Below are 86,392 nucleotides of genomic sequence, written 5' to 3'. Positions count from 1 at the left end.
GCCGGCTTGAGCATGTTGCCCGCGTCCATCGCGCCCTCGGCCTTGCCGGCGCCGACCATGGTGTGCAGCTCGTCGATGAAGACGATGGTCTGGCCTTCGTCCTTCGCGAGTTCGTTGAGCACGGTCTTCAGGCGCTCCTCGAACTCGCCGCGGAACTTGGCGCCCGCGAGCAGCGCGGCCATGTCCAGCGACAGCACGCGCTTGCCCAGCAGCGACTCGGGCACTTCGCCCGAGACGATGCGCTGCGCGAGGCCTTCGACGATGGCGGTCTTGCCCACGCCGGGTTCGCCGATGAGCACCGGGTTGTTCTTGGTGCGGCGTTGCAGCACCTGGATGGCGCGGCGAATTTCCTCGTCGCGGCCGATGACCGGGTCGAGCTTGCCCAGGCGGGCGCGCTCGGTGAGGTCCATGCAGTATTTCTTGAGGGCTTCGCGCTGGCCTTCGGCGTCGGCGCTGTTCACGCCCTGGCCACCGCGCACGGCGTCGATGGCGGACTCGAGCGACTTGCGGCTCAGGCCGTTTTCCTTGGCGAGCTTGCCGATGTCGGCCTTGCTGTCGGCCAGCGCGAGCAGGAAGAGTTCGCCGGCAATGAACTGGTCATTGCGCTTGATCGACTCTTTCTCGGTGGCCTGCAGCAGCTTGTTGAGCTCGGGGCCGACCTGCACGATGTCGTGGCCCTGCACCTGGGGCAGTTTCTTGATGGCGCCTTCGGCGGCCTGCAGCAACCCCGGCACGTTGACGCCGGCACGCTCCAGCAGGGCGCGCGGGCCATCGTCCTGGCGCAGCATCGCGACCAGCAGGTGGGCCGGTTCGATGTAGGCGTTGTCGTTGCCCAGCGCGAGCGACTGGGCGTCGCCCAGTGCTTCCTGAAATTTGGTGGTGAGTTTGTCTTGTCGCATGTAAGTTCCACGTGTTGCCGCAGTCGTGCAACGAGCGAGTCTGCGCGCATGGCTCACCGGCGAATTGCGCTGGCACAAGCTTTCGACAGTCTGTTTTGGCCTGACAAAGACAACGAAGCCATCATTGAGGACCGCAAGACAAGGAATTCGCCGTCTCACTGAACGAATGCTCGGGCAGACGAACGTCAGGGGACGCGCGGCCCGACGAACGTGCAAGCAGTCAACGCCTTGAGTCCATAACCTCCAGCGACGCAGCCTCTCCCGTGCCCAGGGAGCGGGTGCATCTGACTTTCGCGGCGGCGTTGTACGAATCGCGCGACGCTGTGAACAACGGTTCAGCTTCGACAGTCCGGGATTCGGGCGGCGCGCCAGCGGGCCGCGAGTGCCGCGATGTCAAAAGGTCTGTCGGTCATGACTTCAATGACCTGTTCGATCTCATCTCCGCGCAGTGGTTCGTGTCGCTGCAGTTGCGCTGCCAGCACCTCGAGTCCGGCCTCCGACGCGTCTGCCGCCTTCGCGGCACGCTGCGCCACGCGGCAGCGCAACGTGGCGTCGCTGGCGCGGCAATGCAAAACCGTGAATGGTAGTTGGAGCTCGCGCGCCAGTTCCTCGAAGCGACGCCGCTCGGCACTGCGCAAAAATGCCGCATCCACGATCACCGGGTAGCCTGCCAGCAGGACCTGGCGCGCACAGGCACAGAGACGATCAAAGGTCTTCTGGGTCGCGTCCACACCGTAGATGTCGAATCCCTGTGCCGCCGAGCTGGCCAGCGGCCGAAGGCCAAACAGACGCTTACGCTCGACGTCCGAGCGCAGGCGAATCGCACCGGTCGCGCTCAACAGCTGCAAGGCGATGGTGGATTTTCCCGAGCCGGAGAAACCGTGAGTGATGAGCAGCCGGGGGCCTCCGCTGGACGGCCGCATCAGCCTGGCCGCACACTCGAGGTAGGCCGGCCCCGGGGATTTCCTCGGCCCCATCCCAACGACCATGTACCTCACGAGCGCCCGGTAGACTTCATAGAATCGCAGCACCGGCAACCCTTCGTAGTCACCGCTGTGCTGAAGCCACGCGTCCAAAAAGCGGAAGGCCAGGTCACTGTGGCCGTGAGCCTTCAGATCCATGACAAGGAAGGCAACGTCGCTCATCACGTCGATCCATCGCAGCGCAGGATCGAACTCGATGCAGTCAAACGGCGTGAGCAGATCATCGACCAGGGCCACATTGGCCATGTGCAGGTCGCCATGGCATTCGCGTACCGCGCCACGCTGCAACCGATGGCCCCACGCGTCGCGGTGAATACCGGCCTGTTGTTGCAGCCAACTGCGAACGCCTGCGAGATGAGGCTCATCGTCTGGCGCGATACAGGCAGCGACCGAGGCAATCACGTCAGTGATGGCCTGTCCGACCAGATCGGCACTGCCATAGGCAGGCGGCGGCCTCCACCGCGGCGCCACTGCATGCCATTGCGCGAGCCGCTGCCCCAATGCGTCAACCTGCCGGGCCTCGATCTGGCCAGACACCAATAGTTCTCGCATCAGTGAGGACGCCGCAAAACGGCGCATATGCACCAGATAGTCGACAGGCGCACCTGCGAGGCCAAGTTGTGGCGATTCTCGCGAGCCGCATACGGGCACGACGTCAAGATAGATCGACGGTGCAAAGCGCAGGTTCAGCCGCAACTCCTCTTCACAAAAATGCTTGCGCGCCTCCAGGCTGGAGAAATCCAGGAAGGACAAGCGCACCGGCTTCTTGAGCTTGTAGGCATGCGACGCCGTCAAGAGCACCCAGGAGATGTGCGTCTCCACCAACTCGACAGGCGCGCCGGTGTCGCGGTGCAGCAAGTCTCGCAGTGCGTTGACCAGTGTGGTGTCCATTCTGAGTGCCCTCGTGTGTTCAGCGCTTTCGCGCAAGAGCGAGCCATCGCCAACCCGCCCAGCCCGCGGGCACGGCCAGCCCCCACGCCCAAGGCGACAGATCGGCAGGTGGGCCGAACACGGACCCCGCACCTGGCACGGCAATCAAGACGGAAAACACCGCGCAGACGCCCAAAAGCAACATCCAGAACACAGCGTTGCCATGCGCATGACCACGGGCACCGAGGCTACGAAACCACAGCAGCAGCACCAGGTTGCCAAACACAATGGACCCGAGACTGGCCATGCGAAGCATCTCCGGCGATGCCCCCTGCCAATGGCAAACCCATTGCACCAGCGCCACGCCGGCAAACACCAATGTGCCAAGGGCCAGCGCGCGCCCGGCAGACGCGAGAGAAAAAAGCGCATCGCCCTTCGCACGGGGCGGCACGCTCATGATGTCATCGGGAGCGGGCTCAGCTTCGAACACCAGTGAGCATGCCGGGTCGATCAGCAACTCGAGCAGCACCACGTGCAGCGGCAACAACAGCACAGGGCCTCCAAGCACAACGGGAATCAACGCCACGCCCACGATGGGCACGTGCACCGCGAAAAGGTAGCCCAACGCCTTGCGCAGGTTGGTGAAGATCCGCCGACCGGCGCGCACCGCCTCAACCAGCGAGGCAAAGTTGTCGTCCAGCAGCACGAGCGAAGCGGCTTCTCTCGCCACGTCGGTGCCACGCCGGCCCATTGCAACGCCGATGTCGGCAGCCTTCAACGCCGGTGCGTCGTTCACTCCGTCGCCGGTCATTGCCACGACCTCACCCTGCTGCTGGAGCGCACGCACGATGCGCAGCTTCTGGGCCGGATCGACACGGGCGAACACCTGCACCTCGCGCACGCAGGCGCGCAGCGCCTCCTCGTCCATGGCGGCCAGCTCGGCGCCTCTGACCACGTGAGCCGCCCCCCTGCCGATCAGCCCGGCCTGCCGTGCGATCGACTCGGCGGTGAGCGCAGCGTCGCCAGTGATCATCACCACCCGCACACCGGCTCTGCTGCATTCCGCAATGGCCCCGGGCACCTCTGCGCGCAAGGGGTCCATGAACCCCAGCAAGCCCAACGGGACGAGCTGCGTGCCCGAAGGCAGCATGGCGTCTTCGCCTGGACGCAACGCATCGCCTTCGGCGACGGCCAGAACGCGCAGGCCGGTCGCACTCCACAGGTCCGCGGCTTCGCGCAAGCGCTGGAGGACGTTCGGATCGCCGCCGCACAGTTGGAGGACGGCCTCGGCTGCGCCCTTGACCACAGCCATTTGTGTGTTTGCCCCTCGGATCTCGGGGTTGCGCCACCAGTGGACGACATAGGGCGCGCCTTCGCGTACACCGCGGTGGGCGGCGGCGGTCCAGCCCTCGCCGACGCTCAGCGCGGCAGCCTCTGCCCTGGTCCGCACTGCATGATCCATGGGCTCCGCCCCCCCCGGGCTGCTCGCGCGCAAGGCGCCTTGTAGCAGGCGCTGGAAGCTGGGCACCAGCACAGTTTGCGGGCTCGGCCGGTCGTGGGTCTGGCCATCGTGCAGCGCCACGAGCGCCATGCGGTTCTGCGTCAGCGTCCCGGTCTTGTCCACGCAAAGCACAGTCGCTGTACCAAGCGCCTCGATGGCCTGTGGCTGGCGCGTCAGCACGTTGGAACGCGCCAGGCGCCAGCTGCCCAGGGCCAGCATCACGCTCCAGACGACCGCGAACTCTTCGGGGATCAACGACATCGCGAGAGTCAGACCGACCAGCAGGCCCTGGGTCCAGGATCCCTCGCGCAAGCCGAACATTGCGGCTGCGGCGATGCAAGTGAACGCGGCGAGCCAAGCCACACGCCGCACCAACAACTGCAACTCGTCCTGCAAACGGCTGGTGCGCGGCGCAAGTTCCGCGAGCGAGCCATGGATGGCACCCAGCGCGGTGTCCGCGCCGATGCCGGTCACCTCGGCCACGCCGTCGCCGCGCACGACCAGGCTCCCGGCGTACAGCCGGCCACAGTCACCTGCACGCTCGGCGCCGCGGCATTTGCGCAACGGCATGGACTCGCCGGTCCGCAGCGATTCGTCGACCTGAAGGCCCATCGACTCAAGCACACGGGCATCCGCTGACATCCGGTCACCTTCGTTCACCAGCAGGCGATCGCCGCATACCAGCTCCCTGCTCGCGATGCGCAGGGCGCGGCCTTGACGCACGACCGTGCTGCGCGGACTCGACAGGTCCCTGAGCGATTGCAGCACGCGTTCGGTGCGCTGCTCCTGATAGATCGAAAGCCCACCCACCGCTGCCACTGACAACAGCAGCATTCCGGCGTCGCCGAGGCTTCCAAGCACCGCGTAGAGCGCCGCGGTGGTCAACAGCAGCATGAACATCGGCTGGGTGAATGCCGCCCACGCGATGCGGGTCAAGCCCCTGTGATGCGCGGACGGCAGGACGTTGGGACCATCGCGGAGGAGGCGATGCGCGGCTTCGGCGTCGGTCAGGCCCGCACTGTCGGTATCGCTCACGGATGATGCTCCTCGATGGCTGGCCCACAGCTTGCCAGCGCGCACCGGAGCCGCCTTGATTTACATCAAAACAGCACCCATGCGCTCCACACCACGCCGACTGCCAGCACAAGCGTGGCAATGCCGCAGGCGAAGCCCAGGAGCACCGCCGCGCCGTCACCGCGCAAGCCGCCGAACGCCATCAGGCTCAGCGTCACGCCACTGGGGATGTTCACCAGCGGAAAGGGAAGCACCAACAGCACCGCGACCGCGAAGCCGACCACACCCGCCAAGCGCATGGCCAACGGGCCGGCAAAGTCGTGCAGTCGCACCCGCGTGCAGCCGCTGCTCCAGACAGCCAGCCTTCCCAGGTGCGACGTCAGCACGCGCAACTGCGCACGCGCGAGCGTCTTTCGCGCGAGCCATCTTGGCAGCCATGCGCACTGTCCCAACGCCTGCTGTGCCGTGAACAGCAGCAGCGGCAGCCCGAAGACCGTCGACATGCCGGGCAGCGAGGGCAGCGTGTTCGGCAAAGCCAGCAAGAGGATCACGGCTGCGAGGCCACCCTCCCCGGCTGCGGCAAGCACCTCGGCGATCGACACCCGTTCGCTCTCGTTGCTGCGCGCCAGTTCGTCCAGCCTGTCCACCCAGACGTCGGCGCCCGCCGTCACTGTCACTACCTCAATGAGCGATCAGGACCGGCAGCGTCATCTGCGAGAGGATCTGTCGCGTCACACCGCCCAGCATGCGCTCGCGCAGCCGTGAATGGCTGTAGCCCCCCATCACGAGCAGGTCGGCGCCCAGATCTGCCGCGCGCGACAGCAACGCGTCGGCGACGCTGATCTCGGTCACTTCGCTCTGTGCCACGGCCTGCACGCCATGACGCAGCAGGAACTGGATCATCTCCGGAACCGCCAGCGGCAACGTGGCACCGCTTTGGCCCGGATGAAGCAGCGACAAAAGCGTGACCCGCGCCGTGCGCCGCAAGGCCGGCAGCGCGGCGTGCAGCGCCACGGCGGCTTCCCGCGAGCCGTCCCATGCCACCAGGGCATGCATAGTCTTCTCATCGAACGTCCCGGCTGACGGCACGACCAACACCGGACACCCCACATCCATCAACACCTGCCCGGCCAGCCCGCGAACCACGGTGTCGCTGGCGTCCTCGCCCTGCCCCAGCACCACGAGATCGCTCGCTCGCCCGTGGCGCACCACCGCATCGACCGTCGCGCCGTCGACCATTCGAACGTCGTACGACAGCCCTCCCGTACGCTCGATGCCCTCGCGGAACTCACGTGAGATCCCTTCAGCGCGCCGCCGCAGGTAGTCGGCCGATTCTGCGATGTAGTCCGACATGCCGGTAGGAATGGCATCTGCCGGGATCACGCCATCTAGAAGTCCTGTGGGCAGCAGCGCGATGAGGTGGCCTTCGTGCGCGCGTGCCCAACGGGTCGCCAGCGCCGCGCGCACCGGGCTGCGCAGCGACTGGTCCAAGTGCACGAGGATGGTTCTGTAGTTCATGGGAGGTCCTCGAAGAATGGCGCGCCGGGCACGACGCAGGAAGCCGAAACGGCCGACTTGTGAATCATGGGCCGGCGCCGACCCGGGAGCATTGCGCGCCATCAAATCAGCGCCCGCGCACGCACTTGTCATACACGTGCGAAGCACGCCCCTCGGGGTCATAACGGCGCTTGAGCACCGCGTAAACCTCCGCCCCGTAGCTACGGTCGAATTCCTCCCTGGTGAAGAAGCTCTGGGAGTACAACGACTTGATGCCCCCCAGGCGCAGCACCTCCAGTTCGACGAGGCGATTGAAATGCCCCGCTTCGTGCGAGTCGCGGCCCGACACAACATCCCAGAAGCCGAAGTTCACGTACAACGTGCCCGGCGCCAGCGGATACAACGCGAAGCGCGCGCTCGGATCGGGTACATGCACCGGGCAGATCCACACCGGCAGGATGCCTATTTCGCGCTGAAGGAAGTCGAGAAACGCAGGCGCCGCGCTCAGCGCAACGTCGACGTCCTGAATCACCGATTCGGTGTGCAGCCCGCGCCAGTGCGCCCAATGCCGGCTCAGGCCCCACCGCGCGTCGATGCGCATGAGCTGCGTGTAGGTGCGCGAGTTGAGATGGGCTCGTCCGAACATGCGGCGCACCAGCGGGTTCTGCGCGCCGAAGTTGCGCGAACACCAGAACCAGTCGGTGTCCCAGCGCCACAAATAGTCGTGCACGCTGAGGTGGTCGAGGGGCATTCGCAGCAATGAGCGATAGTAGATGTCGCGGAACTCGTAGTTGCTGACCCATGGCGCGGTGTCTTCGAATCGCGCCACGTTCAGCACCTGGGAATACGGACCGAACACGACCCCGTCGACGAAGTCGGCGTCGCCCTCGCAAGCCTCCGACAGCGCGGCGAAGAAGTCAGCGGGCCGGGCGTACGCGATATGTTCCACGCGCACGAACGGTCGCACCGGCACCGTGCGCAACACCAGCCGCACGGCGTAGCCGAGCGAGCCATAGGAATTGGGAAACCCGAAGAACAGGTCGCGGTGCTCATTGTCGGGTGTGCAGTGAACGATGCCGCCACCGGGCAGCAGCACGTCCAGTTCAAGCATCGTATGGTGCACGAGCCCCTGGCGCATCGACGTCGCCTCGATGCCCACGCCGGCCACCGCCCCGCCCACCGTGATGGTCTTCAGCTGCGGTACCACTGCCGGCATCATCCCATGTTGCAGCGTCTGGGCAACCAGCGCGTCGTAGGTGGTCATGCCCTCGACCTCCACCGTGCCGCACCCGTTGTCGACGCCCACCACGTGGTCGAACTCGCTCATGTCAAGTCGATGTCGCGGTCCTGGGCCGCGGTCGCGAAACAAGTTGGACGTGCGCTTGGCCAGCCCGAGTGGCGCCGACCCGCGCGATCCAGCCGCGCCGACTTGCTGCAAGCCGTCCAACTGGGCCTGGAGCCGGTCCCGGCGCGCTTCATGCGCACGCCTTTCCTCAATGAGGCTCATAGGGATGAGCTCGGCTCATCGGATAGTTCTGCGCCGTCACGTTGCCCTTGCTGAAAACGATCTGGAACAGGTGGGTATAGCCCGCCGGAGAACGGAACATCTCGGCGCAGCCTATCAGGTATGTGCGCCACACGCGGCGGAAACGCTCGTTGAAGCGGTTTTCGTCGAGCCGCTGGATCGCAGGCCAGTGCTGCTCGAAGCGCGCAGCCCACGCATCGAGCGTGGGGGCATAGTGCCGGCGCAGGTTTTCCACGTCCAACACCTCGAGGCCGCAGCGCTCCATCTCCACGAGCACGTCCGCCAGGCTGGGAATCCAGCCCCCAGGAAACACATGCTTGCGGATGAACAATTCCGTCTCGAAATGCCCCACATGACCAATGAAATGCAGGATGCCGAGACCGCCAGGCTTCAAAAATCGCGCATGGGCGCCGATCACCTCCGCCAACTGGTCGCGCCCAGCGTGCTCCAGCGTGCCGATGGACACGACTTTGTCGTACTGCGTGTCAACGTCGCGAAAGTCACACTCCCGCACGGTCAACGAGGCCTCCAGACCACGACGCTCGATCTCGTCGCGAAGCCATTCGACCTGCTCGCTCGTGGTGTTGAGCCCCACTCCAGTGGCACCGATCTTCTCCTGCGCCTGGAACATGAACCCGCCAAAGCCACAGCCGATGTCGACGAACCGGTCCTTGGACTGAAGCCGAATCTTGCGGCACACATGGTCGATCTTCTGGCGCTGTGCCTGCTCCAGACTCGTCGTGCCTTCGGGCCAATAGCCGCAGGTGTACATCATGAGCGGATCGTCGAGCCAGGGTCGGTAGAAACCGGTGCCCAGGCCGTAGTGGGCACGCGCATTGGCCTTGGCATGAGCCGGGTCGCGGTTGGAGTGTCGCAACTCGTGAAGGCCGTTCTCGAGGCCGTTAAGCGCACCGCCTTGCTGGTCCAGGCCGGCGGCCAAGCCAGCCGCAAGGGCGGCCCCGAAATTCCCTTCGACATCGACATGCTGGTCGAAGTACGCCTCCATGAGACCGATGTGACCGCGAGCGCTGACGGCCAACAAGGCGGCGTCGGTATGGAAGACGACGGTGAACGTCGGCACGCCTTCGCCCACCGGAATGTGCTCGCCATCCGGAAGGACGACCGCGAAGCAGACCGATGCGCGGCGCCCGAGCCCCTCGAGCACGTGACGCAGGGCTTGAGACAGCATCATGGAAGCGATCAGGACGCGGCCGGGGCGGCACGCATGGCGATGGGCTAGCCGTCCAGCGGCACGCCGCCGCCAAAGCGGCAGATCCAGCGGTCTGCCACGTCGCGCTGCAGTGCGCCGACCGAGCGCTGCCATGCCGCCAGCATCTCCCACTGTTCTCGCTGTGCTGCCAGCAAGCTGTTGCCGACGATCAACTGCCAGTTCAGCATGGTCTGAAAGTAGCCGGCACCGAAAGCGGGACCAGCGGTCGTCGTGGAAGCTTTATTGAGCATCGCTGTCTCCAATTGCAAAATCCCATGCTAGGAGCTCACCGGCCGTGCTGCTTGACACAGATCAAGCCCGAGGCCAGGGCCATCCCAGCGCGGCGCTTAAAGCGCGGAGTTGCGCATCGCCTCGCGCAGACGCGCCGAGGCCTGGCCCACTTGTGCCTCCACCGCCTGCCACTGCGCGGCACCAGCAGCATCCAACTCGGCCACCCTGTCCTGCACGGCCCGCTGGCTGCTGCGCAGTTGCGCGATCCGTTGCTCTGCGCGCACCTTGTCCTCGCCGCTGGCTTGCTCCGCTTGGCGTTCAAGCGTGGCCAGTGCCAACCGCGACCTGTCCACCTCGCGCTGCGCTCGCTCGACAACCAGACTCTGCGTGCGCGTGATGGGTGCATAGAGGAACACCGGCTGCGCGGCCAACGACCGCCGCGTCGAATCCGCCAGCACCAAGCGACTGCCCTGCACGCGCAACTGCCCGGCAGGTACTGCAACGGTGTCCTGGGCAGTCCCCAACCGGAGGCCGAGCGCGATCACCACGAACGACACACGCATGTCGGTGCCGACGATCAGATCGAGCGCCTTCCCCAACCGCTCGCCCTCGGCGTTGTAGACCTCTCGCCCCAGGAGGCTTTGCCTGGCGCTCCACCCCGTGACTACCTGATTGGGCTCGGTGCGTTCAGCCGCGGTGGGGATGGAACCGGCCACCTGGGCATGGGCGCCGTCGATCACGGCGAAGACCATTGCGACGGCGAAGACCGCGGTGCATTGAGAGAACAACGTGAACCGGTGCATGCTCATCCAGCCTTCATGGGCATTGCCATACCGTCATGCAGCGTGAAATAGCGCCGGGCGAAGGCCACAAGTTCGTTGGCGCTCATGCGCTCTGTGATCTCCCAGCCCGCCAGGCGCGGCGCCACTTCAGCGCGGTGCTTCTCGACGTAGTGCCGGAAATCGGCCTGCGCACTATGTGACCCGGCGACCAGCACTTGCGCATTGTCGCGCAGCGCATCGCACACTTCGCCGAAGAATTCATGCTCACTGCGAACGGCGCTGCCGTGCTGACGGGTGTAGTGCACATGAGACTTGACCTGCCGCTCAAGCACCTGGGTGGCGTCGAACTGCAGCAGTTGCGCAGAGTGGTGGTCGATCCAGAGGACGGCGTGGTGAAAAGGCATGGCGTTGCTTTCTGAAGCAGAGTGGGTTCGAGTACTAACAAAGGGGACCACGAAGCCGAACAAGGTGTGAGCGGCTGCGTTCGCTGCGTCAGGCTTCGATGATCACCTTGAGTGCGTGCGTCTCCGCTGCGTGCGCGAAGGTGTCGTAGGCTTGGAGCACATCGTCCAGCTTGAAACGGTGGGTGATCAGTCGCGCAGGATCCACCTGCCGGGACTGGACCGTTTTCAACAACATTGAAGTGGAGACGGTGTCGACCAGCCGCGTCGTGATCGCGATGTTCTGCGACCACAGCCGCTCCAGGTGCAACTCTGCTGAATGCCCATGCACGCCGATGTTGGCGATGATTCCGCCAGGCGCCACGATGTCCTGGCACAACACGAAGGTAGCTGGTATGCCCACCGCCTCGATCGACACGTCCACGCCGCGGCCCCCGGTCAGCGCGAGCACGGCCTCGGCCGCGCGGCCATCGCCGCTGTTCACCGTGTGGGTCGCGCCGAACCGGCTTGCCACCTCGAGGCGGGAATCGTCCAAGTCAACCAGGATGATCTGCGCGGGTGAGTAGAACTGTGCCGTGAGCAACGTGGCCAGGCCGATCGGCCCGGCACCCACGATGGCAACCGTGCTGCCTGGGGCGACCTTGCCGTTGAGCACGCCGCACTCGAAGCCGGTGGGCAAGATGTCGCTGAGCATGACAAGTGCCTCTTCGTCCGCCCCTCGCGGCACGGGGTACAGGCTGGTGTCGGCATGAGGAATGCGCACGTAGTCCGCCTGTGTGCCGTCGATCGTGTTGCCCAGTATCCAGCCGCCAGTGGTGCAGTGCGAATACATGCCGCGGCGGCAGTACTCGCACTTGCCGCAAGAGGAGATGCACGAAATCAGCACATGGTCACCCGTCTGGAATGCCGTGACGCCGGCGCCCACGCTCTCGACCACGCCTACGCCCTCGTGCCCGAGGATGCGCCCGGGCGTGCAACTCGGCACGTCTCCCTTGAGGATGTGCAGGTCGGTGCCGCAGATCGTGGTCTTGAGGATCCGGATGATCGCGTCGCCGGGCGCCTGCAGCACGGGCTTGGGACGATCTTCCAGGGACTTGAGGCCGGGGCCGTTGTAGACGAGTGCTTTCATGCCCTCACGGTAGGCCCGCTCGCCAAGCCCGGTGTTGCGCCAGCGCAAGGAATGCGAACAAGGCGTAGACCTCGATCCATGCGCGATTTGCGCCAGCGCAACCCAAGCGCCCGCGTTCGGGCAGAGCATGCCCGGGATGAACACGCTTCGATCCATTCTCGTCCATCTGGATGGCACGACCCGCGCCGAGGCGCGGCTACAACTCGCGCACGGACTCGCGGCCGCACACGGCGCTTCACTAACGGCGCTTTTCGCCGTCTCACCGCGCGTGCTGACAGTGCTGCCGATGATGGGCGGGCCACCTCCAATGCCTCTTGGCGGCGAGATCGATCCGGACCACCGCGAACGAGCGCTGGCCCTGTTCGAGCGCTTGCTGCTGCACCACCCCACCCGCTGCGACTGGCGGGAGATGCGCGGGGAGCCGGTGATCGAACGCTTCGTGCAGCGAGCGCTGACGTGCGACCTGATGGTGTTGGGCCAGCGCGACACGCGGGACGCAAGCGGTTTCGACGTGCCCGTGGACTTCATCGAGGCTGTAGTGCTCGCCAGCGGCAAGCCGGCATTGGTCGTTCCGCTGTCCGGCAGCGCCTCGCCGAAGCCCGAGAAGGTGTTGGTGGCGTGGCGCGCAACCCGCGAATCAGCGCATGCGCTGAGCGCCGCGCTTCCCTTGCTGCAGTCTGCAGAGGAAGTACACCTTGTCGCCGCCGCGGGCCCCGACGACCCGGTGCCTCCGATGCTCGCGCTGCGCATTTTTCTGCGCATGCATGGCATCGAGCGAATGCACGAGCACCGCACACTGCAGGAGAGGAATGCCGGAGAGGCGCTGCTGAGGCTGGCGACGCGGGTCGGCGCAGGCCTTCTCGTGATGGGGGCCTACGGCCACAGCCGCGCGCGCGAACTTGTCCTGGGCGGTGCGACCCGAACCGTGCTGGCAGACGCCACCGTGCCGGTTTGGATGGCGCACTGAGTGCAGACAGCGGGAGTAATGCGCAGCCTCCTTCCGGTCGCGCCACTCAGCCCGGGAACCGCCAGTTGCCGTCGTCCTGCCGACAAGCGCTGGCGAAGATCTTGTCGACGCGACCGCCCACCGAAGCTTCCAGGATGAACTCGCGGCAGGTACGCCCGCACTGCTCCGCGGCGAGGGTCGGCGTCAACGCGAAGCTGTCGCCAGTGGCCCGGTTGCGCCAACTCGCACTCTGGCCATCGCGTGTCGACTCCAATGCACGTGCCGCCTCGCGGCGGTCGGCCTCGTCCATGGCGCGGGCAGCGACGCTACCAAGGCCTGCCCCCGGGAAAGCACCGATGAGCGTGACCGAACGCTCTCGGCTGGCGCAGCCGACTTGCAGGACGGCAAGGCAGGTGAGCAAAAGGGTCAGTCCTCGCTTCATTCACGTCTCCCATGCGCCGAGATCATGTCTTGCGCCTGCGCGCAGCCGCTTTGCCTGCCGCTTTCGCAGTGCCATGGCGGCTTGCCGCTCTTCTGGCGCCCAACGCATCGTGAAGCGTGTGGAGCGCATCCTGAACCTCGCTGCGTCGCGACATCGGCGTGGCGCGAGCCCCGGGCGAGGGAACCGGGGACGCCGCCGGTGCAGACGGCGTCGGCTGCAATGCCGCATATACCGGCTGCGGGCGCGGCGCACGCAAAAGCGCATGCACCGGCGTCAGCGCGAGTGAGTGCCAGTCCTCGGCACGCATCACCTCATCGACCCCGGCGCGGGCCTGCGCGGCTTGGCCCTCCAGCACGTGGGCCCCCAAGCTTTCGAGCATCTCGAGCGTGTGCAGCCAGATGCTCCACTGCGCCTTGCAAAGTGCCAGGGGAAAGCTGAGGTCATTAGCCACGGTGAATCCTGGAAGAGGGTTGCAGATCGCCTGATGCTGGAACAGCACTGCCACGGGCTTGCGCGGCATCAAACTTGCGCGTGGCATCAGTGCGACATCAGCACCGGCAAGGTCATCCACTGGAGGATCGACAGGGTGGCCCCGCCCATTACCCATTCGCGCGCACGACTGTGGCCGTAGCAACCCATCACCATCAGGTCGGCACCCAGGTCGGCCCCCAGGGACAGGAGCTTGTTGCCCGCGTCTTCGTCGTTGTCGCCACCAGGATGCAGCGTGGCGTTCACAACGCCATGCGCGCGCAAGTAGTCCTGCAGCGCGTTCAGTGCGGCCTCGGCGTTGCGGCCATAGCTCACCGCATGCACGCGCGAGGCGGTGCGCAGCCAGGGCAACGCCGCACTCACGGCGCGCGCGGCTTCACGGCTCTCTTTCCAGGCCACCAGCACGTTGCGACCGATGGGCACAATCGTGCCCGCGTAAGGCAGCACGAGCGCTGGGCGTCCGCTCTGCACAAGAACGCTGGGCACGAAGTCACCGGGCAGCTCGCCGTCCATCGGGTCGTTGCGGTCGCGTTGTCCAAGCACCATCAGGTCGGCATACAGCGCGTGCCTCGCAAAGGACCAGGGGCCGTCGTTCTCAGGTTCGCACCAGTGCAGGCACGGCGCGCCCGCGGCTTGCGTCACGAAGGTGTCGTGCATCCTGTCACGTGCGGACTTGTCCACCTCCTGCATGATCGCCACCGCCTCGGCCGCCGCCTCGATGGCGAAGGGGTAGCGCGCGAGAGCAGACAAGGTGCAGGGCTGCGCCCTGACTTGCGCATCGAAGGCCTGAGCGACCTGTCGCGCCACGCGGATGCGTTCCACCGTGCGCGCCGAGCTGTCGAGGTGAAGCAGGATGGATCTCGGCATATCTGAATGCGTTAAGTTTTGCGTTTGCATGAGAGCTCCTTGACCGGGCGCACGCAAAGGCGCGGCGCAACTGCCTTGCACCTTAAGCTTTCCACCGCGCAGGGCCTTGCGCTGCGTCAACCTGTCGCGAACTCCGTCGGTCCTCGACGGCGGCGAGGCTTGATCGGGCGCAAGCCCGGTGCATAGCTGGAGGCCTAGCCTCGGGGTTCGACCCTCCTGCCCATGGTCATATTTCGTCCCGCCTTTTCGATGCCGCGAACCGCTTGCGCTTTGTTTCTCGCCTTTGCGCTGATCTTGGCAGGCTGCGCAGGGTCCACCCTGCGCGAAAGCACCGGGGAGTACGTGGACGACGCTGTTATCACCGCGCGCATCAAGGCCGATCTGCTCGCCTACAGGGAGGTGAGCACCATGCAAGTTCATGTGGAGACCTTCAAGGGCCGGGTGCAGCTCAGCGGCTTCGTCAAGTCTGGTCTGCAGCGCTTTGTCGCCGAATCCATCGCGCGTTCGACGAAAGGTGTGAATGGCGTCATCAACGACATCGAGTTGCGGTGACCCCCCGATTCGATGGCCCACCCCCGCCGGCTGCGGCATGGTGGCTGGGCGCACGTGCGGCTGACCCGAAAGGCGAATCATCCAAGGGCCTGACCCACGCGCAAGCAGCGGAGGCGCTTGCGCGCTGGGGACCCAACAGCTTGGAGCCGAGGGCGCGCCGCTCGCTGGCGCTGCAGTTTCTCGCACGCCTGCGCAATCCGCTGGTCTTGGTGCTGTTGGCAGCCAGTGCTATCTCGGCCGCCACCGGCGACGCGGCCAATGCCATCATCATCGCGCTGATGGTGCTGCTCAGCGTGATACTCGACTTCGTGCAGGAGCACCGCGCCGGCAGCGCCGCCAAGAAGCTGCGTGCCTCGGTGGCGCTGCAGGCCCGGGTTCTGCGCGACGGAGCGCAGCTTGAGCTTTCGGTAGCCGCCCTGGTCCCTGGCGACATCGTGCTCCTTTCGGCGGGCGACCGGGTGCCGGCCGATGCGCGATTGCTTCAGGCGCGCGACTTCTTCGTCAACCAGAGTCTGCTCACTGGCGAGTCCAGCCCCGTCGAGAAACAGGCCAGCGCACCGGCAGGGACCTCCACCGAACTGCAGGATGCGCTGAACGCGGTCTTCATGGGCAGCACAGTGGTCAGCGGCAGCGCCCAAGTGCTCGTGATGGCCACCGGCGCGCACACCGCCCTTGGCGAAGTGGCCCACAGCATCCAGACCGAGCCCGCGCCCACCGCGTTCGAGATGGGCATGCATCGCTTCGGGCTGATGATCGTTCGCCTCACGGCAGCGCTGGTGATGTTCGTGCTGCTGGTCAACTTGCTGTTGCAGCGCCCGCTGCTCGAATCCTTCTTATTCGCGGTGGCTCTTGCCGTCGGACTCACCCCGGAATTACTTCCCATGGTGGTGTCAGTCACCCTGTCGCGCGGCGCGATGCGTCTGGCCAAGCACCGCGTGATCGTCAAGCGGCTTGCTTCCATTCAGAATCTTGGTGCGATGGATGTCCTGTGCACGGACAAGACCGGCACCCTGACCGAGGCGCACATCAGCCTGGCGAAGTGCGCCGGCGCCGACGGCCGCGACAGCTCGCGCGTGCTGATGCTGGCCTGCCTCAACAGCACGTTCGAGAGCGGCTTGAAGAGTCCCCTGGACGAAGCCCTGCTCGCGCAGACGGTGGACACTGAAGGCTGGACAAAGATCGACGAAGTGCCCTTTGACTTCGAGCGCCGCCGTGTGTCGGTGCTGCTCACACGTGGCGACCAGCGCTGGCTGGTGTTGAAGGGCGCACCCGACGATGTGCTGTCGCTGTGCGATCGTTTCGAGCGCGACGAAGGTCGCACGTTCGCGCCGCTCGACGCAGACGCTTTGGCAGAGCAGCGCGAGCGCTGCCATGCGCTGGAACGCCAAGGCCTGCGCGTGCTGGGCGTGGCATGGCGCAATGTGCCCACCGAGCACGAGCATGCCGACGTGAGCGACGAGCGCGCGTTGGTGTTCGCAGGATTCGTCGCCTTCATCGATCCGCCAAAAGCCGGTGCCGGCGAGGCGATGGCGGCGCTGGCAGCCAGCGGTGTCAGCGTGAAGATCGTCAGCGGCGACAGCGAACTCGTGACACAGCACCTGTGCACGCTGCTGCGCATTCCCGTGAAGGGCATGCTCACCGGCCAGCAGATCGCTGGCATGGACGAGACCGCGCTGCGTGCGCGGGTGGCGCGCACAACCCTTTTTTGCCGCGTCAATCCGGCGCAGAAGAACCGCATCATCCTGGCGCTCCGCGCGCGCGGCCACGTGGTGGGCTACCTGGGCGACGGTATCAACGACGCGCCGGCACTTCGCTCGGCAGACGTGGGCCTGACGGTGGACAGCGCAGTCGACGTGGCACGCGAGGTGGCCGATATCGTCATGCTCGACCACGACCTCGCCGTGCTGCACGAAGGCGTGCTGGAAGGCCGACGCACCTTCGGCAACGTCATGAAGTACATCATGATGGGCACGAGTTCGAACTTCGGAAACATGCTGAGCATGGCCGGCGCATCGCTGTTCCTGCCCTTTTTGCCGATGCTGCCGGTGCAGATCCTGCTCAACAACGTGTTGTATGACCTGTCGCAGTCCGTCATCCCGCTGGACCGCGTCGATGCTGGCGACCTGCGCCGTCCACGCGCACTCGATATGAAATTCATCCGGCGCTACATGTGGCTTTTCGGCGCTCTAAGCTCGGCCTTCGATGGGCTGACCTTCTGGCTGCTTCTTCACGTGCTGCATACGACAGCGCCGCTGTTTCGCACCGCGTGGTTCGTCGAGTCGCTTGCTACGCAGGTCCTGGTGATCTTCGTAATCCGCACGCGCGGGCGCCCCTGGGCCAGCCGGCCAGGCCTCGCGCTCACCGTCGCCTCTTTGGCGGTGCTGGCAGTCGCCTTGCTTCTGCCGTTCACGCCGCTTGCGCGCTTCTTCGCCTTCGAGCCGCCGCCCGCCATCTTCTTTGCGTGGCTGACGGCCATGCTCGTAGGCTACCTGGCGCTTGCCGAGGTGGCCAAGCACCACTTCTACGCGCATGTGACAAAGTATGCGACGCGCAAGCCGGCTCCACATCCTGCCGCGCCAGTGCGCAGCCGCAAATCGATATCGTGACCCGCGCACGAAGACAGGAAAAGCGTTGCGCTGCATCAAGCGTTGCCGCGTCGTGCAGCCTATTCTGTATACGAAGCACTTTACGTCCTGCCTTGTCTGCGCCTTCGGCAGGCAACACGAAGGAGAGCCCCATGAACAACCTAGTTTCGCGCCTGCCACACGGTCACCAGGACGGGGCGCCGCACCATCGTCGCGGCCACCGCTGCAGAATCGAGCCCAACCCGCATGAGAGCGCTTGTCGTGTCCACGCCCTCATTGGCAAATGAAGTCGCGAAGGCGGCGACATCGAACAACGACGTGGCAGCCGTGTTTGACGAGATCGCGGACCTGCTCGAATTGCTCGGCGCCAGCATCTTCCGTGTCCGCGCCTATCGCAACGCCGCGCGCGGACTCGCCGGTCCAGGGCGCAGCGTGAGCGACATGGTGGCACGAGGCGAGGACCTTCAAGTCCTCCCGGGTATCGGCAACGACCTTGCGCATAGGATCGAAGAGATCGTACATTCAGGCGGTTGCGCATTGCTGGAACAGCTTCGAGCCCAGGTGCCGCCCGGGATCGTCGCGCTCCTGCGTATGCCCGGCATCGGTCCGCAGCGCGCGCGCATGTTGCAAAAGGGTCTCGGCATACGCACGCTGGCCGACCTGCGGTGCGCGGCGTCTGGCGGTCGCTTGGTCTCCATTCGCGGTATCGGGCTGAAGACGCAACAGCGCATTCAGGATGCTTTGGCTGCGCAACCGCAGGCCGAGCGGCGCTTCGCGCTGCCCATGGCTCTGCAGATGGCCGCGGCACGGCTCGCCACCCTCTTGAAGGAACCCGGCGTCTCAAAGGCTCTCAGCGCTGGAAGCTTGAGGCGCCGGCGCGACACCGTGGGTGACCTCGACCTGGTGGTGGCGGCTACGCCCGCCAACACCGTCACGCACCGCTTCGCGCAAGCCGAGGACGTGGCGAGCGTTATTGCCAAAGGGCCCACCCGCGCGAGCATCATGCTCACGAACGGCTTACAGATCGACCTGCGTGTCGTGGCTCCCGCGAGCTTCGGCGCCGCTCTGTTGTATTTCACCGGCTCCAAGGCCCACAACATCGCATTGCGTCGCCGCGCACAGGACGCAGGCCTCAAGCTCAACGAATATGGCTTGTTCCGCGCACGTCGCAGCATCGCGGGAAAAACCGAGGCTTCCGTTTACAAAGCCCTCGGACTGCCGTTCATTGAACCGGAACTTCGCGAGGACAGAGGGGAGATCGAGGCGGGTTTAGCCCATCAGTTGCCCTCGCTTGTGACCCTGGACGACCTGCGTGGCGATCTCCATGCCCGAACGAAAGGCAGCGACGGGCGAGACATGCTGGATGCAATGACTGCGGCGGCACGGGCGCGAGGCTGGCAATACATGGCCGCAACCGAACCTTCGCCTTGGATCGCGCCAGGTCACGGGGTGGACGCGGGCGCGCTGGCGCGACAGATCGATCGAATTGACGAGTTCAACGCCAGCGTCGATGGCTTCACGGTGCTCAAGGGCGTGGACGTCGAGATCCTCGAGGATGGTCGTCTTCAGCTGCCGCTCGAGCTGCTGCGGCGCCTCGACTTCGTCGTGGGCTCCATCCGCCAGGGCTTTGATCTCTCGCTTCCGCGGCAGACCGATCGCCTCCTGCGCGCGATGGATCATCCTTGCTTCAGTATCCTGGCACATCCGACTGGAAGAGTGATCGGGGTACGCGCGGCCTGCGCCATCGACATGCAGCGGGTCATCCGCCAAGCGAGGCAGAGGGGCTGCTTCATGGAACTCGACGCTGATCCGATGCGGTTGGACCTGGACGATGTCGCCTGCCGGATGGCTCGCGCGGAGGGCGTGCGCGTGAGCATCGCCTCGAACGCGCTCAGCGCACTTGATTTCGACAATCTGTCATTCGGCATTGGGCAGGCGCGCCGCGGCTGGCTGGAGCCCCGCGACGTGTTGAACGCCTGCAGTCTGGAGGCGCTGCGGCCCTTGTTGGCGACGACGATGGGCAAGCCCGAGCCACCCAAGTTGCCGGCGAGATCACCTGTCGGGGCCGCCATGCCCTTCGCATGAAGTCGCGCGCCCCCATTCAAGTGCCCCGGTGTGCCACACCCTCCAGCTCGAGCAGCCGCGTCCGCCGCTCGACCCACCAGGCCGGTACGTCTTGTCGCAGCACTTCAGTGTGTGAAGAAGTCGGGTGAAAACCGTGTGCGAATCGCACAACGAGCCGTCCTCCCGTGAGCGCCATCTCGGCGGATGCACCCAGCCAGTCTGCAGGCAAAGGCCGTACAGCAAAGGGGTTGTGAATCAGGACCGTGCCCTCGTTCCATGTCTCCCCGCAGGTTTCCCGGCAGCCCACCTCGTAGACATAGCTGGACGGCCCTGACGCATCACCGTCGTCTGCGATGCAGCTCCCATGCCGCAGCATTCGTCCCGCATCACCCGCGTGCCTTTCCAGCCCCTGCCGGTTGAACTTCGCGATCGTCGCGTCGTTGCAAAAAAAGATCCCGCTGACGTGTTCGGCTTCCGGCTGGCCGAAGAAACCATCGGGGAAGAGCTCGTCGACATCCTGAGAATGGCCCGAAGCGCCGAAGAGAAAGCGCAGCAGCGCCTCAGGCGGCGCGCCGGCTTCCAACTGAAGGTGGTCGAAGTCCTGAATGGCGATGACGAAGGGACGCCCGGCCGCTTGCGGAAGGCACCAAGGCTGGCGTTGCAATCGGCGAAACAGGCTGCCGCCCACGCCCGAAGCATGAGACTCAGTCTGCGCTGTCCGTAATCCGTCGCCTTGCGGTTCCAGGCAACTGGAAGGCACCCCAACCGTAAACGCATCAACGGATGCGGCTGTGCCGGCCTTGCTCAGAACGAAGGCGGGGTCACAATGACCCACGTCGACACGGTGGCCTGCGGCTCCAAAAAGCGCGAACAGAAATAGCCTGAAGAGTGCACCGTCGAAGTCACCCGACTGAAAACTCGCGGCGAATTCAGGCTGCACTCCTCGAAAGGCACTCGAATGCAACTCACACATGAGGCAACGCGCCGGTGCAAGGTCGGCGCATTGCCTCAACAGGCGAAACCGCGGATGCAGATGTTGTTCGGTCGACAGGCCCACGTCGAACAGGTCGCTCGATGCGGGCCGCGCAAGATCGCCGATTGCGGCGCACAAGGAGGGGGGGAGGGCCATCGAAGCTCCTTTCATGCTGCACGCGTCAGATCTCATGCGGCGTGCTCAGGAACAATTTAGCGGCATGCGACAACGACATGTTGCGATGGATCAAGATGCGCAGCGACCGCGTGCAAGTGCGGCGGATCTCCGCGTTGAGTCTGCGAGGCAGGGCACGCCCCTGCAACCACACTTACGCGGATCCTGAAACGGCCAGGAGCATCGACGCCATGCGCTTCGCCGAGATCAGAAAGATCGAGGTCGTGCGCGACTGGATCGCATCGAGCAAGTGCTCAGATGACGTGCAGGCCGTCTCTGCTGCATTTGCTGGGACCACGGCTGCGAGCTTTTTCCTGGAGCAGCGGTCGCGCAGACGATGGCCGAACACCGCCCGGATTGCTTGATCGCAGCGACACGGGACCGCAAGCCTGGATTGATATCCATCAAGGTTCGCAGCTGATCGCACCGCAGACTGCTGTGCACGATGCCTTTCATCGCGCGCGCAATCCTTGCACTTGTTCTTGCCCTCGTTCACGCAATGATTCTTGCGGGCCCGCCGCCCGTCACCGCGCTTCGCCTCGCCGCCTCGTTTGACGATCAGGTGGACCACCAACTGGTGCTTCCGATCGAAGAGGCAACATGCTACGGGGAGCGTGCACTGGAGGCACTGTCGAAGGAAGGCATCGTGCCTTGGCCCCAATACGTAGCGCTTGTAGACGGCAATCCCAACGTCCAAGCCATCGCCATCTTCTGGCTCGACAACGGTGCGCCCCCCTTCATCGTGGGCGCGGCTGCGGTTTCGACTGGTCGCGGTGGTGCCTTCGATCACTTCGAGACGCCGCTGGGCGTGTTCGCACTGCGCACCGACAACCCTGACTTCCGCGCCGAAGGCACACGCAACAAAACTAGGCGTCCGAGGTTATGGCGAGAAGGGAATGCGTGTGTACGACCTCGGTTGGCAGCAGGGTGCCCGTCTTTGGGGACCGGGCGGCTCCAGCGTGATGCGACTGCAGATGCATGCGACAGATCCGGCCCTGCTCGAGCGGCATTGGGCGGCGTGCAGTCCAAGGGCTGCGTCCGGATCCCGGCCACCCTGAATCGGCTGCTCGACCATTTTGGCGTGCTCGACGCCGACTATCTTGCCGCGGCGGCACAAGGCGTACCCATGTGGGCTCCACCAGCCGACCAGGAACCCGTTGAAGGTGCCGGACGCTACGTGATCATCGTCGACTCAGCGCGCGCCGTTCGTCCGAACTGGTCCCCCATTCCAGGACCGCACACCGCCGCTGTGCCACCTGCAATTGCGCCCCCACACTAAAGCTGACTTTGGCGAGCCGCCGACCGCATAAAGCATTGCATCCCGTCGAACTTCTACGCCCGGTTGCGATCCTGCCCAGGCAATGTGCGCCAGCACGTCCACACGTCGGTGGCATGAAGAGATACGCTTGAATCCGCGCCGACTCCCGTTCGCCTAACGCGTGTCATCGTCGGACATTGGAGGTCTGCGTCGACCGCGCGCCCCGCTGAAGGGCCGGCGCTACGCCAATGCCGGATGCAGCCTGCCAGGCGTACGCATCGCGGGAAACGACGCCGTTGTGCCATCGCCACTTGGTGCGCAGCGTGCAACGCCGCTCTGGCCTCATCGGGCGGCTGGCCGCAGACCTGATTGAGATCGGTATGCATCGAAGACGTGGTCTCGACTGTTGAAGCTGGCGAGCATCGCGTACTGCGGCCGCACCACGACGATCGCCGCGCCGCCAAGAATGGCCTGGCCCGCGCAGACGTGGTTCGCCGTCGGGCGCTGCGAGCATAGCCCGCTGCTGACGCCCGCTCGCCGTAGGGCAAGGCGGGGCGCATGCGCCGGGTCTAGGCCCACGCTAGGCTTCCTTGTCTTTCTTGCCCGCCCGACCCTTGGCTGACTTGCCCGGCTTCTTCTTCCTGCCCTCCTTCGCAGCCCCGCGCGCCTCGACCTGCTGCCGGTTCGCGCCATGAAGCAGAGACTTCCTGATGCGTCCGGTGTCGGCCTCGTCGCGTGCGAAGCTGATCACCCGGTACACCGCGTGCGCGCCTGCGCCGATGCCGACGTTGCTGATGACCGTATCGTTCTCTCCCTCGAAATCGGGCGCCTCGTCCTCAAGCCAGTCGTGATTCTCTAGGGATGTCTCGATACGACATTCACGCGACACGACAATGCCAAGCTTGCGCAGGAATTCGCGCGGGCGCCCGAGGTAGGCGCGGAACTCCGCGGGCGTGCAGGCCCAGAAGTGAATCTGGAAAGGTTCGTCCCGAATGACTTCGGAGCGGGCGGACAGGTCAACGATGCTGCGGGGCATGCGGAACTCCGGTAAGTGTGAATGGACTCCTGGCACCGAGCCTAGGCGGGGGGCCCCGCATGCGTCTTGCGCGGCATCAAGCGAATCGGACATCGGCGCGGAACTGGCGCGCCCCTTGACGCCGCTCAAGGTCCGCAGCGAGCCTACAGGCAGACTCCGACGCACACGCCGCACACACAAACGCACGCACGCACGCACGCACGCACGCACGGCGACCACCATCGAGGAGCCCCTGTGAGCGACAAGGAACACAACGAGATCGACCAAGCACTGCACGCCGCCTGGGGTCGGCTCACCGGCGGCATGTCGCCGGCGGCCCTGATCCTGGCGTGGTCCGACTGGGCCGTTCATTTCGCCAGCCAGCCGGGTCGCGGCGCGATGTTCCCGCGACGTCTTGCCCTGCCCGGCGCGCAGCCTGCCGCGCACCCCCCACGGCTGGGCGCGCCAGACTGGGCCGGCTGGCCGTTCAGTGCCTACCGGCAGTCCTTCGAAGCCGCCAGCTGTTCAACTGCCGAGCTGGTGCACGGCGTCCCGGGCGTGGCCCGGCACCACGAGCAACTGATGGGGTTCATGGCACGGCAATGGCTGGAGATGGTGTCGCCTGCCAACAGCCCTGTAATGAATCCGAAGGTGCTGCAAGCGACCGCTGCCACGGGCGGTTTCAACATGGTCGCTGGTGCGGCCCATTGGATGGAGGACCTGCGCCGCCGTGCTCTCGACCTCCCACCGGTCGGTGCAGAGGCATTCCGGCCAGGGCACGAAGTGGCGCTTACGCTGGGCAAGGTCATCCTGCGCAACGCGCTTATCGAACTCATCCAGTACGCGCCCGCCACAACTACCGTGCGCGCTGAACCGGTGCTGGTGGTGAGCGCATGGATCATGAAGTACTACGTGCTCGACCTGTCGCCGCACAATTCGCTGATCCGCTACCTCGTGGAACGCGGCCACACGGTGTTTGCGATCTCATGGAAGAACCCTGGCGCCGAAGATGCTCAGTTGGGCATGGACGACTACCTGGGGCTGGGCATTCGCGCGAGCCTCGACGCCATCGACGCCGTACTTCCGCAACGCCGCGTGCATGCCGTGGGCTACTGCCTGGGCGGCACGCTGATGGCGATCGCCGCGGCGGCCATGGCGCGCGACCATGACGACCGGCTCGGCTCGCTCTCTCTGTTGGCAGCACAGACCGACTTCACGGAGCCCGGCGAGATCGGCCTGTTCATCGACGAGAGCCAGCTCGCCTTCCTCGAGGACGTGATGTCTCGCCAAGGCTTCCTGGACGCGACGCAGATGGCGGCGGCTTTTCAAGCGCTGCGCCCCGGCGAGCTCTTGTGGGAACCCATGGTGAGCAGCTACCTGCTCGGCGAGCGTGCGTCCATGACCGACCTGATGGCATGGAATGCCGACGGCACGCGTATGCCCTACCGAATGCATGCCGACTACCTGCGCAGCCTGTTCATGGACAATGCACTGGCCGAGGGGCATTTCCTGGTCGATGGTCGGCCCGTGTCGCTGAACGATATCGAGCTGCCGGTGTTCCTGCTGGGGACCCGTACCGATCACGTGGCGCCCTGGCGCTCGGTCTACAAGTTCAACCTGCTGTGCGACGCCGACGTGAGCTTCGTGCTCACCGAAGGCGGCCACAACGCGGGCATCCTCAGCGAGCCGGGACACGCGCACCGCAGCCACCGTGTATTCCACCACCGCAGGAACGGTGCCTATGTCGCGCCAGACGAATTTCTTCGGCTATCGCGCGAAGTCGAAGGTTCATGGTGGCCGGGCTTCGAGCAATGGCTGGCCACACATTCGGGGCCTCGGCGCCGTCCGCCTGGGATGGGAGCGCCGCAGCGTGGCCTGCCGCCGCTGTGCGATGCGCCGGGCACCTATGTGATGACACGCTGAGGCCGGCAACCTCAGCGGGCCGAAGCGATCACGCGCTTGATCTTGCCGCTGCGTCCGCAGCGCACACTCTCACCGTAGCGTGGAAGCACCCGCACACCTTTGGCGCCCTGTCCCGCCAGAAATGCTTCGAGCAACGTACATGCGCGCGTTAGCACGCGCGCGGCCTCAGGGCCGTGCATTCCCGACTTCAGCAGCAGTACGCGCGGTCCCTGCTGCTGCAACTGGAAGTCGAACAGCCCGGCTTCCTCCTCCAACACCGTGCTCACCGCCAACGGTACCACTGACACCTTTGGCATGCCGGGGGCGCCCGACAGTTCAAGCATGTCGTCGTCGCGGCCGTTCACCTCGATGACCGGCAGATGGGAGCCACAAACACAGCTCGTGGCGAGCAGCCGGACTCGGTCGCCCAGGTCGTAGCGGATCAGCGGCTGCACATGGTTTGCGAGGTTGGTGAGCAGCGTCGTGGCGCCAGCATGGCCGGGCGCCACCGCACGGCCGTGCCGATCGACCGGCTCGAGGATTGCCCAGTCGCTGCTGAGGTGCATCTTGCCGAAATGACATTCGAACGCGAGTGAAAGAAATTCCGAGGCACCATAGCTGTTCGCCACCGGGCAGGCAAACACCTCGCGTACCAGCGTGCGAGCGGCCGGCGACAAGGCCTCGCCCCCGGTCCAGACCTCGCGCGGTGCCGCGCGAAGACGACCGTCGCGATGCTCCTGGGCCAGCAGGACCGCCGCGCTTGGGTACGTGGCAATCACCGTAGGCGCAAAAGCGTCGAGTTCCGCGCACAGGTCGCCCAGCGGTTGAAGGAACGACATGCCGCGGAGCCGCCCGGCCAGCCCCGGTTGCAACCGCCGCAGCCGCTCGATCGACACGGTACTGGCAAAGTGTCCTTCTGTCGCACCGACGAATGCGATCCGCTCGCCCAGGCTCCATGGATCGACAAGTCGCTCGAGGGGTCGCAGGTTCGGGCGCCGCAGCGCCTCCAGTGCGTCGTACACCGCCATGGCGTGCGCGTCCTGCACGAAGACGGCGGGCTCGCCCGTGCTGCCAGAACTTTCCCATACGACGTATCGCCCGAGATAGTCCTGCCCAATATTCACCGGGTCGGCGATGAAATGGCGCAACGCCGCAAGCGAGAGCGCCGGGTCGACCACCCAGGCGTCGAAGTCCCTCATCAAATCGGCCTTGCGGGAGACCGGCAGGTCGTGCAGCCCTACGGTTGCCGGATCGCGTCCGTCGAGCAGCCGCAGCCAGCGCGGCGAATGCCGAGACACGACCTCCAGCAAAGCCGCCAACCGCTGCGCGCGCAAGGCGGCAAGGGATTCGGGCGAAGCTTGCGTGGCCAATGAGACCTCGGCTGCGACCACATAGGCCTGCCATGGATCGAATGTGGGGGGCATGTCGAGATGAGTGGAAGCATCAAGGAAAGGCGCGGGTGCGCCCCAGCCCCGAGCTTGCGCCCGCATCCCGGCCACAGGTTGACCTGCATCAATGCCGGAGCTGCCGCCCTCTCCCACGATAAGACGACATTTGCGGAGCTACTCTTGACCATTCGTCATCTTGATCGCATGCTGTCCCCTGCGTCCGTCGCCGTATTCGGCGCCTCCACCCGCCCCGGCAGCGTCGGGGCCACCGTGTGGCGCAATCTTCTAGCGGGCGGCTTCAAGGGCCCCCTATACGGTGTGAACCCGAAGCACCGCGCACTGGACGGCATCGCGATGCACCGCGATGCCGCGCACCTGCCCGCGGCGCCCGAACTCGCGCTGATCTGTACGCCGCCGACCACCGTGGCAGGCTTGGTGGCCGAACTCGGCGCACTCGGCACACGCGCCGTCGTGATCGTCACGGCGGGGCTGAATCCCACGCAGAAGCAGGCAACACTGGACGCGGCGCGCCCTTTCACGCTGCGGCTGCTGGGGCCCGACTGCCTAGGGCTGCTCAGCCCTCATATCGGATTGAACGCGAGCTTTGCGCACACCGACGCGCTGCCGGGCGACATCGCCTTCGTCTCGCAATCGGGCGCGCTGGTGACGGCCATGCTCGACTGGACACGCAGTCGCGGACTCGGTATGTCACACCTTGTTTCGCTGGGCGAGCATTGCGATGTCGACTTGGGCGACCTGCTCGACTACTTGGCCAGCGATGCGCGCACGCGTTCGATCCTGCTGTACGTCGAGTCGATCGAGTCGCCGCGCAAGTTCATGTCGGCCGCACGGGCGGCGGCGCGCAACAAGCCAGTGATCGTGGTGAAGGCCGGACGCGCCGGCCACGGCGTGAAGGCTGCTGCATCGCACACCGGCTCCGACACCGTGTACGACGCAGCGATCCGCCGCGCCGGCATGCTGCGTGTGGACACGTTGCAAGAGCTGTTCCTCGCCGCGCAGACCTTGTCACGTTTTCGCGGCAACGGACACAGCACGCTCACCGTGATGACCAACGGCGGCGGCGCTGGCGTTATGGCGGCCGATGCGGCCGCGCGCGAAGGCGTGACGCTGGCCGACCCGGGCCCGCGACTTCTCGAACGCCTCGATGGGCTGCTGCCGCCCACCTGGTCGCACGCCAACCCCGTGGACATCATCGGCGATGCGCCGGTCGCACGCTATGCCGAGACCCTTGCTACATTGCTGGCCGATCCGTCGGCAGGCGCCGTGCTCTTCATGCATGCGCCGACCGCCATCGTGCACAGCGAGGCCATCGCGCGTGCCTGCTTGTCGCTCGCGCACAGCCACGCCGGTCGCGTGATGAGCGCCTGGCTGGGCGAGGCATCTGTGGCGCAGGCACGCAAACTGTTCGCGGACGCGGGTGTGGCGGACTACGCCACGCCCGAAGAGGCGGTGCACGCCTTCGCGATGCTGCAGACCTACCGACGCAACCAGGACGCGTTGATGCAGACGCCGCAGGCCAGCCGCAACGCGGTGCCCGACACCGCCAGCACGCGCACAGCGCTGGACGCCGCCTTGGCCGAAGGCCGCGAGTGGCTGGGCGAGCAAGAGGCCAAGGCGCTGCTGCAGGCCTACGGCATCGAGGTAGTGCCCACGCAAGCCACGGCGCCCACGCCCGAGGCGGCGGTCGAGGCCGCGCGCGGCATGCCCTTCCCGGTGACCCTGAAGATCCTGTCGCGCGACATCACTCACAAGTCGGACGTGGGTGGCGTACGACTGGGGCTGAACGACCACGCCGCGCTGGCCGCCGCTGCGCTCGATATGCTGGACGCGGTTCGCACCGCTGCGCCGCTTGCGCACATCGACGGCTTCACGGTGCAGCCGACCGTGCGCAGGCCGCATGCGCAGGAACTCATCGTGGGCGCAAGCATTGACTGCGTCTTCGGCCCGGTGATCCTTTTCGGCCAGGGCGGCACCGCAGTCGAGGTCACCGGCGACACGGTCGTGGCGCTGCCGCCGCTGAACCGTGCACTGGCACACGAGCTGGTGTCACGCACGCGCGTCGCCCGCCTGCTGGCGGGCTTTCGCGACCACCCACCGGCGCGGCTGGACGCTCTCTACGACGTACTGGTGGCGGTGTCGCAGATGCTGGCCGATCTGCCGCAACTTGCAGAGCTTGACATCAACCCGCTGTGGGTCGACGAAGACGGTGCGATCGCGCTCGACGCGCGCGTGCGGGTCTCGCGCACGCCGGTGGCCGGGGCCGAACGCTTCGCCATCCTGCCCTACCCGGGGCAATGGGTGCGCGCCGAGGTGTGGAAAGGCCGCTCGATTGTCGTCAGGCCGATCCGCCCCGAAGACGAACCCCAGCACCGGCGCTTTCTTGAATCGCTGGATGCGCAGGACCTGCGCTTGCGGTTCTTCTCCGTGCGCAAGGAGCTCCCGCGCAGCGAACTCGCACGGTTGACCCAGATCGACTACGACCGCGAGATGGCCTTCATCGCCGAGGCCAGCGATGCACAAGGCCAGCGCGAGACGCTGGGCGTAGCGCGCACGGTGAGCGACCCTGACAATCTCGAGGCCGAGTTTGCGATCGTCGTGCGCTCCGACCTCAAAGGCGCGGGTCTTGGCCGGCTGTTGTTCGAGCGGCTGATTGACCATGCGAGCCACCGCGGCATCACGCGGCTCGTGGGCTACGTGCTGCGCGAGAACGACCGCATGCTGAAACTGTGCAAGACGATGGGCTTCAGTGCCGACCCAGCAGAGCCGCCCACGTCCGGCCTGCGGCGGATGGTGCTGGAACTGAAGACGCCGGCAACCACGGCGCCTTCGTCGGCATGACGCCGATGTTGATGCGACCATCGCTGGCGCCCATTCAGAGGACTCTCTCGCACTCGCAGCCAGGCGCCTGCCGAAGGCACTACACGCCACGAGCGTCGAAGACGGTGCGATCGCCTTTTCGAACTGTTCGCCCAAAGCCCGCAGCTCGGATTTGAGCGTTGCGCTCGCTAGCGCGAGGCCCGCACCCCTCGCGTTCCCGGCCTCGCCGCGCGAGCGTCTCGAGTCTTTGCGCCAACCGCGCACGGCTTTCCTGAGCTCACCCAGGAGCTTAGTGGCGCCAGCGTAGTTGGCCGCCTGTTCGGTACCACCAGCGCACGCCGCCAGCTCGTCGATATGTTTCAAATGAGCGTCCGATGCCAGGATGCGCTGCTCAGCCAAGCTGTCGATGGTCTGCATGAAGTGCTCCTGTGATTGCAGCCGCAATGGCCACAGATTGCGTGCCAATCATCACAGGGTGGACCGAGCCGCAGGCGGGCGCGTGATGCAGATCAACGGATGCAAGGCGAGGCAAATGACCTTGCGCAGAGGTAGTGCACCTGTTGCACGTACCTCAATGGCCGAACAGTGACGGACTGCGCAGGCACAAGGCGGCAAGCCGCAGCAAAGTCAACGCGGCCCCGCCGGTTCCATTCGCATCGTGCCATCCGCCGATAGCGCCGGAACCGAGGACCTGAGCGCGCCGGTCGTGTTCTTCGGTGTGAAGCCGTAGAAGCGGCCATTGAGGTAGCGCGCAACCTCGACGATGTCTTCGTCGCGCCAGCCGAGCGAGGCGGCTTGCTGCCAGCGGCGCACCTGCACCTCGAGACTGTCCCAGTCGTTCACGAGCTTTCTGCCGCGCCAATGCATCTTCTCAGTGTGGCACGCGACGCAATTGGTGTTGTAGAGCAACTCGCCGCGGGACTGGGACCGCGACTGAGCTTGCGCCGGCCCACTGCACAGCAGCGCGACGCTGGCCAGTGCCGCAGCCAGGGCGGGCGCGCACCGCACAAGCCGGTCCGCCAAGGGGAAGGAGATAGGGCCCATCGGAAACTCCTGTGATTGACCGTGACGGTCGAGGCACGATCGTGCGCGCTGGCATCGACCGCGCTTTGATCCAGCGCAACCGGCGCCCTCACGCGCAGCCTACAGTGGCATGCCAATCCACTCCTGGAGCCTGTCCATGAACAACGCACTGTCCCGCCTAGACCGTATTGAAAACCTCTTTCCCGAAGTGCTTCGCCGCTGGTCGCGGCCGATGCAGATGCTCGACGACTCGGAGCTGCCGGGCGACATCCGCGTCGACATCACCGAAAGCGACAAGGAATACCTGATCACGGCCGAGATCCCCGGCGCGAAGAAGGAAGACGTGCGCGTGACGATCGATGGCAGCTATGTTTCGATCTCCGCCGAAGTGAAGAAGGAGCAGGAGAAAAAACATGGCCGATCCCTCGTGCGGGAGACCTACCGCGGCAGCGTGTCGCGTGGCTTCTCGCTTGCCAGCGAGGTAGATGACAAGAACGCGGTCGCCAAGCTGGAGGACGGTGTCCTGCGCCTGACGCTTCCCAAGCGCGAAGGCGGGGCACACCACGTACTGAAAATTCAATAGCGTCGGCCGAGCGCGACGCGCCGATGACGCGGCTCCTTGGGGATCGCTTCGGCATCGTTCGAAAAGGACTCCCCAAATGCTGTCAGCGTATATTTCCCATCCGGAATGCGCCCGGCACGACATGGGCGCGGGCCACCCCGAGTGCCCCGAACGCATCGCCGCCGTTCATGACCGATTGCTGGTCACCGGACTGCTCGACTGCATGTCGATCCACGAGGCACCAGCGGCCACGCAGACACAGCTTGCCCGGGCGCACACGCTGGCCTACGTGCGCGAACTGAGCGCCGCGGCGCCCACCGAGGGTCACCGCTTCGTGGATCCCGACACCCTGATGAACGCCCACACCCTGCAAGCCGCGCTGCGCGCTGCGGGTGCGGCGGTGATGGCCACCGACCTTGTGCTGGCCGGCAAAGCGGCGGCAGCCTTCTGCAATGTGCGCCCTCCCGGACACCATGCCACACGCAATGCGGCAATGGGATTCTGCTTCTTCAACAACGTCGCCGTCGGCATCCGGCATGCGCTGGACGTCCATGGCCTGACACGGGTGGCACTGATCGACTTCGACGTGCATCACGGCAATGGCAGCGCCGACATCCTTCGCGACGACGCGCGCGTTTTGATGTGCTCGATCTTCGAGAAGGGCCTGTACCCCTTCGCGCCTTTCAGGGGTGAGGACGACCGTGGTCCGCGCATGGTCAATGTCGGCCTGGCCACGCGCTCGGGCAGGCAGGCGTTTCGCGAGGCCGTGGTCCACCAGTGGCTGCCTGCGCTCGACGCCTTCGCGCCGCAGCTCGTGTACGTATCCGCAGGCTTCGACGGCCATCGGGAAGACGACATGGGCAACCTCGGACTGACGGAAAGCGACTACGCCTGGGTCACGCGCCAGGTCATGGACGTGACGCAGCGGCACTGCGACGGCCGCGTCGTGTCCTGCCTGGAGGGCGGCTATGCGTTGAGCGCCTTGGCGCGCAGTGCCGCGGCGCATGTCAAGGTGCTGATAGGCGTGGACTGAACTGCCCGGGGGTCAGTCTCGGCCGGCCGAACCGGGCTCATGCGGGGCGTGAGAGAGGGCTGCACGAAAGCCCCCGGGAATGTCTCAGTGGCCACTCGCACCGTGTGCACCGATGCCCGTCTCCGAGCGAACCTGCTGCGCCAGGAAGCCATCGCGATCGACCTTGGAGCGCGGGCTTCTGTCCAGCACCGAGAACAGCCAGATGCCCGCAAACGCGATTCCCATCGAGAACAGACAGGGCGACGTGTACGGAAAGGGCGACGAGCCCGCCGCATGGGCCAGCGTGGTTTCCCAGACCGAGGGCGAAAGCACCGTCAGCCCCACCGACGAAATGAGCCCAAGGAAGCCGCCGATCACCGCGCCGCGCGTGGTGCACCCTTTCCAGAGCACCGACATGAACAGCACCGGGAAGTTGGCCGACGCAGCGATCGCGAAAGCCAGCGAGACCATGAACGCGATGTTCTGCTTCTCGAACACGATGCCCAGCACCACCGCCAGCGCACCCAGCGCCAGCGTGGTCATCTTCGATACGCGCAGCTCCGCCGCGCTGCCCGCATCGCCCTTCTTGATGACGGTCGCGTACAGGTCGTGCGAGACGGCCGAGGCGCCCGACAGGGTGAGCCCTGCGACCACAGCCAGGATGGTGGCGAACGCCACGGCCGAGATGAAACCCAGGAACATGTTGCCGCCCACCGCACTGGCCAAGTGCACCGCCGCCATGTTGCCGCCGCCGCGCAGCACGCCATTGGCATCGAGGAAGTCAGGGTTCGTCAGCACAAAGGTGATGGCGCCGAACCCGATGATGAAGGTCAGCAAGTAGAAGTAGCCGATCCAGCCCGTGGCCCACATGACCGATTTGCGCGCCTCCTTGGCGCTGGGCACCGTGAAGAAGCGCATCAGGATGTGCGGCAACCCTGCAGTGCCGAACATCAGTGCCATGCCGAAGGAAATCGCCGAGATCGGGTCCTTCACGAAGTTACCCGGCCCCATGATCGACTGGCCGATGCTGGCCGCCACCTGGACGGTCTTGCCGTCCTTGAGCGCCAAGTCGGTCTTGACCTTGACCGCGCCGGCGAACATCGCCTCGGGGCTGAAGCCGAAGTGCCACAGCACGGACAGCGCCATGAAGCTCGCGCCGCCCAACAGCAACCCGGCCTTGATGATCTGCACCCAGGTGGTGGCGGTCATGCCGCCGAACAGCACGTAGACCATCATGAGAGAGCCCACGATGACCACCGCGACCCAGTACTCCAGGCCGAACAGCAGCTTGATCAGCTGGCCCGCACCCACCATCTGCGCGATGAGGTAGAAGGCCACCACCACCAGCGTGCCCGAGGCTGCGAAGATGCGCACCGGTGCCTGCTTGAAGCGAAAGGCCGCCACGTCCGCAAAGGTGAACTTCCCCAGGTTGCGCAGCCGCTCGGCCATCAGGAAGGTGATGACTGGCCAGCCCACCAGGAAACCGATGGAATAGATGAGGCCGTCGTAGCCGGTAGCCATCACCGCGGCCGAGATGCCGAGAAACGAGGCCGCCGACATGTAGTCGCCCGCGATGGCCAGGCCGTTCTGAAAGCCAGTGATGCCGCCGCCGGCCGTGTAGAAGTCGGAGGCCGAGCGCGTGCGCGCTGCGGCCCACTTCGTGATGAAGAGCGTACCGAGCACAAACAGCGCGAACATGCCAATCGCCGTCCAGTTGGTGGGCTGGCGCTGCAGCTGACCGAGATCGGCGCCGGCGGCGAATGCGCTCGCCGACGTGGCACACAACGCGAGCATCGATGCCGCACGCAGGGGAAGGCAACGACGGTTTTTCACTTCTTCGCTCCCGATTGAACGGCCCTGGCCACAGCGTCGGACAGAGTGTCGAACTCGGCATTGGCGCGGCGCACGTAGTAGCCGGTGATGGCCACGGTGAAAAGGATTACGCCGAAGCCTATCGGCATGCCCAAGGTCATGACGCTGTCGCCAAAGCGCCGTGCGAGGAACTCCTTGTCGAAGGCCACGAGCAGCACGAAGCCGTAGTACACAAAGAGCATCAGCAATGCAAGCGACCAGCCGAAACGGTCGCGGCGCCGCTTGAGCTGCCTGTATTGAGGATGCGCGGCGATGCGCGCGACCAGATCGTCTTCCATGATGTCTCCATTGGTGCGGGTTAGTGCGGGTCAGCGCATTAAGTGCCGCCGCAGCGCGCCGAGGCTTGCGCTGGCGCAATCTTTGTGCCGCGGTACTGCGTCACGATGCGCTCACGCCTGCCCCATCCCTTCACATGCCTGCGTGCAAGCGCGGCTTCACGGCGGGTTCCCGCAACGCATGAAAGACCCGAGACATGAACGCTCCCGACCTGATGTCCAAGCTACCCAGCTATGCGCCGCCCGAAGCACTCGGCCGCAACGCGCATATTGCCGGGCGCGCCGCATACGACGCGCTGGTGGCCGAGGCCGAAGACGACTACCAGGGCTACTGGGCCCGGCTTGCCCGAGAGTTCGTCGGCTGGAGGACGCCCTTCACGAGCGTGCTCGACGAGAGCCGTGCACCCTTCTATCGATGGTTCGAGGACGGGACACTCAACGTCTCATGGAACTGCCTTGATCGCCAGGTAGCAGGCGGGCGCGGCGAGAAGACAGCCATCGTTTTTGAGACCGACGACGGCAAGGTCACCCACACCACCTATGCGCAGCTGCTGGCACAGACTTGCCGCTTGGCGAACGCGCTCAAGGCACGCGGCGTGAGCAAGGGCGATCGGGTCATCATCTACATGCCCATGTCGGTCGAAGGCGTCGTGGCGATGCAGGCTTGCGCCCGCTTGGGCGCGGTGCACTCGGTGGTGTTCGGCGGCTTCTCCGCGCACGCGCTGCGTGACCGCATCGCGGACACCGGCGCAGCCGTCGTCGTCACGGCCGACCAGCAGGTTCGCGCAGGCAAGCACCTCCCGCTGAAGGCGATGGTCGACGAGGCGATCGCGCTGGGTGGATGCGACGCCGTGCAGACAGTAATCGTCTACCGCCGCACCGGCGAGACTGTCGCATGGACCGCGCGCGACGTGTGGATGCACGAAGCCACGGCCACTCAGTCTGACAGCTGTGAACCCGCATGGGTGGGCGCGGAGCACCCGCTGTTCCTGCTCTACACCTCAGGCTCCACCGGCAAGCCCAAGGGCGTTCAGCACTGCAGTGGCGGCTACCTTCTGCATGCCGCGGTCACGACCCGATGGACCTTCGATCTGCATGACGACGACGTGTTCTGGTGCACAGCCGACATCGGATGGGTCACCGGCCACACCTACATCGCCTACGGGCCGCTGGCCATCGGTGCCACAGAGGTGATGTTCGAAGGCGTGCCGACCTACCCCGACGCCGGGCGCTTCTGGCAGATGATCGAACGACACAAGGTCACCGCGTTCTACACCGCGCCTACGGCGATCCGATCGCTCATCAAGGCGGCCGAAGGCAACGCTGCCGTGCACCCCGACCGCTACGACCTGCGCAGCCTGCGCGTGCTCGGTTCGGTAGGCGAACCGATCAATCCGGCGACGTGGGAGTGGTACCGCCTGCACGTGGGTGGCGGGCGCTGCCCCGTGCTAGACACCTGGTGGCAGACCGAGACAGGCGGCCACATGATCACGCCGCTGCCGGGCGCCACCGACCTGGTGCCAGGGTCGTGCACCCTGCCCTTTCCGGGGATCGCCGCAGCCATCGTCGACGAGACCGGCAACGACCTGCCCCACGGCGAGAGCGGTCTGCTGGTCATCAAGAAGCCGTGGCCTAGCATGATCCGCGCGGTGTGGCGTGACGACGCACGCTACCGCGCGAGCTACTACCCGTCGGAGCTGCGCGGCTACTACCTGGCCGGGGACGGCGCCACGCGTGATGCGCTCACGGGCTACTTCACCATCGGCGGGCGCATCGACGACGTGCTCAACGTGAGCGGCCACCGGATGGGCACCATGGAAATCGAGTCGGCGCTCGTGGCCTGCACCACACTAGTGGCGGAGGCGGCGGTGGTTGGACGGCCCGACGACACCACGGGAGAGGCGATCTGCGCGTTCGTGGTGCTCAAGCAGCCGCGACCCACGGGCGCTGAGGCAGACCGCTTGGCTGCAGAACTGCGCGTCTGGGTCGGGAAGGAAATCGGGCCCATTGCAAAGCCTCGCGACATCCGCTTTGCCGACAATCTGCCCAAGACGCGCAGTGGCAAGATCATGCGCCGGCTGCTGCGCTCGGTGGCCAAGGGCGAGGCGATCACGCAGGACATCTCCACGCTCGAGAACCCGGCCATTCTCGAGCAGCTCAGCGAAGCCCATTGAGGGCGCCGACCGCCCGGGCAGCATGACAGTCAAGCCTGCAACCGCCCATCCACCACCCTGATCGTGCGGTCGCAGCGTCCGGCCAGCGCCGGGTTGTGCGTGACGAAGAGAATCGCCATGCCGCGCGCCAGGTTGACCTTGCGCAGCAGTTCGAAGACGGCGTCGGCCGCCTGCGTGTCGAGGTTGCCCGTGGGTTCGTCCGCCAACAGCAGCGGCGGATCCATCGCGAGCGAACGCGCCACCGCCACCCGCTGCTGCTGGCCGCCGCTGAGCTCGGTGACCCGGCTGTCACGCCACCGCGCGAGGCCCACGCTATCGAGCAGCATGTCCGCGCGCTGCACCATGGGTTCCTTGAAGAAGCCGGCGTCTCCGAGCATCGGCATCATCACATTCTCCAATGCGCTGAAGCCGGCGAGCAGGTTGTGATACTGAAACACAAAGCCGATGTTGTGCCCACGCAGCCGCGTGAGCGCATGCTCGTCCAGTGTGCTGGTTTCCGCGCCCGCGATGCACAACGATCCGCTGCTGGGGCGGTCCAGCAGGCCGACGATGTTCAGCAGCGTGCTTTTGCCCGAGCCCGAAGGGCCCATCACTGCACAGAACTCGCCGCGCAGCAGTGTGAGGTCGATGCCATGCAGAACCTCGGTTTCGTTGGGCCGACCGAGGTTGAAGGCCTTGTGCACATTGCGCAGGCTGACCACCGGCTCAGCCACGGATTGCCACCACAGGGTCGAGACGCGCGGCACGCAATGCCGGTGCGAACGCCGCCGCAAGACCGGTGAGCGTGGCCAGCAGCAGCGACGCCAGGAACAGCCGCGGCTCGATTGGCAGCGGAAACAGCGGCGTGCCGTCGGGATTGAGCGCGTAGCGCTGCCACAGCAGCAACGCCACGAGACCGATGCACGAGCCGCAGGCGGCCCCCAGCAGCCCGAGCAGCCCGCCCTGCAGCAGGAACACGCGCAGAACCTGTCCGCGCGAAATACCCATGGCGCGCAGGATACCGATCTCGCGCGACTTCTGCACCACTGACACCACCAGTACGCTGGCTATTCCGAATGCCACCGACAGACCGACGAAGAAGCGGATGGTGGTGTTGGATGTCTTCTGCGCTTGCACAGCCGTGAAGAACTGTGCATTGGTCGCGATCCAGCTGTCGGCCTCAACGCCTGTGGCCGAACGAATGCGCAGGGCAACGGTTTCGGCCGCATAGATGTCCTTCACCGTGACCTCGATGCTCGACACACCGCCGACCAGTCCAAGAAGGCTTTGGGCGGTGCGCAACGCAACGTAGGTGGTGCGCTGGTTGGCCGCCTTGCTTCCCAGGTCCAACAGTCCTGTCACCATGAGCGTCTGGTCGCCGGCGCTGGCGGAGGACACCCGCAGCTTGTCGCCGATACCCACGCCCAGGTCGGAGGCCAGGTCGGTGCCGATCAGGATGTCGGCCGGCGTCAACCGCGTAGTGCCTCGCACCATCTTCTCAGGCAGCGCGACGATGCGGAAGTACGAGGCCGGATCGATGCCGATCACCGACACCGCGCGGCTGGCTGCGCCGCGGATCACCAACGCCGAGCCGCTGGCCGTGGCCGAGACCACCGCCACCTCAGGCATAGCGCGCACCTGGGTGACGAGCGACTGCCACTGGTCGATCGACTTCAGCCGCTGCAGCGGCGCCTGCACAACCGCCGCTTCCAGCAAGGCCGGGCCGCCAACGCCCAACGCGCGCGCCACCTCCTTTGGCGGCAGCAGCTGGATATGCGGTTGCGCCGTGAGCACGCGGCGGATGAAGTTAGACTGCAGCCCGGTCAGCAGGGCCGACATGAAAACAATCACCGCCACGCCGATCGAAATACCAGCGGCGATGAACAGCGTCTGCATGCGACCTTCGCGCAGGAAGCGCAGCGCCACGATCGCCTCGAACGGAAGCCAGCGGTTCACGGCACATCCGCTGGAGTGTCGGAGGGACTGACGACCGCGCGAATGCGCTCCCCGTCGTGCACGCTGGCCGTGCGTGAACCCACCACCAGTTGGCCGGCGGTCAGCCCTTCGAGCACCTCGCTGAAACCGGCGCCTCGCAGCCCAAGCCGCACAGGCTGGCGTCGTGCATGGCGCCCGTCGACCCTGAACACAAAGGGCCAGGCGCGATCCGCGTCATGCACCGCGTCGGATGCCACCAAGACGGCCTGTGGCCTGCGAGCGACCTGAATGTCGACCGACACAGTCATGTCTTGGCGCAGGTAGGGGGGTGGGTCGGGTACATCGAGCTTCATCTCGACCGAGCCGCGCTGCACGTCCACGCCAGGGTTGATGTATGCCAGCATCGCTATGAAGCGCCGGTCGGCGTAGGCGTCTGCAGAGGCTTGGGCCGGCTGCCCGAGCGCGAGCTGCCGCAGGTTCTTCTCGTCGATCAGAATCACCAGCTGGGTCTTTCCCACCGGCGAAAGCACCATCAACGCCTTGCCGGGCTGCACCACGTCGCCAGGCTCGACGGCCCGGTCGATCAGCGTGCCGTCGACCGGTGCGGCGATGGTGGCATACACCAGCCGCGAACGCGCGAGCGCCACACCTGCCACAGCCTGATCGAGCGCGGTGGCCGCTATCACGTAGTCGCTACCGCCGGCAAGCGCGCTGTCCCGCTGACTCCGGCTGGCGCGCAACTGGGATTCGGCCAGCGCCGCCGTCTTGCGCACGTCGTCAAGTGCGGCTTGTCCGACGAAGCCCTGGGCGTGCAGCTCGGCATTTCGGCGCAACTGGGCGCGCGCGTTTTCCAGGTTCACCTGTGCCTGGCGCACAGTCTGTTCCGCCACTGGCGCCTGCACCTCCCGCAACTGCCGCAGCCGCGCCCGGGCCTGCGCAACGGCCGCCTCGGCCTGTGCGAGCGCGGCGGCCCACTCCGCGCTCTCCAATTCAACAAGGACTTGGCCGGCACGCACGCCCTGTCCTTCAGCGACCGGCACACGCCTGACGGTGCCGATGAGTTGGGTGCCGATGCTCACGCGGTGTGGGGCCTCGACATGGCCACTGGCCACCACCGACTGCACGAAGTCTCTTCGCACCACCGTGCTCGCCGCCACGTGCGGACCCAGCAGCCACCGTGGCCCGAACCACAATGCACCGCTCAGCACAGCCACCAGCGCGAAAACAACGCGAAGGCGCGGCTTGACCACAGCCCACATACGATCCATGCGTGCGTCAGGCTTGGGCGGCAGTGCGCCGAGCTCAAGCGACGGCATCAGCAGCCACCAAGGATGCATTGGTGCGAGATTTCCGCACCAGCAGCACAGGCACGGGCGCGCGGCGCAGGACTTGTTCGGCATCGCCGCCGAGCAGCGTGCGCTGCTCACCGCCGCGCCCGTGCGTGCCGAGCACGATCAATTCGGCGGGCCAGGCGCGCGCCTGCTCCGTGACGATGTCCGCGACACGCGCCGCCATCATGGAAAAAAGCATTGTCTCCGCCCGTACGGCCGCTGCATTGGCGCGGTCCCTGCCCTGCCGCAGGATCTGCGCGCCGGCTTCCTCCATCTCCGTGACGAGGTCTGAGCCTTGGGCGTTGGGGCCGCAGATCCCATGCGCATATTTCAATTCGTTGACGACATGCAGAAGCCGCAAAGTGCTTTGGGTGAGCGCGCACAGCCTGATGGCTTCGTCCAGCCCGTGCAGCGAGGTGATGCTGCCGTCCAGCGGCACAAGGATGCGTACATACATGGTGGGCTTTGCATCAGGCGCTTGGCCTGGGAGTTGATGCGCGCCAGTCTGCTCGACTCGCACAGTCCTTACTTGACACGCATCAAGGTGCGAGTGAGTCCCTGCGATCTTGACCTGGCGCAAGGCGAAGACACACGACGAGCAGAAGAATGCCGTGGGAGCCCGTCGCGCCGATGTTGGTGCCAGGCAGTTCTGTATCCAAGTTCTCTAGGAGAGCGCCATGTCCCTGTACTCGCACATCCTTGTTCCGATCGACGGCAGCGCTACAGCCGAGCGTGGCCTGCGCGAAGCGATTGCGCTGGCGGAGCAATTAGGCAGCAAGCTGCGGCTGATCCACGTGATCGACGACTTCCCGATGCTGATGGAGATGTCCACCATCTCCAGCTTCGAGGGCAATCTGCACAAGATGCGCCAATACGGCGAATCGGTGCTCGCCAAGGGCTTGGCCCGGGCCTCGATGGCCGGCGTGGAGGCCGACACCGTTCTCAGCGAATCAACGCAGGGACGCGTGGCGGACGTGATCGTCGACGAGGCGGGTAAGCACAACTGCGACCTCGTCGTGATGGGTACCCATGGACGCCGAGGCTTCAGTCGCCTGGCACTCGGCAGCGATGCAGAGCGCGTGGTGCGAAGCAGCACCGTGCCCGTGTTGCTCGTGCGAAGCGAGGTCCAGTGAGGCACGCGCCGAGTCGCGTTGCACCGCGCTCCATCCCGCCTGCGGCGCTTTTGTGGCGGCCATCCGTCATTGATCCAATTTTCCTGATTACCTTTTCTCCTCAATCACCGAGAAAACCATGACCTCCGCGACAACAACAAGCCCCTCGACTCGCCGCGTTCACCGGCCCTTGCGAGGTGTTCGCACGATGCTTGCGCCGCTGGCATTCGCCCTCGGCGCAACCGCCTTCGCGTCGGCCGCTCTGGCGGCCGACTACACGGCCCCCGCTCAGCTGAGCCCGGCGCCGGGCGTTGCCCAGAAGACACGCGAGGCGGCAGCCCGTGCCGCCCGCGATGCGGAAAAGACCGCCCGCAAAGCGGTCGATGCTGCCCAGGCCGCTGCACAGAAAAGCAAGCTCGCGGCCGGGAAAATCTCCAAGGCATTGGCTGAAGGCATCCGCCACGCCGCGCAGAAAGCGGCCGAAGCCGCTACGCGGCTCGAGGAGAAGACCGCAGCGTCTTCAGCGCGGGCACTCGACGAGACCAAAGAAGCCGCGCATGCCGCCCAAGAGGAAAGCGCCAAGGCAGCGACCGCCGCAAGGGAGGCGTTGGCAAGGGCAGAGGATTCGGCGCGACATGCAGCGCAGTCGGGCAAGGACGAAGCCGAAAAAGCTGCGCAGGCCACGCGCGAGGCGCTCGACAAGGCACAAGAGGCCACGCGCAATGCCGCGCGTGCGACGGCGGACCTTTCCAAACGCACCTTGGAGGCGATGAAGCGAAGCGCCCAACCCGCCGACACGACGAAAAGGAAGTCGTAACAAGGAAATGCCTTGGACCTCACCCCGAGCGTTCCTGCACCTTCGCTGACCCGTGGCGCGCCTCGCTGGCTCGCGAACATCGAAGCTATCCCACCCGCATCACGCCAGCTTCAGGCGAACCCGTGGCCGAACTTCCTGGCAGGTCAGACCGACAAACCCGTGAAAGTGATGTTGGCCGACGAGAACATCGCGGTGCGCCGTGCGATCGCGAGCGAATTGGTATTGGACCCGCGGGTTTGCGTCGCTGGCGAGGCGGCCAGCATTCAGGAGGCCAAGCGCCTGCTGGCGCACAACCCGGTCGACGTGCTCATTCTGGACGTACGGATGGGAGGGGGCAAGGGCTTCGAACTCATCGAAAGCGCCAAGCGCGACGGCGCGGCACGAGAAGTCATCGTGCATTCGGCGCTGGAGGACGCCGACACGGTCCGTCGCGCGTTTTCCCTCGGAGCCTCCGGCTACCTCGTGAAGAACTGCTGGTTTCTGGACTTTGCAAGATCCGTGCTTCAAGTCGCCAACGGTGGCGCTGCCGTGTCGCCGAGCCTCGCCCGACGCATGCTGCTGCGCGCCAACCGTGACGATCGCGAATTGCATGCCAATGCAGCGAGCAGGCGAACACTCTCGAGACGTGAATGCGAGGTGTTGCGACTGGTGGCGATGGGGCATGTGACCCAGGACATCGCGCGCCGCTTGTCGATCAGCGCCCAAACCGTGGGCAGTCACATGAAAAACATCTGCAGCAAGCTGCAGGTGCACACCCGTGCGCACGCGGTGATCGCGGCCACGAAACTCGGTTTTCTCTAGCGTGCTGCTGCCCTGTTGATCCAGCGCAAGGCCCGATGCAGCGGGCCTCCTAAAGTGATCGAACGGTTTCCATCGAGGGCGTGCGGACACTCCCGTGAGCGCGTGGCATCCGACCTTTTTTAACTCATCCCCGCAAGGAGCTTCCATGAAATCAGACACCCAACTGCGCGACGACATTCAGGCTGAACTCAACTGGGACCCGGCGTTCAAGGCTTCGGACGTTGGCGTCATCGTCAAGGACGGCGTGGTGACGCTCACCGGCCATCTGGCCAGCCATGCGGAAAAATACGCCGTGGAACGAGCGGTGCAGCGCGTGCATGGCGTGAAGGCGACCGCCGTGGAACTCAAGGTCAAGCTGGCCTTCGACAACGAGCGCACCGACGCCGACATCGCGCTGGCCGTCGAGCGCGCGCTCGAGTGGAACGTGCTGGTGCCCAACGGCAAGATCCAGCCCCAGGTCGAAAGCGGCTGGGTCACCCTCCAGGGTGACGTCGAGTGGGGCTATCAGCGAAGCGCCGCTGAACGCGCGGTGCGCGACCTCATGGGCGTGACCGGCGTCTCCAACCTCGTGAAGGTGAAGCCCAAGCTCAGCGCCGCCGATGTGGAGAAAAAGATCCGCGGCGCCCTGTCGCGCCAGGTCGACCGCGAGGTCAACCAGTTCGCGATAGCGGTCGAGGGCTCTCAGGTCACGCTGCGCGGCACGGTCCATTCGTGGACCGAGCGCGATGCGGTGCAAGGCGCGGCCTGGGGCACGCCCGGGGTCTCGGTGGTGGTGAACGAGCTTCTCGTGGACCCCTGAGCGTGCGTGTCGCACTCGTCACCGGCGCCACTGCCGGCATCGGGGCGGCCACGGCCGAGGCGCTGCAGTCCGCGGGCTATCGCGTGGCAGCGAACTTCGCGAACCGCCCGGACATGGCGCAAGCCTTTACCGCGCGCACATCGATCCCGGCCTTCGGGTGGAACGTGGCGGACCACGCTGCCTGCGCGGCCGGCGTGGCGCGCGTCGAATCGCAGCTGGGTCCCGTGGAGGTGCTCGTCAACAATGCCGGAATCACCCGCGACGCCATGCTGCACAAGATGAGCGTCGCCCAGTGGCGCGAAGTGCTCGACGTGAATCTCGGCGGCTGCTTCAACATGTGCCGCGCGGTCATCGAGGGCATGCGGGAGCGGCGCTTTGGCCGCATCGTGACCATGGGCTCGGTCAACGGCCTATCGGGCCAGGCCGGACAGACCAACTACGCTGCGACGAAGGCAGGGCTCATCGGCTTCACCAAGTCGCTTGCACTCGAGGGAGCGTCGCGTGGCATCACAGCCAACGTGATCGCACCAGGCTACACCAGCACCGACATGGTCAGCGCGATCGATGCTCAGGTCATGGCGCATATTCTCGCGGGCATTCCCGCCGGCCGACTGGCGTTGCCGGAGGAAATCGCACGCTGCGTGGTGTTCCTCGTGGCCGATGCGTCAGGCTTCATCAACGGCGCGACGCTCAGCGTCAACGGCGCCAAGTACATGGCCTAGAAAGGGGCACAGGCCTGAAGGCCTTGCCCGATGTGATTGTCAGGGTCGATGCCTTGAGGCGTTCAGGCCTTTTTTGACCAGGCGCTGCACCAGCCTTTGGCGTTCACCGGTTTGCCGGCAAAAAGCGCGCAGCTGCCGGTAGCGTCGGCAGGTTTGGATTGCCAGAGCGTACAGCCATTGCACAGCTGACCGTTGTCGTGTTTCGGATACTTCCTGGCGTCGGCCCTGGATGAATCAGTCACGTAGCCCAGGGCCGCAGCCTGCGGGTCCTTCTCGTCAAGCGTCGCCTGCGCGAAGCTGTCGGTCATGGAGACGAAGCCGCCGGCGGCGGCCAGGGCGATCAGGAAGGTTCGGCGTTGTGCGCGCATTTTGGCTTTCGTGGGGTTGGGAACAGGTTTCATTTCAGCGCGCGGGCCAGAAAGCCCGGGCAGCGCACCAGGCAAGCGACGCGTGCGTCCTGCCCTTGTTGGGAGCCGTCGGTCAAGCCCGCGACGACCAGCATGGCGGTCGCCGCGAGAGTGATGCCCGCAAAGGCGAGGATCCACAGGATTCGGGTAGCGGCTGTTTTCATCGGGCATCTCCTGAGCGCCATTGTTCGGCGACGCTGCACCATGCTCCTTGCGCGGGATCAATCGCCGGTCGACTCATCGGACGGAACTTGGGTCCCGCTTTGAAGCGCTCCCTGGACATGCTGGGGCTGCGCGCCCTGCTGCGCCATGGCAAGCAACTGCGCCAGGGTTCGCTCGAGCGACAAGGTTCTCAGCAGCAGCTGCGCCAGACTCTTGCCGCACCACTGCGGTACCTCACCGAATGCAGCCCAGCGGTAGTTGTCCATCTCCGGGCGCAGCACGCCATGACGATCTGTGAACCGGCTGGTACAAACACAGCTTTGTGGGTCGAAACGCTCGGTCATGGTCGCGTACAGCTGCAGGTCCTTGCCGCGCCGGTAGGCAAAGCTGCCCAATGGCAGCAGCGTGTCCGGCGCCAGGCGCAAGCCGCATTCCTCGAAGGTTTCGCGTACGGCCGCCTGTCGACCGCTTTCCGCGCGACGCCCGCCGCCTTTGGGAATGTCCCACCACGGGCTGCCGCTCGCGTGACACAGCAGCAGTTCGGCATTCGCGTTGAAAACCAGCACACCGTAGCTGACGGAGTTCACGCCAGCGCCTCAGGGAGACTGCAAGGCGGACTGGGTGCCCGCGCGGCGCGGGGGCGCAATGGCCACGAAGTTGCGCGTGCTGCCCCGCATCACGAGCAGCGCCACGACGTTGCCGTCGCCAGCGGCGCGCAGCGCTGCGTCGAAAGCGGTCAGCCCCGACACGCTCGTGTCGTTGACCGCCAGCACGGCGTCGCCGAAGCGCAGGCCGGCCTGCTGTGCGGAACCGGAGGCGCTTTTCACGTAGAGGCCCGGATCCAGAGAGCCGATGCCCAGTGGACCCGTTCTCTCGGCGAGCTCGAGGCCCAAACGCGCCTCGTTCGCATCGCGCGCGACGCTCGGCGGCACCACGTCAAATGCGCTCGCCGCGACACTCACCTGCAGCGAGAGCGCCGCACGATGGCGCCAGACGCTCAGCACCAGCCGGCTCCCTGGGCGTGCCGAGGACACGCGGTCCTGAATGCCCGCATAACTCATGGGCGCCGTCGCCTCCACGGCAAGTACGACGTCGCCGCTGCGCAGTCCCGCGCGCTCTGCCGGACTACCGGGGTCGACACGCACGACCACGGCCCCCTGCGGCGTGCCCAGCCCGAACGCCGACGCCAACTCGGCGGTCACAGGCTGGGTGCGTGCGCCAAGATGGCCCCGCGTGACATGGCCGCTGGTTCGCAGCTCGTCCGCAATGCGCAGGGCCGTGTCGATCGGCAGGCTGAAAGACACGCCCAGGTATCCACCACTGGGCGAATAGATCATCGAATTCATGCCGACAACGTCCCCGCGTTCGTCGAACAGCGGTCCGCCGGAATTGCCAGGATTCAGCGCCACGTCCGTCTGTATCAGCGCCACGCCGTTGCCGCCGGGCATGTAGCGCGGATTGGCACTGACCACGCCAGCCGTCACGCTGCGCTCGAAGCCGAAGGGCGCGCCCATGGCGGCCACGCGCTCGCCGGGACAAAGGCGCGCGCTGCGGCCCGATGTCACGACCGGCAGGTCGACAGCCGCGATCTTCAACAGCGCCACGTCGGTGCGGCGGTCGACGCCGACAACCTCGGCTTCAAAGCGCCGTTGATCGACGGTGGAGACCGCGAAACGCTGGGCGCCGATCACTGCGTGCGCGCTGGTCAAGATGTAGCCGTCATTGCGAACGATGAACCCCGATGCCAAGCCGCGCCCGTCACGCTCCGCCCAGGAAGATGACGACCGCAGATCGCTGCCTTCACCCCCTGCGGCGGTGTCGCTCCAGTCCCCGTTCCACCCGCTGACCGCGATGCTCACCACCGCTGGCGCCTGGCGGGCCGCTGCCATGGCGAAATCGGGAGCACCCTGCGCCGCGGGGGGCAAGCGCTCCATGCATGCGCGGTCCTGCGCCCAACTCATTGGCGCAGCGCAGACAAACAGCACTCCCAACCCTGCCGCGGCGGCGGCGCGCATCGCGCTGTGCATGTCAACGCACCAGCAGTACGGGAACCGTGCAGGCAGCCAGCACCTTCGTGGCAACCGAGCCGAGCACCAGGTTGGCCAGCAGGCCGTGCCCGTGCGAACCCATGACCACCAAGTCGAAGCCGCCCTTCTGTGCGAAAGCGGAGATCTCGTCCGCCGGATGCCCGATCCGGTGCACGTACTCGGCGTTGAGGTGATTCCCGGCCAGCAGCGTTCGAACCGGCTCCAGCACCATGCGGGCGTCGTCGTCGTAGTACTGCCGCACCAGGCCGGGTTCCGCGAAGGCGGCTGCGCGATGCGGCACCGGCAGCACGGCGGTAAAGACGGTGAAGGCATGGCCCGCGCCGGACCATGCCTTGTGCGCGAGGAGGTAAGACAGCATGCGGGTCGTGCACTCGCTGCCGTCGACGGCCAGCAGGATCTTCATGGCGTTTCTTTCGTGAGTGGGGTTCGGCGATACCGAAATGGTGGCCGGGTGCGCTCCCTCGACGCTTGCGCCAGATCAAGGCTCGCAGCGGTGCACACCGCTAGATTGGCGGCTTGAACCGCAAAGGACTCGCCATGAGCAACAACATCCTAGTGATCGTCTATTCGAACACCGGCACGTCCCGCAGGGTCGCCGAGTTGCTTTGCAGCCAGCAGAACTGGCGCATGGCTGAAATTACGGAAACCCGTTCTCGCCTGGGCGCCTTGGGCACCCTGCGCTGCCTGCTCGACTCGCTGCTGCATCGCAAGCCGGCGGTGCGCTATGACGGCCCGCCACCCAGCGACTTCGACGCGGTGGTGCTGATCTCGCCCATCTGGGCGCTCAAGCTCTGTGGCCCGATGCGCGCCTTCGTTGCCAGTCGGCGCGATCTGTTTCACGATGTGGCGGTGCTCAGCGTCATGGGCGGCAGTGGCGCGCACCATGCGGCGGCCGAGATCGGCGACCTGCTCGGCCGCACGCCGATTCTGAGCTCCGCGGTAACGATGCGCGAGGTCGACGACGGCAGCTGCGCCGCCCGTCTTCAAGCCTTCGGTGCGGCGATTCGAAGCGCGGAAGATTCAAATGCCGTAGCGCGACCCGCGACGCTCTCGCCGCAGGCGAGCTGACACCAGGGTCTCTCGTCGTGGCAGAAATCTTCCTTTCCTCGGGACGGGCGCGTCGGGTCGTCGGATTGACCTACGCAATCATGTGCGCCGGTGTGCTTGCTGCATGCGCGGGACCTGGCTCAGCCTCGGGTGGTTCTTGCGGGGGCGACGGCGACGCCGTCGCGTCAATCCTTGCTGCGAGGCCGCAGTTCGACGCGGTGAACGCGCCTGCCGCCAGCCCCTCACCCACTTTCTCTTCCTTGATCGCGAGCCGCAGGGCTTGGGTGGTCGACATCAGCACACTGCGCATCGGCCGCGATGAAAGCACCGAGGGCATCGAGCTCGAGATCGCACCCGAGCACGACTTTGCTGATCGTCTCGCATGGCCACTTCCGGCCAACGTGCGCATCAGTCAGATCCGAGACCTCGCCTCAGGCGTCATCCTGAGTGCCGAGGGCCTGATCCTCACGAGCGCGCACGTTGTGATGAACATTGACGAGGCGCAGGTGCAGCTCGACGACGGACGCCGCTTCATCGCACACGTGGTCGGCGTGGACCGGCGCACCGACGTCGGCCTGCTGAAGATCGATGCCAGCGGCTTGCCGCACGCCGTGATCGGCGACTCGGACAGCGTGGCACCCGGCGATTGGGTGGCAGCCATCAGCTCGCCTTTCGGTTTCCACGGCAGTGTGACCGCTGGCGTGGTGAGCGCGATCGACCGCGTCATGGGCGGCGCAGGCGACATTCCCTTCATTCAAACCGACGTGGCCATCAACCCAGGCAGCTCGGGCAGCCCCTTGTTCAACAGCCGCGGCGAAGTCGTCGGCATCAATTCGATGATCTACAGCGGCAACGGTGGCTACATGGGCCTGTCGTTCGCGGTGCCGATCAACTTGACCATGCGCATCGCGCGCCAGTTGCAGTCCGACGGCAGGGTGCGGCGAGGCTATCTCGGCGCGGAATTCCAGGCGCTCACGCCGGCGCTGGCACAGTCGTTCGCACTGCCGGCGACCACGAACGGAGCCCTCGTCGTTCGTGTGGAAGACGCAAGCCCCGCCAAGTCTGCCGGGCTCGCGCAAGGCGACGCGCTGACCGCGATCGACGGCAAGCCGGTGAGCCACTACAGCGATCTGCCGCAGCGCATCGGGGGCCATGCGCCAGGCACCGTGGTGTCGCTCGAGGTATGGCACGGCGGCCACAAGCGCATGCTACGCACCCGCCTGTCGGAGCAACCTGCATCGACCGAGCGTCCCGCAGCCGTGAGCATCGAATGGAACGACGGCCTTGGCCTGAGCTTGGCCGAATTGAGCGTGCCGCTTCGCCGGCAGATGCGCGCGCAAGGCGGGCTGGTGGTGCGTGAGGCGGCCGGTCCCGCACGCAGCGAAGGCCTCCGAGAGGGCGATCTGATCATTGCGCTCAACACGATGCCCTTGGAACACGTCGACGACTTCCGGCGCGCTCTGGCGCAGGTTTCGCCAGGACGCACCGTCGCGCTGCTGGTCATGCGGGACGGTCGGCTGGCCTACGTGGCTGTGCAAGTGCCGCCGGCGTCATCCCAAACAGCGCCGGCCGTGCCCGGGTCTGCCGAGCATTCATCTTCCACAACCGAGCGAGCCAAACCATGAGCCACCTCACCGCCACCGACTGCATCGCACTGGGCCAACGGCTCGACCTCATGAAGCAGCAAACCCTGGACGAGCTTCGTCGCGAAGACCCAGTGCACGCGGCCATCACCGAACGCGACGGGCGCGAGGTCGCAGACCACGCGGACGAAGCGGAGGCCGAGCGCGCCGACGATGTGCGATTCGCCGAGTTCGACATCGACCGGGAACGACTCGCAGACATTGAGCGCGCTCAGCAGCGGATGGCCGAGGGTCGCTATGGCACCTGCGCGGCCTGCGGGGACGCCATCGCACGCGAACGGCTGCAGGCGCAGCCGACGGCCGCGCGCTGCTCTGCGTGCCAGGAGGCCGCAGAAAAGGCGTTGCGTCACGGTACCCCGCGGTGACGGTGACGGGCACGGCGGCAACGCCGCCGCCGCACCGTTGCGCGGTCGCGCGCTACGACGCGGGTCCCAGCCCCAAGGGCGCGGGTACCAAGTTGACAATGCGCGTGAAAAGTGCGTCGTATTCGAACTCCGGCGCGTGACCGGTCAGCGGATCGCGATTCTGCGAGAACGCTTCGTCGAGCTCGCGCCAATCGTCCTCTGCGAGCACCCGTTCGGCCAGCGGGAGGATCTCGCGCTCCTCCTGCGCCATGTGCTCCAGGTAGAAGTCGACGTACCGCCCCACCGCCTCTTCGAAGGCCTCTTGGCGCGGTTCGCCGAGCATCTCGAACGCGAGCAGTGCGTGCTCGACGTTGCGGATCTTGCGCTCGCCCCAGGCGTGGTCATTGTCGAGCTTGTCGATCAGCTCGCGCGACAGCGGTGTGCGCGCGCGCAGCTTGGGAAAGAGCAGCTCAGTCTCCTTGCGGTGATGGCGCTTCTCGGGAAACTCGTCCACGTAGAACAGCATCGCGCGCAGCAGCCCGAAGTCGGGCAGGGTGCGCTCGCGGCGGCACCGCTCGAGCAGCATGACAATGGAGCGCAGCATGGCCGCCAACGCAGCATGCTCTTGGCGAATGATACGAACGGCAACATGTGGGCTCATGAGGGGTCTTTCTTGGTACGCCCCGAGGTTGGCTCTGCGCCGGTCGCCACGGCTTGATCGAGATCAAGCCATGACGACCGCACGCTCCCGATACTGGCAGCACATCCACCCACTTCAGGAGGCCTCCATGTATCAGCGAATTCTTGTTCCCGTCGACGGCAGCTCCACCTCGAACCGGGGCCTGTCCGAAGCCATCCAGCTGGCGAAGATCACCGGCGGGCGGCTCCGGCTCGTTCACGTGATCGACGAACTCTCGTTCGCGCTCTCCATGGACGCCTATTCCGGGTACACGGGTGACTGGCTCAAGGAACTGCGCGCCAGCGCCACGACGCTCCTTGAAAAGGGCCGCGCACAGGCCGCCGCCGAGGGCGTGGCGGCGGACGTGGTGCTGTGCGATACCTTCAAGGGCACGGTGAATGACCAGGTCATCGCGCAGGCGGTGTCTTCACAGGCGCAGCTGATCGTCCTCGGCACGCACGGACGCCGCGGCCTCGGGCGCTGGGTGATGGGCAGCAGCGCAGAACACATCCTTCGCCTGTCGCCGGTGCCTGTGCTTCTGGTACGCGCGCCAGAGGAGCAAGCCAAGGCCGAGTTCGAGAGCTTCACCCTGCCCGTCGGCGAAGTCGCGAGCCAGTGAGTTGCTGCGCGCCGGGGCACGCGATCAATGCGCAACGAGCACCGGCATCGTCATCTGCGCGAACACCTGTTGCGTGACGCCGCCCAGGAAGCGCTCGCGCAGGCGCGAATGTCCGTAGGCGCCCATCACGAGCAGGTCCGCGTCCAGATCCACCGCGCGCGAGAGCAGCGCCTCGCCGATGTCCAGCGCCGTGATCTCCCGCTCAGCCCTGGCCCGGATGCCGTGCCGCTGCAAGAATTGCAGCGTATCAGCTAAAGCCAGGCGCCATGCTTGGGCCTCGACGTGCCGCGGCGCGTCGGAATACCGGTACGACGCCAATGTGACGCGCAAGGCGCATCTCAACGCCGGCAGAGCCGCGTGCAACGCCACGGCAGCCTCCCGCGAACCGTCCCAGCCGACCAGGATGCGTCGTGGCGGTCCCTCGAAGCGACCATCCGACGGCACGAGCAGCACCGGTCGCCCCACCTCCATCAACACGTGGGCGGGCAGCGCTCGTACCGAGGCGTCGCTGGCGCTCGGGCGATCGCTCTGCCCGAGCACGATCAGATCGCTTGCGCGGCCGTGCCGCACCACTGCGTCGCCCGTATCGCCATCCACCAACCGCACTTCGCAAGACAGGGGTCCTCCGACCGCGATGGCGGCACGGAACTCGCTGCTGATGGCCTCTGCGCGGCCGCGCAGGCAGTCTTGCGAGTCCGAGACAGGGCGGGCCATGGCGCCTGGAACCAAACCAGCGGAAGGCGTGCTGCCTTGAAAGCCCGTCGGGACCAGTCCGATCAAGTGCGCCCCGTACGCCCGCGCCCAGCCGATGGCCAGTGCAGAACACCGCGGCGTGCGCTCGGTACGGTCCAAGTGCACGAGGATGGTGGGGTATTGCATGAAACGGTCTCCGGAGGACGCGCGGCACTTCGCGCGAGGGGTGGGCGTCACGGTCATCTTCAGACGCGGCAAGCGCTGGCACGTTGACCTCGATCAATCCTGTGTTGCGTTTCGGCGGAATGCCCGGTTTCGACCCGGTCACTGCAGCTGCGCAAAAGTGCCGCCCAAGCAGCGACGCATGCGAGCCCACAGAACTTCCGCGCTTTTCTGGCGCAGCGCACAGTGCCCGGCAGGCCCTGCGTCAAGAACGCGGGGAGCACCCACGGGTTGATCCAGCGCAAAGCCCGTCGGCGTGCACGACCGAACAATGACAGCGTGCCCTGATCCGATCCCTGCCGCGGCTGGCTATCTCGCGTGGTCGATCGACAGCGCGCCCGCTCACATCGTTTCGCAGCGCAAAGGATTGCCATGAACTCCGATCTCCAACTCCGACATGAAGTGTTCGGCCAGCTCAACTGGGACCCGGCCGTGAACGCCAGCGACGTGGACGTACGCGTCAAGGACGGCGTCGTCACGCTGCGTGGCGAAGTCACCTGCGAAGCCCAGCGCGAAGCGGCGGAGCGTGCTGCCCGTCGCAGTGAAGGGCTGACCACACTGGTCAATCGGCTGACCGTGCGCGCGTCAAGGGAACTGGCGCGGGCGCCCACGACGCCGCAAACATGAGCGCGTGGCGCCTCAATGCGCCATGAGCACCGGAACGCCCGCCTGGGCCAGCATCTCGCGCGTCACGCCGCCGAGCGTGCGTTCTCGTGCGCGGCTGTGTCCGTAGCCTCCCATCACCACCGGGTCCGCCTGCAGCGACCGCGCACGCGCCACCAACCCGTCTGCGATGCGCCCGTCCGCGCGGTCGCACAGGGTCCGCGCGTCGATGCCGTGGCGCATGAGCCAATGCGTCGTCTGTGGGATGCACCAGCGACCGACGGTGTCCTGATCGTCGTCAGGGGGCATCGACACCAGCGTGACTTGCGCTGCTCGGCGCAGCAGCGGCAGCGCACCTCGCACCGCCATGGCCGCTTCACGGCTGCCGTCCCACGCGACCAAGACGCGCTGCCCCACGCAGGCGAAGTCCCCCGTGCGCGGAACGATGAGCACTGGGCGTCCCGAATGCAGCATGGCTTCTTCATGCATGTGTCGGGCCTTTCCAACCACGGTGGCTGCAGCATCCACTTGGCCGACGATTAGAAGGTCGCAGGCGCGGCCGTGCCCGAGCAATGCGTCGAGCGGCTCGCCGTCGACAAGGCACACGTCGAACGACGGGCAGCCAAGTTCCTTGATGCGGCACCTGAACACATGCGCGACGGTTTCGGCGCGCCGTCTCAGATGAAGCGATGCGGCCGCAATGAGGCGGTCTGCCGCGGCAATCGAGCCGACGCTGCTCCCCATGTCCACCAGCGCCGCGCCGTGTCCCACGCCGGTCGGCACAATCGCGCACAAGTGGCTGCCGTGCGCCTTCGCCAAGCGCGTGGCCAAGACGGTGCGCTGCTCGCAGCGCTCCGTGTGGTCGAGATGAACGGCGATGGTGGACAGCGTCATGGCATTGCCTCGCGCCCTGGAAGGATGAATTCGTCAGTCATGATGGTTGATGCCTTGGGCCCCGTGACCCGCTGCTGTGATGCTGCAGCCGCTCGCTGCGCGGCGCCTTGCGCAGGATCAACGTCGGCCCTACAAGACCGACTGCAAGAAGGCCGCTTCGGTTTAGACCACCTCCGGCCCCATTGAGCGGACATATCGCAGATCGAAAGAACCGGCACTGACAGCACCTCGATATTTAGTCACGCGTCAACCCGCGCAATTGCGCCGCTGCCGGGTCGCGCGTGCTACGCTCCCAGAAATCCCAGCCGCTCTCGTTACAAATGAATTCGGCACCCCACATCGCGGTTCTCGATGACGAAGTTGACATCACGCAACTCCTGGCTGGGTACCTGCAGGGACACGGATTTCGGGTGACCCAGTTGCACAACGGTGCAGCGCTCAGGTCGCTCATGGCCTGCGACCCCGCCGACCTTGTGCTGCTCGACCTCGGCCTGCCCGGCGAAGATGGCTTTTCCATCGCACGGTCCATGCGCGAAAGCTGGCGCTGTGGCCTCGTGATCGTCACCGGGCGGGGAGATCCGGTCGACAAGGTGGTCGGGCTCGAGTTGGGCGCCGACGACTACGTGACCAAACCCTTCGACCTGCGAGAACTGGTGGCGCGCGTGAAGGCGGTGCTTCGACGGCTCGCACCCACTGCTCCGTTGCTCGCCGTGCCCCCCTCCTCCTCACCCCAGCGGCTGCGCTTTGCCGGGTGGCAACTGGACACCGAATCGCGCTGCCTGCTGGATCGGCGCGGCCAAGACGTGCCGCTCACCAGCGGCGAATTCGATCTGCTGTGCGCCTTCGCGCGGCACCCCGGGCGCGTGCTGTCGCGCGACTTCCTGCTCGAGCAGACGCGCGGGCGCGAGGCCGCCCCCTTCGATCGCACGATCGACGTGCAGGTCGGGCGGCTGCGCAAGAAGATCGAGGCCGACGCGGACGATCCGCAGCTCATCAAGTCGGTGCGCGGCGCGGGCTACGTCCTCGTGCCTCCGGTCTCGCATGGTTGACGCGGCGCGCCACCTTGCCGCACTCTCGCTGCCTTCGGGCATCGAGGAAGGCAGCGTGTTCCGCTCGCTCTTCATCGCCTACCCCGACTCGCTGCTGCTGGTCGACCAGGCCGGCGCCATCATGTTGGCCAACCCCTCGGCCGCGGCGCTGCTGGGCTACGCCCCCGACGAGCTCGTGGGCCTGAACGTCGACGTGCTGGTGCCCGACAGCATCCGCCCGCGCCATGCCTCCTACCGCGAGGCCTACGGCCGCGCGCCGCGCCCGCGCCCCATGGGCTCGCACATGGAGCTGGTGGCCAAGCGCAGGGACGGCAGCGAAGTGATGGTGGAGATCGCGCTCAGTCCACTTCAGGACCACGGCCTGCCGTTCGTGGTGGCCGCGATCCGCGACATCGGCGCTTATCCTCGCGTCAGGCAAGCGCTGCAGCGTGCGCGCTACAGCGACCATCTCGCTCAATTGGGACGCTTGGCGGTCGACACACGCGACCTGAACGTGGTGCTCGAGCGAGTGCCGCACATCGCGGCGGCCGGCCTGGAAGTCGATGTCGCGATGGTGCTGCTGTTGGATCACAACAGGCTCGAATTCCGGGTAGCCAGCGGCATCGGCAACGTGACTGGCGAGGAAATCGGCGCGCACATTGCCAACCACCCTGACACGCAGGCCGGCTTCGTGCTGTCGCAGGGCCGTCCGGTGGTCATTGCCGACTATCGACATGAGGAACGTTTCAAGGTGCCGCCCTCCTATCTGGAGGCCGGCCTCGTCAGCGCGCTGGCGGTGCCGCTGTCGGACCGGGGCCGCGTGATCGGCATGTTGTCGGTGCGCTCCAGGGCGCCCAAGCGTTTTGGTGAAGAGGAGCGCCGCTTCCTCGAGCAGTTGTCCAATCTGCTGGCCACCAGCTTGCAGCGCGTGCAGACCGAAGAGGCGCTCGCGCATGCCCAAAGGCTGGAAAGCGTGGGCCAGCTCACCGGCGGCATTGCGCACGACTTCAACAACCTGCTCACCGTGATCCAGGGCAACCTGCAGGTGCTCGAGGAACTGCCCGCGCTCGCGCAGGACGCCTACGCGCAGCAGCTCGTGGCGGCCGCCATGCGCGCCAGCCGGCGCGGCGCGGAGCTCACCGGCAAGCTGCTGGCCTTCTCGCGGCGGCAGGTGCTGCAGCCCGGCGTGGTCGACATCCATGCGCTGCTGCATTCGCTGGCCGACATGCTGCGCCGCACGCTTGACCAGCGCATCCACATCGCGGTCGACACGGCGCCGGGTTGCCCGCCGGTGCTGGCCGACCCGGTGCAGCTCGAGTCGGCGCTGCTGAACATTGCTATCAACGCGCGCGACGCGATGCCCGAGGGCGGCACGCTGCACTTTCGCACCGAAGCTGGCACGGTGCTGCCTTCGACTTTGCGCACGTCGGGCATGGAGCCGAACGCTGAAGGCCGATTCGTCGCCATCTCCATCTCGGACACCGGCACGGGCATGACCGACGAGGTGAAGGAGCGCGTGTTCGAACCCTTCTTCACCACCAAGGCAGCGGGCCGCGGCACGGGCCTGGGCATGAGCACGGTGTACGGCTTCGTCAAGCAGTCGAAGGGCGCCGTGGCCGTCGACAGCCGGCTGGCCGTGGGGACCACGGTCACGCTGTACTTGCCGCAACTCCAAGAAGAAGAACGCGCTCCGGCGCCGGCGAGGGAAGCACCATCCAACGACGGCCCCATTCCGTTCGGCCTGCGTGTGATGCTGGTCGAGGACGATGCGGAAGTGCGCATGGTCGCGCAGAACTTCCTGGTTGCACTGGGCTGCAGCGTGGAGACCGCCACCACTGGCGAAGAGGCGCTGTCCGCAATGTCAGACTCCCGCGCCGGACCTTTCGATCTGCTGCTCAGTGACATTGCACTCGGCGCCGGCATGCGCGGCACCCAACTCGCAGCCGATGTGCAGCAGCGCTTTCCGCGCATCTCGGTCCTGCTGATGTCGGGATTTTCGTCGGAGCTTCTCGCCACTGACCGAGCCGTGTCTCAAAGCTGGGATTTGCTGCGCAAACCTTACACACGGACCCAACTGGCACGGGCCATCGCCAAGCTTTTGGCGGCCGGCCCGGGTATCTGATACTCAGTGCAGCAAGGCTGGCACGGGCGCAAGACAACGCTGCACGAAGGCCGACAAAGCACCCACATCGGGAATGTGCACGTCGCGGCGGCCCTTCTCGGCGAAGCCGATGACGTTGTCGCGCGCCAGCCGCGACAGCGCCCGGCTTACGCTCTCCAGCGTCATGCCCAGGTAGTTGCCGATTTCCGCGCGCGTCATGCGCAGCGTGATCTGGTCGGTGCGCATGCCGCGCTCTGCCAGTGATTCGGCCCAATAGCGCAAGAACTCAGCCACGCGCGCATCGGCCGGCAGCGTGCATACCGACATCAGCGAGTCGCGGTCGTTCGCAATCTCGCGGCTCATGGCCGCATGCAGCACGCGTAGTAGGGACGTACTTGTCATGCAAGCAGCTAGCAATGCGTCGTAAGACACGCTCCAGACTTCACCGGTGTCCATGGCCACGGCGTCGCAGACGTAATGCCCGCTGGCGATGCCGTCGAAGCCCAGCCAGTCACCGCGAAACTTCAAGCCCACCACTTGCTCGCGGCCGTCGGCCGCAAGGTTGACGAGCTTGAAGAAACCCGAGTTCAGGATGTACAGGTTACCGAAGCTCTCGCCGGCCTGGTAGATGGCGTCGCCCGCATGCACCATGCGGCGCTGCGGATGCAATTGCTCGCCCAACAGCTTGAGCTTGTCGGCAGTCTTCTCGATGGCGGTGGATTCGATCATCTGGAACTCCTTGGGCAGTCTTGGCGAAGCGTCGCGGTAGCCCCGATGCTAGGAAACCCAAGGCAACGCCGTGCCAATGCTCGGCAACGGTGGGTAACGCTCCGTGAATGATCTGTGTCCGGTGTGTATCAACAGGCGCGCCGCCGTCGCGCGGCCAATCCTGCTCGAAGCACGCGCAATTGATCCGCATCAAGATCCGCACATCTGCCGCGATTAGCCTCGTCGGTGTCACACATCTCCGCGCCATGCTTTCCCCATCCGAATCACAGAACCGTCAGGCTCAGCAGCCGCTGCCGCAGCAAGCCAGCGAACTGGCCACGCTGGCCCGACGGTTGCGGCAGTTCGCCCTCGCCGGCGCAACGCCAAAGCTGCTACAGGGCAAGAACATTGGCGTGCTGCGACAAGCGCAGGACAGCGAGGCTCCGCTTCTGCTGCTGCGTGCCGCGGCCGAACTGGGCGCCCGCGTGGCCACGATGCGCTGGAGCCTCTCTCAAGCCATCCGTCCCGACGAGGTGCAGCAGACTTCGCGCGTGCTGGGCCGCCTGTATGACGCCGTGGTCTGTCTGGGCATGGCGCCGGATCTCGTGCGCGAGGTCGAGCTCGCTGCAGGCATTCCCGTGTACGACGACATCGCCTGCGACGAGCATGCGTCCATGCGCTTGGTGCGCGGTTTGGACGAGGAGCTGCCAGGCGCTGACAACCGACGCTTCGTGCTGCAGGCACTGCTGGCGGAGCGGCTCGCCTGATCACGCCCGCTGCCTCGGACGCGTCGCTTGATCCAGCGCAAGGCACCCGCGCAGGCCCAGCCTACAGTCCACATGACTGTCCTGCCATCACAGCGAGGAAACGTCAATGAAGACCGACGCCCAATTGCGCAACGACATGCAGACCGAACTGGCATGGGAGCCTGCCGTCACATCGGGCGATGTGGACGTGATCGTCAAGAACGGCGTGGTCACGTTGATCGGCCACCTGCTCAGCCATGCCGAGAAATACGCTGTCGAGCGCGCCGTGCAACGCGTGCACGGCGTGAAGGCACTGGCCATCGAGATGGATGTCCAGTTGCCTTCGGGGCACGCGCGCACCGATGCCGAGATTGCGGCGGCCGCCGAGCGGGCACTGGAGTGGAACATGCTGATGGCCGGCGGCAAGGTACGCCCCACAGTGGACAGCGGCTGGCTCACGCTCGAGGGTGAAGTCAAATGGGAGTACCGGCGCAGCGCGGCCAAAAGCGCGGTGCGAACCCTGACGGGCGTGAGAGGCGTGTCCAACACCTTCAGGGTCACGCCCAAGGTCCGGACTGCCGATGTGGCGCGGCAGATCCATGATGCACCTTTTCGACAGGCCGACAGCGAATCACGACACATCGCCATCGCGCTCCAAGGTGCCCAGGTCACGCTCAGCGGCACCGTGCACTCCTGGGCGGAGCGCGGCGCCGTGCAGGATGCAGCATGGGCAGCGCCAGGTGTGGCGGTCGTGGTCAACGACCTGCGGGTCGAACATTGAGCAAGCATCATGCGCGCCATGATGCTGAGCGCCCCGTTGTTGCCGCTCGAGCTTGATCGACGCGCCATCCCGCAGCCCGGCCCCGGCGAGCTTCGCTTGCGGGTACTGGCCTGCGCGGTGTGCCGTACCGACTTGCACATCGTCGACGGCGAACTGCCCTTGCCTGTGCTGCCGATCGTACCGGGCCACGAGATCGTGGGTGTGGTCGAGGCGATCGGGGCCGGCGTGCAGGACCGGCACATCGGCGAGCGCGTCGGCGTGCCCTGGCTGGGACACACCTGCGGCTGCTGCGACTTCTGCCGGGAAGGCCGCGAGAACCTGTGCGATGCGCCGCGCTTCACCGGCTACCATCGCGACGGCGGCTTCGCGAGCCACGTGATCGCCGAGGCGATGTTCTGCTTTGCGCTGCCCTTTCCCGAACCCGATGCTGCGCAAATTGCACCGCTGCTGTGTGCGGGTCTGATCGGCTGGCGCAGCCTGAAGGCGGCCGGCGACGGCGCGGCACGCATTGGTCTGTACGGGTTCGGAGCCGCGGCACATCTGATGGCGCAGGTGGCCATTGCGCAGGGACGGGAGGTCTTCGCATTCACCCGCCCCGGCGACAACGCCGCGCAGACTTTTGCGCGCAGCCTCGGCGCGGCTTGGGCAGGCAACTCGGATGCACGAGCGCCGGTGTGCTTGGACGCCGCCATCATTTTCGCGCCCGCCGGCGAACTGGTGCCGGCTGCGCTGCGCGCCGTGAAAAAGGGGGGACGAGTGGTCTGCGGCGGCATCCACATGAGCGACATTCCATCATTCCCATACCGGCTGCTCTGGCAGGAGCGCAGCATCGTCTCCGTGGCCAACCTCACGCGCGCGGACGCCCACGATTTCCTCGATTTCGCACAGACGCATCCCCTGCAGGTGCACGTCAGGACCTACGCGCTCGAGCAGGCGAACGAGGCATTGGCCGACCTTCGCGCGGGCCGCGTCGAAGGCGCGGCGGTGCTTGTGCCCTGAGTCGGCGAGCGAGAGGACACTCAGAGTCCGAACGAGTCCCTGTAGTCGGGCACCGTGCACTGCCAGCGGTGCCGCTCCTCGATGGCGAGGCGAAGCGCATCGGCAGCCGCTGGCTCGCCGTGAGTCACGAACACACGCTTCGGCGATTTCTGCGCGTCCAGCCAGCCGAGCAACTGCTCACGGTCGGCGTGTGCCGACAGGCTCTCCAGGTTGATCACCTCCGCGCGGACCGGTACATAGGCACCGTGAATCTTCACCGAGGTGGCGCCGCCCACCAGTGCCGCACCACGGGTCCCCGCAGCCTGGAAGCCCGCGAAGAGAATCGTATTTCTCGCATCGGGCGCATAGGCCTTGAGATGGTGCAGGACCCGCCCACCTGTGGCCATGCCGCTGGCCGAGACGATGATCGAGGGGTACTTCAGCGAATTCAGACGCTTCGATTCCTCGACTGTGCGGACGATGACGGTTTCGGACTGCAGCGCAGCGCACTGCGTCTCGCTGAGCCGGTGCTCGTCCGGGTGCGCGCGAAAGATGTCGGTCACACCGGCGGCCATCGGACTGTTCAGGTAGACGGGCATGTCGGGAATGCGCCGGGCCGCCTTGAGCAGTTGTATGCAATGCAGCAGGGTCTGCGCACGTCCCACGGCGAAGGCAGGTATCACCACGACACCGCCGCGCGCCGCCGTGCGGCTGATCGCGCTCGCCAGCTCGCCGAGGGTGTCCGTGTCGGGGTGCAGACGGTCGCCATAGGTCGACTCGACGACCACGTAATCCGCCGGCTGCACTTTGTCGGGCGGCATCATCACGATGTCGTCGCTGCGGCCCAGGTCACCGGAAAACAGAATGCTGCCGCCGTCCCATTCCACGCGCAGGCTGCCCGCGCCCAGAATGTGGCCGGCGCGGCTCAGCCGCCACGACCAGCCGGGCCATGGCGTGGATGCCTCGTCGAATGGCAGCACTTCGAAGCGCTTGAGCGCCGCGCGAGCCTGCTGCTCCGTATACAGCGGCAGCGCCGGATTGTGGCGGGAATGGCCATGTCGGTTCGCGAAGTCGGCTTCTTCCTCCTGCAGATGGCCCGAGTCGGGCAGCAGCAGGCCACACAGCGCGCGCGTCGCGGCGGTGCAGAAGATCTTGCCCTTGAAACCGAGCTCTACCAGCCGCGGGACAAAGCCGCTGTGGTCCAGGTGCGCATGCGTGAGCAGCACCGCGTCGATGTGCGCGGCGTCCATCTGCAACGCTTCCCAGTTGCGCAGCCGCAGCTGCTTGAAGCCCTGGAACAAGCCGCAATCGACCAGCAGGCGGCGGCCCGCGTGCGTCAGCAGGTACTTCGAGCCGGTGACTGTTCCCGTGGCCCCGAGAAAATCGATGCGCATGGCGGCCTCGCTCAGTGGGACATCAGAACCGGCAGCGTCATCGATGCCAGCATCGATTGCGTCGCGCCGCCGAGCACCCACTCGCGCGCACGGCTGTGGCCATAGCAACCCATCACCATCAGGTCGGCTCCGAGGTCGCAAGCCAGCGACAGAAGGCGCCCGGCGACATCACCCTCCTGCCTGTCGTCGGCATGCAGCGTCGGCTCTGGGCTGCCGTGGGCGCGCAGGTAGTCGCGCAGCCCCTCCAGCGCAGGCTGCGCGCCTTCGCCGTACGACACCAGGTGCACCCGCGCGGCGGCGCGCAGCCAAGGCAGCGATGCCGTCACCGCGCGCGCGGACTCGCGCGTTTCCTTCCACGCGACCAGCACCGTGCGACCGATCTGACCGAATTGCCCGGCATAAGGCAACACCAGGGCAGGCCGGCCGCTCTCCACCAACACGCTGGTGAGAAAGTCACCCGGCAGCTCGGCGTCGTACGGGTCATCGCGGTCGCGCTGGCCCATGATCATCAGATCCGCGTACAACCCCTGCCGTGCGAAGCTCCAGGGGGCATCGGCCATCGGCTCCATCCACCGCATGCGCCGCGAGCCCAGGCTCTGTTCAAGGAATGCGGCATGCATCTTGTCACGTGCGTCCTTGTCGAGCGCCTGCATGATTGTCACCGCCTGCGCGGCCCCCTCCAATGCAAAGGGATAGCGCATGAGCGACGTCAGCGTGCACGGCAGGACCGTGACCTCCGCGTCGAAGGCTTCGGCCATCCGGCGCGCCAGCTTCAGGCGTTGCGTGGATCGCGGCGAACTGTCGAGGTGAAGCAGGATGGATTTTGGGCTTTGCATGACAACGCTCCTCAAGGAAAAGAGTTCGATGAAGCCACCTTAAGGCGCCGCCATCCCTCATGGCTTGCGCTGCATCAACCGCAACTCGTCGGCGGTAAGCGCACGAAGGTTGACGACGCGCAAGGCGGCGCCCCCGGCGCGTCGTAGGCTTGAGCCATTCACCGCCCCAACTCGGGGCCCAGAGGAATCATCCATGACCGCCTTTTCCAGCGCCTGCATTGTCGGCAGCGGCATCGGTGCGCTCAGTGCAGCCGTGCTGCTGATCCGCGACGCCGGCATGCACGGCTCGCGCATCCGGATCCTCGAGGAGGCGGCACTGCCCGGCGGTGCACTTGACGCCACGGGCAACGCCGCGCAGGGCTACGTCACGCGCGGCGGACGCATGTTCACGGACGAGACCTACACCTGCCTGTGGAATGTGCTCGACAGCATTCCTTCGTTGACCACGCCGTCGCGCTCCGTACGCGAGGAAGTGCGGGCCTTCAACCTCGAGTTGCGCTCCGACGCACGCGCGCGCCTGATCGACCGCCATCACCGCATCCTGGATGCCAGCGACCTGGGCTTCGACTTGCAGGACCGACTTGAGGTGATGCGGCTGCTGGCCACGCCCGAGCGTGCCCTCGGTGCGCGCCGCATCGCGGAGTGCTTCTCGCCGCACTTTCTGGAAACCAACTTCTGGACCATGTGGCGCACCACCTTTGCGTTTCAGAACTGGCACAGCGCGATTGAACTCAAACGCTACATGCTGCGCTTTTTGCAGGAACTGCCGCGCATCCACACGCTGGGCGGGGTTCGCCGAACCGAGCTCAACCAGTACGACACCATCGTGCGTCCCATGGTGAGGTGGTTGCTTGCGCACGGCGTGCAATTCGAGTACGGCACTCGGGTGGTCGATGTGGAGTTTGCCGAGTCTGGCGACGGCCTGAAACTGCAGGCGCTGCGCTGCATGCGCGCCGGCCAGACGTCTGTGGTGCGGCTGTCCCAGGACGAGTGCGCGCTGCTCACGCTGGGCTCCATGACCGCCGACTCGCGCAACGGCAATGACCACCAGGCGCCCGAACTCGTGCGCGACCAGCGCGACGGCGCGTGGACGCTATGGAAAAACCTGGCGCGCAAGGCGCCCGGCCTGGGCCGTCCCGAGGTCTTCTGCGGCAACGTGGAGGAGACCAAGTGGGAGTCGTTCACGCTCACCATGCGCAGTGCGCTGCTGATGCAGCGCATCCAGGCCTTCTCGGGCAACGCACCGGGCACCGGTGGCCTGATGACCTTCAAGGACTCGAGCTGGCTGATGTCCATCGTGGTGCCGCACCCCCCGCACTTCGACGCCCAGCCGGGCAGTGTGTACACGCTCTGGGGCTACGGGTTGCTGCTCGAGACGCAGGGCAACTTCATCAACCAGACGCTGGCGCAGGCCAGCGGCCAAGAGATACTGAGCGAACTCATCCACCACCTGGGCTTCGAGGACATCCTCGACGAGGTACGGCGCACCACGACCGTCGTGCCGGTGATGATGCCGTATATCACCAGCGAGTTCCAGCGCCGCACGTTCACGGACCGACCGAGCGTGATTCCGCCCGGGGCGAAGAACTTCGCCTTGCTCGGCCAGTACGTGGAGATCCCGGACGATGTCGTCTTCACGGTGGAGTATTCGGTGCGCGGCGCGATGCATGGTGTCTACGGGCTCATGGACCTGAAGATGGACGTGCCGCCCATCTACCACGGCATCTCCGACCCCAAAATCGCGCTCGCAAGTCTGCGAACACTGGTGCACTGACGCGATAGTTGATCCATCTCAATCCCCCGAGACTGCGCAACGCGCAGCATGACTTGCGCCCCTTTTTTCGGACGCGTCAAGGAGAATCGAATGGGCTTCCTCTCGAACAACGTCGGTGCCGCTGACCGCACCTTGCGCATCGGTGTCGGTGCGCTTTTGATCCTGCTCGCCGGCATGGGCTACGTCGGCTGGTGGGGCTACCTCGGCCTCATTCCCCTCCTGACCGGTGCGATGGGAAGTTGCCCCCTGTATTCACTTTTCGGCTTCAGTTCCTGCCCTCGCAGCGGGCACTGATGGCGTGCGGGCAATTACCATGTCAGCATCTCAATGGCTCGGCATCGGGCTTCTCGCGCTGCTGCTCGGCGGGGGCGCGTGGTTGGCATTCAACCTGTTGATCTTTTGGCTCACACTCGACTGAGCCTTGCATGCCAGGATGCGACGCCATGTGCATGAGTCTGCTGAAGAGCCTCGCAGCAACCCCGCTGCCCCGCGTGGAGCCCGACCAGGCGCTGGTCGACAGGCTGCGCCTGCTCGAGGCGGCCGGACACATCCGGGTGCTCATCCCGCCGCCCCACGTCGACTGCGGCAGTTGCATGCGCCAGGACACGGCCACCGTGCTGGAGATCACCCCGCACGGCTGGGCCGCGCTGCGCACGGGTATCCTGGATGAAAAGAATGCACTGCCGATCGGCCCGCTCACACGCGGGCGCGCCAGCACGGCGCTCGATGTTGCCCGGTTGGCGGTTCGGTTCAACGGCACCAGGCGTCGATCTGGCGGCTGATGTCCGACCAGAGGGCGTGCAGCGCCACCGCCGCGAGCAGGATGCCTGCCAACCTCGCACCCCATCTCTGGTGCCTGCCGAGCCCGCTCCAGTGCAGCAGCCGCCAGAGCCATGGCGCCAGCCACATCGACAGCGCACTGCCCATCGCGAACAAAGCCATCGCCATGGCCCCCTGAAGCGGTCCGTCGCCCAGGCTGGCGAGCATCAGGGCCGAATACAGCAGCCCGCAGGGCATGGCGACCCAAAGCACACCGGTGGCCAACAGGCCCGCAAGCGAGACCCCGCTCACCGGACGCAGCCGCGCCTCGAGCAGCCGGCCCGCGCGCTGCGCCCACAAGGGCTGCCTGCCGGTGGCGGCCAGCACCGCCCCCCAAACGAACACGAGAACATGCAGCAGCACCCAAAGCGGGCGCAGCGCCGCGACGTGGGTACTGGCCTGCGCCAGGCTGTCGACACTGGCAGCGGCCACGGCGCCCGCAATGGCGTAGCTGGCGATGCGCCCTATGTGAAAGACGGCGGATGGCACCGCCGGCATGGCCACCCCCCCGTTCGGTGCCGAAGACGCGGCCGGCACGATGCGGATCACTGCCGCCGACACTGCACCGCACATGGCCACGCAGTGCGGTCCACCCACCAGCCCCATGATCAGCGCGGCACCGGCAAAAGCGCCCTGCATGCTCAGACCACGTGCGAGAAGCGCGTGCCACTGGCATGGCAGTACTTGTCGAACACCATCGCCACCACACGCACGAGGAACCAGCCCTGCGGCGTGACCTCGATGTGGTGATCGGACAGGCGCACCAGTCCTTTCGCAACGAGCGGGCCGAGCGCGGCGAACTCCGGGGCAAAGCGGTTGCGAAAGTCGATCGCGTGCGCCTGCCCCATCGCGTCGAAGTCCACACGGCCGTGGCACATCAGGGCCATGATCACGTCGCGCCGAAGCAGGTCGTCGCGCGACAAAGAGAGCCCTCGCACCACCGGTAAGCGGTGCTGGTCGAGCAGGTCGTAGTACAGCTCCAGCGACTTGGCGTTCTGGCTGTAGGTGGCGCCCACGCGGCCGATGGCCGACACCCCCAGGGCGAGCAGATCGCCGTCGGGCTGCGTGCTGTAGCCTTGGAAATCGCGGTGAAGACGCCCGCGGCGTTTGGCAATGGCCAGCGCATCGCCGGGCAGCGCGAAATGATCCATGCCGATGTACACATAGCCTGCGCCGCCCAGCACTTGGATGGCGCGCGCCAACATGCGCACCCTCGCGGGCGCGTCGGGCAAGTCTTCGGCGAGGATTCTCCGCTGAGACTTGAAGCGCTCCGGCAGGTGGGCGTAGGCATAGAGCGCGATGCGGTCAGGGCGCAAGGCGCTCACCTGGGCAAGCGTGCGCTCGAACGACGCGTCGTTCTGGCGCGGCAGCCCGTAGATCAGGTCGACGTTGACTGATTCGAACCCCAGCGACCGTGCGGCGTCCATCAGCTCGAACACCTGGGAGGCAGGCTGTATGCGGTGCACCGCGCGCTGAACGTCGGGGTCGAAGTCCTGCACACCGAAGCTCAAACGGTTGAACCCCAGCGCGGAGAGGTGCGCCAGCCTCTGCGCGTCGACCGTGCGCGGATCGATCTCGATGGACTGCTCCGCGCCGGCCGCGAAAGTGAAGCTGTCGCGCAGCATGGACAGCAGCGCATCCAGCTCCGCGTCGTCAAGGAAGGTGGGTGATCCACCGCCCAGGTGCAATTGACTCACGGCAGCGCCAGGCTCCAACTGCGCCGCCAGCAGTTGCGCTTCGCGCGCCAGGTAGTTCAGGTAGTGGCTTGCCTTCTCGCGGTGGCGCGTGACGACCTTGTTGCAGGCGCAGTAGTAGCACAGCGACTCGCAAAACGGGATGTGCACGTACATCGACAGCGGCGCGGACTGCGTGCCGTCCTCGCGTCGCAGGCGCATCGCCCGAGCTTGGTCGTCCGGGCCGAAGGCCTCGACGAACCGGTCGGCCGTGGGGTACGAGGTGTAGCGTGGTCCGGCCACACCGAACTCGCTCAGCAGCTCTGTCGGCAGCGTCAACGCGGTGGGATCGGGTTGGATTGCGCAATGCATGTCGGTGGTCTTCAGGTCGGAGGCGTCCCGATCGGGCGTGCCTGCACTGTGCCTTGGGCGCGCGGTGGGGCGCTTGATCTGCGTCAACCCGTGCGTGCGTCGCCGGGTGCCGGGGCGTCTTCATCGGCGTTCGGCTCGGCCAGCAGCGCGGTGAAGGCGCTCGACGCGGCTGCCATCAGCCAGAACACAAAGAACGAACCGGTGTAGATGCCCTGGCGCGACATGTGCAGCGCACCGGCCCCGCAGTAAACGTTGACCGGGTCGACCAACGCGAACACCAGCACCTCCATGCCACAGGCCACCAAGAATGACGGCCACAGGATCCCCATGACCTGGCGCTGCCAGTTCATGGCAAGTTCCTCCTCACAGGCATTGCGGGCGCCGGGAGGTCATCGACCGGCGTCGTCGAGTGGTTGCGCCCGGTGAGCGCGGGCATGAACCTCTTGTCGCCCAGCGTCTTGTTGATCTCAAGGCCTTCGCGGTAATAGTCCTGAGACACCAGCGCGTCCGGCCGGCTCCATGCCAACCAGAAGGTCACGACGCTCGCGACCACCACCACGGTCGGCCCGCCTATCACCATCCATAGCAGCGGATAGCGCCACCATGCCAGCGCGGGCGGTTCATTTGCATCTGATCCCGTGACAGTTGACGTTGTTGCATTCATGTAGCTCACCTGTTCAGCGCGGCACCAGAAAGACCGCTTTTTCGGAGATCTGCGCCCCGTCACCCGACTGCCGGATGTCGAAGTGCACCGTGTGCGAGCCTGCAGGCGCAGCGCCGTAGGGCATCTGCAGACGCACCGCCACCCAGCGCGACTGCGCGGCATCAACCGTCACTTGCGGCTCGGACGCCACAGCCAGACCGTCAAGACCGTGCGCGGAGATCTCGTAGCGCTGCGCCTGCTCGGTCGCGTTCATGACCTGCAGGCGATAAACATTCTCCAACCGCCCACCTTCCGCCAGACGTGCGAGCGAGGCCCGGTCGCGCACTACGTCCACCTTGAACGGCGTGCGTGTCACCAAGCTTGCGACTACGCCACAGACCAGAAGCATCAGCAGGGCCGTATAGATCACCACGCGCGGGCGCAGCACGCGGCGCACCAACTGGCGTCGTGTCCAGCCGCCTTCCATGGCGCTTTGCGTGTCGTAGCGGATCAGGCGCGGGGCATAGGCCATCTTGCGCATGACCGTATCGCAGGCATCCACGCACAGGCCGCAGCCAATGCACTCGTATTGGAGCCCCTTGCGGATGTCGATGCCCGTCGGGCACACCTGCACGCACAGCCCACAGTCGATGCAGTCGCCCAGGCCCTTGGCGCGCGCGTCGACACTCTTGCCTCGTGGTGCACGCGGCTCGCCGCGCTGCGCGTCGTAGCTCACGATGAGTGTGTCGCGGTCGAACATCGCACTCTGGAAGCGCGCATACGGGCACATGTACTTGCACACCTGCTCGCGCATGAAGCCGGCATTTCCGTATGTTGCGAAGCCGTAAAAGAAGACCCAGAAGACTTCCCACGAACCCATCTGCGTCTGCAGGAAGGCCATGCCCAGTTCGCGGATGGGTGTGAAGTAGCCTACGAATGTGAAGCCTGTCCAAAGCGCAATACCGATCCAGAGGATGTGCTTCGTCCACTTTTTCACAAGTTTCTCAAGCGACATCGGGTCCGCGTCCAGCCGTATGCGCGCCGTGCGGTTGCCTTCGATCCTGTGCTCGACCCACATGAAGATCTCGGTGTAGACCGTCTGCGGGCACGCATAGCCGCACCACAGGCGCCCGGCCACCGTCGTGAACAAGAACAGCGACATCGCGCTGATCACCAGCAGCCCTGAGAGGTAGATAAGGTCCTGCGGGTACAGCACCAGCCCAAAGATGTAGAAGCGCCGTGCGGAAAGGTCGAACAGCACCATCTGCCGCTCGCCCCACTGCACCCACGGCAGGCCATAGAACACCAGCTGCGTGAGAAATACCATGGCCCAACGCCAGCGCGCGAACAGGCCCCGTACGGTGCGCGGGTAAACCTTCTGGGTGGCCTCGTACAGACCATTTTCCTGCGTAGGCGGCGCGCTCGCGATGGGAACGATCTTGCGAGTCATGGCTTCTCGGGCGTCAAGGCGACTTCGCCGCCGGCGCTGCACTGGTCGCGGCCACCGGCGAGGCCGCCGGCGGCTGGTTGTTCGAGAATCCCCAGACATACGAGGCCAGCAACTTGATCTGCGCTTCCGTCAAGCGGCCTTGCTGCGCGGGCATCTCGTTGTGTTTTCCTTCGTTGATCATCTGGACGATTGCGCCCTCGCCGTAGCCATGCAGCCAGATCTTGTCGCTCAGGTTGGGTGCGCCCATGGCTTGGTTGCCCACGCCCCCGATGCCGTGGCACGCCGCGCAGGCCGTGAACTTCGACTTGCCCAGCCCGGCGCGCAGCGAGTCGTGCGGCTCGCCCGACAGGCTCAGGACGTAGTTGGCAACGTTCTTCACGTCGTCCTGCGTGCCCACAGCGGCAGCCATGGGAGGCATCGTTGCGGTGCGGCCTTTGGTGATGGTCTCGACGATCTTCTCGGGCGTGCCACCGTGCAGCCAGTCGTTGTCTGTGAGGTTGGGAAACCCCTTGTTGCCGCGCGCGTCGGAGCCGTGGCATTGCGCGCAGTTGTTCATGAACAGGCGCTCGCCGATGCCTTTGGCCTGCGCGTCGCGCGCGATGTCCTCCACGGGCATGGCGGCGAAGCGCTCGTACACCGGGCCGAGCTCTCGCGTGGCCGTAGCCACCTCGGCGTCGTATTCAGTGCGCGAACTCCAGCCCGAGTTGCCAGGGTAGCTGCCCAGACCCGGGAAGATCGCGAGATAGCCGAGACCGAACACGATCGTCAGCACGAAGAGTCCCACCCACCACAGGGGCAGCGGGTTGTTGGCTTCGCGCAGGTCGCCGTCCCACACGTGACCGGTGGTGTTGTCCGCGTCGGACGCCACGCGCTTGCGAGCGGTGAGCCACAGCAGCAGCACGCAGGCTGCAATGCTCAGCAGCGACACCACGGCGACATAGCCCGACCAGAAATGGTTGATGAAATCGCTCATCGGTATTCTCCGTTCAGTCCTGCTCGAACGGCAGTTGCGCCGCTTCCTGGAAGCCCTTGGCGTTGCGCCTCGCGTAGGCCCACACGACGATCCCGATGAAGAGGCCGAAGCACACGACGGTCGCGCCGACACGCAGGGTGGTGAGGTCGATCATTTGCAGGGCCCTTTCTTACTTGAGCGCCAGGCCCAGCGATTGCAGGTAGGCCACGGTGGCCTCCATCTCGGTCTTGCCCTTTACGCCCTCGGCGGCTTTGGCGATTTCGTCGTCGGTATAGGGCACGCCGACCCTTCGCAGCGCACGCATGTGTCTGGGCATGGCCTCAGCGTCGACGGTGTTCTTCTCGAGCCACGAATAGGCCGGCATATTCGATTCGGGCACCAGATCGCGCGGGTTGTTCAGGTGGATGCGGTGCCACTCATCGCTGTACTTTCCGCCCACGCGATGCAGGTCGGGGCCGGTGCGCTTGCTGCCCCACTGGAACGGATGATCGTAGACAAACTCCCCGGCCACCGAGTAGTGGCCGTAGCGCAGCGTCTCCGAGCGAAACGGGCGGATCATCTGCGAGTGGCAGTTGTAGCAACCCTCGCGCAGGTAGATGTCGCGTCCCGCCAGCTGAAGCGGCGTGAGCGGCTTGACACCCTGTACCGCTTCGGTGGTCGACTTCTGGAAGAAGAGCGGCACGATCTCCACGAGGCCGCCAACGGCCACGACGATCAGGATCAGCACGATCATCAGCAAGTTGTTGGTCTCGACCTTCTCGTGGCTGAAACCCGGGGACTTCGGTGTGTTGGAATTCATCGTGCTTCCTCAGGCGTGGGCCAGTGCGGGCTGCGGGATCTCGGCGCGCGCCGACTGGCCCGAGATGACTGTCATCCAAACGTTCCAAGCCATCAGCAGCATCCCCGAGAGGTAAAGCAGCCCGCCCAGCAGCCGAACGACGTAGAACGGAAAAGTCGCCTTCACGCTCTCCACGAAGGTGTAGGTCAGCGTCCCGTCGGGGTTGATGGCGCGCCACATGAGGCCCTGCATGACGCCGGCGATCCACATCGCGGCGATGTACAGCACGATGCCTACGGTGGCGATCCAGAAGTGCGCCTCGATGGCCTTCACGCTATACATGGTGTTGCGCCCGTACATGCGCGGAATCAGGTAGTACAGCGAACCCATGGTGATGAATCCGACCCAGCCGAGTGCGCCGGAGTGCACGTGCCCGATGGTCCAGTCCGTGTAGTGGCTCAGGGCGTTGACGGTCTTGATGGACATCATCGGTCCCTCGAAGGTCGACATGCCATAGAACGACAGCGCCACAATCAGGAAGCGCAGGATGGGGTCGGTGCGCAGCTTGTGCCAAGCGCCCGAGAGCGTCATCACGCCGTTGATCATGCCGCCCCAGCTCGGAGCCAGCAGAATGAGCGAGAACACCATGCCCAGCGACTGCGTCCAGTCGGGCAGCGCCGTGTAGTGCAGGTGGTGCGGGCCAGCCCACATGTAGGTGAAGATCAGCGCCCAGAAGTGCACGATCGACAGCCGGTATGAATACACCGGACGGCCCGCCTGTTTCGGGATGTAGTAATACATCATTCCCAGGAAGCCGGCCGTGAGGAAGAAGCCCACCGCGTTGTGGCCGTACCACCACTGCACCATTGCGTCCTGCACGCCGGCATAGGCCGAGTAGCTCTTCATCCAGCCCGCTGGGATTTCGGCGCTGTTGACGATGTGCAGCAGCGCCACCGCGATGATGAACGCGCCGTAGAACCAGTTGGCCACGTAGATGTGGCGCACGCGGCGAATGCCGATGGTGCCGAAGAACACGACGGCATAGGCCACCCAGACCACAGCGATCAGCAGGTCGATCGGCCATTCGAGCTCGGCATACTCCTTGCCGCTCGTGTAACCCAAGGGCAGGCTGATGGCAGCCGAGACGATCACCAGTTGCCAGCCCCAGAATACGAACGAGGCCAGCGCCGGCGCGAACAGCCGCACCTGGCAGGTCCGCTGAACGACATGGAAGCTGGTGGCCATCAACGCGCAGCCGCCGAAAGCGAAGATCACCGCATTGGTGTGCAACGGGCGCAGCCTGCCGTAGCTCAGCCAGGGAATGCCGAGGTTGAGCTCCGGCCAGGTCAGCTGCGACGCGATGATCACGCCGACCAGCATGCCCACCACCCCCCAGACCACGGACATGAGGGCGAACTGCCGCACGACGGTGTCGTCGTAGCTCGCGGCAGGCGGATTTGTTGTTTGCATCGTGTTGCCCTCGAATGATTCGGGGCAGTGTCCCCGGCCGTGTCACCGAGGGGGTTGATGCAGATCAATCGTTGCGCAGGATGCGATCGCCTTCGATCTCGACGTTCTCGAACTGCCCACGTTCGATGGCCCACCACAGCCCGCCCAGGATGGCGAGCACCAGCACCACCGACAGCGGAATGAGCAGGAAGAGGATGTCCATCAGCTTGCAGCCTCGGTCGCACCTGCAGCCGGTGCGGCCAGCCGCACCGCGTTCAGCACCACCGTCAGCGAACTCACAGCCATGCCGATGCCCGCCAGCCATGCGGGCAGCCATCCCGCCACCGCCAGCGGGACGCACAGCGCGTTGTACGCTGCGGCCCAGAACAGGTTCTGCCGCACCACGCGCAAGGTGCGCCGCGCCTGCGCTATCGCCTTCGGCACCGCCGCGAGCGTACCGCCGGGCACCACGAAGTCAGCGCGCGCGCGCGAGATCGGCACCGCGTCGCCGAACGCGAACGAGGCGTTGGCACGCGCCAGGCTTGGACCGTCGTTGAGCCCGTCGCCGATCATGGCCACCTCACGGCCCGCGGCCTGCAGCTGCCAGAGCACCTCGAGCTTGTCCTCTGGCGTGCAGTCTCCCTGCGCCGCGGCAATGCCCGCACGCGCGGCGATGGCGCGCACGGCAGCGTCGCGGTCGCCCGACAGCAGACGCACCGCAATGCCCTGGTCTTTCAGGGCGGCCACGGCTTCTGCCGCATCCGGGCGCAGCTCTTCGGCCAGCACGAAGCTCGCCAGCCAGCCCTTGTCGTCGCTCAGGTGGATCTGAGGCGCATCGACCTGCAACGCAGGTACGCTACAGAACGCTGCGCAACCCAAGCGCAATGGGTGCGCCGTACGGTCGCATCCTTTGATGCGAATCGCATGCGCTTCAACGCCCTCCCCGGCCGTTTCCGCGAGGTGCGACACCTTCCATCCGGGCGGCGCGCGGAACTGCGCCTGCCACGCGTCGGACAGCGCACGCGCGGTCGGATGCAGCGATTGCGCCCCGAGCGCCGCGCCAATCTCCAACGCGTCGCCCGGCATCCATCCACGCCGACAGTACACGCGCTCCAGGCGCAGCGTGCCGCCAGTGAGCGTGCCGGTCTTGTCGAATATCACGGTGTCGACCGAGGCCAGTGCCTCGAGCGCCTGAAGATTGGCGCACAGCACACCGCCGCGCGCCAGCGCACCAGCGCTCGCGAGCATCGCGGCCGGCGCGGCCAGCGACAGCGCGCAGGGGCATGTGACGATGAGCACCGCCACCGCCACCATCAGCGCACGGCCGGGGTCGACATGCCACCACACCAGCGCGGCGGCAGCCGCCGACACCAGCACCGCCCAAAGAAAGGGCCGCGCCACCCGGTCGGCCAACTGCGCGAGCCGCGGCTTGTCGAGCGCGGCGCGGTCCATGAGCTGCACGATCTGCGCGAAGCGCGTGTCCTCGCCCGCCGACTCCACACGCACCTGCACCAGTGCCGCGAGGTTGTGGCTGCCCGCGAGCACGCGGCTGCCGCAGGGGCGCGGCACGGGGCGCGATTCTCCCGTGAGCAGGGCCTCGTCGGCGCTGGTATCGCCTTCGATCAGCACGCCGTCGACAGGAAACGCTTCACCCGGGCGAACGCGCAGCACGTCGCCCGCGACGATGCGTCGCACCGACATACGCGACCAGCCGCCATCGGCGTCCAGGCGCTCGACGCTCTCCGGCAGCCTGTGCATCAGGGCCTCCAGCGCGCCGGCTGTGCGGTCGCGAAGTCGCGCTTCAAGCCAGCGGCCGGTCAGCAGGAAGAAGACGAACATCGTCAGCGAATCGAAGTAGACCTCGTGCCCCAGCGGTCCCGTAGGGTCGAAGGTGGCCGCGCTGCCGAGCGCAAAAGTGATCAGCACACCGAAGGCCACGGGCAAGTCCATGCCGATGCGGCCGATGCGCAGGTCGCGCCACGCATTGCGAAAGAAGGGCCCGCATGAAAACAGCAACACGGGCAGCGTGAGCACCCAGGAGGCCCAGCGCAGCAACTGCGCGGCGTCGGCGCTCATGTCGCCCGGCCGGGCGACGTAGGCCGGGTAAGCGTACATCATCACTTGCATCATGCACAGGCCCGAGACCAGCCAGCGCCACAGCGCCATGCGGGTTTCGCGTGTGCGCCTCGCGCTCGCCGATGCGCTGCCCGCCGGCATCAGCGGGTAGCCGGCGCCGGCGCTTGCCTCGAACCAGCGCGACGGCCGCGTCGCCGCCGGCGACCACACCACGCGAGCGCGCCGACTCGCGGCATTCACCTGTGCCTCGGTCACGCCCGGCACCTGCATCAGCGCTGCTTCCACGCTGAGGGCGCAGGCCGCGCAATGCATGCCCTCGACCGCGACCATCGATTCCCAACGACCGCCAGCCGTATCGCCGTCCAGAGCGTTGCCGAAGGCCGACCACTCGGCGGGGTCGTCCAGCACCTGCCAGAAGTCGGCCGCAGATGCTCGCGGCGTCTGAAGGTAGGATGGCGAGGCGAGCATGGCTTGCATCGCACGAGGCTAAAGGCGCGAGAGGTCGCGCGGCTTGATCTGGATCAAGTCCATGCAGGTGCTGCCTGCCTATGCTGGGAGCTTCCATTTCGAAGGACGCTTGTCATGTTCAAACGCATCCTCGTTGCCACTGACGGCTCCGCGCTATCGCAGCGCGCGGTAGACCGTGCGATCTCGATGGCCGCGAGCAACCAGGCTGAGCTGGTCGCGCTGACCGTGGTGCCGCGCTACCCGCAGAGCTATCTGGAGGGGGCCATGAGCTTCTCGGCCGAGGACATTGGTCGCGCAGAAAAGCAGTGGGCCGACAGGGCGCAGATGATGCTCGACGGCGTGCGCGACCGCGCGCAGGCCAGCGGCGTACGGGTGCAGACCACACATGTCAGCTCGGACCTGGTGGCGGAATCGATCATCGCTGCCGCAAAAAAGCATCACAGCGACCTGATCGTGATGGCCTCACACGGACGCAAGGGCCTGCAGCGCCTGCTGCTGGGCAGCGAGACGCAGCATGTGCTGACGCACTCGGCTTTGCCGGTGCTCGTGTTGCCATAAAACCGCTCTACCCACGCGCAGCCACCCCCGCTTCATCTGCAAAAGCCCCAAGTCTTCGAGACGCCCGGCAATAAAGTACGCGCACACTGCAGGCAAGCGACGACACCACCCCCACGCCATGAACTCCTCCGACAGCCTTTCCCTGCCCGACAAGTTCGCCACACTGGACGCGTGGTGGCGCGCCGCCAACTACCTTGCAGTCGGCCAGATCTACCTCTTGGACAACCCGTTGCTGCGCGAGCCGCTCACCCTCGCCCACATCAAGCCGCGTCTGCTGGGGCACTGGGGCACCACACCGGGGCTGAACTTTATCTACGCGCACATGAACCGACAGATCGTCGCGCGCGGCCTCGATGCGATTTTCATCGCGGGCCCAGGTCACGGTGGGCCCGGAGTGGTCGCGAGCACCTACCTCGAAGGCACCTACAGCGAGGTCTATCCGCACATCTCGCGCGACGCGCCAGGCATGAAGCGGCTGTTCACTCAGTTCTCGTTCCCGGGTGGCATTCCAAGCCATGTCTCGCCGGAAACACCGGGCTCGATCCATGAAGGCGGGGAACTGGGCTATTCGCTGCTGCATGCCTTCGGCGCAGTCTTCGATAACCCGGATCTGATCGCGTGCTGTGTGGTCGGCGATGGCGAGGCCGAGACGGGGGCACTGGCCGCGAGTTGGCATTCGAACAAGTTTCTCAATCCCGCGCGCGATGGTGCGGTTTTACCCATCCTGCACCTGAACGGCTACAAGATTGCCGGACCCACGGTGCTGGCGCGTATTGGCGACGAACAGCTTACGCAACTGATGCGTGGCTACGGCTGGGAGCCGCATTTCGTGTCGGGCGATGATCCAGGTGTGATGCACGAGCTGATGGCGGTGGCCCTTGACCGGGCGTTGGACGCGGTCCACGCCATTCAGACCCAGGCGCGCGAAGACGGCTTCGGCGCTCGCCACCGCTGGCCGATGATCGTGCTGCGAAGTCCCAAGGGCTGGACAGGGCCGAAGAGCGTGGACGGCATTGCGATCGAAGGCACGCAGCGCGCACACCAGGTTCCGCTCAGCGGCTTTGCCGCCAAGCCCGAGCACGTCGGCCTGCTTGAGGCTTGGATGCGCAGCTACCGGCCCGAGGAACTGTTCGACACGCAAGGCACGCTGCGAGCCGACATCGCCGCATTGGCGCCAAAGGGCGCGCGCCGGATGAGCGCCAACCCGCACGCCAACGGCGGACTGCTGCTGAAGAACCTGCGATTGCCCAATTTCCGGGACTACGCCGTGACCGTGTCGAAGCCCGGCGCCGTCGATGCCGAAGCCACGCGCGTGACTGGCGCCTTCGTGCGCGACGTGATGAAGCTCAACGAGCGCGACAGCAACTTTCGGCTCATGGCGCCCGACGAGACATCGTCGAACCGGCTGGACGCAGTCTTCGACATCGAGAACCGCGTGTCGAGCGCAGAGCTCCGGCCCGACGACGACCACCTCACGAACGACGGCCGTGTCATGGAGGTGTTGAGCGAGCACCTCTGTCAGGGTTGGCTCGAAGGTTACCTGCTCACTGGTCGCCACGGCCTGTTTACCTGCTACGAGGCGTTCACCCACATCATCGATTCCATGTTCAACCAACATGCGAAGTGGTTGAAGGTAACGCGCGGCATTGCGTGGCGCCGCCCCATCGCTTCGCTGAACTACCTGCTGACCAGCCACGTCTGGCGCCAGGACCACAACGGCTTCAGCCACCAAGACCCGGGCTTCATCGATCACGTCGTGAACAAGAAGGCCGAGGTCGTGCGCGTGTACCTGCCGCCCGATGTCAACACGCTGCTGTCGGTCATGGACCATTGCCTGCGCAGCCGCAACTACGTGAACGTCATCGTGGCGGGCAAGCAACCAGAGGCGCAATGGCTGAGCATCGAGGCGGCCGCGCGCCATTGCACCGTCGGCATCGGCATCTGGGAATGGGCCAGCAACGACGACGGCGTGACGCCCGACGTGGTGATGGCCTGCGCGGGCGATGTGCCCACACTCGAAACCATGGCTGCGGTCGCCCTGCTGCGCACGCGGCTGCCCGAGCTCAAGGTGCGGGTGGTGAACGTGGTCGACCTGATGGCACTGGAGTCACCCTCGGGCCACCCGCACGGCATGGAAGACGCGATGTTCGACTCGATCTTCAGTACCGACGCGCCGGTGATCTTCGCCTTCCACGGCTACCCGGCGTTGATCCACCGGTTGACTTATAAACGGCGCAATCATGGCAACTTCCATGTGCACGGCTACTTGGAAGAAGGTACGACCACCACGCCATTCGACATGACGGTGCTCAACCGGCTGGATCGGTTTCACTTGGCGGCCGACGCTATCGATCGGGTACCTCGCATTCGCGACAGCGCGGCGCATGTCCAGCAGGAATTGCGCGACCAGTTGCTGGCGCACCGCGCCTATATCACCGTGCATGGCGAGGACATGCCCGAGATCGCCGACTGGCGCTGGACGCTGTAAGTGCTGCATGGCCCTGTCCGGCAAGGCAGCGCACCACGCACGGCAACTTTGGCAGATGTTGATACGCAGCTTCGATCGGCTCGATCTCGTCGGGCAGGGGGTCGACATCCAGTCTTTTGAATGCGGCGCAACCGCCGCGATCGAGCGTGAAGCGCTAGGGGCGCTCCCGCCAGGGCGTGCGGGCGCTGCGCGTCTCAACACCGCCTGTCCAACTATCTGTTGCCTGAGCGCTCCACGGTTCAGATTGAGACTGGCTCCCGTTTCGGCCCTGCCCGTCAGTGATGCCTGTCCAGGGTTGCAGTAACCTGCTCCGCACCTGAGTCTGGAGCGCGGGCACGCTGACTTGCATACTCAGCCAAAGCGCCGCGCCGTGTCATGCGCGAAAGCAGGGCCGGCCAAAGAAGTTAAACGCATGCACGTATTCTGATGACGCAAGATCCCGTTTCTGCAGAGCACCTTTAGATTAAGAGACCTCGATGTCGCTCGCGAGCTCGGATCGCTTTTTCAAGCGTTTATGCCGTGCTATCTGTCAAACAACGGATGAATTAAATCGGGGGTCTTCAGCGTTCTTCGATGCGACGCAGCTATGCTGCAGCCATTATTCGTTCAACAGGACTCCGAAAATGGCACAAACCCTCGCGCAAATCACGAAACAGATCGAGAAGCTCCAGAAGGAGGCCGACGCGCTTCGCCAGACTGAACTGAAGGGTGTGATCGATCGCATCAGGGTGGCGATTACTCATTACGGGTTGACGCCAGACCAACTCGGTTTTGGCAAGCCGGTCGCCAAGAGCGCCAAGTCTTCAGCGAAACCCAGTGACAAGGCTGCATTGCCGAAATTCGCCAATGAGAGCGGCCAGGTGTGGTCGGGGCGCGGTCCACGGCCTCTGTGGCTGCGCGAGGCGCTCGCCAAGGGCCGTTCGCTGGATGAGTTCAGCACAGATGCGCAAAAGCGCTCGTCAAGCGTCGCCATCCAATCCCGGAAGGCAGATGCCGTCGCCGCGCCCAAGAAGTCGACCGCTGCGAAGGGTGCAATGCGGGCCAAGGCTAGCACCAGGGTCCCCGGTCCTGCTGTCACGGCGGTTCTCAAGGCGTCCGGCGAAGCAGTGTCCACTGATGCAAGTCTGGCGAGCACGGCTGCCGCGAAAACCAATGGCCGAGCGAAGACGCATGCCGCCAAGACAGCAGGCGCGAAGAAGGCGCCGGGCAAGCAGGCGGCCGCGACCGTCGCCAAGGGCACACCGCGACCCGAGGGCAAACGTCTCAACTCCATTTCGGCTCCTGCCTCGGTAGCGGCCTCGTAAGCAATGGGATGAACGCCCCCACCCATAGCGGCATCGACCTGCCAAAGTGGCGACGTTGATCAACCACTTGAACCGAGAGGAGCGTCCACCATGAAGCTTTCGACTGTTGGCATCGTCCTAGTGAAGAACGTGTTCCAGGTCCACGGAATCGACCAGCACGGCAAGCTGCTGGTGAAGAAGCAACTCCGCCGCGACCAGATGGCGACGTTCTTCGTGAACCTTCCGCCTTGATTGGTCGGGATGGAGGCTTGCGGCGGTGCTCACCACTGGGCGCGCAAGCTCCGGCGATGGGCCATACCGTGCGACTGATGGCCCCCAGTTCGTGAGGCCGTACGTCAAGACAAACAAGAATTACGCGGCCGACGCCGAGGCGATCTGTGAAGCAGTCACCCGGCCCAACATGCGCTTCGTGCCGATCAAGAATATCGAGCAGCAGTCGGTGTTGGCGCTGCGCCGGGTTTGCCAGGGCTTCGTCAAGGCCCGCACGGCGCAGGCCAATCAGATCCGCGGACTTCTCGGCGGGTTCGGTCTCATCGTTCCCCAAGGCATCGGCTACATCGCGTCGCGGGTTCCGGAGTTAATCGGAGATGCTGCCAACGAGTTTGACCGGATCTTTCCGTGTTCTCGTGCAACGGCTGCTCGACCACCTCAGGGATCTTGGACGCCAAGTCGAAGAGTTGGAGACTCAAATCCAGGCTTGGCATCGAGCCAGTGATCTCAGCAGCAAGCTCGCTCAAGTGCCCGGCATCGGTCCGATCACGGCGAGCGCGTTGGTGGCCTCTATCGGGGATGCGAAGAACTTCGAGAGCGGCCGGCAACTGGCGGCATGACTGGGCCTGGTGCCTAGGCAGCACTCCTCGGGTGGCTAGTCAAACCTGTTGGGGATGAGCAAGCGCGGCGATAACCGTCCAGTTAGAAGTTAACTGGACAGCATCGTTTAGTCACCGGCTCTGCTCAAGGTGGGACGGCCGGCCGCTTACGTGGCTTCGCCCGTCACTGCCGAATAATCGGCGCAGCAATTCCCGCGATAAAACAATTTCGGGAAAGCGCGCCATCTCTACGGCTTCTGTCGGGCTGCTTACCAGCCCCCGACATTCATCAAGCGCGACGCGGAACGCGGCAGTTGGATCAGGTCGGTGCAATCAAATCGTTCCGACCGATGAGCTCTTCACTTCCGCGAACACCGGCCGTTGGCGCCATCGTGAGCAAGCCCACGCTCATCTGAAATCCCGACTCGCCGTTGCCGACGCTAGCCGTCCCAGCAACGGTGTCAAGTCTTCAAGCCGCGCGGCGATCAGGTTCTTCACGATGCCTTCGCGCTGCCAAGTGCCATGGACCACCATCAGTCGCGCACCCAGCAATTCCTGGCGCTGTACCTCCCGCAGACTCTTCCACACGATCACCTGCACGACGCCAGTCTCGTCCTCCAAGGACAGGAAGATCGTGCCCTTTGCCGTCTCCGGCTGCTGGCGCAGCGTCACGATGCCGCAGTGGCTCACCTGCTCGCCGTTCTCGATCGCTTCCAGGTCCTGCGCAGTCATCAGCCCCCGAAGGGTCAGGCGCTCGCGAAGCAAGGCCAGCGGATGCCGGCGCAGGGTCAATCCGGTCGACGCATAGTCGAACATGATCTCTTCGCCTTCGGGCGCTTCCTCGAGTTCGAGGAAGTCTTCGTCGACGGGAGCCTCGCGCAGCAACTCGGGCGCGGCCCGCAGCCCCGCCGCTTCCCAGACCTGCTGGCGCCGGTGGCCCGACAGGCTCATCAACGCATCGGCGGCCGCCAGCAGCTTCATCTCGTGCAGTTCGAGCTTGGCACGCAGCGCCAGGTCTTCCGCGCTGTCGAAGACCCGCTGCGAACGCGCCTGGACGATGCAGTCCGCCGAGGCGGCCTTGAGCCCGCCGATCATGCGCAGCCCCAACCGCACCGCGGGTTCATGTGACATGTCCTCCAGCGTGCAGTCCACGTCGCTGTACATCACGTCCACTGGCCTCACGTCGACGCCATGGCGGCGCGCATCCTGCACGAGTTGTGAGGGCGAATAGAAACCCAGTGGCTGCGAGTTCAGCATGGCCGCCAGGAACTCCGCCGGGTGGTGGCACTTGATCCAGCAGCTCGCATAGACCAGCAACGCAAAAGACGCCGCATGGCTCTCGGGGAACCCGTACTCGCTGAACCCCTTGATCTGCTCGAAGATGGCCTTGGCGAAACTCTCTTCGTAGCCGCGCGACGTCATGCCGTCGACGATCCGGGAGTAGTAGTGCTCCAGACCGCCCTTGCGCTTCCAGGCTGCCATCGCGCGCCGCAACCCGTCGGCCTCGCCCGGCGTGAAGCCTGCTGCCAAGATGGAAATCTGCATCACCTGCTCCTGGAACACCGGCACACCCAGGGTGCGCCCGAGCGCCTCCTTCAGCGCCTCGCTTGGGTAGTGCACCGGCTCCTTGCCCTGGCGGCGGTTCAGGTACGGATGCACCATGCCGCCCTGGATCGGTCCTGGCCGCACGATGGCCACCTCGATGACCAGGTCGTAGAAGCAGCGCGGCTTCAGGCGCGGCAGCATGCTCATCTGCGCACGGCTTTCGATCTGGAAGACGCCGACGGTGTCGGCCTTGCAGATCATGTCGTAGGTGGTGCTGTCCTCTGGCGGAATGTCCTGCATGCCGAAGACACAGCCCTTGCGCAGGCCGATGAAGTCCAGCGCCTTGCGGATGGCGGTGAGCATGCCCAACGCCAGGCAGTCCACCTTCAGCAGGCCGAGCGCATCAAGGTCGTCCTTGTCCCATTCAATGACCGTGCGAGCGGGCATCGAGGCGTTCTCGATGGGCACCATGCGGCACAACGGGCCCTTGGTCAGCACGAAGCCACCCGTGTGCTGGCTCAGGTGGCGCGGAAACCCGATCAGTTGTCCGGCGAGGTACATGAGCTGCTGGACCTGCAGCGACTCCATCGACAACCCGATCTCCTGCAGCCGTTCCGGCCGCACCTCGCGCCCGTCCCACCACTGATGCCCCTTGGCGATCGCGTCGACCGTCTCGAGCGACATGCCCAAGGCCTTGCCGACGTCCCGGATCGCGCTTTTCGGCCGGTAGCTGATCACGACCCCGGTGATGGCGGCACGATCCCGTCCGTACTTGGCATAGAGGTACTGCAGCACCTCTTCGCGCCGCTCGTGCTCGAAATCGATGTCGATGTCCGGCGGCTCGTTGCGCTCCTTGGAGATGAAGCGCTCGAACAGCACGCTCATGCGCGCGGGGTCCACCTCGGTGACGCCGGTGCAGTAGCAGACCACGCTGTTCGCAGCGCTCCCGCGGCCCTGGCAAAGGATGTGCCGCGAGCGCGCGAACATGACGATGTCGGCGACGGTCAGGAAGTAGTGCTCGTACTTCAGCTCGGCGATGAGCACGAGCTCGTGTTCGATCTGCGTTTGCACCTTGGCAGGGATGCCGTCGGGCCAGCGGCGCCCTGCCCCTTCGTAGGTGATGCGCCGCAGGTAGCCGGCCGGCGTCTCGCCGTCGGGCACGACCTCGTCGGGGTACTGGTAGCGCAACTCTTCAAGACTGAAGCTGCAACGTGCAGCCACCTTGAGCGTCTCTGCGAGGAGATCCGGTGCGTACGTCTGCGCAAGCCGCAGCCGGGTGCGCAAATGCCGCTCTGCATTGGGCTGGAGTTCGAGCCCGCACTCGGTCAGCGGCTGGCCCAGGCGCGTCGCCGTCATCACGTCCTGCAGCGGCTTGCGCGAGCGCACATGGAAATGCACGTCGCCGGCGGCGACCAGCGGGATTTCGGTGTCGGCGCTGATTTCGCCCAGGCGGTGCAGCCACATCTCGTCGTCGAGCACGCGCAGCTTCTCCACGGCGAACCAGCTGCGCCCCATGAAATGCCTCAGGAGCCAGTGGCCCAGCCAGCGCAACTGCGCCGGCGTGCACATGCGCTTGGGCGACGCTAGCACCACGCAGTTCTCGAGTTCGCGGCCCTGGATGTCCGCAAGCGGCAGCTGGTACGTGCCCTTCTCGGAGGCACGGCGCAGCTTGGTGATGAACTCGCAGAGGTTGCCGTAGCCTTCCAGGTTGCAGGCGAGCACCGTGAGCGTGAACGGGGTCTCATCCCGTTCGATCTCCTCGGGTTCGACGAGGAACTGGCTGCCGATGAGCAACTTGAGTTCGTGCTCCTTTGCGGCCACGTGGGCGCGCACCACGCCCGCCAAGCTGCACTCGTCGGTGATGGCCAGTGCGGTATAGCCGAGCTGCTTCGCGCGTTCGACGAGCTCCTCCGGCTGGCTGGCGCCGCGCAGGAAGCTGAAGTTGCTCACGCACCTCAGTTCGGCGTAGTCGGGCAGTTCCATGCGCACTCACTCAGGCGAAGGTGCCGTGCAGGAACCACGCCGTCTCTTCCTTGGCCAGGCGCATCTGGAAGATCCACAGCACGCCCGCGTGTTCGCTCACGGCCACCCAGTAGTCGCGGGCGCTGTGCCGGGTGGTTTCCTGTGCGGGTCGACCTTCGCCCCCTTCGCCTGCTTCGCCTGCTGCGATTTGCGTGGTGCGGTCCCACCAGCCGCCTTCAACCCGGTGCGGGCCCGCGAGCAGCTGCAGCACGCCCTGATACAGCGGCCGATTGTTCTGCGTCGCCAGGCGCAGCGGTTTCGGCAGGATGAAGGTGGGCTGGGGCACGTCGACCATGCAGCGCTTCGCGCGCGGCGCCGGCTCGGGTGCCGGTCGCCAGCGGCACATCCATTCCATCCGGTGGTCCTCGAGGACCACGGGACGCAGCACGCGGTCCGGCCCGAGGCGCGCGGCGATGCGCTCGAGCACCAGGGCCAGGCTTTCGCCCGACTGCCGTGCCTCGGGCAGCATCGAGAAACTCTTCTCCTCCAGTGGCTGCACTTCGGTGGCCAGCAACTCCAGATCGCCCACCGGTGCCAGCAGCTCGACCTTGTCGAGGTGCTCGGCCAGCAGCCGGATCAGGTGTTCCGTGTCGCGCGTGGCCTGCGCGGTGCGCACGGTGAGCTCGCCGCCGTCGCCGGCGGTCTTCGAGCGCATCGCGTCATGGCACCAGCGCAGCGTGAACGCGGTCACGCCCGAGCGCCGGGCCATGAGCCAGCCGGCCATCTGCAGCACCAGACGACGTGCACCGAACAGCATGGCGGGTGCATGCTCGACGCGTGCCATGAGTTCCAGCTTGGCGTGGAAGGTCTCGGGCAGCTGCGCCCACGGGTAGGTCTCGGGGCGCAGGCCGTAGGCCTGGTCCAGCGTCGCCAGCAGCTGCGCATCGAACCGCCGGCTCAAACCTCCCCGCGGCAATGCTCGCACCTGGCCCAACGTCCGGCAGCCCAGCCGGGCCAGCGTCGCCTGGTGCGCGGCGACTTGCGTCAGCGTTTCGAGCGGCAGCGCATCGAGGAGCTGCGCGAGCGGCTTGGCAAATCCATTGGACGCTCCCGCCCGGGCGACGGCCAGCGCGGCCAGGCTCGTCGGCGCCCAGCTCAGCTGCCGCACGCCGAGATCCGTGCACTCCTCGCGCACGCGTTCGACCAGGCGGCGCTTGCCGCCGAACAGGCGCAGGCTCTGCTCGATCTCCATGACGACCGCCGGGCACTGCAGGAGCGCTTCGAGAACAGCGACGCGGGGTGTGAACTGAAGACACCACGTCGCGAGCCCGTCGAGCGCCTCAGTGCGCGGCTGCGGGTCGTCCGGAAGGCTGTCGGGAAGAAGGGCTGCCCACAGCATGGGAGAGCTCTCTGGAAAGATCTTGCGATTTGCGGGCCGCGATCAGGCGGCTCGGGTAGCGAAGGCGCGGCGTCAGGACCGCCTCCAGACCGCCAGGGATGGAGGGCAAGCGCAGCTCGCCTTCGTGCGGCGGGCCCTTGCGCTTGAGCAGGTGGACGTGCAGCTCCCAGTCGACGCCCAGGCGGGCCTGAAGGCGCAGCGGCGCGGCCGAGGCTTCATGTGCGGCAGCCGCCGGCCGGCACAGGATGACGGGGCCGTCGCAGCTCTGGGCGCAGACCTGCAAGCGACGGATCTGCTCCTGGCGGGCCTGTGGCAGCCAACTGACGAGCATGCCCGCGGCGTTGGCCTTGATGAGCTGCTCGGTCGCCCACAGGCGCTCCACTGGCTTGTCCGCGTTGATCCACACCAGTTGGCGCTCATCGAGGCCGAGGTGACGCAGGCCAGGCAGATGCGGGGCCTTCGGCGGGCCGACAACAACAATCTGTTTGCCCTGGGCGACCAATTCGCGCATCGCGGGCGCAAGCAGCCGCCACTCGAGTACCGAAGGCTGGACCTGCAAAACCTCCGTCAGCGACTGGCACGGCCAGCCGTTTCCGGGCAGTTCGGCATCCAAGGCCTCGAAGCCGGTGCCCAGCGTGGTCGTGACCGGCGAGCCGAGCGCGTCGCCGCGCCAGATCGCCGATTCCACGGCGTGCGGGAGCGGGACAGGCCGGCGGTGCGGGCCGGTGGGCGGCGGGGGGGATTGGGGGGGCGGTGGCGTGTTTTCGCCATCAGCCCATGACAGGGAGATGGCCATTTCGGCTCCAATTACTGTATGGATGTACAGTATCTCTGTGCCTTCGGGCTTGAGCAAGAAGGTTTACAAATTTTCGTCCGCTGCCGGGCTCTGGGCGGCTCACGCTCTAACAAGAGCCCATCAGTCAGCGGCCCCGCACACGACACCGCCATGGATCACGACATACCCACCGACATCTGGATTTTTTACTGCGCACGGCGGTTGAAGATGCACTGGCGCACGGTCGATCCTGTGCAACTCGAGGAGTTGGCCGCGGACCTTGCCCGGGAGCCGCAACTTCGTCAGCTGTCACCGCAGGCTGCGGCGGCACAGTGGCTGGAGCCCATTCTGATATCGCGCGAGTAGCCCCAATTCGGGAGACACGCCGCCGTCGCCCTACGCAAACCTGGGAGCTTCAACCATCTTCAAACTGATTTATAAGTCGCTTTCGATACACGCGTTTTTTGCGAAGCCTGAAGACTCGAGGTTCTAGAGAACTGTTTGCCCGCCACCGTGGGCATCTCATCACGGGAGTTGTCGCATGTGCTATTCCGCCCAGATCCGAGCCGACTACAAACGGTTCTTCCGCTTGTTCGGCGGTGTGCTCACCTTGCGCGCCTTTGCCGAGCTCTACTACGAGCGTCAGGGCAACCCGAAGATCAAGATCCCCAAGGCGATGGACGCGGCCTTCGAGACTCCAGAGAACGAAGAGGAGCGCGAGATCAAGGGGCTGATCGACGCCTTCAATACTGAGCAGGCCCTGAAGCTCGAGCAAGACATCTTTGCGCAGCGCAGGCGCCTGGCCGATGCCGAACGTAAGCTTCAGGTCAAGACCACGAAGAAGGCCACCGACGACGTCCGAATCGCCACGGCCAAAGTCGAATGGGGGCTGGGAAAGCTGGCAGACCTCAGACGCACGCAGCCCGAGCCGCGCGACGCGAGGATCTTTCCGGGCGTGTATGCGCCCGTGATGATCTGGGAGAACGGGCATCGTGTGGTCAAGCCGATGCGCTACCACTGCCGACCGGCCGGCAAGCCTGAGAAATTCGATGTCCTCTACCCGGGCACCTACAACGCTCGGCGCGACAACCTGGAAGGCTTCTGGCGGGGCCAGTTCGGCGTGACGCATGGGATCCTCGTGATCAATGCTTTCTACGAGCATGTCGACCGCGATGGCAAGGACACCATCCTCGAG

At 65.8% G+C, this 86,392-nt stretch carries 83 protein-coding genes and 1 pseudogene (1 of these 84 running past the window's edge); 35 read left to right on the top strand and 49 right to left on the bottom strand.

Features of this window, described 5'->3' with window-relative positions:
* From BM013_RS35535 to BM013_RS35485, 11 genes are all read right to left on the bottom strand, one after another.
* The coding region (locus BM013_RS35535; protein ID WP_143098451.1) for a Clp protease N-terminal domain-containing protein at nt 1-899 on the bottom strand (899 nt) is incomplete at its 3' end.
* A gap of 335 nt (nt 900-1,234) precedes the next feature.
* The gene (locus tag BM013_RS35530; RefSeq protein ID WP_093134152.1) at nt 1,235-2,773 is read right to left on the bottom strand and encodes a bifunctional aminoglycoside phosphotransferase/ATP-binding protein; all 1,539 of its coding nucleotides are present in this window, start codon (nt 2,771-2,773) and stop codon (nt 1,235-1,237) included.
* Between the two features lie 19 nt (nt 2,774-2,792).
* Nucleotides 2,793-5,288: a cation-translocating P-type ATPase gene (locus BM013_RS35525; RefSeq protein WP_093134149.1), complete on the bottom strand. Its 2,496-nt coding sequence runs from the start codon at nt 5,286-5,288 to the stop codon at nt 2,793-2,795.
* Nucleotides 5,289-5,353: 65 nt separating this feature from the next.
* A complete protein-coding gene (locus tag BM013_RS35520; protein WP_177225660.1) occupies nt 5,354-5,938 on the bottom strand; it encodes an exopolysaccharide biosynthesis protein in 585 nt (194 codons plus the stop codon).
* A gap of 10 nt (nt 5,939-5,948) precedes the next feature.
* Nucleotides 5,949-6,785 carry a universal stress protein gene (locus BM013_RS35515; RefSeq protein WP_093134144.1) on the bottom strand — a complete coding sequence of 279 codons (837 nt, stop codon included), beginning with the start codon at nt 6,783-6,785 and terminating at the stop codon, nt 5,949-5,951.
* Between the two features lie 106 nt (nt 6,786-6,891).
* On the bottom strand, nt 6,892-8,091 hold the full coding sequence (locus BM013_RS35510; protein ID WP_256221842.1) for an FAD-binding oxidoreductase: 1,200 nt from the start codon (nt 8,089-8,091) through the stop codon (nt 6,892-6,894).
* A gap of 166 nt (nt 8,092-8,257) precedes the next feature.
* Nucleotides 8,258-9,481: an SAM-dependent methyltransferase gene (locus BM013_RS35505; RefSeq protein WP_256221841.1), complete on the bottom strand. Its 1,224-nt coding sequence runs from the start codon at nt 9,479-9,481 to the stop codon at nt 8,258-8,260.
* 44 nt (nt 9,482-9,525) lie between these two features.
* Nucleotides 9,526-9,750 (bottom strand): hypothetical protein, encoded by a 225-nt coding sequence (locus BM013_RS35500; protein WP_093134138.1) that lies wholly within the window; start codon nt 9,748-9,750, stop codon nt 9,526-9,528.
* Between the two features lie 96 nt (nt 9,751-9,846).
* Nucleotides 9,847-10,533, bottom strand: coding sequence for a PRC-barrel domain-containing protein (locus BM013_RS35495; protein WP_177225659.1), 687 nt, complete (start codon nt 10,531-10,533; stop codon nt 9,847-9,849).
* A 2-nt stretch (nt 10,534-10,535) separates the two neighbouring features.
* Entirely contained in the window at nt 10,536-10,916 is a 381-nt protein-coding gene (locus BM013_RS35490; RefSeq protein ID WP_093134133.1) for a hypothetical protein, read from the bottom strand.
* Nucleotides 10,917-11,004: 88 nt separating this feature from the next.
* Nucleotides 11,005-12,042, bottom strand: a complete 1,038-nt coding sequence (locus tag BM013_RS35485; protein WP_093134205.1) for a zinc-dependent alcohol dehydrogenase family protein — start codon at nt 12,040-12,042, stop codon at nt 11,005-11,007.
* A 136-nt stretch (nt 12,043-12,178) separates the two neighbouring features.
* On the opposite strand from BM013_RS35485, the gene BM013_RS35480 reads away from it, so the two are divergent.
* Nucleotides 12,179-13,009, top strand: a complete 831-nt coding sequence (locus tag BM013_RS35480; RefSeq protein WP_093134202.1) for a universal stress protein — start codon at nt 12,179-12,181, stop codon at nt 13,007-13,009.
* A gap of 46 nt (nt 13,010-13,055) precedes the next feature.
* Here the strand turns inward: BM013_RS35480 and BM013_RS35475 are convergent, their stop codons facing one another.
* The 3 genes from BM013_RS35475 to BM013_RS35465 are packed head-to-tail and all read right to left on the bottom strand — an operon-like array spanning nt 13,056 to nt 14,786.
* Nucleotides 13,056-13,430 (bottom strand): RT0821/Lpp0805 family surface protein, encoded by a 375-nt coding sequence (locus BM013_RS35475; RefSeq protein ID WP_093134130.1) that lies wholly within the window; start codon nt 13,428-13,430, stop codon nt 13,056-13,058.
* A 22-nt stretch (nt 13,431-13,452) separates the two neighbouring features.
* Nucleotides 13,453-14,001: a hypothetical protein gene (locus BM013_RS35470; RefSeq protein WP_143098450.1), complete on the bottom strand. Its 549-nt coding sequence runs from the start codon at nt 13,999-14,001 to the stop codon at nt 13,453-13,455.
* Nucleotides 13,968-14,786 (bottom strand): universal stress protein, encoded by an 819-nt coding sequence (locus tag BM013_RS35465; RefSeq protein ID WP_093134125.1) that lies wholly within the window; start codon nt 14,784-14,786, stop codon nt 13,968-13,970. Before BM013_RS35465 ends, BM013_RS35470 begins: the two co-directional genes overlap by 34 nt.
* Nucleotides 14,787-15,008: 222 nt before the next feature.
* On the opposite strand from BM013_RS35465, the gene BM013_RS35460 reads away from it, so the two are divergent.
* The 3 genes from BM013_RS35460 to BM013_RS35450 all read left to right on the top strand — a co-directional run bounded on the left by BM013_RS35460 (nt 15,009) and on the right by BM013_RS35450 (nt 20,008).
* Nucleotides 15,009-15,338: a BON domain-containing protein gene (locus tag BM013_RS35460; protein WP_256221840.1), complete on the top strand. Its 330-nt coding sequence runs from the start codon at nt 15,009-15,011 to the stop codon at nt 15,336-15,338.
* Nucleotides 15,335-17,944, top strand: a complete 2,610-nt coding sequence (gene mgtA, locus BM013_RS35455) for a magnesium-translocating P-type ATPase (protein WP_093134122.1) — start codon at nt 15,335-15,337, stop codon at nt 17,942-17,944. Before BM013_RS35460 ends, mgtA begins: the two co-directional genes overlap by 4 nt.
* Before the next feature lie 225 nt (nt 17,945-18,169).
* Nucleotides 18,170-20,008: a helix-hairpin-helix domain-containing protein gene (locus BM013_RS35450; RefSeq protein WP_093134119.1), complete on the top strand. Its 1,839-nt coding sequence runs from the start codon at nt 18,170-18,172 to the stop codon at nt 20,006-20,008.
* A gap of 16 nt (nt 20,009-20,024) precedes the next feature.
* On the opposite strand, the gene BM013_RS35445 is transcribed toward BM013_RS35450, so the two are convergent.
* The gene (locus BM013_RS35445) at nt 20,025-21,116 is read right to left on the bottom strand and encodes a hypothetical protein (protein ID WP_093134117.1); all 1,092 of its coding nucleotides are present in this window, start codon (nt 21,114-21,116) and stop codon (nt 20,025-20,027) included.
* Between the two features lie 77 nt (nt 21,117-21,193).
* On the opposite strand from BM013_RS35445, the gene BM013_RS35440 reads away from it, so the two are divergent.
* Nucleotides 21,194-21,499 carry a hypothetical protein gene (locus tag BM013_RS35440; RefSeq protein ID WP_093134114.1) on the top strand — a complete coding sequence of 102 codons (306 nt, stop codon included), beginning with the start codon at nt 21,194-21,196 and terminating at the stop codon, nt 21,497-21,499.
* Between the two features lie 80 nt (nt 21,500-21,579).
* Entirely contained in the window at nt 21,580-22,413 is an 834-nt protein-coding gene (locus BM013_RS35435) for a murein L,D-transpeptidase (RefSeq protein ID WP_256221839.1), read from the top strand.
* Between the two features lie 559 nt (nt 22,414-22,972).
* Here BM013_RS35435 and BM013_RS35430 read toward each other — a convergent pair.
* Nucleotides 22,973-23,428 carry a hypothetical protein gene (locus BM013_RS35430; protein WP_093134112.1) on the bottom strand — a complete coding sequence of 152 codons (456 nt, stop codon included), beginning with the start codon at nt 23,426-23,428 and terminating at the stop codon, nt 22,973-22,975.
* A 234-nt stretch (nt 23,429-23,662) separates the two neighbouring features.
* Here BM013_RS35430 and BM013_RS35425 point away from each other — a divergent pair, with 234 nt between their 5' ends.
* Nucleotides 23,663-25,330 carry a PHA/PHB synthase family protein gene (locus BM013_RS35425; RefSeq protein ID WP_256221838.1) on the top strand — a complete coding sequence of 556 codons (1,668 nt, stop codon included), beginning with the start codon at nt 23,663-23,665 and terminating at the stop codon, nt 25,328-25,330.
* Nucleotides 25,331-25,341: 11 nt separating this feature from the next.
* Here the strand turns inward: BM013_RS35425 and BM013_RS35420 are convergent, their stop codons facing one another.
* Nucleotides 25,342-26,733, bottom strand: coding sequence for an AMP-binding protein (locus BM013_RS35420; protein ID WP_177225658.1), 1,392 nt, complete (start codon nt 26,731-26,733; stop codon nt 25,342-25,344).
* A 144-nt stretch (nt 26,734-26,877) separates the two neighbouring features.
* Between BM013_RS35420 and BM013_RS35415 the strand changes: the two genes are divergently transcribed.
* Nucleotides 26,878-29,556: a bifunctional acetate--CoA ligase family protein/GNAT family N-acetyltransferase gene (locus BM013_RS35415; RefSeq protein WP_093134105.1), complete on the top strand. Its 2,679-nt coding sequence runs from the start codon at nt 26,878-26,880 to the stop codon at nt 29,554-29,556.
* 606 nt (nt 29,557-30,162) lie between these two features.
* Here BM013_RS35415 and BM013_RS35410 read toward each other — a convergent pair.
* On the bottom strand, nt 30,163-30,579 hold the full coding sequence (locus BM013_RS35410) for a c-type cytochrome (RefSeq protein ID WP_093134104.1): 417 nt from the start codon (nt 30,577-30,579) through the stop codon (nt 30,163-30,165).
* 136 nt (nt 30,580-30,715) lie between these two features.
* Here BM013_RS35410 and BM013_RS35405 point away from each other — a divergent pair, with 136 nt between their 5' ends.
* Nucleotides 30,716-31,141, top strand: coding sequence for an Hsp20/alpha crystallin family protein (locus BM013_RS35405; protein WP_093134102.1), 426 nt, complete (start codon nt 30,716-30,718; stop codon nt 31,139-31,141).
* 76 nt (nt 31,142-31,217) lie between these two features.
* On the top strand, nt 31,218-32,153 hold the full coding sequence (locus tag BM013_RS35400; RefSeq protein WP_093134099.1) for a histone deacetylase family protein: 936 nt from the start codon (nt 31,218-31,220) through the stop codon (nt 32,151-32,153).
* An 84-nt stretch (nt 32,154-32,237) separates the two neighbouring features.
* Here BM013_RS35400 and BM013_RS35395 read toward each other — a convergent pair whose 3' ends face one another.
* Both BM013_RS35395 and BM013_RS35390 read right to left on the bottom strand, forming a co-directional pair.
* Complete coding sequence (locus BM013_RS35395) at nt 32,238-33,926, bottom strand: cation acetate symporter (protein WP_093134096.1); 1,689 nt, start codon at nt 33,924-33,926, stop codon at nt 32,238-32,240.
* A 35-nt stretch (nt 33,927-33,961) separates the two neighbouring features.
* A complete protein-coding gene (locus BM013_RS35390) occupies nt 33,962-34,282 on the bottom strand; it encodes a DUF485 domain-containing protein (RefSeq protein ID WP_093134094.1) in 321 nt (106 codons plus the stop codon).
* A 194-nt stretch (nt 34,283-34,476) separates the two neighbouring features.
* Between BM013_RS35390 and acs the strand changes: the two genes are divergently transcribed.
* On the top strand, nt 34,477-36,453 hold the full coding sequence (gene acs, locus BM013_RS35385) for an acetate--CoA ligase (RefSeq protein WP_093134091.1): 1,977 nt from the start codon (nt 34,477-34,479) through the stop codon (nt 36,451-36,453).
* A gap of 29 nt (nt 36,454-36,482) precedes the next feature.
* Here the strand turns inward: acs and BM013_RS35380 are convergent, their stop codons facing one another.
* From BM013_RS35380 to BM013_RS35365, 4 genes are read right to left on the bottom strand one after another with little or no spacing between them, the layout of a single operon-like run.
* Nucleotides 36,483-37,166: an ABC transporter ATP-binding protein gene (locus BM013_RS35380; protein WP_093134088.1), complete on the bottom strand. Its 684-nt coding sequence runs from the start codon at nt 37,164-37,166 to the stop codon at nt 36,483-36,485.
* Nucleotides 37,159-38,388 carry an ABC transporter permease gene (locus BM013_RS35375; protein WP_093134086.1) on the bottom strand — a complete coding sequence of 410 codons (1,230 nt, stop codon included), beginning with the start codon at nt 38,386-38,388 and terminating at the stop codon, nt 37,159-37,161. Before BM013_RS35375 ends, BM013_RS35380 begins: the two co-directional genes overlap by 8 nt.
* Entirely contained in the window at nt 38,385-39,635 is a 1,251-nt protein-coding gene (locus BM013_RS35370) for an efflux RND transporter periplasmic adaptor subunit (RefSeq protein WP_093134193.1), read from the bottom strand. Before BM013_RS35370 ends, BM013_RS35375 begins: the two co-directional genes overlap by 4 nt.
* Nucleotides 39,636-39,669: 34 nt before the next feature.
* Complete coding sequence (locus BM013_RS35365) at nt 39,670-40,155, bottom strand: universal stress protein (RefSeq protein ID WP_093134083.1); 486 nt, start codon at nt 40,153-40,155, stop codon at nt 39,670-39,672.
* Nucleotides 40,156-40,375: 220 nt separating this feature from the next.
* Between BM013_RS35365 and BM013_RS35360 the strand changes: the two genes are divergently transcribed.
* The 5 genes from BM013_RS35360 (at nt 40,376) to phbB (ending at nt 43,949) form a co-directional block, all read left to right on the top strand.
* Nucleotides 40,376-40,831 carry a universal stress protein gene (locus BM013_RS35360; protein WP_093134081.1) on the top strand — a complete coding sequence of 152 codons (456 nt, stop codon included), beginning with the start codon at nt 40,376-40,378 and terminating at the stop codon, nt 40,829-40,831.
* Nucleotides 40,832-41,018: 187 nt separating this feature from the next.
* Nucleotides 41,019-41,627: a hypothetical protein gene (locus BM013_RS35355; RefSeq protein WP_256221837.1), complete on the top strand. Its 609-nt coding sequence runs from the start codon at nt 41,019-41,021 to the stop codon at nt 41,625-41,627.
* A 12-nt stretch (nt 41,628-41,639) separates the two neighbouring features.
* On the top strand, nt 41,640-42,428 hold the full coding sequence (locus BM013_RS35350; RefSeq protein ID WP_256221836.1) for a LuxR C-terminal-related transcriptional regulator: 789 nt from the start codon (nt 41,640-41,642) through the stop codon (nt 42,426-42,428).
* A gap of 145 nt (nt 42,429-42,573) precedes the next feature.
* Nucleotides 42,574-43,227: a BON domain-containing protein gene (locus BM013_RS35345; protein WP_093134073.1), complete on the top strand. Its 654-nt coding sequence runs from the start codon at nt 42,574-42,576 to the stop codon at nt 43,225-43,227.
* Nucleotides 43,228-43,229: 2 nt separating this feature from the next.
* Nucleotides 43,230-43,949 (top strand): acetoacetyl-CoA reductase, encoded by a 720-nt coding sequence (gene phbB / locus BM013_RS35340; RefSeq protein WP_093134070.1) that lies wholly within the window; start codon nt 43,230-43,232, stop codon nt 43,947-43,949.
* A gap of 62 nt (nt 43,950-44,011) precedes the next feature.
* Here the strand turns inward: phbB and BM013_RS35335 are convergent, their stop codons facing one another.
* The 5 genes from BM013_RS35335 to BM013_RS35320 all read right to left on the bottom strand — a co-directional run bounded on the left by BM013_RS35335 (nt 44,012) and on the right by BM013_RS35320 (nt 46,969).
* Nucleotides 44,012-44,350, bottom strand: a complete 339-nt coding sequence (locus tag BM013_RS35335) for a high-potential iron-sulfur protein (RefSeq protein ID WP_256221835.1) — start codon at nt 44,348-44,350, stop codon at nt 44,012-44,014.
* Nucleotides 44,347-44,520 (bottom strand): hypothetical protein, encoded by a 174-nt coding sequence (locus BM013_RS41495; protein ID WP_177225657.1) that lies wholly within the window; start codon nt 44,518-44,520, stop codon nt 44,347-44,349. Before BM013_RS41495 ends, BM013_RS35335 begins: the two co-directional genes overlap by 4 nt.
* 57 nt (nt 44,521-44,577) lie before the next feature.
* Nucleotides 44,578-45,105: an NUDIX hydrolase gene (locus BM013_RS35330; protein ID WP_093134065.1), complete on the bottom strand. Its 528-nt coding sequence runs from the start codon at nt 45,103-45,105 to the stop codon at nt 44,578-44,580.
* A gap of 9 nt (nt 45,106-45,114) precedes the next feature.
* The gene (locus tag BM013_RS35325; protein ID WP_256221834.1) at nt 45,115-46,452 is read right to left on the bottom strand and encodes a trypsin-like peptidase domain-containing protein; all 1,338 of its coding nucleotides are present in this window, start codon (nt 46,450-46,452) and stop codon (nt 45,115-45,117) included.
* A gap of 94 nt (nt 46,453-46,546) precedes the next feature.
* A complete protein-coding gene (locus BM013_RS35320; RefSeq protein WP_093134060.1) occupies nt 46,547-46,969 on the bottom strand; it encodes a universal stress protein in 423 nt (140 codons plus the stop codon).
* 134 nt (nt 46,970-47,103) lie between these two features.
* Here BM013_RS35320 and BM013_RS35315 point away from each other — a divergent pair, with 134 nt between their 5' ends.
* From BM013_RS35315 to BM013_RS35305, 3 genes are all read left to right on the top strand, one after another.
* Nucleotides 47,104-47,634 carry a flavodoxin family protein gene (locus BM013_RS35315; protein ID WP_093134057.1) on the top strand — a complete coding sequence of 177 codons (531 nt, stop codon included), beginning with the start codon at nt 47,104-47,106 and terminating at the stop codon, nt 47,632-47,634.
* 239 nt (nt 47,635-47,873) lie between these two features.
* Nucleotides 47,874-49,238, top strand: a complete 1,365-nt coding sequence (locus BM013_RS35310; protein WP_256221833.1) for a trypsin-like peptidase domain-containing protein — start codon at nt 47,874-47,876, stop codon at nt 49,236-49,238.
* Nucleotides 49,235-49,621 carry a TraR/DksA family transcriptional regulator gene (locus BM013_RS35305; RefSeq protein ID WP_093134052.1) on the top strand — a complete coding sequence of 129 codons (387 nt, stop codon included), beginning with the start codon at nt 49,235-49,237 and terminating at the stop codon, nt 49,619-49,621. Before BM013_RS35310 ends, BM013_RS35305 begins: the two co-directional genes overlap by 4 nt.
* A gap of 52 nt (nt 49,622-49,673) precedes the next feature.
* Here BM013_RS35305 and BM013_RS35300 read toward each other — a convergent pair whose 3' ends face one another.
* Nucleotides 49,674-50,261 carry a hemerythrin domain-containing protein gene (locus tag BM013_RS35300; RefSeq protein ID WP_093134050.1) on the bottom strand — a complete coding sequence of 196 codons (588 nt, stop codon included), beginning with the start codon at nt 50,259-50,261 and terminating at the stop codon, nt 49,674-49,676.
* 127 nt (nt 50,262-50,388) lie between these two features.
* On the opposite strand from BM013_RS35300, the gene BM013_RS35295 reads away from it, so the two are divergent.
* Complete coding sequence (locus BM013_RS35295; protein ID WP_093134047.1) at nt 50,389-50,898, top strand: universal stress protein; 510 nt, start codon at nt 50,389-50,391, stop codon at nt 50,896-50,898.
* A gap of 24 nt (nt 50,899-50,922) precedes the next feature.
* Here the strand turns inward: BM013_RS35295 and BM013_RS35290 are convergent, their stop codons facing one another.
* A complete protein-coding gene (locus BM013_RS35290; RefSeq protein ID WP_093134190.1) occupies nt 50,923-51,777 on the bottom strand; it encodes a universal stress protein in 855 nt (284 codons plus the stop codon).
* 408 nt (nt 51,778-52,185) lie between these two features.
* Here BM013_RS35290 and BM013_RS35285 point away from each other — a divergent pair, with 408 nt between their 5' ends.
* A complete protein-coding gene (locus tag BM013_RS35285) occupies nt 52,186-52,440 on the top strand; it encodes a BON domain-containing protein (RefSeq protein WP_093134044.1) in 255 nt (84 codons plus the stop codon).
* A gap of 12 nt (nt 52,441-52,452) precedes the next feature.
* On the opposite strand, the gene BM013_RS35280 is transcribed toward BM013_RS35285, so the two are convergent.
* A complete protein-coding gene (locus tag BM013_RS35280; protein ID WP_093134041.1) occupies nt 52,453-53,310 on the bottom strand; it encodes a universal stress protein in 858 nt (285 codons plus the stop codon).
* A 320-nt stretch (nt 53,311-53,630) separates the two neighbouring features.
* Here BM013_RS35280 and BM013_RS35275 point away from each other — a divergent pair, with 320 nt between their 5' ends.
* Together BM013_RS35275 and BM013_RS35270 are read left to right on the top strand one after the other, a co-directional pair.
* A complete protein-coding gene (locus BM013_RS35275) occupies nt 53,631-54,359 on the top strand; it encodes a winged helix-turn-helix domain-containing protein (RefSeq protein WP_093134038.1) in 729 nt (242 codons plus the stop codon).
* Nucleotides 54,352-56,460, top strand: a complete 2,109-nt coding sequence (locus BM013_RS35270) for a PAS domain S-box protein (RefSeq protein WP_093134035.1) — start codon at nt 54,352-54,354, stop codon at nt 56,458-56,460. Before BM013_RS35275 ends, BM013_RS35270 begins: the two co-directional genes overlap by 8 nt.
* 3 nt (nt 56,461-56,463) lie before the next feature.
* On the opposite strand, the gene BM013_RS35265 is transcribed toward BM013_RS35270, so the two are convergent.
* Complete coding sequence (locus BM013_RS35265) at nt 56,464-57,168, bottom strand: Crp/Fnr family transcriptional regulator (RefSeq protein WP_093134033.1); 705 nt, start codon at nt 57,166-57,168, stop codon at nt 56,464-56,466.
* A 179-nt stretch (nt 57,169-57,347) separates the two neighbouring features.
* On the opposite strand from BM013_RS35265, the gene BM013_RS40915 reads away from it, so the two are divergent.
* The 3 genes from BM013_RS40915 to BM013_RS35250 all read left to right on the top strand — a co-directional run bounded on the left by BM013_RS40915 (nt 57,348) and on the right by BM013_RS35250 (nt 59,673).
* Nucleotides 57,348-57,914: a Rossmann-fold NAD(P)-binding domain-containing protein gene (locus BM013_RS40915; RefSeq protein WP_177225656.1), complete on the top strand. Its 567-nt coding sequence runs from the start codon at nt 57,348-57,350 to the stop codon at nt 57,912-57,914.
* Between the two features lie 106 nt (nt 57,915-58,020).
* Nucleotides 58,021-58,674 (top strand): BON domain-containing protein, encoded by a 654-nt coding sequence (locus tag BM013_RS35255; protein WP_093134028.1) that lies wholly within the window; start codon nt 58,021-58,023, stop codon nt 58,672-58,674.
* A 9-nt stretch (nt 58,675-58,683) separates the two neighbouring features.
* Nucleotides 58,684-59,673 (top strand): zinc-dependent alcohol dehydrogenase family protein, encoded by a 990-nt coding sequence (locus tag BM013_RS35250; protein WP_093134025.1) that lies wholly within the window; start codon nt 58,684-58,686, stop codon nt 59,671-59,673.
* Between the two features lie 20 nt (nt 59,674-59,693).
* Here BM013_RS35250 and BM013_RS35245 read toward each other — a convergent pair whose 3' ends face one another.
* Both BM013_RS35245 and BM013_RS35240 read right to left on the bottom strand, forming a co-directional pair.
* Nucleotides 59,694-61,046, bottom strand: coding sequence for an MBL fold metallo-hydrolase RNA specificity domain-containing protein (locus BM013_RS35245; RefSeq protein ID WP_093134022.1), 1,353 nt, complete (start codon nt 61,044-61,046; stop codon nt 59,694-59,696).
* Between the two features lie 11 nt (nt 61,047-61,057).
* A complete protein-coding gene (locus BM013_RS35240; RefSeq protein WP_093134020.1) occupies nt 61,058-61,882 on the bottom strand; it encodes a universal stress protein in 825 nt (274 codons plus the stop codon).
* 193 nt (nt 61,883-62,075) lie between these two features.
* Here BM013_RS35240 and BM013_RS35235 point away from each other — a divergent pair, with 193 nt between their 5' ends.
* From BM013_RS35235 to BM013_RS35225, 3 genes are all read left to right on the top strand, one after another.
* Nucleotides 62,076-63,656: an oleate hydratase gene (locus BM013_RS35235; RefSeq protein WP_093134017.1), complete on the top strand. Its 1,581-nt coding sequence runs from the start codon at nt 62,076-62,078 to the stop codon at nt 63,654-63,656.
* Nucleotides 63,657-63,746: 90 nt separating this feature from the next.
* The gene (locus BM013_RS35230) at nt 63,747-63,950 is read left to right on the top strand and encodes a YgaP family membrane protein (RefSeq protein ID WP_093134015.1); all 204 of its coding nucleotides are present in this window, start codon (nt 63,747-63,749) and stop codon (nt 63,948-63,950) included.
* A 155-nt stretch (nt 63,951-64,105) separates the two neighbouring features.
* Nucleotides 64,106-64,438, top strand: a complete 333-nt coding sequence (locus tag BM013_RS35225; protein WP_143098447.1) for a hypothetical protein — start codon at nt 64,106-64,108, stop codon at nt 64,436-64,438.
* On the opposite strand, the gene BM013_RS35220 is transcribed toward BM013_RS35225, so the two are convergent.
* The 11 genes from BM013_RS35220 to BM013_RS35170 all read right to left on the bottom strand — a co-directional run bounded on the left by BM013_RS35220 (nt 64,407) and on the right by BM013_RS35170 (nt 74,366).
* Nucleotides 64,407-65,114 (bottom strand): sulfite exporter TauE/SafE family protein, encoded by a 708-nt coding sequence (locus BM013_RS35220; RefSeq protein ID WP_093134010.1) that lies wholly within the window; start codon nt 65,112-65,114, stop codon nt 64,407-64,409. The two genes, BM013_RS35225 and BM013_RS35220, sit on opposite strands and share 32 nt — an antisense overlap.
* A gap of 2 nt (nt 65,115-65,116) precedes the next feature.
* Entirely contained in the window at nt 65,117-66,520 is a 1,404-nt protein-coding gene (gene hemN / locus BM013_RS35215) for an oxygen-independent coproporphyrinogen III oxidase (RefSeq protein ID WP_093134187.1), read from the bottom strand.
* A gap of 83 nt (nt 66,521-66,603) precedes the next feature.
* Nucleotides 66,604-66,870: a hypothetical protein gene (locus tag BM013_RS35210; RefSeq protein ID WP_093134007.1), complete on the bottom strand. Its 267-nt coding sequence runs from the start codon at nt 66,868-66,870 to the stop codon at nt 66,604-66,606.
* The gene (locus BM013_RS35205; protein ID WP_093134184.1) at nt 66,867-67,184 is read right to left on the bottom strand and encodes a FixH family protein; all 318 of its coding nucleotides are present in this window, start codon (nt 67,182-67,184) and stop codon (nt 66,867-66,869) included. Before BM013_RS35205 ends, BM013_RS35210 begins: the two co-directional genes overlap by 4 nt.
* 13 nt (nt 67,185-67,197) lie before the next feature.
* The gene (gene ccoG, locus BM013_RS35200; protein ID WP_093134004.1) at nt 67,198-68,613 is read right to left on the bottom strand and encodes a cytochrome c oxidase accessory protein CcoG; all 1,416 of its coding nucleotides are present in this window, start codon (nt 68,611-68,613) and stop codon (nt 67,198-67,200) included.
* A gap of 13 nt (nt 68,614-68,626) precedes the next feature.
* Complete coding sequence (ccoP, locus tag BM013_RS35195) at nt 68,627-69,586, bottom strand: cytochrome-c oxidase, cbb3-type subunit III (RefSeq protein ID WP_093134002.1); 960 nt, start codon at nt 69,584-69,586, stop codon at nt 68,627-68,629.
* Between the two features lie 13 nt (nt 69,587-69,599).
* Entirely contained in the window at nt 69,600-69,740 is a 141-nt protein-coding gene (locus BM013_RS35190; protein ID WP_093133999.1) for a cbb3-type cytochrome oxidase subunit 3, read from the bottom strand.
* Nucleotides 69,741-69,755: 15 nt separating this feature from the next.
* Nucleotides 69,756-70,385 carry a cytochrome-c oxidase, cbb3-type subunit II gene (gene ccoO, locus BM013_RS35185; protein ID WP_093133997.1) on the bottom strand — a complete coding sequence of 210 codons (630 nt, stop codon included), beginning with the start codon at nt 70,383-70,385 and terminating at the stop codon, nt 69,756-69,758.
* 9 nt (nt 70,386-70,394) lie between these two features.
* Entirely contained in the window at nt 70,395-71,834 is a 1,440-nt protein-coding gene (gene ccoN / locus BM013_RS35180) for a cytochrome-c oxidase, cbb3-type subunit I (RefSeq protein WP_093133994.1), read from the bottom strand.
* A 64-nt stretch (nt 71,835-71,898) separates the two neighbouring features.
* Nucleotides 71,899-72,036, bottom strand: coding sequence for a cbb3-type cytochrome oxidase assembly protein CcoS (gene ccoS / locus BM013_RS35175; protein ID WP_093133991.1), 138 nt, complete (start codon nt 72,034-72,036; stop codon nt 71,899-71,901).
* Nucleotides 72,036-74,366 (bottom strand): heavy metal translocating P-type ATPase, encoded by a 2,331-nt coding sequence (locus BM013_RS35170; protein WP_093133988.1) that lies wholly within the window; start codon nt 74,364-74,366, stop codon nt 72,036-72,038. Before BM013_RS35170 ends, ccoS begins: the two co-directional genes overlap by 1 nt.
* A 105-nt stretch (nt 74,367-74,471) precedes the next feature.
* Between BM013_RS35170 and BM013_RS35165 the strand changes: the two genes are divergently transcribed.
* The 4 genes and pseudogenes from BM013_RS35165 to BM013_RS35150 form a co-directional block, all read left to right on the top strand.
* Nucleotides 74,472-74,915, top strand: a complete 444-nt coding sequence (locus BM013_RS35165) for a universal stress protein (RefSeq protein WP_093133985.1) — start codon at nt 74,472-74,474, stop codon at nt 74,913-74,915.
* Nucleotides 74,916-75,033: 118 nt separating this feature from the next.
* Nucleotides 75,034-77,403, top strand: a complete 2,370-nt coding sequence (locus BM013_RS35160) for a phosphoketolase family protein (RefSeq protein WP_093133982.1) — start codon at nt 75,034-75,036, stop codon at nt 77,401-77,403.
* A 476-nt stretch (nt 77,404-77,879) separates the two neighbouring features.
* Entirely contained in the window at nt 77,880-78,707 is an 828-nt protein-coding gene (locus BM013_RS35155; RefSeq protein ID WP_093133980.1) for an H-NS histone family protein, read from the top strand.
* A gap of 90 nt (nt 78,708-78,797) precedes the next feature.
* A pseudogene (locus BM013_RS35150) lies at nt 78,798-79,573 on the top strand (IS110 family transposase); the annotation flags it as partial.
* 351 nt (nt 79,574-79,924) lie between these two features.
* On the opposite strand, the gene BM013_RS35145 reads toward BM013_RS35150, so the two are convergent.
* From BM013_RS35145 to imuA, 3 genes are read right to left on the bottom strand one after another with little or no spacing between them, the layout of a single operon-like run.
* Nucleotides 79,925-83,044: an error-prone DNA polymerase gene (locus BM013_RS35145; RefSeq protein ID WP_093133977.1), complete on the bottom strand. Its 3,120-nt coding sequence runs from the start codon at nt 83,042-83,044 to the stop codon at nt 79,925-79,927.
* A gap of 10 nt (nt 83,045-83,054) precedes the next feature.
* The gene (locus BM013_RS35140; RefSeq protein ID WP_093133974.1) at nt 83,055-84,422 is read right to left on the bottom strand and encodes a Y-family DNA polymerase; all 1,368 of its coding nucleotides are present in this window, start codon (nt 84,420-84,422) and stop codon (nt 83,055-83,057) included.
* A complete protein-coding gene (imuA, locus tag BM013_RS35135) occupies nt 84,364-85,110 on the bottom strand; it encodes a translesion DNA synthesis-associated protein ImuA (RefSeq protein WP_256220246.1) in 747 nt (248 codons plus the stop codon). The genes BM013_RS35140 and imuA overlap by 59 nt, the downstream gene beginning before the upstream one ends.
* 258 nt (nt 85,111-85,368) lie before the next feature.
* Here imuA and BM013_RS35130 point away from each other — a divergent pair, with 258 nt between their 5' ends.
* Together BM013_RS35130 and BM013_RS35125 are read left to right on the top strand one after the other, a co-directional pair.
* Nucleotides 85,369-85,563: a hypothetical protein gene (locus BM013_RS35130; protein ID WP_093133968.1), complete on the top strand. Its 195-nt coding sequence runs from the start codon at nt 85,369-85,371 to the stop codon at nt 85,561-85,563.
* Nucleotides 85,564-85,738: 175 nt separating this feature from the next.
* Nucleotides 85,739-86,392: the 5' portion of an SOS response-associated peptidase family protein gene (locus tag BM013_RS35125; RefSeq protein ID WP_093133965.1), read on the top strand. The gene runs 270 nt beyond the window's last position; the window shows 654 of its 924 coding nt (coding positions 1-654); it begins with the start codon at nt 85,739-85,741; its stop codon lies beyond the right edge, outside the window.

It is taken from the genome of Variovorax sp. OK605 (assembly GCF_900115445.1).
Classification (GTDB): Bacteria; Pseudomonadota; Gammaproteobacteria; order Burkholderiales; family Burkholderiaceae_C; genus Variovorax.
This window is presented reverse-complemented; position numbering and strand designations above follow the sequence as displayed.

What these genes read in the sequence shown, in the direction of transcription:
- BM013_RS35530 (WP_093134152.1), bottom strand. Translation starts at nt 2,773, where the DNA reads ATGGACACCACACTGGTCAACGCACTGCGAGACTTGCTGCACCGCGAC.
- BM013_RS35515 (WP_093134144.1), bottom strand. Translation starts at nt 6,785, where the DNA reads ATGAACTACAGAACCATCCTCGTGCACTTGGACCAGTCGCTGCGCAGC.
- BM013_RS35510 (WP_256221842.1), bottom strand. Translation starts at nt 8,091, where the DNA reads ATGAGCGAGTTCGACCACGTGGTGGGCGTCGACAACGGGTGCGGCACG.
- BM013_RS35505 (WP_256221841.1), bottom strand. Translation starts at nt 9,481, where the DNA reads ATGATGCTGTCTCAAGCCCTGCGTCACGTGCTCGAGGGGCTCGGGCGC.
- BM013_RS35500 (WP_093134138.1), bottom strand. Translation starts at nt 9,750, where the DNA reads ATGCTCAATAAAGCTTCCACGACGACCGCTGGTCCCGCTTTCGGTGCC.
- BM013_RS35495 (WP_177225659.1), bottom strand. Translation starts at nt 10,533, where the DNA reads ATGCACCGGTTCACGTTGTTCTCTCAATGCACCGCGGTCTTCGCCGTC.
- BM013_RS35490 (WP_093134133.1), bottom strand. Translation starts at nt 10,916, where the DNA reads ATGCCTTTTCACCACGCCGTCCTCTGGATCGACCACCACTCTGCGCAA.
- BM013_RS35485 (WP_093134205.1), bottom strand. Translation starts at nt 12,042, where the DNA reads ATGAAAGCACTCGTCTACAACGGCCCCGGCCTCAAGTCCCTGGAAGAT.
- BM013_RS35480 (WP_093134202.1), top strand. Translation starts at nt 12,179, where the DNA reads ATGAACACGCTTCGATCCATTCTCGTCCATCTGGATGGCACGACCCGC.
- BM013_RS35475 (WP_093134130.1), bottom strand. Translation starts at nt 13,430, where the DNA reads ATGAAGCGAGGACTGACCCTTTTGCTCACCTGCCTTGCCGTCCTGCAA.
- BM013_RS35465 (WP_093134125.1), bottom strand. Translation starts at nt 14,786, where the DNA reads ATGCCGAGATCCATCCTGCTTCACCTCGACAGCTCGGCGCGCACGGTG.
- BM013_RS35460 (WP_256221840.1), top strand. Translation starts at nt 15,009, where the DNA reads ATGGTCATATTTCGTCCCGCCTTTTCGATGCCGCGAACCGCTTGCGCT.
- BM013_RS35450 (WP_093134119.1), top strand. Translation starts at nt 18,170, where the DNA reads ATGAGAGCGCTTGTCGTGTCCACGCCCTCATTGGCAAATGAAGTCGCG.
- BM013_RS35445 (WP_093134117.1), bottom strand. Translation starts at nt 21,116, where the DNA reads ATGGCCCTCCCCCCCTCCTTGTGCGCCGCAATCGGCGATCTTGCGCGG.
- BM013_RS35440 (WP_093134114.1), top strand. Translation starts at nt 21,194, where the DNA reads ATGTTGCGATGGATCAAGATGCGCAGCGACCGCGTGCAAGTGCGGCGG.
- BM013_RS35435 (WP_256221839.1), top strand. Translation starts at nt 21,580, where the DNA reads ATGCCTTTCATCGCGCGCGCAATCCTTGCACTTGTTCTTGCCCTCGTT.
- BM013_RS35430 (WP_093134112.1), bottom strand. Translation starts at nt 23,428, where the DNA reads ATGCCCCGCAGCATCGTTGACCTGTCCGCCCGCTCCGAAGTCATTCGG.
- BM013_RS35420 (WP_177225658.1), bottom strand. Translation starts at nt 26,733, where the DNA reads ATGCCCCCCACATTCGATCCATGGCAGGCCTATGTGGTCGCAGCCGAG.
- BM013_RS35410 (WP_093134104.1), bottom strand. Translation starts at nt 30,579, where the DNA reads ATGGGCCCTATCTCCTTCCCCTTGGCGGACCGGCTTGTGCGGTGCGCG.
- BM013_RS35405 (WP_093134102.1), top strand. Translation starts at nt 30,716, where the DNA reads ATGAACAACGCACTGTCCCGCCTAGACCGTATTGAAAACCTCTTTCCC.
- BM013_RS35400 (WP_093134099.1), top strand. Translation starts at nt 31,218, where the DNA reads ATGCTGTCAGCGTATATTTCCCATCCGGAATGCGCCCGGCACGACATG.
- BM013_RS35395 (WP_093134096.1), bottom strand. Translation starts at nt 33,926, where the DNA reads ATGCTCGCGTTGTGTGCCACGTCGGCGAGCGCATTCGCCGCCGGCGCC.
- BM013_RS35390 (WP_093134094.1), bottom strand. Translation starts at nt 34,282, where the DNA reads ATGGAAGACGATCTGGTCGCGCGCATCGCCGCGCATCCTCAATACAGG.
- acs (WP_093134091.1), top strand. Translation starts at nt 34,477, where the DNA reads ATGAACGCTCCCGACCTGATGTCCAAGCTACCCAGCTATGCGCCGCCC.
- BM013_RS35370 (WP_093134193.1), bottom strand. Translation starts at nt 39,635, where the DNA reads ATGGATCGTATGTGGGCTGTGGTCAAGCCGCGCCTTCGCGTTGTTTTC.
- BM013_RS35365 (WP_093134083.1), bottom strand. Translation starts at nt 40,155, where the DNA reads ATGTATGTACGCATCCTTGTGCCGCTGGACGGCAGCATCACCTCGCTG.
- BM013_RS35360 (WP_093134081.1), top strand. Translation starts at nt 40,376, where the DNA reads ATGTCCCTGTACTCGCACATCCTTGTTCCGATCGACGGCAGCGCTACA.
- BM013_RS35355 (WP_256221837.1), top strand. Translation starts at nt 41,019, where the DNA reads ATGCTTGCGCCGCTGGCATTCGCCCTCGGCGCAACCGCCTTCGCGTCG.
- BM013_RS35345 (WP_093134073.1), top strand. Translation starts at nt 42,574, where the DNA reads ATGAAATCAGACACCCAACTGCGCGACGACATTCAGGCTGAACTCAAC.
- BM013_RS35335 (WP_256221835.1), bottom strand. Translation starts at nt 44,350, where the DNA reads ATGAAACCTGTTCCCAACCCCACGAAAGCCAAAATGCGCGCACAACGC.
- BM013_RS41495 (WP_177225657.1), bottom strand. Translation starts at nt 44,520, where the DNA reads ATGAAAACAGCCGCTACCCGAATCCTGTGGATCCTCGCCTTTGCGGGC.
- BM013_RS35325 (WP_256221834.1), bottom strand. Translation starts at nt 46,452, where the DNA reads ATGGAGCGCTTGCCCCCCGCGGCGCAGGGTGCTCCCGATTTCGCCATG.
- BM013_RS35320 (WP_093134060.1), bottom strand. Translation starts at nt 46,969, where the DNA reads ATGAAGATCCTGCTGGCCGTCGACGGCAGCGAGTGCACGACCCGCATG.
- BM013_RS35315 (WP_093134057.1), top strand. Translation starts at nt 47,104, where the DNA reads ATGAGCAACAACATCCTAGTGATCGTCTATTCGAACACCGGCACGTCC.
- BM013_RS35305 (WP_093134052.1), top strand. Translation starts at nt 49,235, where the DNA reads ATGAGCCACCTCACCGCCACCGACTGCATCGCACTGGGCCAACGGCTC.
- BM013_RS35300 (WP_093134050.1), bottom strand. Translation starts at nt 50,261, where the DNA reads ATGAGCCCACATGTTGCCGTTCGTATCATTCGCCAAGAGCATGCTGCG.
- BM013_RS35295 (WP_093134047.1), top strand. Translation starts at nt 50,389, where the DNA reads ATGTATCAGCGAATTCTTGTTCCCGTCGACGGCAGCTCCACCTCGAAC.
- BM013_RS35290 (WP_093134190.1), bottom strand. Translation starts at nt 51,777, where the DNA reads ATGCAATACCCCACCATCCTCGTGCACTTGGACCGTACCGAGCGCACG.
- BM013_RS35285 (WP_093134044.1), top strand. Translation starts at nt 52,186, where the DNA reads ATGAACTCCGATCTCCAACTCCGACATGAAGTGTTCGGCCAGCTCAAC.
- BM013_RS35280 (WP_093134041.1), bottom strand. Translation starts at nt 53,310, where the DNA reads ATGACGCTGTCCACCATCGCCGTTCATCTCGACCACACGGAGCGCTGC.
- BM013_RS35275 (WP_093134038.1), top strand. Translation starts at nt 53,631, where the DNA reads ATGAATTCGGCACCCCACATCGCGGTTCTCGATGACGAAGTTGACATC.
- BM013_RS35270 (WP_093134035.1), top strand. Translation starts at nt 54,352, where the DNA reads ATGGTTGACGCGGCGCGCCACCTTGCCGCACTCTCGCTGCCTTCGGGC.
- BM013_RS35265 (WP_093134033.1), bottom strand. Translation starts at nt 57,168, where the DNA reads ATGATCGAATCCACCGCCATCGAGAAGACTGCCGACAAGCTCAAGCTG.
- BM013_RS35255 (WP_093134028.1), top strand. Translation starts at nt 58,021, where the DNA reads ATGAAGACCGACGCCCAATTGCGCAACGACATGCAGACCGAACTGGCA.
- BM013_RS35250 (WP_093134025.1), top strand. Translation starts at nt 58,684, where the DNA reads ATGCGCGCCATGATGCTGAGCGCCCCGTTGTTGCCGCTCGAGCTTGAT.
- BM013_RS35245 (WP_093134022.1), bottom strand. Translation starts at nt 61,046, where the DNA reads ATGCGCATCGATTTTCTCGGGGCCACGGGAACAGTCACCGGCTCGAAG.
- BM013_RS35240 (WP_093134020.1), bottom strand. Translation starts at nt 61,882, where the DNA reads ATGCAAAGCCCAAAATCCATCCTGCTTCACCTCGACAGTTCGCCGCGA.
- BM013_RS35235 (WP_093134017.1), top strand. Translation starts at nt 62,076, where the DNA reads ATGACCGCCTTTTCCAGCGCCTGCATTGTCGGCAGCGGCATCGGTGCG.
- BM013_RS35230 (WP_093134015.1), top strand. Translation starts at nt 63,747, where the DNA reads ATGGGCTTCCTCTCGAACAACGTCGGTGCCGCTGACCGCACCTTGCGC.
- BM013_RS35225 (WP_143098447.1), top strand. Translation starts at nt 64,106, where the DNA reads ATGAGTCTGCTGAAGAGCCTCGCAGCAACCCCGCTGCCCCGCGTGGAG.
- BM013_RS35220 (WP_093134010.1), bottom strand. Translation starts at nt 65,114, where the DNA reads ATGCAGGGCGCTTTTGCCGGTGCCGCGCTGATCATGGGGCTGGTGGGT.
- hemN (WP_093134187.1), bottom strand. Translation starts at nt 66,520, where the DNA reads ATGCATTGCGCAATCCAACCCGATCCCACCGCGTTGACGCTGCCGACA.
- BM013_RS35210 (WP_093134007.1), bottom strand. Translation starts at nt 66,870, where the DNA reads ATGAACTGGCAGCGCCAGGTCATGGGGATCCTGTGGCCGTCATTCTTG.
- BM013_RS35205 (WP_093134184.1), bottom strand. Translation starts at nt 67,184, where the DNA reads ATGAATGCAACAACGTCAACTGTCACGGGATCAGATGCAAATGAACCG.
- ccoG (WP_093134004.1), bottom strand. Translation starts at nt 68,613, where the DNA reads ATGACTCGCAAGATCGTTCCCATCGCGAGCGCGCCGCCTACGCAGGAA.
- ccoP (WP_093134002.1), bottom strand. Translation starts at nt 69,586, where the DNA reads ATGAGCGATTTCATCAACCATTTCTGGTCGGGCTATGTCGCCGTGGTG.
- BM013_RS35190 (WP_093133999.1), bottom strand. Translation starts at nt 69,740, where the DNA reads ATGATCGACCTCACCACCCTGCGTGTCGGCGCGACCGTCGTGTGCTTC.
- ccoO (WP_093133997.1), bottom strand. Translation starts at nt 70,385, where the DNA reads ATGAATTCCAACACACCGAAGTCCCCGGGTTTCAGCCACGAGAAGGTC.
- ccoN (WP_093133994.1), bottom strand. Translation starts at nt 71,834, where the DNA reads ATGCAAACAACAAATCCGCCTGCCGCGAGCTACGACGACACCGTCGTG.
- ccoS (WP_093133991.1), bottom strand. Translation starts at nt 72,036, where the DNA reads ATGGACATCCTCTTCCTGCTCATTCCGCTGTCGGTGGTGCTGGTGCTC.
- BM013_RS35170 (WP_093133988.1), bottom strand. Translation starts at nt 74,366, where the DNA reads ATGCAAGCCATGCTCGCCTCGCCATCCTACCTTCAGACGCCGCGAGCA.
- BM013_RS35165 (WP_093133985.1), top strand. Translation starts at nt 74,472, where the DNA reads ATGTTCAAACGCATCCTCGTTGCCACTGACGGCTCCGCGCTATCGCAG.
- BM013_RS35160 (WP_093133982.1), top strand. Translation starts at nt 75,034, where the DNA reads ATGAACTCCTCCGACAGCCTTTCCCTGCCCGACAAGTTCGCCACACTG.
- BM013_RS35155 (WP_093133980.1), top strand. Translation starts at nt 77,880, where the DNA reads ATGTCGCTCGCGAGCTCGGATCGCTTTTTCAAGCGTTTATGCCGTGCT.
- BM013_RS35145 (WP_093133977.1), bottom strand. Translation starts at nt 83,044, where the DNA reads ATGGAACTGCCCGACTACGCCGAACTGAGGTGCGTGAGCAACTTCAGC.
- BM013_RS35140 (WP_093133974.1), bottom strand. Translation starts at nt 84,422, where the DNA reads ATGCTGTGGGCAGCCCTTCTTCCCGACAGCCTTCCGGACGACCCGCAG.
- BM013_RS35130 (WP_093133968.1), top strand. Translation starts at nt 85,369, where the DNA reads ATGGATCACGACATACCCACCGACATCTGGATTTTTTACTGCGCACGG.